Origin of the sequence: Paenibacillus sp. BGI2013 (assembly GCF_002843485.1) — a bacterium.
GTDB classification, from domain to species: domain Bacteria; phylum Bacillota; class Bacilli; order Paenibacillales; family Paenibacillaceae; genus Paenibacillus; species Paenibacillus amylolyticus.
The window spans coordinates 346029-461371 of sequence record NZ_PJFA01000002.1; the positions used below are offsets into that span (position 1 = coordinate 346029).

Genomic DNA, 115343 nt, shown 5'->3' on the forward strand with positions numbered 1-115343 from the left:
GGTGGATCATCTCCAGCTACAGCATGTGTTGGTCTCCCCGATGATCGTTGTAAATCTTTATTTATCTTCATTACCTCAGTGAGTAATTTATGACAAATTAACCATTTATGCAAGTACGCCTTGTAATTTTACTTACCGGTAAATATAATTTATTAGAATTGACCCATAAGGATGGTGAAGCAGTTTGGATGTATGGATATACTCCGCACTTACTCTTGTTTATTTGATACTTGTTGTTTGGATGGCCGTCGATTTAACCCAGAGGAAGCAATGGCTCGCGTATTCCAGTTTTCAGCTATTCGTAGCGTTCAGCTTGGCATATGACAATGGAATTATTGCTGTAGGTAATTTGATAGGGGATGGGGAAGTGTTAATGGTCCTCAGTAGCCTTCGATTTTGGCTACATGCCTTTGCTACCCCTACCCTTATTCTTGTTGGCTACCATATCTTGCGCAGCTCAGGTGCCAAGTTTGCCAATAGAAGTATAACGAGTGTGGTGGCATGGCTGATAACTTTAGGTTTGGTTATCTACCAGATTGTAGGTTTTACTTTATCCGAGGTTAAAAATCTCAAGGTTATAGAAGAGTATGGAGTACTGAGATATATGGCAGAAGGTCATGGAGGTCCGCCGATGATGGTGATCATCGTGGGGCTTGTTCTGTTATTTGTTAGCCTGGTCGTTCTTTTCAAACATAAATGGGTTTGGCTGTTTGTTGGAACTGCCTTGTTGTTTGTAGGGCAGTTAATCTCCCTGCCAGTGGAAACCGGTACTTTAACCAATGTTTATGAGCTGATCCTCATCCTCTCGATTTGGAGAACGACTACATTTTTGAAGGATTCAACAGATCATCGCCGTCGTTAAGCTCTGATGCATCAGAAAAGACTGGCCAGTAAGATAAAGGCCAGTCATCTGTGTTCGTTTATTTCATTTTTTTGTTCAAGTATCCATAGTATCTGATGAGGCAGACGCAGCACTTACCGAGTCACGATAGATGATGTTGCCTTTCACATGTACACGGCCGAAACTGCGGTTTGGGTTGTCGACCTTTTTGAGCATGGACTGAACTGCCGTGCGTGCCATCTGTTCCACATCCACTTCGACGGTTGTGAGCTTGGGATCGGAGAGCGTGGCATAGATATCATTATCAAAACCAACAACAGAGCATTGGCCAGGCACCTGAATATCCATGGAAGTCAGTTTTTGAACGAGCAGATGAGCGACCTGATCACAGTTGCATACAAAAGCGGTTGGCAGCTGTTCCGGCAGATCAATCTCAATAAACGTACCCCGTTCATCCCGATCATTCAGAACCAGATCCGGATTCATCGGCAAGCGATGTTCCAGCAAGGATTTGTAGTACCCGAGGAATCGGTCCTGGATGCTGCTCGTGGAATACAGGTTACCTACATAAGCAATGTTACGGTGGCCCTGCTGAACCAGATAGTTCGTCAGCTCATAGGCAGCGTAGAAGTTATCAGTAACGACGGAATCGATGTCCGAATGTTCATCGTAGAAGTCGAGAAACATTTTGGGAACTTCCATCGATCGCACCAGTTCAATATACTCTTTGCTGATCTGTCCGAGCACGATGAAACCATCGACCTTGTTATCGCTGTACAGCTTGGGCAGTGTTAATTCCTCCTCATCCTCCACATTCAGAATGTGCAGAATGCCGTAGTAGCCCTGTTCCTCCAGATGTTTGGTGATGCGCTGGAACACGCGTACATAGAACGACTGCGTAGGCCCGGTAAAACGCTCTGGGATAATTACGCCAATATTATGGGTCAAGCCTTCCTTCATCGAACGGGCAGCAGCATTATACCGATAGCCCATTTCAACAGCAAGCACTTTAATTTTTTCCTTTAATTCGCCACTCACGCCATCTTTATCATTCAATGCTTTCGAGACGGTCACACTGCTGACCCCGAGCCTGTCGGCGATATCCCGCATGGTGATATTGTTCTTCAGTATGGTCGCCTCCTTCAAGCCGGTATAGGCACAATGTGCTGTCACTATGATGAACACTTTCTTCCAACATAATAACAATCCATATCAGTATACATCGTTACCCACTTGGAATAAAGCCATTCTGGCTGTTGTTTAGCTAATTTTCAGCACATTGCAGGTTTACCTGAGAGGACGCTCTACCGATGTTATGTCAATTGTTTCTGTAAAAGCTTCTCATTCTGTTCAATCAGCTGACCCCGCTGGCTGGCACAATCCAGGGAACGATATGGATCAGCCGGTGTATTGAACGTATAATCGACTAGTTTTTCCAGCGTGGTTGTTGCCACATGACAGCGGGTATCACTGGAAGCGTAATAGATAAAGACTTCTTCCTTCTCATTGACCACAGCACCGTGGCAGAAAATAACATTGGACACATCGCCTACCCGCTCATCGTCATAAGGAGCAATGAAGTGGCCGCCCGGCTTGGCAATAATACGCGCCGGATCATTCAGATCCGTAGCAAAGGTGTATAACACATAACGCAGGCCTGCCGCGGTGTTCCGAACTCCGTGAGCAATGTGAATCCAGCCACGATCCGTCTTGAGCGGAGCAGGGCCTTGACCGTTTTTGACCTCATAGACCGTATGATATTGCCGTTCGTCGATAATCGTCTCTTCATGAATGACAGGGTTTAAGATATCCTCACACAGACCAAAGGCGATTCCGCCGCCACTGCCTGTTGAGATGAAACCGTCCTGTGGACGGGTGTAGAAGGCATACTTTCCATCCACGAATTCCGGGTGCAATACGACATTGCGCTGTTGAGGGGAATTCGTTGTGATGTTGGGCAACCGTTCCCAGCTTATAAGATCCCGTGTACGAACCAGTCCTGCCTGTGCAACTGCGCTGGATGTATCAAATGCAGGAGCATCCGGGTCTTTGCGTTCCGAGCAATAGATGCCATAGATCCAGCCGTCTTCATGTTGAACAAGGCGCATATCATACTGATTGGTTTCATCCGCATCGATATCTTCCCAGACCAATGGTTTACCCGTGAAACGGAATCCGTTAATCCCATTGTCACTCTCGGCGAGTGCAAAGATTGATTTGCGATCCAATCCTTCCGTACGGATGACCATGATGTATTTGCCATTGAAATAGATGGCTCCCGGATTCAGTGTTGCGTTAATGCCCAGGCGTTCCATGAAATGCGGGTTCGTCGTCTCATCCAGATCGAATCTCCAATGCAGCGGTACATGATGGCGAGTGATAACTGGATATTGGTACCGATCATATACGCCGTTGTAGAAGGAAGAATTGATCTCATTAGGGCGAGTAAGCAGCTGCTCCTGTTTCTCCAGTAACTCCTTGTATTTCGGGTGTATCATTCTGATCCCATCCTCTCAATTAGTTCAATACAGAATCTGCTATTGTGATACGGGCATTTCCACGGTCCGGCAATTTCGCTCTGATCCGGTGTTCCGTTTCCATCAACCGACCAGTACCATTCCCCACCAGCGCGCTGATCAATGATGTTTTCTTTTGTATAGGTCCACAAGCGTTCCACTCTCTCCAGAAACAATGGATCACCTGTACGCTGATATGCATTATAGAAACCGACCATCGCCTCGGCCTGAACCCACCAGATTCGCTTCTCATCGATATGTTCACCTTCTTGTTCATTGAGCAGGGAACCATCCGCATTCACGGCTACATTGGAGATGTTATAGGCAATATCCGTTACCATCGCCGCATACTCCAGATGTTGTTCCATCCCCAGCACTTTCAGTGCTTCGTCGATTAGCCAGCTGGCCTCAATGTCATGTCCGAACGAGCGGAGATCAATGATGGATTCCCACTGTTTGTTGAAAAATACCCCGAGAAACTTGGTGTTTTGGTCATACACCCGTTCATATAGAATCCCGAGCAGGCGTTCCAGCGCCGCCTTCACTTGTTGATCCGGCCACACGCGATAGAGCGTGGTGTAGGCCTCCAGCACATGGATATGCGTATTCATTGTGTAATCCGCAATCACCCCATTTTCGCTCAGCATTTCATTAGGCTGTTCCTTCCATGTGCGATCAAATTGTTCCTTGTACGCAGGTAGTTCGGCATCCAGACCTTTGTCCTCGATTAGAGAAAAAAGCGTTTTCGCAAGTTCCAATGCAGAAGCATCCCCGGTAGCACGATAGTACTCACTGAGTGAATACACGCCGAATGATTGCGTATACACATGTTTGCTCGTGTCCAGTGCTTCCCCTGTGTAATCTACCATCCAGTACATACCGCCATATTCGGTGTCCATCACATGATCAGCGAGAAACCGATAGGCGTGCTCCGCGTGATCGCGCCATCTTTCGTTTCCGGTAACCCGATAGGCTGCTGCAAAAGTCCAAAGTTGCCGTGCCGTGGCGATCCCGCCTTTGGGGGCCTGCTGGTTAACCTGAAGATCATTGCCAACCCAGCCGTAGAATCCACCGTGGGTTGTATCTTTAAGGTTGGACCAGAAGGGTAAAATCTGCTTCTCCCAATGCTCCTTAATCTCAGATTGAAGTTCGGTTGTTTTTGTATTCATAAGTGAGCACTCCTTCAGAATGTTACATCAATCTCATTTAGTTAAGTTAACGGTAACTTTATTAATCAATATTAGTGCTCTGAAAAACAGATGTCAACGAAATGCATCGCAATTTTTCTTGTTAAGTTATAAATAATTTAATTGACAGGTAAGCGTTACCATAATAGAATTCATTTTGTAACCTTAACGATAACCTAATTAACTTAAGAGAGGGGCCGAAACAATTGAGAAAAAACAAAGGTTGGATGATGTTGCTGACGATGCTACTCATCACTTCACTACTTGCTGCATGTTCATCCGGAGGTGGATCTTCGCAGGCAGGGGAGGAGATCAGTACAGATCCGGCAGATATCAAGGGCGAAATTACCGTCCTTACACAACGTACAGATATTGTTGATACCGTATTTAAAGATTACGCTGCTGAGTTCAATAAGGAATACCCGGATGTCAAAGTGAACTTTCAGGCACTGGCAGACTATGAAGGACAAGTGAAAATCCGTATGAGCACCAAGGATTATGGTGATGTACTGATGATCCCGACCAGTGTTCCGATCGCAGATATCCCGGACTTTTTCGAGCCGCTCGGCACTTACGATGAATTGAAAGACAAATACACAGCCATTGAAGAACGCATGGTGGATGGTCAGGTCTACGGTATTCCTACCGTAATTACGTTCTCTGGAATCATTTATAACAAACAGGTCTTCAAAGACGCAGGCATTATGGAAGTTCCCAAAACACCGGAGCAATTCCAGGCTGCGCTTCAACTGGTCAAAGACAATACAGATGCGGTTCCGCTCTACACCAACTATGCATCCGGCTGGGCTCTCACCCAATGGGAATCGGATCTGCCAACCGTTGCAGGCAGTGTGGATTACGTTAACGTGGACCAACCGAACACAGATGAGAATTTTGTGCCTGGTCAGCCGCATTATGAACTATATAAAGTGCTCTATGATGCAGCCAAGAACGGTCTAATCGAGAAAGATCCAACGACAACCGACTGGGAAAGCTCCAAAGCGGATCTCGCCAAAGGCAAAATTGCCACAATGGCACTGGGCTCTTGGGCCATCACACAGATTCAAGGGATGACGGATACACCGGATGACATCGGATTCCTTCCTTTTCCAACCAATGCAAGTGAGGTTGTGGTTCCGCTCTCCGCCGACTATAACATCGGCATGAACGTGAACAGTGAGAACAAACCTGCTGCCAAAGCATGGATTGACTGGTTCCTGGCGAAATCGAACTATGCAGTTGAACAGGGCGGCGGTATGGATGCAGACAAAAACGCGGAATTACCACCAATTTTGGATCAATATAAAGATGTGAAATTCTCCACACTCACGCCTGCCAAAGAAGGTCAGGAAGGTCTGGTCGACAAGATTGATAACGAAGGCGAAATCGGTCTCTGGCAGCCTGACTTCAAGAAACGCATTATCGAAGCAGGTATTGGGAACCGCAAGGAATCGTATGACGACATCATGAAAGATCTGAACGAGAAGTGGGTCAAAGCAAGAGCAGAACTCACAAAATAATTGGATTAACGTAAGTGGATCAGGTGATGAATGGACTGCGGGGATATAGGAAGCCATTTGTGAATGGAGTATGTGGTATTTGAAAGCATGATGCCCATGCTCTTCCCCGGCAGTTATTCCGCAGGAATTCCATTGGACGGGAGTCTTTCGATATATAGGCGGGAGAACCGCTTGGAGGTGTGGAGAGCATGAAGTACTTAAAACTTTCGAATTGGGGCTACTCAGCGCAACGCATATTTATCATCTGTGCCTTCTCAATTATTCCGCTGGCGTTGCTGTTCACGTTTGCATACTTACCGGTCATCAACATGTTCAAATACAGTTTCACTGATTGGAACGGATACAGCAAAAGGTTTGATTATGTTGGCTTTGAGAACTACACGCGCATATTCAGTGATCCCGAATACTTCAAAGTATTTATTGTCAGCTTGTATTACTTCGTGGCTACGTTCTTACAGATGGGCTTGGCGCTTTACTTTGCCACCATTCTGAGTTTCAAAGTTCGAGGCAAAAACTTCTTCAAAGGCATACTGTTTTTCCCTTATTTGCTGAATGGGGTAGCCATCGGTTTTATCTTCCTCTTTTTCTTCAAACCGGACGGTACACTCGATATGCTCATGCATGCTGTAGGGCTGGGACAATACACGCAGCTCTGGCTCGGTAATCCGAATATTATCAACGTGTCACTCGCAGGTGCATCAGTATGGAGATACATGGGCTTCAACTTTATCATTTTCCTGGGTGCAATCTCTTCCATTCCGAAGGATGTGTATGAAGCATCCGATATTGATGGCGCCAATCGCTGGCAGCAATTCCGCCACATCATCCTGCCAAGCATTACACGTATCCTGCAGCTCAACCTGATCTTGGCGATTAGCGGCGCAATTAGTGCGTTCGATATTCCATATATCATGACCGATGGTTCCAACGGCAGTATGACATTTGTAATCCAGACGGTTCATTTGGCGTTTAAATATGGCAAGCTGGGACTGGCATCCGCCATGGCTGTGGTGCTGCTCTTGATCGTTATTCTCGTTACGCTTGTGCAGCGCGTCACCATGAAAGGGGAGGAATAAACGTGACACAACTCAAATACACCCTTGCGAGCGTGGTTAAATATGCTTCCCTGGTGCTTGCGGCGTTTATCGCGCTGTTACCGATCGTGGTCATCCTGTTTGCATCTCTCAAAACGAATGCGGAATACGCTACCAGCAGCCCGCTTGCCCCGCCAGCCAACTGGCTGAACTTCGCGAACTATGCGAAGGCTTTTGTGGATGGCAACATGCTGGTTGGTTTCAAAAATACAATTATTATCCTGATCATCTCTATTATAGGAGCGACCTTAACGGGCTCCATGATCGCGTATGTGCTGGATCGGTTCAAATTCAAAGGTAAGAAAATCATGGTCGCGGCATTCCTGCTCGCTACCCTGATTCCAAGTGTTACGACACAGGTCGCCACATTCCAGATCATCAACGCGCTCGACCTGTTCAACACACGCTGGGCGGCCATCGTGATGTATCTGGGTACAGATATCATCGCGGTTTATATTTTCTTGCAGTTCCTGTGCTCCATCTCAAGTGCACTGGATGAATCCGCCATGCTGGACGGCGCTTCGTACTTCACGATCTACTGGAAAATCATTCTGCCACTGCTGAAACCGGCCATTGTAACGGTCATTATCGTGAAGGGTGTGAACATCTATAACGACTTCTACACACCGTTCCTGTACATGCCAAAGACCGATCTACAGGTCATATCCACCGCCTTGTTCAAATTCAAGGGACCGTTTGGATCGCAGTGGGAAGTCATCAGCGCCGGCATCATGATCGCCATTATTCCAACGATGATCATCTTCCTGCTGTTACAGAAGTACATCTACAATGGCTTCGCGCAAGGCTCAGTTAAATAAAAAAACGAAAGGCTATATGAAATGCATATGAGAATACACAGGAACGAAGAGGACAGAAAAAAGCTGGAGAAACGGAGGGGACGCTAAAAGCTTTCTGAAAGAAAGCGCGCTCCGTAAGCATACGCTATAACCGGATTTTTCCCTTTTATAAGGGGATCAAAAAAAATCTGGGGATAACGGCGATCGGAAGGTTGTTCTGTCATCAAAGTGGTCTAGTGCAATTTTAAGTATTCATTTCATAAAGCCTAACCGAAGGGAGAAATGAAAAATGTCAGTTGCCGAAACGAAAAACGTACACATTGTTGGGGATGCTTTGCTGAATATGCCGTGGGAGAACAAACCGGAGGGAACGGAAGGCCCGGTATGGAGACATTCGGCGAACCCGGTGGTTCCGCGTAATCCGGTCAAAGGTATTGCCCGCATTTTCAACAGTGCTGTTGTACCATATGAAGGAAAATTCATTGGTGTATTCCGCGCCGAAACCGTTAATGGACGTCCACACCTTCACATGGGCGCAAGCGAAGATGGTCTGGAGTGGACAATTGAAGAGGAACGCATTGCATTTGTAGATGAAAATGGCGATCCGTTTATGCCGAACTATGCGTACGATCCACGTTTGGTCAAAGTCGAGGACACGTATTACATCATCTGGTGTACAGACTTCTACGGCGCAGCACTGGGCCTGGCCAAAACAGATGACTTCAAAACATTTGTCCGCCTCGAAAATCCAATGCTGCCGTTTAACCGTAATGGCGTGTTATTCCCACGCAAAATCAACGATAACTATGTAATGTTGTCCAGACCAAGTGACAGTGGACACACGCCATTCGGGGACATTTTCCTGAGTGAAAGCCCGGATCTCGTGTATTGGGGCAAGCATCGTCATGTGATGAGCAAGGGCGGCCAAGGCTGGTGGCAATCGGTAAAAATTGGCGGCGGGCCTGCTCCGATCGAAACGTCCGAAGGCTGGCTGATGTTCTACCATGGCGTCACTGGGACCTGTAATGGTTTTGTCTATAGCATGGGTGCGGTCATTCTGGATCTGGATGAGCCCTCCAAAGTAAAATATCGTTCCTCCAACTTTGTGCTGACACCGGAAAAATGGTACGAAGAACAAGGTTTCGTTGATAACGTCATCTTCCCGTGTGCAACACTGCATGATGCCGAGACCGGACGTATCGCTATCTATTACGGCGCCGCCGACACGTATGTGGGCGTGGCTTACACAACCATCGAAGAGATCGTGAACTATGTGATCGAGACGGATGAAGTCATCGCCGGAGATCATGAAGAGGGCAAGCTGTAATGCATATGGATTATATCAAGGGATTTACATTTGGCTGGATAAGTGGCAAGGGTGACTTCCGTAAGCCGGAAGCCAAAGAATCTTTGCGCCTGATGGCAGAACGTACAGGCAGTTCTCATGTTATTTTTGCACTGGCGGCACATCAGGATCATCCGCAGGCGGTAGAGGTCAAGTATCGGGGCACACATCTGGTGGAGGATGATGAACTGGTGGACATGATGCGTTATGCCCGTACACTCGGGCTGCGTGTCATTCTGAAACCAACCGTCAATTGTACCGATGGCACATGGCGTGCACATATTAACTTTTTTGATATCGATGTACCTTGTGAGCCGAAGTGGAAGGATTGGTTCCGTAGCTACACAGCATTTCAGAAGCATTATGCAGCGATTGCAGAGCAGGAAAAGTGTGAGATGTTCATTGTTGGCTGTGAGATGGTGCAATCCGAGCGTCGGGATGAAGAGTGGCGCCAGGTGATCGCCGGTGTGCGTGAAGTGTATACTGGGCTGGTGTCATACAACACGGACAAATATCAGGAAGGTCATGTGAAATGGTGGGATGCCGTGGATGTCATCTCTTCCAGTGGTTACTATCCCATCGGAGATTGGGAGGCACAGCTGGATCGCATTGAACAGGCGATTGCTCCCTATGGCAAACCCTTTTTCTTCGCGGAAGCAGGCTGTCCCAGCCGCAACGGATCGGCCCAGGTTCCAAACGATTGGGGGCTGGAAGGCGAAGTCAGCGCGGAGGAACAGGAGCGTTTCTATGAAGCGATGTTCCGGCATGTCAGTCAGCGTGACTGGGTGCGCGGATTCGGTCTATGGGATTGGAGCGCACATCTGCATGCGGAGAAGGATGCGCTGACCGATGACGGATACGGGGTGTATGGTAAGCCCGCGGAGAAGGTTATTCGTCGGTTCTATGAGGGCATCGCTGTAGAAGTTTAAATGAGAAACAAGAAGGCGTATGAAGATGGATTTCAGTGATATATCTGCATATGTACTTTCGTGATTTCCATGCTGTGAGCAAGGAATAACAGATTATGATGGAGCTTATTTTTTTAGTTGTAATTCACATTCATGTCAAGAAGCCTTTACTCCCACAGGAAAGGTTTTTTGGCTATTTTAGTAACAACACATACCATGTCGAATTTTGTTGACAAAAGGAGGGCTCCTGCCTATTCTTAATGGATGAATATGATAATCATTATCATAAAATAGAGAAAAGGGGTTCAACATTCATGTCTGTACAACATCGCAAATCTTCGGCCCTCACGCTGGCAACTATGCTCTTGTTGCTACTCGTTATTGTGGGTTGCAGCAATACAGGAAGTGGAGATGAATCCTCATCTGCTGCTTCGGATCAAACATCTACGAAGTCGATTACGATGTCATGGCCACGTGATATCGGTACAATGAATCCGCACACGTACAATCCTTCGCAATTATTTGCCCAATCCATGCTCTATGAGCCACTGATCAGTTACCAGAAGGACGGAAAACTGGAACCTGCGCTGGCAGAATCATGGACCATCTCCGATGACGGCAAAGTATATACATTTAAGCTTCGCCAAGGTGTGAAATTCTCAGATGGTACACCATTTAATGCTGAGATTGTGAAAAAGAATTTTGATGCTGTGATGAAAAATAAAGCTACACATAGCTGGCTGGGCATTGTAGGTGTGCTCGACAAGACAGAGGTTGTGGACGACCACACGTTCCGGTTGACACTCACAGAGCCGTACTATCCTGTTCTTCAGGATTTGTCTGTGGTTCGTCCTTTCCGCTTCCTGGGTGAAGCCGGATTCCCGGATGACGGAGATACATCCCAAGGCATCAAAGAGCCAGTTGGAACGGGCCCGTGGATGCTGGCTGATTACAAGCAGGACGAATATGCTGTTTTCAAACGCAACCCGAATTATTGGGGAACCGCACCGAAGGTGGATCAGATTACGGTTAAGATCATCCCTGATGCAGAAACCCGCGTGCTTGCTTTTGAAAAAGGTGATCTCGACCTGATCTATGGTGAAGGTATGATCAGTCTGGATGCGTTCCAACAGCTTCGTGACAACGATAAATATGTGAGTCAGCTGTCTGATCCGGTAGGTACGCGAGATCTGCTGCTGAATTCCTCCAATCCGAAGCTGTCTGATCTCAGAGTACGGATGGCGCTCCAGCAAGGATTTAACAAAAAAGCGATGGTGGAAGGCATCACTCTGGGTCTGGAAGAACCGGCAGATACGGCACTATCCAAAAACTACCCATACACCAATGTTGACCTGAAACCGATCGAATATAATGTGGAACAATCCAAAGCTTTATTGGATGAAGCGGGTTGGAAGATGCCTGCGAATGGTAGCGTTCGTGAGAAAGACGGCCAACAGCTTGAATTCGAAATGATTTTTGACAAGACGGACCCGATTCAGAAAGCGATGGCTGAGACCATTCAGGCGGAATGGAGCGAGCTTGGGGTTAAAGTAAACCTCACTGGGCTGGAACTGACGGTACAGATCAAACGTTTGAAAGCCAATGATTTTGACCTGTATTTCTGGTACAACTATGGTGCTCCGTATGATCCACATTCCTTCATTAACGTTGTAGCGAGCCCAGGATTTGGTATCTCTGAGACGCTCAGTGCCTTGCCGATGAAAAAGGAACTGGACGAGCAGGTACATGCCGCACTATCATCAACAGATGAGACGAAACGTCAGGAGCTGTATGGCTCCATCCTGACAACACTTCAGGAACAATCGGCGATTGTCCCCATCTCGTATGTTAAGAAAACGGCGGTATATCAGAAGAAAATTTCCAACTTTATTTTCCCGGCAAACCGTGATGAGAATCCGTTTGTAGGCATTGAATTGGGCAACCAATAAGTTGTATTTACTTTAATTTCGGAGTGGTAAGGCCTTGGCAAGGTCATGTAGCTTGATAAAAGGGAGGAAGTTTTGTTGATCAGTTATATCGGTAAACGAATGATCGCGATCATTCCTATCGTATTTATCGCTACACTTGTTACCTTTGCGCTTATTCATATATCGCCAGTTGATCCAGCCGAGGCTTATCTGACAGCCGCTCATATCTATCCAACACCGGAGCTGCTTGCGCAAAAGCGGCATGAGTTCGGTCTGGATCAGTCTTTATTAACCCAGTATGTGCATACGATTCAGAAGATTGCCAAGCTCGACTTTGGCACCTCATATCTCACCAACAAACCCGTATGGGATGAAGTGAAACTAAGGATTCCCGCTACGGCTGAACTAGCCTTCTGGAGTATATTGTTATCGGCTTTGGTGAGTATTCCCTTGGGAATACTGGCGGCGGTGTATAAGAATAGCTGGATTGACATGGTCAGTCGTGCGATTTCCTATTTAGGAGCATCTATTCCGCAATTCTGGCTCGGTTACTTGCTGATCTTCTTTTTCTCAGTGAAATTGGACTGGCTGCCTGTGGAGGGGCGTGGATCGTGGGAGAATCTGGTTCTGCCTACGATTACTCTCTCCTTGATTCTTATTGCGGTCTACACCCGATTGTTACGTTCCAGTGTACTGGAGCAATTGCAGGAGACATATGTACAGTATGCGAGAACACGCGGAATTCGCGAAAGAGTGATTATGCTCAAGCATGTCCTGAAAATCGCCATATCGCCCCTTATTACAGGAATGGGGATGAGTATGGGCAAGCTGCTCACAGGCACCATTATTGTAGAGCAGGTGTTTTCCTGGCCTGGGTTCGGACGTTATTTTGTCGATGCGATATTTAATCGGGATATTCCCGTTATTCAATGTTATGTCTTCCTGGCGGCCTGCCTGTTCATCGTATGCAATCTGCTCGTTGATCTGGTGCAGCTCGTTATGGACCCACGGATTTCAGCGAAAGGACGGGCAGAACATTGATAAACAAATGGCGTGCGGTATTTAAAGGGCAGAGAGCCATCCAGATCTGCTCGGTGATCATATTGCTTTTCTTCGTGATCGCGTTATTAGCCCCATGGATTGCTCCTCATGACCCGGTGAAGGTGAATCTGTTGCAGAAGCTGGCGAGTCCATCGCTTGAGCATTGGCTCGGAACGGATCATCTGGGACGCGACAATCTCACTAGGCTGATGTATGGAGCGAGAGTGTCGCTTGGATTTGCTACCCTGATCTTCCTGTCATCTTTGCTCATAGGTGTCATTGTAGGTTCAATCTCCGGTTACCTTGGTGGTTGGGTGGACAGTCTGTTGATGCGCTTGTGTGAAGGCATTATGGCGTTTCCGAATCTGGTGCTGGTACTCGGTATTGTAGGGATCTTTGGTCCAGGTTTGATGCAGGTGCTTCTAGCACTCATGATGGTACAGTGGGTGTATTATGCACGTATCTGCCGGAACATGGTCGTTAGTCTGAAAGAACGGAACTTCATCGCAGCGGCGCGGATTAGCGGCTCCTCTTCGTGGACGATTATTCGGAAACATATCATCCCCAACGTGCAGCGTCCGATCGTTGTGATGGGTACTCTGGAGATGGGGTGGGCGATTATGGATATATCTGCTCTGTCTTTCCTGGGACTCGGTATTCAACCACCGAATGCAGAATGGGGCGCTATGATTCATGAGGGGACAGGTTATATTCGCAGTCATCCGGAGTTGATGATCTACCCGGGGGCATTGATTCTGCTCGTAGTCATTACGTTCAACATTTTGGGAGAAGCGTTATCCGAGCGTTATGGCATTGCAAAAAGGTAGTGGTTCGGAATCGAAGGCATATGAGGGGTGAACGTAACGATGGATGATGCAGCGAAGGTACTCGAAGTTCGTGGTCTGCAAGTGAATCTAAGAACAGCGGAGGGTTCAGTCCCGTTACTGGAGCCCATTGATTTTGAATTGAAAAAAGGTCGTGTCTTCGGTCTCGTCGGTGAGAGTGGCAGCGGTAAGACCGTTACATGTAACGCGTTGCTCCATCTGCTTGATCCGCGCAGGATGGAAGTGTCGGGCAGCATCCACCTGAATGGACGGGAGCTTGGCTCGTTGTCAGGTGAGGAGATGCGGCGCATCCGCGGCAAGGAAATCGGATTTATTATGCAGAATCCGATGAATGCTTTTACACCCGTATATACGATTGGATCTCAATTCATTGAAACCTTGCGTACGCATACGGGAATGTCCAGAGCAGCTGCCAGGGAGCGGGCCATTGCTGCCTTGGCAGATATGAACTTACCCGAACCAGCTAAACTGATGAAGCGATATCCCTTCCAACTGAGTGGCGGTATGTTGCAGCGTGTGATGATCGCCATATCGATGTGCCTGCGACCGGCTTTGGTTATTGCTGATGAACCAACGACGGCACTGGATGTCGTGAATCAGTTCAAGGTGCTTCAGGAATTGGATCGGCTACGTACGGAGTATGGCACATCCATCTTGCTCATCTCCCACGATCTGGGCGTGATCTCGCAAATGGCGGATGAAGTCGCGGTCATGCAGAAGGGGCGAATTGTGGAGCAGGCAGATGTGTACCAACTGTTCGATCACCCGCAGCATGAGTATACCCGGATGTTGTTAAATGCCAGACCCAGTATGTCTTTGGGACGATAGCGAATGACAGATGTGATGAAGCGTTCAGTGAGTGTTTAGATCGGGTATGAACTGTATTTTGAGTGGGTAGCGGAGGGGTGGAATGAACATGGTGATGTTTAAATTCGGCTTCTTCGGAGATTGCTTCTGCCAAGTACAAGAGAGGAGGATGACCTGATGCTTCAGGTACGTGGAGTAAGCCATAGCTATGGCAAACGCAACTGGCTGGATCGTTCGGGAGCGCGTCCTCCTGTGCTGGCAGATATCTCACTTACGATCGAAAAGGGTATGTGTCTGGGGCTCCTGGGTACGAGCGGGGCAGGTAAAAGTACCTTGGGTAAAATCATTCTTGGTCTGGAGAAGCCCAGCCAGGGTCAGGTTTTGTTTCAGGGTCAGGATATCTATCGATCCAGCAAACCCGTGCTTAAGGGATTACGGCGCGATCTGCAGGTCGTATTCCAGGACTGTTATTCGGCTGTGAATCCACTCATGACTGCCGCGCAGATCATCGGTGAGCCACTGGATAATTACGAGCGATTTTCGGCAAAAGAACAACTTCGTGTGGTCGGACAACTGCTTGAGCAGGTTGGGCTTACACCTGAGGATGGGAGCAAGCTTCCGCACCAGTTCAGCGGTGGGCAATTACAGCGAGTTAACATCGCACGAGCCATTGCGCTCAAGCCAAAGTTAATCGTACTGGACGAGTCGATCAGCAGCCTGGATATGGTGCACCAGACGCAAATCCTATCCTTACTGGGAGAGTTAAGAGCATCCTACGGGTTGTCTTACCTTTTTATCACACATGACATTCGAGCTGCCATGACGATCTGTGACCGCATTGCCGTGATGGATCAGGGAAAGCTGGTATATAGCGGTGATGCCGGGGATTCGGTAATGCAGTCTGATCATCCGGCTGTGCAGCAGTTGGTTACAGCTATTTTGCCTGAGCATCCATCAGGTCGTATTTCGTTTAGGTAATGCGTTGTTTGTATTTGTAGATGGGCAAGTCGCTAACGAACCGAGTCAGTGTTAAATGGCGATTTAGCGTGGAATGCAAAATGTAACGAACCTCAGTGAAGTTATTCCGGTGCAAACTAGTTTAAAATCATTAAATGATACACAGATCGAGGATATAACGCGTCTACGATTCGTTAAACCTCAGACTTATCGGAAATGGCGCTAATAACGTGTTTACGGTTCGTTAGATCATAATGAATACTAAAAGGGTTGTCCCCTACGTCTTGTTCAAGACGTAGGGGACAACCCTTTTTTTGTAACTGGGAATAGGCACATTTCTGCTTTCTGTTATAAGTCAGACTATAATTACAATTGTGCCACTTGCAGATTACAGGACTACCTTCAAATTGCGCGTATCCACAGATTTTTGATTTAACTTACAACGTGAAAATCTGGAGAGAAGTATATACTTCCCATGAGGCTTTCTTGCAGAAATCTTTACCCCATCTTCCGCCCAAGCTGCTCAATCTTATCAAGCCAATTCTTTCTCTGTTCATCTGACTTTTTACCAACTTGATCTACAGTTGTTATCCGCACAGGTTTGATGCCAGTCAGTGCAAATGTGGAGATTTTCATCATTTTATGCGCAGGCTCACCTTGGAACCATTTGAAGTACCAGCTTGGACCATCCATCGTGGTGATCATGCGAGCGGTGCGGCCTTTGAGCAGTTGATCCGGGAAAGGTTTTCCTTTTTGATACTTGAAGGCGTAACCTGGCATGAAGATTCGGTCAACGAAACCTTTCAACAGGGCAGGCGGTCCTCCCCACCAGATTGGGAATACCCATACAAGATGCTCAGCCCACTTAATCGCTTCTTGAGCTTGTAGCAAATCTGGTTCAAGTGGAAGTTTATTACGATATCCTCCCTCCAGATTCATGTTGAACGCCAACTCGTTCAGGGTGATCATGCGGACGTCGGCACCCGCCTGCACCGCACCTTTACGGTAAGCTTCGGCTAGTGCGCCGTTGTAACTGGGGGAGACGGGATTGCCTTGAATAATTAATATTTTTTTCATGGAAGATGACACGTCCTGACTATTTTAGTTAATGAACACTAACCTCATGTGCAAAAAGAAAAGGTCACGTGTGACCCGGTAATCCATTCTTATATCCTAATGGTATGCTGACGATTCTCTTTAGAAGTTATTCAACAAGTCCGTATTTGATTACAAATCATGCCTAGCAGCATCATCTGCATCGAATATGGGATTCAGCCGAAATAAGCGGAAACTTACGAAGGTTGTTTCCTTCGGAAACAATGTAGTTGCTCACGTCGTTTTCCCTACGCTCCGCTAATCCATTTCTAGCTTCATCCCATCTCCATTGTTACTCCTGGGGTACCTGCCCTAACATCGATGCAAGTCTGTGAACCGTTTCCCCCGTATAAGGTACCAACAGCTCCGGTAGTTCACCTTGCATACTGGAGACCGCCATACGTGTAATTGCACCGATCACCAGCACGGCTGTGAGCCGTGAATCCTGCTGAGGCAGTTCGCCCCGCATCATTCCCTGATCGATCAGATCCATTAACGCATCCAATGGCTGACGGTAATCCTCGCTGCTTCCGGCTTCAATGAATATTTCATGATTCTGTGAAATCAGCAGCAGTCCGTAGGGATCTTCATCATGCAGATGGAGAACCTCGGTAACCAGTTGCTTGAAGCGTTCCAACACCGGACCTTCCTGTCGAACATACCCGTCAATCAGTGCAGTATAGTCGACACAGTATTGGGTGAAGGCTTCCAGGGCAACGGCATCTTTGTTTTTAAAATGTTTGTAGATCGCCGCATCGGTTACTCCGGCGGCGTCACCGATCTCTTTGACGGATATGCCGTCAACGCCTTTGGTTGCGAACAAGCGCATCGCCGCTTGTAGGATATCTTTCTTTTTGCTATCCACATGAGATTTGTTCTTCATGATTGTATAGTAAGTGATTACTAACCAAAATGCAATAAGCAATTTTGAAACTCTGAATTGAGACACTGAATAAGCGCTTACGACCAAAGCTTGCAGGCTTGTGAGCGGCAACGTATGATGAATAGAAATCAACATCGGAGTAGCAGGGAGAACGAAATGGATGGTGGGTAGCGTGAACGAAGAGTTGGATGCATACAGCTGGGTGACGCCCGAAGGAATGCTGAATGATCAATATATAACAAGCCGTGAACAGTTGTATAAAGGAATGAACGGACGATATGTGGAGCGATTCACTGTTCCTAGCGGTGAAAGTTATATTTTCAAACCGTTAACGAATCCTGTACAGCATGGACGGGAACGATGGATGTACAAGCGTGTGATGTCTGGCTTACCACCAATCTATCCGCAACTCATTGCAGCGTCGGATCTTACCATTGCTCCAGCACAGAGCTGGATGATCTACGAGGATCTGGGGCAACTGGTACATGATTCGCAAGAAGCGACGATGCTCGGCGTAGCGGCACATATGGCAGCATGGCATGCATTGCCTGTTACGGATTGGAGTGAGCTGCCTCGCGTGGGCCAGAAACCGTCTATTCGCACAATATTGGATGAGTTGCAAATGCACAGACAATCTACGGATGACCTGTTGTCCAGACTGGATATGGGGTTGTCTTCATCGGATTGGGACAAGATTACCACGTTGATCGTCACAGCTGAGGAGCAACTTCCAACCGTTTTGTGTCACGGAGACCTGCATCCCGGTAACATGGCTGAGGTGGACGGCAGACTGGTCATCTTGGACTGGGAGCATGCCCATCTGAATACGCCACTGTGGGATATATATCATCTGGTGGATCTCTCGCATCCACTGTTTCCCAGAACGGTTACGCCTGCATTGCGAGAGCGGGTTATGGATGTTTATTTGGACAAACTGGGGAGCTTGGGCGTACAGATTGAACGGGTTTCTTTTGCAGAATGGTACGACGCTTATGCTATTGTATTCTCACTCTGGATGCTGCGTTTAATTGATGGTGACCTGAGAAGTGAGGAATGTGTGTGGCCGAAGGAACAGTTGCGTAACCAGTGGCATGAGACGGCAGCGACGCTGGAACAGTGCATGAAGCACTTGGATGAGGAATAGAAATGAGGGGTGAGAAGCTTGCGTAAAGTCGGACTTGTTATGCGTAAAATTCAATTCACGGAAGCACAGGGGCCACGCGTATTTGCGGATCGGCTGAAGCAGATTGGTCTGGAGTTGGGTGTTGATATTGTGTTCATCTCACCGGAGCGTCATGTCAGCGGATACGACTGGTTGCCGGGTTATGAGCATGAGAAAGGTGACCTGGTGAACTACGATATCGTGCTGGACCAGATTCATAGCCAAAATATAGAGCATGTCATCTACACCGTATCCGGGTTTACGTTTTTGAAGATGTTCTTACCAAAGAGTGTATTGTTCCCGCACAGTTTCCCCGATCCCGCGCTAACGGGATATGAGATGATGAAGCCATTTTATACGATGGTGGATAAAGCGATTGTACAGACGGAGTTTTTAAAAACAGAACTGGGTCGCAATTTCGGTGTACATGACGTGAACGTTATTCCGATTGGCTTTAGCGAAGAGCTGGCGAACCGGCACTATGATCCGAGTCAGGTTGTGCATAATCGGGTGCTCTGGATCGGTCGGGATGAGGCGAATCGTCGCCCGGATTTAGTTCTGGAATATGCTCGGCAGAACCCGGACAAGGAAGTATATATGGTGTTTGGCGGTGTACGCTATAAGGAAACCATGAAGAAGTACGACATTCCTTCCAACGTGAAGCTGAAGTTTGCGCTCACGCAGGATGAGATATTTACGTTGATGAACTCATCCAAGGTGTATTGGAACTGTTCGGCCTTTGATACGTTTGCGATGCCGCTGACGGAAGCGATGGCGATGGGCAAAATGGTCGTGAAACCGGAGCATGCTTGCTACGGTCACATTCGATCCACGCATGCATTTGCAGGCAACGAGGATAACTGGTTTGAACTGGTGAACATGGCTGCGGCTGCGCCGCGCAGTGTGTCAGAAGACAACCGGGAGTATGCGTTTGGTGCTTTTTCGCGCACGAAAATGAAAGAAGGGTACCGGAACTTTTTCTCGGATTGGTTGAAGTAACGTAAGGTCTGTAACAAAGGGCTTAATCCATCCAGCAACAGGAGGGGAACCTTATGGAAGTACTGATCTTGTGGACATTGGGAATGTGGGCGGTGCTGCTGCTGATTGAATGGCTTATCTACCGGTTGCAAGGACGCCGAATGACGTGGGTACAATATATATTGCCATGTGTGGCCTTGCTCGGCGGTGCCGTTGTAATCATGATCAGCATCGATATTGGCGGGTGGAACGGCATCGGATATGCCCTGCTGGGCGCATCACTGGGTACCGCGGGAATGTTAACACTCATTACGGTAGCGATCAGGGATGTAATGCTTCGGCGACGGGGCAGGAATTAAGCGTAAGAATGAAACTACTGTACAGTATGATTGAATTGGGCGAAGGGATGGTTGCGGAAACGCATTCGTCTGTGATATATTGACATTAATTATGACAAGGGAGGTGAAGACAGGTGAATCACGAGATGCTTAACAACCGTATTAGCCAGCTGCCGATTGCTATGGCTGGCATTGTTCATACTTTTCTGACCAACGGGAGAAGTCTGTCCAATTTTGAATATACGGAAGTTAACATTTGCGAGAAGATGCCTGCCTTGACCTCTTTCGGACGATAAGCGATATTGCTTGAATTCTGAAGGGCCGCGGAGCTAACCTCCTGCGGCTCTTTTTGTGTTGCGGTCAGGATCTTCCATACCATAGGAGGAACCTTATTATGATAATGATTAGCGCGCAACAACTGACTCAATACCACGGAGCACATCTGGTGCTGGACGGCATTACGTTTGAAATTATGGAAGGTGACAAGGTCGCCCTGATTGGCCGCAACGGAAGCGGCAAGACCACACTTATGCGCCTGATGGCAAGACTGAACAAGCCGGATGAAGGGCAATTGATGATCAAGAAAGATACACGAATGGGATATGTGGCTCAGGTTCCAGAAGGATTGGATGACCATACCGTACTGGATGTACTGAGTCTTGGATTCAAGGAGCTTATGATATGTCGCACGCAAATGAAGGAAATGGAGCAACAGATGTCCGATCCGGCATGTGCAGCAGACCCTACTCAATTGGAGCGCCTACTGAAACGCTACGCGGCACTGCAAGACCAGTTCGAGCGTGAGGGTGGATACGAAATGGATGCCCGGATCGATCAGGTGGCGGACGGTTTGGATATCGCCAAGGCACACTATGGTTGGCGCTTTGGTTCCCTGTCTGGTGGGGAGCAGACTCGGGTGGTTCTGGCTTCACAGCTAATCGTAAGACCCGACCTGTTATTGCTGGATGAGCCGACAAACCATCTTGATCTGGAGCGGGTTGAGTGGCTGGAAGGATTTTTACGAGAATATCCCGGCACCATTGTCCTGATCTCGCATGATCGCTATTTTTTGGATCGGGTCGTGAATCGAACACTGGAGCTGGAGGATGGAGAAGCGGAAACATCTGCTGGCGGTTATACGGAATATATGAAAGTGAAGGAACAACGGCTGTTGCAGCAATTCGAGGAGTTCAAGGAGCAGCAGAAGGTTATCAAAAAAATGAAAGAAACGATCCGCCAGTTAGAGGAGTGGGGCCGAGTTGGTGGGAATGAAAAGTTCTTCAGACGGGCGGCTTCTATGCGTAAAGCCATCGAGCGGATGGAACAGGTGAAGCGTCCTGTACTGGAGCGCCGAAATGCCGAGTTCGATGTGCGTCCTACGGATCGAACGGGTAAACGGGTAGCGGTATTGGAACAGGTCGAGAAGAGCTATGGTGAGCGTGAAATCCTGCACGGGGTCTCGGGTCTGCTGGAATATGGAGATAAAATTGCACTCATTGGCCGCAATGGCTCCGGCAAGACGACACTGTTCAAGCTGTTGCTTGGTGACGAGCAGCCCAATGCGGGCAAGCTGGAGTGGGGGGCGCGTGTGGATGTCGGGTATCTGGCTCAACAGGAGGAACCTACGAATCCAAAGCTGAATGTGCTCGAATACTTCCGTCTAGAAGCAGGCGTGGAAGAGGGAGAGGCTCGCGGAATTCTGGCACGATATTTGTTCTATGGAGCGGATGTATTCCGCTCTGTCGGGCAATTATCTGGCGGGGAATGGACGCGTCTGCGTTTGGCTCTGCTGGTGCAACGTAAACCCAATGTACTGTTGCTCGATGAGCCAACCAACCATCTGGATATCGCATCGAGAGAAGCGCTGGAAGAGTCACTGGTTGATTTTGAAGGAACCGTACTTGCCATCTCGCATGATAGGTACTTCGTCAATCGCCTCGCTTCCCGTGTCTGGGAACTGGAGGACGGTCAGATGACCGCTTATCTGGGAGACTATGAGGCGTATCGTGAGAAGAAGCTTGATTTGCAAGCTCGTGCGGCGGCGACAACTCAGGCTACAGCAGGCGTGGGCGTTTCTTCTCGTGGGAACACCAAGTCAGAGATGAAGTCAGGTTTAACGTCCGCGCCCGGCGGGACTGCCAGATCAGGGAAGAAGCCAGGAGCAACCTCGACAATGAACGGATCCACTGTTGTAGCTGCCGGTGGAAGTCATGATCATAAAGCTTCTACTGAATCAGGTAAGGCGTTGACTCCTTCGGCAGCAACTGCATCGAAACATAGAAGTGGCAGTGGCAACCAACAATCTGCGGAGAAGCTGGAACAGACGTTGGCTCGTCTTGAGGCAGAGATTCAGGTGCTGGATCAACAGTTGGAAATGGTGCAGAACAATCCGCTTGAACTGGAACAAATCTGGAATGATCGCGAGCAATTGTCCGCTGAATATAATGATGTATTGGCACAGTGGGCTGAGTTATAAGTCAGAATGGCATGAGCATAAGATTAAAAAAAGTGCGGTCGGAGAGTCTTCTCCGGCCTTTTTGAACTGGATTACATACTAAAAGTAGAAAACAGTATGTTATTTCCTGCTTCGTTAATCGGAGAACGAAGGTAGCCAACATGTTCTTTATTACATGTCATGGTGAATAGAATCAATTTCATAAATCACTAAAAATGAAGTTTTGTAACTACACATAGACAAATTAAACCATTTTGATCTATGTCTAGCCTTGATTTGAAGCAGCTAAAGGTACTATGAAATTGATTCACTAGTGTAACTTTTTTCCTTCTGATGCGTTAAATACGTTTGTATGAATTGAAACGGCTCACCTAAGAGCTCGCAAAAAGGGAGGTTATCGGTATCTATTATTCATTGACGTATCGGAGTTGGTCGGATGATCGACAGGCGGAGACGGGGGTGCTGGAACAGGCTTCAGTCACACGAGATGAACTGTTCATGCGCAAACTGGTGGATGCCACCCTGGTGAAAAACAAACTCTGGGCGCATCTGTCCAATGAATGCCAGGATGGGCGGGAACATGCAGTATACGTGACGGCGTATGACCAACAGATGCCGGACGAGTACGGTGCAGCCATTGCGGATGCTGCGCTGGCGATGTGCAAAATGTCTTCCATGTATAGTGCAGAGTATATGTTGTGGAATGGAAGTTCATTTCAGGAATTGGAACTCACAGTATCCTCCACCTATACGATGGAGCTTGCCGAACAACTGCTGGACCATTACATGGTTCGCGGTGGCAAGACGTATGAGTTCCTGTATTCCGTGCTGGATGCGGATCGCAAGAAAGTGTTGTTTTATATGAAAGAGGTGGATCTGTGATGAGTGACCAAGAGCGGGGGCAAGCATCGAAACCCGGATCAAAAGCAAAGTTGGTTGCTTTCTCCCTGATGCTGGCGGTTCCTGCCGTGTTATCCGGTTGTGGTAGCAACAATGATGAATGTGACCCGGAGTATGATACCGGATGTGAATATGATTCCAGCAGTGGGCACTATTACTACGGTGGGTCGTCGTATCGAAGCAATAAGGACAGTAACAGCTCCTATAGCAAATCCAAGTCCAAATCAAGCGGCTTCGGTAGCTTCTTCCGCAGCTCGGGAGGATAACCGGATGAGGCAAGTGGTTCAACTACCGTTAAGTCACGAAGAGGTATTTCAGGGTGAAACGGAACAACAGATTCCATATCATCGAATGTACGGGAAGCAATATTGTGTGCCTGCATTGACGGTCTATTCTCCCTCGGAGATGCAGGAGCTGCGTGCGGCAGCCGAGGCGGTAGACGGCATTTACTGTAAAGTGATGCGATTTATCCAGCAATATATGCCGGATTCTTTTTTAGAGCATCAGTTGGGTATTCATCCGGGGCTTATCCCGGCGGCACGTATGGAGTTGGTAACTGGAGGCATTACCCGTCAGGACTGGATTATCGGAGAAGCTGGGCCCAAGTGTATTGAAAATAATACGGACACTCCAACGGGCATACCGGAGGCTGCTGCATTGGAAAATATCCTGGTCGGTCTTGCTGAGGATGCCGCGTTAACTGCGCCATCTGCCGAGATGGATACACGTATTCGGGAATGTTTCAAGATGTGGCTGGAATTCTATACAGAGCAGGGATTAAAGGGTCCGGTGACATTCACTTCTTTTGGCGAACATGTCGAAGACCGAACGAATACGGAATACCTGATGAGACGTTGTCAGGAAGCGGGATACGAGGTTTTCTATGCTCCACTTGAGGAACTGGAGATTGTTCCGGGAGAGGCGCTTTACCATAAGGGTCGGGAGATTAATCTACTGTATCGCCTTTATCCACTGGAGTATCTGATCGATGATCGAGATGAGACGACAGGGGTGGAGATTGGGGCTGCGCTGCTTGAACTTGTACGGGAGGGACGACTAGGCCTGATGAATCCGGTTCAGCATGTACTGATGCAGAGCAAAGGTTTCATGGCGGCAATCTGGTCGCTCTACGAGCGGAACGAGCAAACCCCGGAATATTGCGGGTTTACCCTCTTTGATGAAGCAGAGATGGACGTGATCTCCCAATATCTGCTGCCTACCTATTTTTCGACAGAGCCTTTCGAGCTGAACGCCACGCCATATGTAGCGAAGAGTTATTGGGGGCGCGAAGGCAGAGGAACTCTTTTGCTGGATGAAGGAACGGACAATGCCTTTGGAAAGCAGGATAGGGAGCATCCTCTTAAGGAGGCGCTGGAATCCAATCTTGCATCTGGGGCAACGGACGAGGATGAAGAAATTACAGCGTATTACGAAAATCAGCCCAAAATCTATCAGCAGCTGGTTCCGATGGAACAGGTTGTGATTGAGACGGAAGCTGGAGTATACAACGGTTATCTGCTTACAGGAGTGTTTGTTATCGGTGGGCGTTTGGCTGGGATACTACCACGGGTCGGGGAGAAAGTAACCGGAGATATGGCCTATTATTGCGCGGCTACGGTTAGTGAACGGATGAATGATGAGGAGGAGAAGAAGGAATGGAAAACTTGGGATTAAACCTCGTGAATGTGGCGGTGGGTGTAGGCATTCTGCTGGTGATATTGGTATGTGGATATTTTGCTTTTAGCAAATTGACCCGGTATAACGATAGTGAGGAAATTGCCAAAGGTAACGAGGCGGCAGGCATGTACATGGGCAGCAAATTGCTGGGACTGTGTATTATTGTGGGCATGGTATCTTTCTCGACGCATTCGTGGTTGGATATGCTGCTGTGGTCGGCGTTTGGAATTATTGTGCTGTGCCTGGTCTATATTATATTTGATTTCCTGATTCCAAAAATGCGGGTGTGTGACGAAATTGCACGAGGCAATATGGCGGTAGCCCAGCTGCTGCGTTCGATTATCATCGGCGTTTCCATCGTCATTGGTACGTTTTTGATGTAAAATAAGACATAGTGTTTTATAGAATGTACTATATGAACGGAAGAAGGAGCGCGGCATCATGAGAAGAGTCATCATCGATACAGATACAGCAGGAGACGATACGATTGCGATCTTGACGGCATTGCATCACTTTCAGGTGGAAGGCATCACCATTACGGGCGGTAACGTACAATTCGACCAGGAGGTTGAAAATGCTCTGTACACGGTACAGGTTGCTGGACATGGCGGCAAGGTGCCTGTGTATAAAGGTTGCGAGCGTCCGCTAATGGCCTACGGAAAGGCTCAGCACCGCACAGTGGAAGATGTGCATGGCGATGACGGCATGGGCGGCGCGCATTTCCCGAAGGCAGATCAGCGTCCCGAGAGCGGGCATGCGGTTGATTTTATCATTGAGAAGGTGCATGCACATCCAGGTGAAATTGAACTTCTGGCGATTGCCCCTTTGACTAATATTGCGATGGCGATCCAGAAGGACCCAACCATTATTCCGGAGATTGCTCACCTGTACATCATGGGCGGAACGAATAATGCACTGGGTAATATCACACCGGCGGCGGAGTATAACTTCTACGTAGACCCAGAAGCAGCGAAAATTGTACTGCATGCAGGTATTCCGATTACGATGGTTGGCTGGGAGATGTGCACGCAATATTCAGTGATGGACGATGACGATCATGCAGAGATTGCAGCTCTCGGTACATCCGGTGCTGACTTCTTCACCGCAATCAACAAAGTGGTTATGCAGTTCAACAAGTCGGTACATAAACTCAATGGCACCACTCATCCGGATACATTGTTGATGGCTGTAGCGGCAGATGAATCCATCATGACCAAGTCGGGTCAATATTATGTGGATGTGGAAGCGGCAGGAGAACTGACACGTGGATACAGTGTGGTTGATATCAACGGACGTTTTGGCAAAGAGCCGAATGTACGTGTCTGTGAAGCCATTGATCGGCCCAAGTTCAAATCCATGCTGCTGGACGTTCTCTCGGCAATCCAATAAACGCAGGAATTTAACTACAGGAAAAAGAAGAAAATCCGTGCCTATCCCAGGTACGGATTTTTTATTGCCCATTTTAATCTAATCTTGCTGCAACAAAAAAGAGCGGATTCCTGTCGTGACCAGATCATGGTCTTCCTCATCAGGCAAACCCGATACTGTAATGGTGCCGACCTGTCCCTCATTTTTCAGAATAAGCGGGAAAGCGCCACCAGCCAGAACATAGTCAGATGCAGGCAGGTTGAAATCCTGCTCAAGCGTCTTGTTTTCGCTTCTCAACCGCAGAGCGGTATGCCAAGAGCTGGAAGAGAAATGATTCACCACGTTGTTTTTGCGTCGAATCCAGTTTTCGTTGTCGGGATGAGTGCCTTCCATCGCATGCAAAAAGAGGCGATGCCCCTTCAGAGTAATGTCGATGGTCACGGCTTGGGAACGATGCTTCGCTTCTTCGACCAGATGCAGGCCAAGGTTAAGCGCCGTTTCAGAATCAAATTTGCCAAATACCAAGTCCTTTTCTTCCTGCTGCATTTCCTTTAATTTCTCTGTCATGATCAGGTTCAAATTACAGACATCCCCTTTACGTATATGATTGATGTCTACATTCGACATGGATTGGTGTAGTCCCTTCTGGATGCAGTCTGAACGATGTTAGTCGACGTTATAGACGTGGTTGAAGATGGCTCATTTGGAGACCGTACATCGGCTGTGTTAAAGTGAAGGGAACCTAATATACATAACTCTTAAAGTTAAAATAAGTTATTGCTACGTAGGCAGGAGGAGAAGCACGATGCTGTTTTATTTTGTAGCACTGCTGGTGACTTTGGTGGACCAGGGAACCAAGATTGCAGTGAGGATGTATATGGAAGTTGGCGACGTCATGAGACTGGGTAACTCGGGCATGCAGTTACAGCATTACGAGAACAGTGGAATGGCGGGCAGCATGTTTCAGGGAAATGCGCGTCTGTTTGGTGTGATTGCTGTTCTGTTCATAGCAGGCATGCTGTATTACCGGAGTAAAGGTGAGATTCGCGGTTTCTGGATGCAAGCTGGCGCGGGTTTTATGGTCGGTGGGGCTTTAGGGAATGCGATCGATCGATTTATCTATGCCCGGGTAACGGATTTCCTCGTATTTCCGTCAGGACGCGGGATTTTGAATCTCGCTGATGTCGCAATTAACATCGGTGTGGTCATGATTATCATTGGCATGTTGATTCGTGCATATCAGAGTTATCGGGCCAAGCGTTTACGTAATGCTTTGCCGAAAGCAGAACGTTCGTAATAGGTTGGATAAAAGCGTTACAGTGGCTGAATATAAGCTGAAAAAATGAGGGACATTGGATATTATCCAGTGTCCTTTTTGTTATGCCCAATTCGGGTCATGGGAAGAACTGCCTTGATTCATTTTTATCGAAACCGTTTTAGAAATAATAAAGACGTATATTATCCATTCAGATTGAAGTCGGTTTGGAAGGATTAACCAAATGGTTATTTCACCATTTGTATGGGTAAATCTTTACGTATATAAAGTGAAACTAAGATATACACGAACACGGAGAGTGCAGAACCAATCTGAAGAAGCGCAGCTAAAAGCTTTCTGAAAGAAAGCTGCTTCGAAAGCATACGCTAAAATCGGATTTTCCCTTTGAGGAAGGGAATCAAAAAAATCTGGGGATAACAACGATCGGAAGACGGTACTGCAATCGGAGTGACACTGTGTAAATCACATTAGTTCAATTTATTAAGCTGAGGGAGGTACAACATGAGAACAACGCTTACCAAGGCTCTCGGGACAATGTTGCTGTGTGGAATGATGGCTGTACTTCTATCTTCCTGTACCAGTGGGGATAGCGCGAATGGCAAAGTGCAGATTGAATTTTTCCAGAACAAGCCTGAAGCCAAAACAACCTTTGATGAATTGATCAAGACGTTCAACGCTGAGCATGACGATATCCAAGTGACACAGGTGAATCCGCCAGATGCGGAGACAGTACTGAAGACGCGTGTCGTCAAAAATGATATACCGGATATTATGGCCATGGGTGCAACCGACACCTATTCCATTCTGGCTCAGAGTGATATTTTCACCGATCTGACGGACAGCTCATTACTCCAGACGATTGATCCGAACTACATACAAATGCTGAAGGATCTCACAGGTATGGACGAAGTGACAGGTATTCCTTACGCGACTAATGCAAACGGCATCATGTACAACAAAACGCTGTTTAAGGAAATGGGATTGGACGTGCCCAAGACGTGGGATGAACTCATTGCAACCGCTCAAAAGATTAAGGATGCAGGTGAGATTCCATTTTATTTCACATACAAGGATGACTGGCAGACGAGCCTGCCGTTCAATGCACTAGCCTCCAATCTGGTTGGTATTGATTTCTACCAAGAGCGACGCGATAACAAAGTGACGTTCAAGGAGAAGTACCGCGAGGTAGCTGAGAAGCAACTGGAACTCATGAAATACGGTCACGGCGATAACTTTGGTAAAGCTTATTCGGACGGTAACCGTGCCTTTGCTAACGGTGAAGCCTTTATGTACATCCAGGGAACCTGGGCCATCTCGGAGATTCGCAAAGCGAACCCAAATGTTGACATCGGTTTCTTCCCATTCCCAACAGGCAACGATGCAAGCGGGATCAAGCTGGTGAACGGGATTGACTCCCTGTTTACCATTGCGGCGGACACGCCTAATCGCGAGCAGGCGGAGATGTTTATTGCGTTTCTATTAGAGCCTGAAAATATCGGAAGATACATTGACGAACAGACGCTGTTCTCTGCGGTAGAAGGCGTGAAGCAGGATGATCCTGCCGTACAGGAATTGATGCCATATATCGAGCAGGGCAAGGTTATTGACTTTCCCGATCACTATATTCCGGCTGCGGTGCAGCTGAATTCCATCGTACAGTCCTTTTTGCAGAACCAAAACATCGACAACTATCTAGATACACTCGACAAAGAATGGGACAAGGTTGCTAATCGGCGCTAAGCCTTGTCAGAAGGAGGATGGAGTATGAACAAGCGTATCGCACCCTATTACTGGATGACGGTTCCGGCGGTAGTATTGTTCTTTGTATTTATGACGCTGCCGGCCCTCCAGGGCATCTATTATTCATTTACGAATTATAACGGATTCGGGAAAGAGTATGATTTTGTTGGCTTTAAAAACTATTTCAACTTGTTCCAAGATGACAATGTAGGCAATGCCTATTGGTTTACGTTCAAATTTGCGATCGTGGTGACGATCCTGACCAATATTCTAAGCTTACTCATTGCACTCGGGCTGAATGCCAAGATTAAGTTTCGTAATTTCTTCCGCGGCATCTACTTCCTGCCCAATATTCTGAGTGTACTGATCGTAGGTTACATATTTAACTACCTGTTCTCCAACGTATTCCCGATCTGGGGACAAAATCTGGGCATCAACGCGCTATCCACCAACATTCTCGGCAGCGAGAGTCTGGCTTGGATCGGTATCGTCATTGTTGCAGTATGGCAATCGGTGGCCCTGAATACAATTCTGTATTTGGCTGGTCTGCAAACGATACCAACGACACTGTACGAGGCTTCCAACCTCGACGGCGCAGGCAAATGGCGTGAATTCTGGAGTATTACCTTCCCGCTCATTGCTCCATTCTTCACCATTAATATGGTGCTGGCGATGAAAAATTCACTTATGGTCTTCGACCAAATCGTAGCCTTGACCAACGGTGGTCCCGGACGGGCGACGCAGTCCATCTCCCACTTGATCTATACCGGTGGATTTGAAGGCGGCGAATATGCATATCAATCTGCGAACTCGGTTATTTACTTCATCGTTATTGCGGTGATTTCAATCCTGCAAATCCGGTTCCTGCAAAGAAGGGAGATGGATCTGTAATGAGAAGCCGTACACGAATCAATTGGCCCGTTATGTTGCTTGTTGTGTTGGGTACCTTGTTTATCCTGTTCCCATTGTATATGACCGTTACGATTGCTTTGAAAAATCCGGAACAGATGGCCCAATCGGTCTTTGCCATTCCGACCACACTTCATTGGGAGAATTTTGCGAGGGCCATCGACATGACAAACTTCTTCCAATCGTTCCGTAACAGTGCGATCGTTACCGCATCCACCGTGCTTTTGACGTTGCTCAGTAACTCGATGGTGGCCTATGCGATTGCGCGGAATATGGAGAAACGCAAGTTTTTCAAAGGATTGTACTATTACTTCGTCAGCGCGATGTTCATTCCATTTCCAATCATCATGCTGCCGATTGTTAAGCTGACCGCATCGCTGGAGATGACAAATCTGGTAGGTCTGATTCTGCTTCACACGGTCTATGGTCTGGCATTTAACGTATTTGTGTACGTTGGATACATCCGGTCCATTCCGGTAGCGCTGGAGGAAGCGGCGTTTGTGGATGGGGCGACAACTTGGGGCACGTTCTGGAAAATCATTTTCCCGCTCATGGCACCCATCAGTGCCACGGTTGGTATTCTTACTTGCCTGTCCACGTACAACGACTTCTTGCTGCCACTCATTATTATCAGTGATCCGGGACAGTACACGCTGCCGCTGGTACAGTATGTATTCCAAGGACAGTTCAATACCGAGTTTAACCTTGCGTTTGCATCCTACCTGCTCGCGTTGCTGCCGATGATTATCATCTACCTGTTTGCGCAGAAGTGGATCATCAACGGGGTTACCCAAGGGTCCGTGAAATAACTGAAGATGTGTCACAGAGAAGGATATGTGTGAAGGGATATGAACAAAGAGAGGTGGACTTTAAAAGTCCCCTCTCTTTTTTTGATCCTTGTCATTTAACGTTTGGGAACTATTCGGGAGGATTGATTAACCTGTAAAACTATGCTATTTTTTAGTCGTTAGTTTAATCGATAAACAAAGACTGAGAGAGAAGAAGAGTAAGGTTCATTTCTGCAAGCGCTTTAACGAGAAGAACTGAATACGTAGATAAATCCGGCATCGTTTGTACCCAGTCTTCAAGAGCACGGGCGTAAGGTGGTGGGTTCTTTTACATGCCAAAAAGAGAGGAGAATGGGGAAGTTGCACGGGAAAAAAGGACATTTTAACTCACTTCGCAATCAGATCTTCATTGGTTTTGTTATGGTGATGCTTGTTGTTCTTTTGCTCGCAGGCATATCGGCCTATGATCGGGTAGCTGCCCTGCTGAAAAGCAATGCGGAGAAACATATTCATCAAACCGCTGTCCAAGCCAGTGGCAGATTGGATGCACTCATTGCACAAGTGAATTCGCTGACCGCCCAAGTGGCGGATGATTCATACGTGCAGCGTCTGCTTAGCGATGAGAAGCAAGGCAACCCGGCAACCTTTAATCAGCGCCAAGCTCTCTTGCAGATTGCAGGCAGTTATCAGTCTTTCATCAACGGAGCGCAGAGTATGGAGATATACACCACGGGTTATAACCGCATCTTTCCGATGGATGACCGATCCCTCGATCTCAGAGTGGAGCGCAACTGGATCAACCTGGCGGATGAAGGAAAAGGCAGACTGGTATGGGCAGGTGCTGACCCTGAAGATCCGGGTGTGCTTCTAGCTATTCGACGGATTAACCTGCTGGATCATTCTTTTGAACATGGAGGTTATGTGGTGGTGCGGATGCAGCGCAGTTTTTTTCAACTCAATGATTCGAATGGGGCAGATGGTTCGCAGGACTCTATCATGCTCTTGGATGGGGTGGGCGAAGTGGTGACTTCCGATCTGGAGATCAATCTCGATCCCAAAGCCATATTGGACAGTGGATCAGTCGTGCAGAACGGGGAGGAATCCTATATCGTCGTCCGGCAAAAATCGGAGTTAACGGGATGGACACTTGCTGTCCTGACCCCGCTGCGGGAGACAACGGAAGGTGTATCCATCTTGAGAACGGCGCTGCTCGTTTCGGGAATGATTGGTGTTGTTCTGTTCCTTATCATGTCCTTCTTTCTGTCCACGATGATTACACGTCCACTCATACGGCTGATGCGGGCCATGCGCAGTGCACAGCCGGGAGCAATGAGACCTAATCTAATGGTCAGCTCTACGATGGAGATCAATGAACTCAACGACGTATATAACCAGATGGTCTACAGGCAGAATGAATTGACCCGTGTGGTTCATGAGAAGGAAGTCATGCAGTCCCGGGCTGAGCTGAAGGCGTTGCAATCTCAGATTAATCCCCATTTTCTATTCAACACGCTGGAGGCATTCTATTGGTCCCTTGAGGAAAAGGGAGACGAGGAGATGGCACGTATGGTTGTGGCGATGTCCCGACTATTTCGCTACATCATCTCCAGTTCGCAACAGGATGAATGGGTTACAATTGCCGACGAGCTGGAACACGCTGAACGTTATCTTCAAATTATGCAGATGCGATTGGGAGATAGAATGCAATGGGAGATTCAGCTCAGTGATACGGTGCTTAAGGTCACAATTCCGAAATTGCTCATACAGCCCTTGGTGGAAAATGCGATTCTCCATGGGATTGAAAGTAAACTGGGACCGGGAAAGATAAGCATCCATGTGGATGCTTTGACCGAGAAAAATCTGGTTCGCATTGAGGTCCGGGATGATGGTCCCGGTATGGATGAATTACGGCTTCAATCTGTCATTCATGCTTTACATGGCGGGCCGGCTGTGTCCAAGAAGGGGACAGGTGTAGGTCTAATCAACGTACATCGGCGACTGATGCTTTACTTTGGCAGCCAACTTGGCGAACGTTGCAAGCTTTCCATAACAAGTAAGGTTGGGGAAGGAACTGTCATTTGCTTTGAGATTCCCATGGGAACGGAGGGTGCATATGATTCATGACAAAACAATTCTTATCGTGGATGATGAGCCGCGTACAAGAGAGGGTATTCGCAAAACACTGGAAGGATGGTCGGCAGGACGAAATCACATTCAGACTGCAGAAAGTGGCGTCGAGGCAGTGGAATGGCTCAAGAAAAAGCCGGCAGATCTGTTAATAACGGATGTTCGCATGCCGGAATTCTCTGGCTTGTCTCTGATTGAAGCCATTCAACATTTTTCGAACAAGCCTGTTGTCCTGATTATGTCGGGGCATGCCGATTTTCAGTACGCCCAGCAGGCCATTAAGCTGGGTGTTGTGGAGTATATGTTGAAACCGATTGATAAGGAACAATTGCTGCAGACCGTCGAAAAAGCCCTAAAGTTCAGCGAACAACAGCGACGTATTCAAACGATGCAAGAAATGGTTGACCCCAAGCTGCTGGATGTTAAGGAGCGAGGGGAACAAAGGCTAAATAGCCAGATCAGTGAAGCTTTGGCCTATGTGGATGCCCATCTGGGTGAACATGTGACCATGCGTGAAATCGCTGATCTACTCCATCTCAACTCCAGTTACTTCAGCGTATTGTTCAAGGAACAGATCGGCATCAATTTTAGTGAATATCTTACCCGCAAACGCATTCAGCGCGCGAAGGAGTTGCTTGTACAGACAACGATGCCCATCTCGGAGATTGCCGAACAGGTGGGTTATCAGACGGATAAGTATTTTATCACAGTATTTAAAAGTCTTGAGGGGCTAAGTCCAAGCAAATATCGGCATTCCCTATCTGAACGAAATAACAAATAACCTCAAAAAAGTGGAGTTTTTCCAAATTACTCTGGTCTTATAGGTGTGATAGGCCCGTGCTACAATTTGGTTAAAGCGGTTACATTAACCGAAAAAACCAAGGGGGTTGGAATAATGAGCAAAAAGACGATGGCCATTCTTCTGTCATGGACGCTGGTTCTCGCCGTAATTTTATCCGGATGTAACAGTTCAAGTTCGGATGAAGAGGGTGAATCAGGCAGCAACGGCACAGATGGGAAAGTAACCCTCAAGTTTATGCACCTCTGGCCAGCAGGCAGCTCCGCACAGCAAAACAAACTGGTCAACGATATCATCAAGCAGTATCAGACGGATCATCCCAATGTAACCATTAAGCAGGAAGTGCTGGAGAATGAACAATATAAGAACAAATTGAAAATTCTGTCGGCATCCAATGAACTTCCCGATGTTGGTGTAACTTGGGCTGCCGGATTTCTGGACCCTTATGTGAAGGGGAACCTGTTCGCACCGGTCGATGATCTGCTGAGTGACTCTCTGGGCGAGAAATTCATAGCCGGAACAACAGAAGCTTATGCCATAGACGGCAAAACATATGCGTTACCAATCGAGTTGAATATCTCCCCCATTTATTATAACAAAGCCATTTTTGCGAAATATAACTTGCAGCCGCCAGCAACGTACGATGAATTCCTGAGTGTGCTGAAGACATTGACAGAGAACGGTGAGGTTCCTATCGCACTGGGCAATAAAGACCGCTGGACCGGCTCACTCTGGTATATGTATCTGGCGAATCGGTTAGGTGGAGATGCACTGGAAAAGGCGATCAATGGCTCTGGCAAGTTTGATGATCCTGCGCTGACTCAAGCTGCTGCCGAGGTACAAAAACTGGTGGATATGAATGCCTTCAACAAAGGTTTCAACGGGTTGTCTAACGATGAGGGTAAATCCGAATTCATGAACGAAAAAGCTGCCATGTACCTGATGGGTACCTGGGAACTGCCAAACTTCACGACTAACCCGGACATCCCGCAGGAATTTAAGGACAAGATCGGATTTTTCAAATTCCCAACAATGGAAGATGGCAAGAGCGATATTAACAGCTGGGTAGGTGGTCCAGGCGTAGGACTGTTCGTGGCCCAGAACTCCAAAGTGAAGGAAGAAGCGCAGAAGTTTGTGCAATACTTTGTGGAAAAATGGGGTGAAAGTTCTGTAACTGAAGCAGGCGTCATCCCGGCTACCAAAGTGGATACAGCTGCAGTACAGCTGCCACAGCTTTACATTGACCTGCTCAACGAATTGAATCAGGCCAGCAGCCTTACACTCTTTGCAGATGTACAGATGAAACCGGCAGCCGCTCAGGCCCATCTCGACATGATTCAGGCGTTGTTTGGCAAAGCGGTAACACCGGAGGACTTTGTGAAGAATCATCAGGCTGCAATTGATAAAGGCAATTGACGTACACACGTTTGAACGCTTGAAGGGAGGATAATGTGATGGACAAAGTCATGTCCAACCGTCTCGTTGCTGCGTTGTACGTGCTTCCTGCACTGCTTCTGCTGCTGGTCTTGGTTTACATCCCGATCGTGCTCACCGGGTATTATGGGTTGATGCAATGGGACGGGATCGGTGCAATGACCTTTATTGGATTGGATAATTACGCCAGACTTCTTCAAGACGGAACATTCTGGCAGAGTGCGAACCATACCTTTTTGCTTGCTTTGTTCTCTGCGCTGAGTCTGATCGGTTATCTGATGATCGCTTTGGTGCTGTCAGGCAAGATCAAGGGGGCCAATCTGTTCCGCAAAATATATTTGATCCCGATGCTGCTGTCTTCGGTCGCGATCGCTCAGTTATGGCTGAAGATCTACCATCCCAGCAATGGTGTGCTGAACACCTTTCTGGAAGCGATCGGCTTCAGCAATCCGCCAGCTTGGCTGGCGGAGCCATCACTGGTGCTGTATGCATTGTTCGTACCGATTCTATGGCAGTATGCAGGCTTCTATATTTTGATCTATTATGCGGCCCTCAAAAATATTCCGGAATCTCTGGTGGAAGCAGCCCGGATTGATGGGGCAAGTCCTTGGCAGATCGCTTTTCGAATCAAGCTGCCCCTTATTACAGAAGTCATCAAGGTGACTGTGGTACTGGCAGTGGTGGGCTCACTCAAGTATTTTGACCTCATCTACGTGATGACCGATGGCGGACCAAATGGCTCCAGCGAAGTGATGGCCTCCTATATGTATCGTCAGGCGTTCCGTAGCTTCGACTTTGGTTACGGCAGTGCTGTAGGGTTCTTCCTGCTCTTGATCTGTCTGCTTGTTACCTGGCTGCTTCGTAAAGCGACAGCATCCAAAGATACGATCCAGTATTCCTGACGCTAGTTCGTGTCTGAAAACTCGCTGAAGTGCATCTTTTACCGCCTTTTCGCCCCCTGCTGCGTCACTTTCCCTTGACGTGCCCCGGCACGCCTGCGGAAAATTTCCTTGCTTGGAACGAAAATTCGGCAAAATCTGCCACCTTCGGAGTTTCCAGACACGCCCTAGTGAAATGAAAGGAGGTCCATCCCGGTGAAGACGGATACGGCCGTTAGATTGCCAACTTACCCGGGGACAAGCCGAGGTTCGGCATGGTTAAGGAGATTTGGCTATATTCTGCTGTATTTCCTCTTGTCCTTGGTAGCTTTGCTGCAAATTTTACCTTTGGTATGGCTGCTGTTATTTTCGCTTAAAAATAATCAGGAAGTATTCGACATGGCGCCTTTTTCCCTTCCTGCTACTCCGCGTTGGGAAAACTATGTCAAGGTATGGACAGAGGGAAATATCAGCTTGTACTTCTTCAACAGTGTATGGATTACGGTGGTCTCGGTGGTGGTCACTGTGCTGTTTGCCAGCCTGGTGACCTTTGCCATTACACGTATGCGCTGGAAGGGTCGTTCGCTGGTGCTGGGGCTATTTATGGTGGGTCTGATGATCCCTGTACACTCCACGTTGATCCCGCTGTTCAGCTTGTTCCTGAAGCTTCATCTCACAGATCATCCTTTGTCAGTCATCCTGTCTTATATTGCCTTTAATATGCCAATTACCATTATGATTCTACTTGGATTCTACTACGCGCTCCCCCGGGAAGTGGAAGAAGCCGCAGTGATGGATGGTTGCTCCGTGCATCGGATTTTCTTTCGGATTGTGCTGCCGATGACGTCTTCGGTCATTTCCACAACGGCGATCATTAACATGATCTATAACTGGAATGAATTCATCTTTGTTAATACGTTCATCAGTACAGATTCGTACAAAACCCTGACTGTTGGGGTACAGAACTTTATTGGACAATACACAACGGATTGGGGAGCCATTGGTGCAACGCTGATGATTAGCATTATGCCAATCCTGATTGCTTTTCTCATCTTGAGTAATCGAATTGTGGAGGGCATTGCTGCGGGTTCTGTTAAAGGTTAAAAGGTTAAGGGTCCAAGGTCCTTCCATTACTTGCTTAAAAGCGAGTTGGGAGGGGCCTTTTTTGTCTTCTGAAACCTCGGATAAGCTTACGGAAATGGGGCTTTATGAAAGCAGTGAAAATACCTATTTATGGAATTGCAAAAAACTTTCAACTATTTTCGCAAAACTACTGCATTTTCAAACCACCTGTGCTAACATACCCTAAGAATTAAAGCCCACATGGGAAAGGTGAGAAAATGACAGCAATATCCTCAACCAAAGAGTCCCTTCGTTCTGATGCCAAGGATCTGAATCTGATTCGACTTACATGGCCTATTTTCTTGGAACTCTTCTTATTTATGTTGATGGGGAGCGTGGATACGCTCATGCTCAGCTCGGTATCCGATAATGCGGTCTCCGGCGTTGGAGCAGCCAATCAGATTATTTCTATCGCTATCCTTGTATTGGAAGTCATTGGACATGGTGCTGCGATTGTAGTCGCACAATATATCGGATCCAAAAAGTTAAGTGAAGCAGCACAAGTTACGGGTAATGCGATCACACTGAATCTTATCGTAGGTCTGGTCCTGAGTGGAATCTTCCTTCTGTTCGGAGGACATTTGTTATCACTCCTGAACATTCAAGGCGAAATTTATGATTTTGCCCGTTCGTATATAAATATCGTCGGTGGCGGTATCTTCCTCCAGGCGCTCATTAATGCGCTGGCTGCGACGATTCGTACACATGGTTACACCAAAGAAACGATGTATGTTGCTGTATTCATGAACGTGATTCACGTTGTTGGTAACTATGCATTGATCTTTGGACACTTCGGCCTGCCGAAGCTTGGGGTGGAAGGGGCAGCGATCTCCACGGTGGGAAGCCGGTTTATCTGCCTGCTGATCTTCTTCTGGTTGTTGTATCGTGTGAGCGAGGTGCGGGTGGATTTTGAATACTACATTAAGTTGTCCAAGAAATTCATTGGCAAAATTCTGCGGATTGGCATTCCGTCTGCGATGGAATCGATGGTATATCATTCCTGCCAGCTCGTGTTCACGCTGTATGTGACCTATCTGGGCGCAGAAGCTATGGCAACCAAGCAGTATGCGGGTAATATCTCCAGCTATATCTACTTGTTCAGTATGGCAATTGGTATGGGGACATCGATCATTGTAGGTCGGCTTGTGGGTGCGCGGCGCAAAGACGATGCGTACAAACGTGTTTTTGACAGTGTAAAATGGGCCCTTCTGGCCACGGTTATCATTGATGTAATCATCATTTTTTTCCGTGTGCCGCTGATGAGCATATTTACGGATAATCCGGAAATTATCAAGCTGGGGGCTCAAGTGATTTTACTCAGTCTTTTGCTCGAAACCGGGCGTACCTGCAATATAGTGATCATTGGTTCCCTGCGTGCGGCAGGGGATGCAAAGTTCCCGGTGTACATGGGTCTGATCTCCATGGTCTGCATGAGTCTGCCATTGGGGTACCTGCTCATATTCAAGCTTCATCTGGGGCTCGCTGGTGTGTGGCTTGCCATTGCGGCGGATGAGTGGACCCGCGCGGTCATTATGTACTTCCGCTGGAAGAGTAGAGCTTGGGAGAAACATGAACTGGTGGAGCATGATGATGAAGAGACCGTTCCTCAGACTGTTCCTGCCGTTTAGGACAGCGAACACTAAAATTATCGATCAATCATCACTGAGAAAGGGAGCAACGATCCTTTGCTCGTTTTTTTGTTGAGCCAAGGATCAAGCTTCAATTTCCAAAATAATGACCAAAACGCGCAGTGTTACTTCCTATCCGAACAACGGAGAGCCGGTCCCGAGGTAACCGAATAAAGGCCGCTACGTTGCTTGGATAGTAGCGGTAACTAATTGTATTGCAGAGCTTGATGATAATGAATCGTGGATGCGTCTAGGGTCAGTAAATGATCGTTTTTTTTAATTTATTTTATCAATAATACTTGATCCCATTCAGGACTTTTATCCGATAATAATGATGCCAAGACCAGAGAGACCCCAGCTGCTCCGTTTAAAAGGCCTGCTTCATCAATATATTGAAGTTTATTATCAATCCAGTTTATGTCGCAATATCCAAATATAGAGTCCGGCTTGTAGAAATCTAGAGTCTTTTCTACAAGGCGGTCACGCATCATTCTTAAACGTTCTTCTCCGGTTTCAGAGTACATCCGTTGGATGAGTAGAAGCCAACCTGAAAGGCCATGACAAACGGTTGGTGAGATTAGCCCTCCGTCCATCTCTATGCGTTTTTCCATATCCAGATATGATTCAAGTGCAAGATTAGATAATTCTTTATTTTCCAAAGCATTGCCTGCCAACCATATTGCACGTGCAATTCCAGGAGTTCCGTAGCACCACGAATCTCTTGGATGCATTTTATTTTCAACATGCAGATGACCTAATTTCCATTCTTCATAAGAAACCCTGCCAGGCCAGTATATTCCATCTTCACCATTGACCTTCCACTGAACAAGCCAATCAGTTAGTTTACTTAATTGATCCTTAAAGGGTTCGGCAGGTAGTCCTTTAAGGATCGCAATGCTCATAAGTGCAATGGGCCCTGCTATTCCATGGGAAAGTCCTAAATTGAAGTTTCCAGAAGGATACTGATTTGTCTCACTAGCATGAAATTGGCTCCGAGCAGAAATATGCCATCCTGGGACGGTTTCTTCTCCTATTTCCTTTTTTGCACAATATAATTTGAACCAATTTACAATCTGTTCCCATACCTTTTTCATTCCCGGGCGATCATAATATGATAAAATAACTCTTCCAAGCCCACTTAGACCAAGAATCGTATCATAATCTCCTATTTTTAAATCAGTACTTCCCCAATTTTCAACTAGTTCATCAACTTTTTTAATTGCTAGTTCTTCCATCCAAGTTGCAATACCTTCTGTCATTGACTGGTAACGGGTGCCTCTCCGGGATAGGGAACGTATGGCCATTAGAACACCAGGCAATCCGCCGTATAATGACAAATCATGCAACCCCGTTTGTTCAAGCTTATTCTGCAATTCCTTTAAATACTGATGCCCTACATAATCCCAACCAGCATCCGGTTGGAGATAATCCAATTCACCCATTAATAGACAAATTCCGGAATGTCCGTTACTTAGACTTTCTTCCGTCCACCGTTCTACTTCGAATCCATCAACTGCTAATATAGAATTTTGAGATTTCATTGAAATTTCGCTTGGAGTTTTATATCTGTTTGCAACAGACGCCAAAGTGCTTGCAACGTTGTTTCTTAAGTCGCCTTCTAAGCCCAACCATCTATCCAGATTAGGGTTTATTACAATACTCAATGCTGATATACCTCCTCAATGTTGTTTTCCTGAAAGGTCTTAGCTTGTATACGATACATCTCTGCATACGTACCATTATCATTAAGCAATTTCTCGTGTGTTCCCTGTTCGATAATCTCACCGTTCTCCATGACAATTATTTGATGAGCAAGGCGTGCAGAAGATAGCCGATGCGTAATGAATACACCGATCTTATCTTTCATTAAATCAAGAAATAACTCCAACAAATCTCGTTCTGCAACCGGGTCCAAAAACGCGCTAGGTTCATCTAAAATGTATAAATCGGCATTACGCATGAAAGCTCTGGCTATGGCTAACCTCTGCCATTGACCACCAGATAATTGCTGACCTTCTTCAAACCATTTACCCAACTGCGTATCAAGGCCTTGGGGCAAAGAATGGATTACATCATCAATAGATGCGTACTTGGCTGCATTTAGTATCATTTCGTCTTGGTCCAACTGATCCAATGAACCAAAACCTATGTTGCTTCTGGCGGACATTTCATAATGAACGAAATCTTGAAAAACAGTACCGATTTTTTTTTGATACATATTCAGATCATAATCGGTTATGTTTTTTCCGTTTATGATAATTTCACCTTCGTAATTGTCATAAAGTTGCATTAATACTTTCATTAACGTTGTTTTTCCCGATCCGTTTTTCCCAACTATTGCTATGGTCTGCCCCCTTCGTAACGATAAGGAAATGTTCTTCAACGCTATCTTGTCATTCCCAGTGTACTGAAAAGAAACATTCTTGAGTTCTAGGTGTTCTAAGCTAAAATCAGATTTTTTGTTTTGCAGAGAAGATCGAGCAACAGGGTCAGATGTTGGTAACTCAAAGAACAGGAACAATTGCTCCATATAGAGATGATTTTGGGAAAATTGCAATAAACTCCTCATTATGGATTGTATCTGACTTTGTGTAAGTACTATTGCCTGAATATACCCGTACAAACTGCCAATCATCAAGGTACTTAACAAAGTTTCTTGAATGACAAACCAAACCAACCAAAGCATTACTGCAAGCTCGAAAAAATTGTAAATAAATGTGTGTTTAGTTAGCTTTCCTAACATTCTCTTGTCTACTTTATAAAAGCTTTCGAGCAATTCAGAGTAACGGTTGAGTAAATGAGTGCTCAATTGAAAAACCTTAACTTCCTTAACTGCTCGATCATTTGTAAGCAAATGCGTCAGATACCATGATTGACGATATAAAGGGGTCCTTTTCATATAGATATCGAATTGTTGTTTGTTTAATTTGAATAAAGAATACAGTGATGTCAAAGAGACTACGAGAATGATCGGTACAGTCCACCATTTCCATAGAAACAACCAAGTTGAAGATGAAATTACAGTGATAAGACCAGAGATAATACCTGCTAATTGGCTATATAGCTGATATGGCCGAAATGCTGCTTCCTGAGTTGCACGTTTTAATTGATCGTTGATAGACGAATTTTCGAAGTCAGCAAGTCCAAGTTGTGTTGATTTTTTCCCGATCATGATATTCAAAGACTTCGCTAATGATGCTTCTAAATTCCCCTCCACATAGGTTTGTCCTGAATTAATGATTAATTTTACTGCGTACACAATAACAAACAAGATAAAAGGTATGCGTACTAGATCCGCTCCATGCATCAAAGAATATGAAATCCCATTCAACATATTCTGCATTACAACCAAACTAAAAAAGGGAATCAAACCTTGCAGGATATGCAATATTGCACTAATTATGAACAATACTTTATTAGTCTGAAAAATTAGTGAAAATAACTTCATGCTGCTTTTCGCTGAATTCCACATAATGACTCCATTTTCCGTTTATAAATTTTTTGTTTACAAAAAAAAAATCATATCCTGCTCAAATTTTCTGTTCTTTTTCTTTTATGGTATTGTATCAAGCTGTTCATCGCATGGCGTGTCAATATCATTATTTTCTGTTCCAGCTTTCGATCAGTTCCAACTAGTCGATTCAAGTGCATGTGAATAATGCTAAACACGATGTCATCTTTGCTATTTGTCAATGAAACTTCTGAACGATGTTGCTCCAGCTTTTGATAGTATGTTAAACAGCTGTTTGCTCTTGCTTCGAAAACTGGCAATAATTCTTGTGAAAAGTTTCCTGAAGCAGAGGTTTGGGAAGCATTCAAACAAAAAAAAGTATTAAGCATATCCATATATGTGATGCGTATCTTACGAAAATCTTGAAGGTAATCTTTAACATCAAACTTTTCATTTAAAGTTTCGAAACATTCACTTTTGTTGTACCCTAAATGAGTAAGAAGATGAATTACACTAAGTACACCTATTTGTTCAATCTCAAGCTCACGTCTCTCGAAACGGTTTAGACGAATTAATCCAGCCACCACATAACTATCTTCGGAGAACAGAGATTCTGCTAACTTCATTAACTCAATTCCGCCATATCTTTCTATTTCAGGTTCATAAGTTTCTAAGGTGAATTTTGTTATATAACCATCCTTAAACCACTCGTCACTCCATTTTTGAAATAATTGAGCGAATAGCTGAGATTTATCATTGGATTTAAACTTGAACCTTACCCTAACATGTGGATCAGGATCGGCGTAGCGTATAAAATAAGCTTGTTCTATTAAACCAGTATCTTTAGCTTCGTTCACACATTCCTCCCAATAAAGAGCAAGGAATTCATTTTGTCTGCTATCCAATCCATATAATTTAGCATAAAACCACTCATTGCCAGGAAGATAGATATCTTTCTCTAAACCCCCTCTGTCCGATAGCGTTTTGAAAGGGAAAAGGAATGAACTGCCTTTCGGCATAGCATCATCTATAATGAGTGGAAACACAAATTCAGCAGCTAAACAACCATCACTACGATTGATAGGCGAATTTTCAAATCCACCGACGTGTTCGATTAAATTGATATGTCGTGTTGTTTTTAAATTTTTTAATAATTCATTTAGATGTAGCGGATGGTCCAAATCCAGCAAAATGCGATAATCTGAATCAATTAAATAAACATATCTTGGAACATTCCATTCACTCAAGAATATTAAAACCCAATTTTTTAATTTATCTGCATTAATACTTTCTTTTAGATTACTAATTGGGTAACGAAGACTCCATTTTGCGGGAGACAACACAATTTTTTTGTATTGAATTCGTGGCATAAATGGAGCATGCATCAAATACCCAAAGTCTGGGGCGGACCATTGATCAAATCTCATCAAGCCAACCTCCATCAGGAATCTATAGATGTTCGGCGCATGATGATAATTGAACATATGACCTGCGATTGGAATTACTTCTTTGTTTTGGGATACGGACCTAATATATAACCTTCCTTCTCTCGCACCTACGACAAGATCAGACATAGCTATGATTTGTTCGTTTGGAGTTATCGAACCATGACTAAGCGAAAGTTCATGGTCACGGTAGTTCTTCGTAAGCATTACATTCGCAGATTTACCCGAAGTGGGAAGAAAAGATGTTTCCGCCCACATTACATCAGGGTACAAGTCCTTTTCCTTTTTTGAAATCAGTGTTAAATCTTTTTGGAGATTGGGTTCAAGGATATCTAAAAAACGACCAAAAGTTTTCCCCGCTCCGTTTGAACCAGGATTGGGCGCCAACACCAGTTTGTACTCCCCACGATCAAGACTGTTTTGATCCATCGTGTGAAGGGAAAAATACAATTCCATAGATGGTAACGGTGGCAATTGGGCATCATTGAATTCTTCCAGTTGTTGTATAACGTTTTCATCCAACTCCACTGTATGTTGGCCTTTATGTATTGCAGATACCAACAGTTCCATAAATAATTGTTCCTGTTTCATTTTACCCTGAGAATCCCTGCGCTTTAACGCATATGAGTTCTTACGATTTTCAGGATAACGGTACGTCGCTGGAGCACCCAATCCAAGCTCATCATCAATCAATTCTAAAACGGGGACTTCTTTATGATCGCCATACTTTTCTAAAAAATCTTCTACATACTTTTTCAGGTGCTCTTCTGAATAGTGTGAAAGCATATTAAGTATGTATGCTGCCTCTTCCACGTCCTTGCGAATATGCTCATTGAGTCTGATAGACTGATCTGCAAGTGACAAATCAACTTGCATAGTGGGTGTCTCCATCGGAATTAGATCATTCGTCAGTCTACTAAGTTGTTCGAAAGTCTCTACCCCTTTTCCAACAGCAGTCTCGTTATAAAACATTATTGTTTCGTGAATCTCATACAATTTTTTTCCGATATCATTTACTCCCTGCAGCCCATCCACAAGGCTGAAAACATGGTGGAATGGATCTTTATCTACAGTGGATGGTCGCAGTTCAGTAAGGAGGAACTCTTCTTTTATGAGTTGTTGCAGGTAATTATTGATAATTTCGCGGTCTGTTCCCGGAAACTCCAGCTCCATTTGGTTTAATACCTTGGAAAACTTTTGGGGTGTAGACAAATAATTCATAATCCAGTCAAATACAATGGTCGCCTTAACAGAAATGCTATCATTTGCTCCACTCTTCATTTTCCCATATCTCGTTAAGAAGGGTAGCTTAGCCCTATTACCTTGTTTATATATTAATGCATTTGGGTAAATAGTTAGTTGTTCCAATATCTGTGGATCGTTTTCGAGTTGTTCTATTAGTTTGAGAATCCATCCCATATCAGGTCGTGCTCGTTTACGATAATGAGATATCTCCTTAATATCAAGTTGAGATTCGGCTGAGAACCTTCCAACAGTAATGCCTGAGAATAATCCAAAAGGGGTAGGTCTACTCATCATCCGGATTACATACTTCATTACGCTTGATACAACTTGCGCTTCAGTCACATTAGGCTTATTGTTGAATTCATCAATTTTAGAAAGTGATCTGTATAGGCTAGGGCTTGCAACAAGGATCGCTTCCCTGATCTCAGGTTTACGAGATAGTTTTATCAAATTTTCCAAAGAATAACTAGCAACATTCTCAATAAGAGAATGTTGCTCGGGGAAACAAGAAAAAAATTCATTTAAGGGTAAAACTGGAGTTCTCAACATGAAAAAATCCAGAGTTTTATACGAATAACGTTTCATCATATTCTCCTCCCACTAGATACCAGACATGAGAACCTTCTCATATTACTTTCCTTTGCCAACCCCAAAAACTGATTGTCCCAAAAAGAATGCTGGATCCAGTTAAATATAGCCAAAAACTGATTGAACCTCCTGATTGAAGAGAAAGCAAAATTGGACGAAAAGGGTCAAATAAAAAAACCAATTCTGTTGCTATATAATGATAAAGTACAATAGATAATCCAAAAATCACGAGAAAGGCTATGATTGGTCTTGAGATAAACACACAGATAGCACTACAGAATAGTAACTTAGCAAGACAGGTAAGTAGAAAAATACCATAAAATTTGATCGTATACCATTCTGCTGGTAACCTTCCTACTTCATTCTTAAAACCGTAAAGTGCTGCTGTATCGCTGCTGGAAAAAAAGGCTTTTGATCCAATCATAGAAATAATGTAAACAATTCCGATCCCAACAACAGTCGTTGCAGCCAACGCCAATAGTTTTCCCAGCCAAAGTTCGAACCGTCGGTATGGACGAAGTGCATACAATCTGTATGCGCCAGAATTCAATTCGCCACTTAACTGATCAATATAAAAAATAGGCAGCATTGCGGCCATCATTAATAATGACATTCCATCCATCATAAACCAGGGAGCGTTAAGATTGTTTAGCATAATACTGCCTTCTCCAAAACGAAATACTCCCTTTTGTGATGAGCTTAAACCCCAAATATTGAAAATAATTACAATTAAAAAAGAGGAGAATAGTACAATTTTAGACTTTTTTTTCCAGTCTCGTTCCAATTCACTAATCCATATGCCTAACATGTTTACCCCCTAATATAAGTAGTCACTTCTCACAAAGCGATGGTAGGCTCCCCACAGGAAAACAATAAGATGTACAACGACAACGGATAATATAGCCACAATTACACTCATATTTCCGTCTATAACTTCGTTCAAACCAGTATGTTGCAGAAAAGGTATCAAGGAATAGGTAATGCAGAGTTCTAATAGAGGAATGTCACTGAATAATGCCGCAAGTTGAATAACTGCACCGTCCAGTAACAATGATGCTAAAATGTAAAGCATACAGCCTCCGATAGCATATGTGACATTTTTGCTGTACATCGAAATACAAATAAACAAACTGGATATCCCCAAGAGTGAAACAAATGCAAACCCGTAATATACAAAAGTGTAGCTAAGAGCCTCAAGAGAATAATTCAGCAAACCATTTTCATTGAACTGAAAAAAATAACCAGTAACTATCAGACAAACTGCAAACAAGATGAGCATCAGAACAATACAAACACAAATCAATAATAGTTTGCTGAAAAAGATTTGCCTGCGGGTAAATTGACGAAGAAAAACATACCTCAACTGACCGCCTCTATATTCCTCGGTGAATATAGAAGCTGCAAATACAGCCATAATGATATCAACGGGAAAATACAAGTTATTTCGTAAACCTGTAAGAACAAATAGCTGAGATAGAGTATCATGATCAACTTGAAGCGTTTCAAAAAAACTAGCTGTCATATAAGCAAGACCAGGGATAGCCAAAACCAATAGCCATGTCCAACGTTTGGACCAAAGTCGTTCCCACTCACTATTGAATAACGTAATCATGCTCTCATTAACTCCACGAAAGCATCTTCTAACCTTTCGCCATCACGGATCAACTCGGCAGTAGGACCTTTCCAAATAACTTTTCCACTTTTTATGATTATTAATTCATCACACATCTGCTGGAGCTCATCCAGTAAATGGCTTGAGATAAAAAAAGCGTAGTTAAATTCGTTTCTCAAACTAAGGATGATATCTCTTAATGCTCTCATCCCCATGGGATCAAGACCGTTAGAGGGTTCATCTAGAAGTAGAAGTTTCGGGTTTCCTAGCAGTGCCTGAGCAATTCCCAAACGTTGCTTCATTCCAAGCGAGTACCCCTTAACTCGATCATTCGCTCTATCTCCCAACCCAACCCTTTCAAGCAACTCTTGAATATGATTTTCCCTATCAGATTTAGGCAGATCAGGATGAAGTCGTGCCAAATTGCGCAATACTTGCCTACCTGTCATATACTCGAAAAAAATGGGCGATTCTATAATTGCTCCCACCTGTGCCAATGCATTTTTTCGGTTTTTGTTTATTTCGTATGAATCTATCTTTACATGGCCATTACTTGGATGCATCAATCCTGTCATCATGCGCATCATCGTAGTTTTGCCTGCACCATTCGGGCCAATAAAACCATAAATTTTTCCTTTTTCCAAGTTGAACGAAGTATCTTGAATGATTTCACGTTTGCCTATCACTTTAGTTAGATTGTTGACTTCCATAACAATATCAGGCATTATGACCCTCCTTCTAGAGCGTTTCTTCAAATGGATTAAATGGTAATACATGAGATAATTATGTTAAATGCGTACAAGATACGAAATTCACTAGAGAAAATTGTGTCTAATTCAAGATTTGTCCACCTGAACGAAAACCACAAGGAGGACGTCTCGCAGCCATACCAGTCATTCCCAAAATAAAAAATCGCCAATTGATCCTAAAATATGATTGTGATATCTACAAAGAGTCATTGGGTGGAATGCTTCTTTATTAAAGTAAAGAGTTATCTTCGTTTGGAGAATCGTTATGATAAATTAACGTGTACATTCAAGTCTCTTTTTAGCTTTGGTGTCCATTATGGTGCAGCTTGCTTAAACTTGAAGACACGCTCTAGTAAAAAAAATGTTGTTCAAAATAACAAGAAGAGACTTATTCAGTCTCTTCAAGTAGTTGAACGAAAAAATATGATTGTGAAAAAATTAACAAAGTGCTCCAATATTAGAGAAACATTTTACTCCTGCAGTAGGAGCGCAAGTATTGGCAGTTCTTGTTTGCTCTCCGCAACCACCAGTACAGTTCCAAATACTTAAAGCTTGTGGCTGAACTGTACCTTCTGATTTTTTAATTTGTACATCAAGATCAAAGATTCCTTTTTCCATTTTCGTTACACTCCTCTAATTTTTTTGAAAAATCGAATTATGTAATATCCTAGGTGATGTATGAAAAAATATAAAAAGATCGTCATCTTTCTATATATTCCATAAAAAAGTATTAACATAAAACAATGTAACATGAGGAAATAATAAAGTAAAGAATATAATTCCAAATATTGAATTTATATCAAATTAAGGATGATTATCATAAAACTAAATAGGGGATATGTGCACTTATCATACATTTAATACAATATTGGAATTATAATAAATATATATTCTTATAATCAAATATTTTACATAATTTAATTCTGGAAATCTAGTCAATAGTGAGTTTTTTAGCAGTAACGATTGATAGTGTTGGCGAATCCGTGACTCCTTGTTAACATAGATGCAGAAAGCGTTTGATGACATTACAGCAAAGGATGAATCCCATGAATAAAAAAGTGCTCGTGGTAGATGACGAATCAAGTATTGTCAGTGCCATTGTTTACGCGCTGCGGCGCGAAGGATATGAAGTAGATACTGCGAGTGACGGCGAAGAGGCCTTGGTTAAGGTCGCATCGTTTCACCCACAGGTCATGATTCTGGACGTGATGATGCCCAGGCTCGATGGATACGGGGTATGCCGGAGGCTGGAGGACCGCGAGGATATCGGCATTATTTTGCTGACCGTCAAAAATGATATCGTGGACAAAATCGTTGGCCTGGAAATGGGCGCCGATGATTACATGACCAAACCATTCGAGATCCGTGAACTGCTCGCAAGGGTAAAAGCATTGATGCGCCGTGTCGAGAAAAGCAGTCCACCACCTGACGATTCGAAGAATCAGGCCATCGTGAATGGCACACTGCGTATTCATGTTGCTCACCGCACGGTGACCGTGAATGAGGAGAAGTTGGATCTGACACCAAAAGAGTTCGACCTGCTGACCATTCTCATGTCCAATCCCGAGCGTGTGTACACACGAGACGACCTGCTGGACCGGGTCTGGGGCATGGAGTATGCGGGTGGGACACGGACCGTGGACATTCACATCCAGCGTTTGCGTAAAAAAATTGGAGATACGGATCAGCAAAAATTACAGACCGTATACGGGATTGGCTACAAAGCATCTGCACCTGAAACAGGCGGGGCCATATGAGAGTCAGCATCAAGCTGAAGTTCAGTGTTTTTCTGGCAGCATTGCTTATCCTAACGGTGGTTGTGCTCAGTTCACTGGTTCTGCGCGGTATTGAACGCAATCAGCAGTCACAAATTGAAGGTATTTTATCACAGCAGACACGGCTGGTGAATCTGAATGTGCGACAGTCCTACTACACGGAGTCCGTTCATCTGGAACAGGACGTTTTTTTACAACAAAACGGCCGCAGGCTTGCACAGGAACTGGCCAACTCTACCGGATTGCCGATAGCGCTCTATGATATGAAAGGCCAACAAGTCGGTTCATCGATCAGCTCTGGGGAGAGTGCGATTGTTCAGGATACGCTCAACTATGCACTGCAAAATAAAATTGCCTATCATGAACAAGGGGATACCTTGCTCTATGCGGCACCGTTGGACGGTCCGGATGGACAGATGGGTGCTGTATGGATGCAATATCCGGTCCAAAGCTACCATGAATTCTATACTCGCATCCTTCAATTGTTCATATGGGCGGGCATTGTCGTTGTTGCGCTGAGCTTCATATTAGGTTATCTGTTCTACAATCGGTTTGCCGTTGCGATTACCCGACTGAAGAGGTCCGCAGATTCCATTCGCGAAGGGAATTACATTACGGAGTCTCCTTTAAAGCGCAAGGATGAGTTGGGGGAGCTGGGGCAGGGCATTTATTATATGAGTACATCCATTCAGCAAAATATCACAGCCATGCATGCGGAGCAGCAGAAGCTGCAACTGGCGATTGAGAAACTTCAAGCGCTGGAACAGCAGCAGAAACAATATATCGGTAACATCAGCCATGAATTCAAGACACCACTGACATCGATCAAAGCTTATGTGGAGCTGCTCGACATGTATAAGGATGATCCGCAACTGCTTGATGATGCCACGAGTAACATTGGCAAAGAAACGGAGCGGCTGTACGAGATGGTCGAGAAAGTCTTACATTTATCTGCCTTGGAGAAGTATGACTTTGAGAACCAGGCCGAAGATGTAGAGGTCAGCGCGCTACTGAAGGATGCCTGTGGCCGGATGCGTGGGAAAGCGGAGAAGTTTGCGCTGAACATGGAACTGGATCTTGAACCGGCGGTGATCCGCAGCGATCGGGAGAGTCTTATGCATATTTTCATCAATATGCTGGATAATGCCATCAAATATAACGTTCCGGATGGTGTGATCCGGGTGAAGAATGAACTACGGATGCAGGAGCGTCAAGCGGTTATTCGGATCTATAACTCGGGTACGCCGATTCCGGCAGAGGCGCGGGAGAAGATTTTTGAACCCTTTTACACGGTGAACAAAGACAGAGCCAGAAAAACCGGCGGAACCGGACTGGGGCTATCTCTCGTGAAGCAGTTTGTTGAAAAACAGGGCGGTACAATCACCCTGCTGTCGAGTGATCCAGAAGATGGGGAAGGTGTGACGTTCCAGCTCATGTTCCCTTTGGCTGATTCAAGTTTACAAGTTCGAAACAAGTCTGAATAACTTTGGAAGTATGCGATGTGTATGCTTGGTCTATAGCAAGAGAAACCAGGGGGGACCATCATGAATTGGAAACAAGCAGCTATGGGCACGTTCGGAGCCATTGCCCTGTTAACGACAGCGGCATGTGGGGGAACAACGGAGCCGGGGGGCAACGCACAAGGCGGGAAAACGGGCACGGATATTACGGTAAAAGATAATACCAACACGTCCGTGTACCAGAGCTTCAAGCTGGAGAAGATTGATAAATTGCCGAATATGCGCGGAATTGCATGGCTTAGTGATGACTGGATTGTATCCGACAAGGAGAACAAGTCCCTGAAACCCGTCACGGTTGAAGGTCAGGAAAGATACCCGCACAACTTATATATGTATGATCTGACGAAAGGCACCGACACGCCGCTCAAGGAAAGTGAAGCCAGTCTGGGTGCACCGCTGGTGTCACCGGATGGTCAGTATCTGTTTTACCGGGAACCGGAGGAAAATACGGGTAAAGGCTACTTCTTGAACCTGCATAACGGGGAGACAACCCCTGCGGGTAAGGAGGATGGATTTATCCAAGAGGGCGCGTGGCTGGATAATGAACATGTCGTTTTCCCCAATATGAAGGGTGATCTGATCTCGGCAAGTGTGGATGGCACAACGAAAGTGCTGGTGGAAACAGGTAATTTCAATGTACGGAGTATCAAGGTGTCAGGCGATATGCTCTATTATATTACGGGCGAAGATGGCCAGTTGAATGCATACGATGCGAAGACGGGTGACGTAAAACAGGTGCTGAAAAGTGTGGAGTGGGTCATCCCTTCTAATGATGGAACAAGGCTTGCGATTGTGAAAAGAACAGCGGATACCAAACGGGCGCTGGTGCTCACCGATCTGGAAGGCAATGAGAAGGCCACTCTCGCCAGAGGTACACAGGTTTTCGGCACAAGCTGGTCGGGTGATGATTCCAAGATTGCATACACCATCAATTCTGAGAATGATAATGAGAAAGGGCTATTTGTCTCCAACACGGAGTCGGCAGAACAGTTCCAGATCTCGGCCGATATGGACAACGCTTCTGACCCACTCGCCTGGAGCCCGAAAGGAAATAAAATCCTGTTATCGCAGGCGGTATTGGAGAATGAATCGTATCACTTTGTAACCTCGGTCATTACGATCTCGGAATAGGGGAATGATGCAGAAAGATATGTTCCATATCTTTCATGCCTTTCTATACATTTATATTGACTAAGCTGTTCCGCTTCCGATAAACTAGAATGCAGGAATAAAAGTCGAATGTCAGGCAGCAGTTCGAGACGATGTTTCGGGCGGCTGTTTATTTTCTTTTTAACAGTAAGGGTGCAACGTAGTCGTTTTGCCGGATGATCCGGCTAATAACAACATGGAATAGGAACAGGTGATATACATGTGTAACAGCGCGTACCGCGTGCTTTTATATTATAAGTTCGTGAAGATTGAAGACCCAGAGACGTTTACACAAGAGCATCTGCAATACTGTAAGGACCTGGGTGTGAAAGGCCGTATTCTGATCGCATCCGAAGGCATTAACGGTACGGTATCCGGAACGCCAGAACAGACGGAACAGTACATGAAAGATATGCTGGCTAATCCGCTGTTCAGCGACATGGTGTTCAAGATTGATGATGTCGAGGAGCATGCGTTCAAAAAAATCTTTGTTCGTCACAAAGCAGAGCTGGTAACCTTCCGTGTGGAAGATGAACTTGACCCAAATGTGACTAGCGGCAAACGCCTTTCGCCGAAAGAGTTCCATGAACATCTACAACGTGATGACGTTATCGTTATCGATGGTCGCAATGATTATGAATACGAAATTGGTCATTTCCGCGGGGCCATCCGTCCAGATGTGGAGTCGTTCCGTGAGTTTCCGGAGTGGATTCGGGAGAACCTGGGTGACATGAAGGACAAAACGATTATTACCTATTGCACTGGCGGCATTCGCTGCGAGAAGCTGACCGGGTTCATGATCAATGAAGGATTCCAGGATGTGGCTCAATTGGACGGCGGTATTGTCACGTACGGTAAAGATCCGGAAGTACAAGGCCATCTGTTCGATGGCAAGTGTTACGTGTTTGACGAGCGCATCTCTGTACCGATTAACCGGACAGAAGAAGATATTGTCATTGCTAGCTGTTATCACTGCGGAACGACACATGACCGATATATTAATTGTCCAACCTGCAACCTGCAGCATGTAAGCTGTGAGGATTGCGAAGAGACGCATAACCGCTTTTGCTCGGATGCCTGCCGGGAGGCAGCACCGGTACACGCATAAGCAGGAGAGCAGGTGCTGATCGTGAAGCGCGAAGAGGAACGAACGACGCGTGAACGGATTTTGTTCATGCTGAAGCAGCAAGGTACATTGACCGCGAGGGAAATGACAGCTGATCTGGGTCTGACCGGCATGGCCATTCGCCGTCATCTGACGGCACTGGAGCAGGACGGCTGGATTGAGGTTCGGGAGGCCCGGGCTACGGCCGGACGTCCGTCCTCGGTGTACCAATTGACGGTACGCGGGGACAGCTTTTTTCCAAAATCATATTCGTCCCTTACGCTGGAATTGCTTGAAGAATTGTCTGACTCTGCCGGTAGCGGTGTGGTGGATGCATTGTTCGAGAGTCGCCGGGACAAACTGCTTCGTAGCGGATTGCCACAGATGGAGGGCCAGGATCTGGCCGGACGGGTGGAGGAACTCGCGCGAATCCAGAATGCCAACGGATATATGGCGGATGCGTCCAGAGAAGACGATGGAACTTACGTCATTACGGAAATGAACTGCCCGATTGTGCAAGTCGCGAGTGTCTACAAGCAGGCTTGCCGCTGTGAACTGGAACTGTTTCGCTCGCTACTTCAAGCTGAGGTGGAGCGTACCGAATGTTACGCCGATGGCGGTAAAAGGTGCAAGTATGAGATTCGCGAAGCGTCGGGAAATTAACTGGTTTATACAAAGAGATTGTTTCGAATCATCGAAATAGTCTCTTTTTTTGATAAATAAATTACGTATAAACGCTATTTGCGTATGGCGATGCGTGTTATAATGGAGCTAACATCCAGTGCATGTTCGCATCCTTATATTTGCTGATACTTCAGCAGATATATTCTGTTCATTTTGCGCGTAGGAGTGAATAATAATGACAGAGTTGCTTGATCCCAAGAACGATTATGTGTTCAAACGAATCTTTGGAAGTGAAGAGAATAAGGATGTTCTTCTGGCTTTTCTGAATCATACCTTCAAAAATGCAGGTGAATCTTTACTGACCGAGATTGTGTTAATCAACCCTTATCTGGACAAGGATACACCGAGAGATAAACAGTCCATACTGGACATACGGGCCAAAACAGATCAAGGTGAGCTAATCAATGTTGAAATGCAGTTGTTTAATCAGTATGATTTAGAGAAGAGGACTTTGTTCTATTGGGGTAAACAATATTCCGGACAATTACTTGAAGGACAGAGATATAGTCAACTCAAAAAATGCGTAGCGATCAACATTGTTAATTTCAAAATGCTCGCTAATGATCAGTACCACAACGTATTTCATTTAAGAGAAGACCATACTGATATTCCGTTGACGGATGTTATAGAGATTCATTTTATGGAAATACCAAAGCTGAATGATGAAAATATTCAAATAAAGGATGGATTGGTGCGTTGGCTGTTATTTCTGAAAGGAATGACTAAATCAAGCTGGGAGGCGTTAATGATGCACGAACCCGAACCGGCTTTGAAAAAAGCCATGAGTGTATTGGAGTTTCTGAGCCAGGATGAGCAAGCACGTCAACGATATATCGACCGTCAGAAATTTCTATGGGACGAAGCTTCCATGATTGAGGGCGCACGAGAAGAGGGTCTCAAGAAAGGCATGGAGGAAGGAATTCAAAAAGGAATCGAAAAAGGGATCAAAGAGGGAATCAAAGAAGGAATCAAAGAAGGTGAAGCTGAGAGCAAGCGGAAAATCGCAATGAATATGCTCACTTTAGGTCTTGATCAGGCTACTATTATTAAAGCTACCGGGCTAACACCATCTGAATTAGAAGAACTGCAAAAAGAAAAGGAATAAAGCACTCTGGAGCTATCCATTGATCGATATAAGGTGACCATACCCAAAGTACATTGGGAGGGATGCCTCTTTTTTTTGAAAATTTTAAATATGAAAAATCTCATGATGAAGCAGCAACTATGTCACGGTGATCCCAACCCGGGTAACATACTCCTTCGAGATCATGATACCGTTATTATTGACTGGAACAATGCTTCTACCGGAAATCCGGAAGCCGACTTGGGGCCGAATACATCATTATGATTCGATGCGCCATACTGCCCCCGCATCTGCCACATGAAGCGACGATTGCTCTTGATGTTACCAGAGAGGCCAGCATTCGCCTCTTTATGGAGGAGTATGAGAAGTTGTCCGGTATTGGCTATGCAGATATCGAACCCTGGATTGCGCCTGTTGCGGCACGCAAATTGATCGCGGATGCCGTATCGGAAGCGGAGAAAACAATGCTTGTGGACGAGATTAGAAGAAGACTTCATACTCCATTTTCATGAGTAGGACCTTATTTTGCTGTACCCATGGCGACCATCTACAGAACAATGTGGGTGGTTTTTAAGTTTTATGTAATGTTTTCTATCACAACCATACGATGAAAGTAAATTGGAAGCGGTTCAACCATTGACGGATATCGGGACGCCCCTTAATATTAGGGGAACAATAAAACACCAACACGGGTCATGGACTTCAGTCGCATGAGAAAAGTCTATATTTGTCTGCTTTTGTCGATCAAAGCAACAATGCGTTGAAGCGTTTGCTTTGTCCCGCCCTATCGTGTCAATGGAATTCGATAAGGGTAACCACATTTTATAAGATGGAGAGGGGTTCTCACACATGAAAAAGAAATTTTGGATGTCACTGATGATGGTTGCTTCAATGATCGTTGCGGCAGGTTGCGGAAATAACAGCGGTACAGGCTCGGAATCCGAAGGATCAGGGACTACAACAGGTGGAGGCAGTGAGGAAAAATCATATCAGATTTCCATCTCGCAGATTGTTGAACATCCATCTCTGGATGCTACACGTGAAGGTTTCATCGCAGCCCTGAAGGAAGCGGGCATTGAAGAGAACAAGAACCTCAAAATCGATTACAATAACGCACAAGGTGATTCGACGAACAACTTGTCCATTGCACAGAAAATCTCAGGTGATTCTAAAAATGATCTCGTACTCGGAATTGCAACACCATCTGCGCTGGCTCTGGCTCAACAAGTGAAGGACAAGCCATTGCTGTTCGCAGCGGTAACGGACCCACTGGGTGCCAAACTGGTGACCGATATGGATAAGCCGGGCGGCAATGTTACAGGTGCATCCGACACGAATCCGGAGGCTATTGTACAATTGGCTGACTTTATCGCTAAAAATCTGCCGGATGTGAAAACGGTTGGCTTGGTCATTAACGAAGGTGAACCAAATGCGGTGGTTATGGCAGATAACGCAGAAAAAGCGCTGGCAACACATAATATCAAGCTGGTGAAAGCACCAGTTACGAATACATCTGAAGTAAAACAGGCAACGGATTCTCTGGTTGGGAAAGTAGATGCCTTCTACATCACACTCGATAATTCCGTCGTGAGTGCGGTTGATACGATCATCCAAACGGCGAACAGTAATAAAATTCCGTTCTTCTCCAGTGATCGGGATACCGTTGAAAAAGGAGCTTTCGCAACGGTAGGCTTCAAATATTATGACCATGGATATCAGGTGGGTGAGATGGCCGCGGACATTCTGAAAAATGGTACAAAACCGGGTGATATGAAAGTCACCGTTCCGGACAAACTGGATCTGATCCTGAACCTGAAAGCGGCTGAAGCCCAAGGTATCACGGTTACGGATGAGATGAAAGCGGAAGTAAAAGATCAGGAAAACAACATTATTCAATAGAATCAATTCATAAATTTAATGAGTTATGAGATTGATTCAATAATCTGACCGGACAATAATCCGGCAGTATGGATGCGAGGCGAACGTGCAACGGGTTCGCCTCATTCTTTTCGATAGACAGGGAGGAAGTAGCGTGAGTATAAGCTGGAATTCAATTGAAGGAGCAATCGAGCTGGGGCTTTTATATGCACTGATGGCACTGGGTGTATATATTACGTTCCGCATACTCGATTTTCCTGACCTTACCGTAGACGGAAGTTTTACAACAGGAGGCGCAATAGCGGCGGTTATGATCTCCAATGACTTCTCTCCTTGGCTTGCCTGTTTGGCGGCAATGGCTGGCGGCATGGTAGCTGGGGCTTGTACAGGTCTGCTTCATACCAAAGGCAAAATCAACGGATTATTATCCGGGATTTTGATGATGATCGCGCTCTACTCCATTAATATGCGTATTCTTGGCGCACCGAATAAATCCATTATGGGCATGGACAATCCATTCTCGGGTGAACATGTCATGGTACTAATTATCATCGTGGTGCTGGTGTTTAAAATTATGCTCGATCTGTTCATGAAAACAGATGTTGGACTGGCACTCCGCGCGACAGGTGATAACAAACGTATGATTCGCAGCTTTGGTGCAAATACGGATGTGACTACTATTGTAGGTGTCAGCTTATCCAATGGATTGGTTGCCCTGTCTGGTGCATTCATTGCACAGCAATCAGGTTTTGCAGACATTACGATGGGCATCGGTATGATCGTTATTGGACTGGCCTCCGTCATTATCGGTGAGGCCATTCTTGGAGCAAGAACGGTCTTCTGGGCTACACTTGCAGCGATCGTTGGTTCAATTATATACCGGATTGTGGTCGCGCTTGCCCTTCAAGTGGAATGGTTTGATACATCTGATCTGAAGTTGATCACCGCGGTGATCGTCATTATTGCCCTTGTATTCCCTACTATGCAGCGCTCCATGAAGCAGCGTAGTCTGGCTCGCAAACGAACGGAAGAGTTGATGCGATCCGGGGGTCATCAGGCGAAGGGAGGTATGTGATCATGCTGGAGATTACGCAAGTAACCAAGCTGTTCAACCCAGGCACAGCGGATGAGAAGACCGCGCTAGTCGGTGTGAATCTGACAATGAATCCGGGAGACTTTGTGACGGTGATTGGCAGTAACGGAGCGGGTAAATCCACGCTGATGAACATCATTTCGGGTGTGATGAAGCCGGACATGGGTGATGTGCTGATCAATGACCGCTCCATTAAAAACCTGCCGGAGCATAAACGTAGCAGCTGGATTGGCAGGGTATTTCAGGACCCGATGGCAGGAACAGCACCACATATGTCCATTGAAGAAAACATGGCGATGGCATACAAACGTGGCAAAGGACGCGGACTGGGCTTCGGAGTTACCCGTGCCAGACGGGAGATTTTCAACACGCAACTGGAGAAGCTGGGAATTGGACTGGAAAAGCGGCCGAATGCAAAAGTGGGTCTCTTGTCTGGCGGGGAGCGCCAGGCACTTAGCCTGTTAATGGCTACGTTTACCCAGCCGCAAATTTTGCTATTGGATGAGCATACGGCAGCCCTTGACCCATCACGTGCCGAACTGATAACGGAACTAACGGAGACACTTGTGCGTGAGATGAGACTTACTACATTGATGGTGACGCACAATATGGAGCAGGCCATTCGTCTGGGTAACCGTCTGATCATGATGGACAAAGGCCGAATAATTCTGGATGTCAGCGAAGAGCGCAAGCGTACGTTAACTGTACCTGAGTTGCTTGGTGAATTCGAACGGATTAGCGGCAAAAAAATGGCAGATGATCGTGTCGTGCTGGGTTAAGACGAGGGAACACTTGTTCGCGGGTGCGGGAATCGGACAACATTTTTTATCATCATTGCATCTACAATATAAAGAACAGCCGCTTTCGGTACTCATCCGAAGGCGGCTGTTTGCACGTTGCTTTGTTATACATCGTTGAACGAATCATACTTCCCACCAAGCAAAATAAGCAGTGGAGGCCATCAGTCCGCCAACCGAAAGTGATCCGCTGACAGAGAGGTTAATGGCCTGACCCGGAGGAACCACGTAACGGCCAAATTCATTGGACAGAAACGGCCCTGCTTGAAGGGGAATAGCCATCAATGGCGTCGCTCCTGAAGGTGTAGCAGCAGAGAACCGTACCGTGGCTACGCTGGTATTGCTGCTGGAAAGATTGCTGTTTACCGATGTTAGTGTGGTGGGCGATGTCAGTGTTCCATTAGCGCTCAGACTCATGGAACCGCTGAAGGAAGATAACAGATTGAGTGAGACCGTAATTCCACCAGAGAGCCGCGATACGTATAAGGTTTTCCCGCTCCCTGCGGGATTGGCCAAGTGTACGGTGGCGATAACCGTTCCTCCCAGCAACCCCAGTGTTGTGGAGTTGGTGGAACCTGCATTGTACAGATTGCCTGTACTGCCAGCATTATTCTCCGGAGGTGCAACAATGCCGGGAGAAATATACGTGTTGGTGTTGGACGTATAGACGGGCTGGCTTAACGGGTTAAATACATTATTGTTTGGCACAGTGTGCACCTCCTTTCATCAGGGTCGAACTCAGAATTCCCACCAGAACAGATTAATGGATGCGGTCTGATTCCCCGTGCCTACGCTAATGGATAATGTTTGTCCCGGTGGAACAATAATGGAGCCATTCAGATCCAGTGAATACATTCCTGCGGTGAGCGGAATACTTGCGATGCTCGTGAAGGTTCCCCCCAGAGTACCTGTATTTTGTCTTGTGGTAACTACACTGGCGTTGGTATTTCCAAGTAACGTATTGACGGGCACTGGTGTGCTACCAACAGTCACGGTTCCTCCTGAATAGATAACAAGAGTAGCTGCCGCTGTTGTGCCTCCTGTGAGGCTGGATATACGTATTGTTCGGCCGCTGCCAGCCGCATTCAGGATCTGTAGAAGAAGACTCTGGTTGGAAGGAATTAAGGTATTGTTGGTCGTCAGGGCAAAAAAACTGCCTGCAGCAGCTGCACCGCTGTCTGGTGACGCTTCAATGCCCGGGGCTGAGAAGGTATTGGTCAGTTGAGTAAACAGGGGACGATTAGATTGGTTGAATACATTATAGTTGGTCATCTCATCCACCTCCCATAGACCAGATTAACTTATAGAGGTTGTTCAAAAAGTCCGCTTTTGATTACGAAGGGTGCCTCTTGATTCGCATTTCATTGTACTTGCAGTGTATGTGAAAAGAAGCAAATGGATTGGGGACTGAGCCGTATATCTGGAAATAACGGCGGTTGCCGTGCCCGTATATCCAATCCGGGCATACGATGCGTAAGCACATTTTTTAAGGGGAAATCGAGATGAGTCGAACAGCGAAGCAAAGCAAGAAGAGAACGAAGCAACCAACTAAATATGTCAGTCGCCGCCGCTCCCGTCATTCCTGCCGCGCTAAATTGCTGAAACCCCCTTGTTCCCGGATTACTCGTCCCCGGTTCAAGCAGGGTGCTTCCTCACGTACGAAACTCCCTGGTGCTATTCATTGTTTTACAGAGCATACGTATGTCGGAGCCGAAACCAGTAGCAGCATGGATTCACTCCCGGCACAAGACACCTCATCACTCAGCATGTATACCTATGGCGTTGTGAATCGGGGCAAACATCCGGCTCTTATACAGATCCAGATCAGCCCAAATGCCGTAGATTATGCTGTGGACAGCCAGGAGGTGGTCGCGGGAGGCCAGACCAAAGCGCTGGTACCATTGCGATTTTTGCACTATACCCGGCTTGCAATTCGATCCGTTGAACCGGATCAGCCGACCCGGCTCGATGTTTACTTTCAGGCGCAGCGTATGCCGTAAGGGAGTATGATCTCACAGATTTGACCAGGGAGGAGGACGAGGCACATGCCTAACTTTACAACGTTTAATACGAATCCGGATAATCTGAGAACGTTGATTTTTGGCCAGGATAGTACAGGCACAGCCCAGCCTGTCAGAACGGATACAAGCGGGAACGTGGTTGGCATTATTTTGGACGGAACCATCAGTAACATCTCAGGTCTGACCACGGTTACAATTAACGCCGGAACCATTACCAACATTCTGAACGGAACGATCACGAGTGTACTTGGAGCGACGATCACGGCAGGTACGATCAACAGTGTGCTTGGAGCCACAGTAACAGCAGGTACATTGACGAATTTGCTGAATGGTACAATCACGAGTGTGCTCGGAGCCACGGTGACCGCCGGAACGCTGACGAACTTGCTGAATGGTACGATCACAAGTGTATTGGGAGCAACGATTACCGCCGGAACGATCACGAGTGTGCTCGGGGCCACGGTGACCGCCGGAACACTCACAAACTTACTGAATGGTACGATCACAAGTGTATTGGGAGCAACGATTACCGCCGGAACGATCACGAGTGTGCTCGGAGCCACGGTGACAGCAGGAACATTGACAAACTTGCTGAATGGTACGATTACAAGTGTATTGGGAGCGACGATTACCGCCGGAACGATCACAAGTGTGCTTGGAGCCACGATTACAGCAGGTACCATCACAGGTATACTCGGAGCGACAATTACAGCAGGAACACTGACGAACCTGTTGAACGGAACCATTACCAGTGTGCTCGGGGCCACGGTGACCGCAGGAACGTTGACGAACTTGCTGAATGGTACGATCACGAGTGTATTGGGAGCAACGATTACCGCAGGAACACTGACAAACTTATTGAACGGAACCATTACAAGCGTACTTGGCGCAACGGTAACTGCAGGGACGTTGACAAATCTGCTAAATGGTACAATCACCAGCGTGCTCGGTGCTACAATTACCGCGGGAACACTTAGCAGTGTGACGTCCATTTCACAGAAGAGTTTTCAGGAGTCCCAACTCATAAGCACCCCGACCGCCAACACCTTCACAGCGCTCCCGGCGGTTACGACCAGTGTATTTGGCACGTATTCTTTCTTTGTATATAACCGGGGGCCGGGTGTAAACCGGGTAGATGCTCTTGTTGAGATCAGCGCCAACGGAACGAACTGGTACACGGATGTGACGACGGTAACGGGCATTTTGTCCGGGTCAGTCGATGTATTGGTACCGCAGCGTTTTCTCAAGTACACGCGTCTTTCCTACCGCTCCAGCCTAATCGGCGCACCAAGCACGATTGATGTGTTCTTCAATGGACAAGGCACATAACCCATTTATTTGTCATATAGGTACATGGAGTTCCTTTGGTGGACTTCATGTACTTTTTTTGTATTGGAGGTGGTTGGATTTGAAGAACCGTTTACTTGGAATCCATATGATTGTGCAAAATGAAGAACATCACCTGCCCCGCTGTCTCGACAGCTTGAAGCATATCAGCACGGAATGTTTTATCACCGATACTGGCTCATCTGACCGTACACCCGAGATCGCCAGAACGTACGGAGCAACGGTGTTGCACGCCTGTTGGGAAGATGACTTTGCCCATGCACGAAATATCACTTTGCCTCTGGCGAGCACAGAATGGGTCCTGTGTTTGGATGCCGATGAGTACGTTACGCAGGGATTGGAAGAACTGCTGAATTATTTACCTAAAGTCCATAAAAGCATTTCAAGATTACGTATTACCATAGAAAATCGATACGGTGAAGGGGTAGAAGAGAGCGTTATCTCTCAGCCAGTGAGGCTGTTCCGTGCTCATCAGGGATATCGATATGCGGGACGCATCCATGAGCAGTTGGTTCGTAGTAGCCCAAGCAGGCTTGGCCAGGATGAGGCGATTGATATGAATAAGAGCGAGACCTATACAGATGAACAAAGCCAATTGATCGAGACTGAACCGCTTGCTCCATTATGTCTAATTCATGATGGATATCTGGCTTCAACGATTGCGCAAGAGCATAAGCCAAGACGTAATTTGAAACTGATTGAGCGGGAACTCGCAGATGAGCCTGCACAGCCTTTTCACCTGTACAATCTGGGAGTAACGTATTGCCAGCTTGGTGAGGTCGAAAAGGCAATTGAAGCGTTCAGTGAATCATTACACCTGACAGAGTTGCTCGCACCATATCGACCTACACTGGTTAGAGATTATGCAAAGACCCTTGTGGGATCGGAACGTTACGACGAGGCGCATGCAATTCTGATTGTGGAAAGACAGCGTTATCCATCTTATGCTGATCTGCACCTGTTGTATGGGGAGACGTTGGAGCTGCAAGGTTTGGAGGAGCATGCATATCAATCGTATGCCCGAGCAACGGAATACTGGGAGGGAATAGACCGTGTTGGACACAGTGATGGCGGTAGCACGTTAGACGCGTCATATGTAACGGAAGCGGGTTCTAACAGTTACAGAGCCTATACTGCGATGGCAAGACTTGCTCAGAAACGGAGATTCTATAAAGAGTCTGCACATCTGTACGGGTTGGCTCTGGACAGCATGTTCACATATGCTCCGGCATGGGCCGGGTTGGCAGATGTGCTGCAACACTCCGGTGAAACGGATGAGAACATAGCAGAAACATTGCTCGCCAGATGCAGAGGAATCGAGAAATCGGGTCACGGTGATTCGATTTGTGGTGAAATGCCCCATTCATATGCAGTGACAAATGAGGATCATCTGGTGATGGTGATTTATGTTCTAACAGGCTGTGGAGCATATGAACAGGCATTGAAAATGCTGGATACAGATGCGTGTACTGCTCGTATCCATGTAGCGGATCAAATACATTGGATGTTATGTGCGAATAGGGTTTCCGAAGCGCTGCAACTGGCAGAAGAACACTGGAGCGTGGGGTGTGTGCATGAAGTCAATCTGCCGGCTGAGCACAGAATGGATTGGGCACTGGCTTGTTGGACCAACGGATTACGATTATCCGAGGCATTCCTCGCAACTACGCTTCCACAAGAAAAGAACGTTTGGAAGGTCATGGATCGACTGCTGGATCAGCTATCGAAAGAGCCGCGAAGCATGGAACCTGCGTCACAAGAACAGAAGCTTATTCAATGGGGTCCGCAGGCAGAAATGGTAGCAGAGAAGGTTGTACAGCAAGCCGTAAAGACAGGACAGCTCACACTTGCTGAGCAACTGCATGAGTTGCGGGCCATGATGATGTGTGATCATTGGGGAACGACTTTAACTCGAAGGCGAAAGTTTGCAAGTCTGCTGTATCGTCAGGGGTATACCATGGTAGCCGCGAACATCCTGATTCAGTGCATGACCGAGAGTGCACTGGATGCCGAAGGTTTATTCTGGCTGGGTGAAACGCTGTATGCCAAAGGCCACAATGATCAAGCGCTCTCTTTGTTCGAGCAGGCTCTGGAGCGGGAGCCTGATATGTGGCAGGCCCGAGTTGGAGCAGCTGTATGTTACATGCGATTGGCAATGGAGGCGATTCGGCAGGAATTGGTTCGATCTCCTTCTTCAGGTGTACTCGCTGCACAACATAATGCACTGGAACAAAGGCTGCGAACGACAGAGGGTATGCCGTGGCGTACGCTTTTCCATGCAAAGGAAAGGAGGAATCAGCTTGCGAGCGGAACGAATTTCCCTATGCATGATCGTGAAGGATGAGGAAGAGTTGCTGCCTCATTGTCTTGCCAGTGTCCAGGGAGCGGTGGACGAAATTATTGTGGTGGACACCGGTTCATCGGATCGCAGCGCGGAGATTGCGCAGCAATATGGCGCGTTGGTTGTGCGATTTGAGTGGTGCGAAGATTTTGCCGCAGCACGGAATGCTGGCCTGGAGCGCGCTTCCGGCGACTGGATTCTCTTTCTTGATGCGGACGAGGCGCTCGATAGGGCTGCGCGGGAGCAGATCAGGAGCTGGACGTCGGTCAGCGGATGTGACGGATTGTTTTTAAACATTCATAACTATACAGGTACGGGTCAGCAGGGGGTTACCGTGAATCCGGTTTTGCGTCTCTTCCGTAATGCCCCGGAGCATCGGTTCGAAGGTCGGATTCATGAGCAGATTGCCGCGGCGATTTGCCGTAGGAACCCAGAGGCTGCTTTTCATGTGACGGACATGGTCATCCATCATTATGGGTATCAGACGGCGATTGTGGAGCGCAAAGATAAGGTGAACCGTAATGTTCGCCTGCTGCAACAGGCAGTGGAGGAAGAACCAGATCAGCCGTTCCATCACTATAATCTGGGTGTCGAGTATCTGCGTGTGGGGGAAGCGGAGCGGGCGTTGGAGACGTTTGGTGTGGCTCGGATGGGGATTGATCCTGCGGTGACCAGTTACGCGCATTTGCTGTTCAAATATGAAGTTCGTTGTCTCCAGCATCTGAACCGCTGGCAGGAGGCATTAGATCGCATTGATGCTGCGCTTGAACTCTTTCCAGAGTACACGGATCTGATGCACCATCGCGGGGTATGTGCAGACGCCTTGGGTGATGCAGATCGGGCAGAATATTCGCTGCGTGAAGCTGTCCGTATGGGACCACCTCCACCCATATATCATACGGAGGAAGGCATCGGCACCTATCAGACGTGGTATACGTTAGGACGATTACTGGAAGGAAGGGCGGATCTGGAGGGTGCGGTGGATGCTTACGTGGAAGCGGTACGTGCCAAATCGAGTCTGTTACCGCCGCTCTATCGGATATTCCGAATTATGCGAGTCTCCGGGCAGGAACATCAGATTCCAGCGCTGGTGAGGGAGCGTTTTGCACTCAGTTCGGAAGAGGCTACACACAAAGTATTGGGCATTCTGGAGCAATCTCGTTGTTATGATGCGGCTTTGCAATTGTTATCGGGTATATCCTCACAACCTTCCGCAGAGATGAGGGAGCGTTTATCTGTGGCGGAGGCGATGCTCCAAATCCAACAGGGAAGATGGAATAAGGCGCGTCTGAAATTGGAACCTGTGCAGCGGAAAAAAGGGCTGCTCGCGATCTCGTCTGCACGATGGCTCGAACGTTTGGAGTGGATCGAGGGGAAGAAAGCCAACGGAGATGATCCATTGACCTTGTGGTTAAAGCGTAGTTCGCAGGTGGGTGAAGGAAAGAATGAGGAATCTGCTGTGCAGACAGGGAGAACGGTTGGTCTGAGAGCGACAAAGAAGAAGGACATGGACTCCAGCATAGACGGAACGGTTGCAGGAACAGAGTATGATGGCTGGCAGGCGCTTGGACTGATGATGGAAGGATGTGTACAGTCAGGGAGATGGAAAGAGCTGCATAGCCTGATTCAGATGTGTCGACAGCAATTGGCTGGAGAAGGGTTATCGGTGGAACAGAGCGTTCGAGTGGGAGAGAAGAAGAAAGAGATGGAAGGGAAAAAGGAAAACGGGAAGGTGAGTGACATTGATTCGTTCCCTGGGGCTTCGGATACCCTGACGGGAACAAGCTGGCTGGTGAAAGGATTGGTCAGTGCTGCGGACCATCATCTGGAGGTGTTCGCTCAGCATGCAGATGGACAGCGGCACCGTTGTTGGCCTGTCGTTCAGCATATTCGGCTGGAGTTACCGGGAGCGGACGGGTTTGAGAGCTGAGAGGGGATCAGGCAGGTCCGGGGGTTCAACTTAATTCAGCGGGCTAATGGGTGGGGCTGAACTCCGTTGGTGAGGGGTGGTGATGAATATGGGTATAGGGATTAGTTTGTGTATGATCGTGAAGGATGAAGCGGTGTCACTCCAGCGGTGCTTGAATGCAGTCAGGGATGTTGTGGATGAGATCATCGTTGTAGACACAGGATCGGTAGATGATACAACTGAAATTGCCCGCCTTCATGGTGCCGTTGTAATCCGAACGGAGTGGAACGGAAATTTCAGTGAAGCCCGTAATCTGTCACTGGCCGCTGCTACGAAACCGTGGATTCTGGTGCTTGATGCGGATGAGGTATGGGTACAGACCCCTCAGATGAAGACAGAACTCATGCGGTTGTTAGCGGCAAGTAGGGATGACGTGTGGGGATACTGGATACAGGTCACAAGTCTGCTGGGTGTGTCCGGTGAAGAGCATGTGACGGATGCGGTGTGTCGTTTGTTCCGAAATGATCCCCGAATTGCCTTTCAGGGCAGAATTCATGAAGAGATTGCTTCTTCCATCATGGCACTGGCTCCGCAAGGTGTGCTTCATTCTGGATTTGAAGTCATTCATTACGGATATCTGGAGCAGGTGATTACCGACAAAAATAAAGGCGCACGGAATATGCAGTTGATTCGTTTCGCGTTGAATCAGGAGGGTGATCAACCGGAGTTGTTATATGCTCTGGCCGCAGAATGGTTTCAGCAAGCGAAGTATGATGAAGCACTCCGTTTGTTACAGCCATTATTGGCACAGCTTAAGCCGGAGTGTGGATATCACTCGGATCTGGTGCTGAAAACGGCTTACGCCTGGCGAGAGATTGGCAGTCCAGAACGGGCGCTTGCTGTGGTGGAAGCATGGGCGCCCGTGTATGAGGATTTCCCGGATTTGTTGGAGCTTGGTGCTGTACTAGAACTGGATCAAGGGAGAGAGGATGTGGCCTTGAACTGGTTAAAACAGGCTAAATCAGCTGCTTCTACAGCCAGCAGGTATACATCAGTCTCTGGTGCTGGAACCTACCGCAGCCTGACACTGGAAGGCATGGCATATGAGCGGGCTAGCCGCTGGGCAGAGGCAGAAGCCGCATACACGGCGGCGTTGGTCCTGCAACCCGGCAGCATGGCTGCATGGCAACGGCTGTTGTTGTTGGCCGCAGCCACAGGGCGGCCGCATGCCATCGCCAGCGTTGCCGCTCGGGTAAGCTTGCCACCTGCGGCATGGCAAGCGTTGATCCCGACCGCGCTTGCCGCGCATCGGCCGGATTGGCTGCTACGCCATGCGGCGGCGCTTGCTGGCCCGCTGCGGGCACAGCCGCTGGCCGCCGGGCTTGCGCTGGCCCAGCTGGGCGAGGACGCCGCGGCTCGGGCGGCTTTGCAGCCCTGGGCGGCGCATGCGCAGCATGGGCCAGAGGCGACCCTGGCGCTGTGGGCGCTGGGCCACAAGCAGCCCGGCGGGCGCAACGCCCGAGCGGCGGCTCGCCAGCAGGCAGCGATGCCCGCCGCGGCCCACGCCGCCGAGGCGCTGCTGCTGCGCGGGGCCACGGCCCGCAGCAGCGGCCTGGCGTGCAGCCCGCCCCGCGGCGCAGCGCCAGGCGGCCCGACCGCGCCTGCGCCGGGCGGCGTGCTCGCGGCTGCGCAAGCGCTCGCCGGCGTAGGCGCCTGGGCCGCATGGCTGCGCCTGCTGCAAGCCCTGCCGCCTCGCGGTGCGCTGGCGTTGCTTGCAGCGCTTCCGCCTGCGGCACGCTGCGGGTTGCTGCGCGCACCCGCGAGCGTCCGCGAAGGGCTGCTTGCGCTATGCGGCACGCCTGACGGCGCGCAGCAGCCCCAAGCGGACGAAGTGCCCGCCTCGGAGCGCACCGCTCACGCAGTCCTCGCGGGCACGCTCGCGCTGCTCGCCGGGCGGCAGAACCTGGCGCGTGAATGGGCCAATTCGGCCCAACTCACTGCGCGGCAACCTGCCGCCACAGGTCGCCCGGCGACGACAATCCCGCCGGGCCTGCAAACCCTGTTGCGCCTGACAGCACCCGGCGCAGCCTATGCCAAAGAGTACACCAACCAGTGCAACATGTTACTGGTACACCTATAATTTCCTTTAATCTTTAATCCTTAATCACTAATCACTAATCTCTTATTTCTAGTCTCTAGTCCCCAACCTCCAACCCCTGTACATCCCCACATATTCCCGCACTAGCCCATCCGATTGAAATTGCAAAAGCAACGGAGCTACCGGTAATCGGAGCATTTCCCGAACCGTGTATTGTTCCGTTGCTAATGGGTCGAGCTCTCAAGCCCTCAATTTTCCACTCTGCACTTAACTCTAAGTAACCCAATTTGTCTCAACCTTTGCATATCACCGCTCGAAAACAGCGGATCGGCGTGCCGTACATATCAGACCAGATGGCATCGTCTGGCTCTTTCACATTCAGCTTATCTTCAATGGTTAATCCGGTGACAGCCATGATTGTCTCCAGCAGATCAGGCCGCATCTCGGGCACATCGAAGGTAGCGATTAACTGTCCGTTTGGTTTCAGCACCCGAGCGAATTCACGAAACGCTCGCAGCATCGTGCCTGTATCCAGATGCTCCAGTACAGAGATACAGAACACCCGATCAAACTTACCCGACTCGTACGGAAGCTGGGCCAGATTGGCCTTTGCACGGTGCAATCGGGCGAGAGTTGATTCTGGCAGATCCTGAGCGGCTTGCTCGCCAAAATCAGAAACAATATCCAGTCTTATCGCCTCTTCAGACAAAATACGTTCATCCCAGTCACAAGCGTGAACCTCGCGGCAGTGTTCTGCAAGCCAGAATTTGAACGGATGGGAGATGCCGCAGGCTGCATCAAGGACGACATCATCTGGACGTGCAAACCGCCGGGCCCATTCATATTCGTAGGGACGGCTCCACCATGCCGGATGCAGCGGGAAGACCAGTGTGTCCGTTTTAGGGTCACTTTGCCGAATGTATCTTGATTCCATGAATTCCGTTGCCTTGGGCGTATCCATCATCCCCGAATTCCCTCCTTTAATCCTGTCTCTGCCAAAAAAGATTCCAACACCGTGCTCCACCGGCTCCGCCACCTGGCAAGATCATAGGACAGTGCAGTCTCGCGCGCATAGATTCCCAGTCGTTCTCGCTCGGCCCGATCCTGTACAAGACGTACCAGTGCAGCGGTTAGTTCCTGCTCACCAGGAGGTACCAGTAGCCCATTAAAACCATCCTGAATCAGATCATTCAATCCGCCAACATTGGAGGCAATTACCGGAAGTCCACAGCTCATCGCTTCCAGACAGGCATAGGAGGTGCCTTCCGAGAACACAGTTGGAATCACAGCGATATCTGCCTGATGGTAGGCCTCCCGAATATCCCGGAAATCATACGTGCGCTGGTTAATTCGCTCCGCATGTGGATGAGTACGATGCCAGTAACGAAAGACTCTCCCGACCGTGCTGCCTTCGACCAGTTCCCCGGCAAATTCAATCTCCAGATCTGGAAAGGCTCCAAGTAGTTTATCCGCTGCCAGCATCATTGGAATAATACCCCGTTCCATGCTGATGCGGCGTGGATAGATAATGCGAATTGGGCGGGGAGAGGTTATACGGGCATCCACAGTTTTCTTTTCAACCTGTCCCTGAATCCGACCATTAACCTGATACTCAGCATCTGCTTCTACTAGAATCTCCGTAGCCCAATCCTTTGAATTCCGGTGATTATGAGCAAACCTATACGTTACGCCATCTGCTTCGACTTCTTCCAGTTTCGATAACTGTAAATGGAAATCTACCGTTTCTTTCCCCTCTCGTTCTTGATCGCTATCTGTATCTCCACCTCCATCTCTGTTAGCCTTACCACTGTTCGCTCCAGCACCACTTGTTCCATCCTTGCCTTCTACAGCTTGCACTCCTGATATAACTGCACCAGCACTCTCTACATGACTTGCCAGATCATTCCTCCATGCGACAAGCCATTCGTCTTCCTGTTCTTGCTCAAAGGTTCGCGTTGGTGGGGCAGGTGTGAAATAGGACGTATCCACTGCATTGGGAATCAGGACAACCTGCCTTGGATCGGTATAGGTGCACGCAGCTCGGCAAAAGGTCTGGAAGTGAGAATCCACGGATACAATGCGCACGAGTCCATCCAGAGCCAGTTGAATATGTTCCGCGACTTGTTGTTTGGTCTCCAGTGGCAGTCCGGGACGATCCCAGTTAATGCCGTGACAGATGCCAAGACTGCCGGGTTTGTAGGTGATGGGTTGCCACAGACAGCTGGCATAGATCACTGGGCCGCGCGCTGCTGCTGCCATCCGGTCAAAGGCTTCCGGTACATTATCCATGTCGTACGAATAACCAAATACGTCAATCTGCTCCGTCCGAGTCTGGAATGCTTCAAAATAGGACAGTTGATGAACTTCGGGAATATGCCCGAGTCCTCGGATGACACTGCACAGATCCAGAATATATCGCTCCAGTCCACCACCAAATACACGACCGAATTCCCGGTTGTACCCGTCGGTGAAACTATGCGTCAGAATACTCACCACGCCCATCTCACGGTCCCTCCTTCCAGGGAATCAGCCGAGGTTCCGGATCGAGAATAGACTCGTAGTGTGCAAGATTGCCCCACTCACCGCTAGGATCAATGCGCTTGTAACGCAAATATTTACGAACCCGGTCCTCCAGACTGCCTGCCCATCCGAGATGCTGAACCTTCAATTCCGTGCTGACCCCAGGCAATACCGTGCAGGACAAGGGGAGGCGGGGAACATGATGATTCTGTTGTGGATAAAAATAAGGATATCCAGGCATATACCGTACAAGTGAAGCGGTATGCCGTTTGTGCAGAGACCAGAGATCATCTTCCCGGTAGTGGGTCCGGCCACCCCACATATCGTAGAATCGGAATGCAAACCAGTCCGCATACTCCTGATTAATCAGAGTGCGTATGGCTTTCTTGGCCTCTGAGCTGTACAGCTCATCCGCATCAACTGAAAGCAACCAGTCGGGACATGTTCCCGCAGCCGCTTGCCACAAGGTGTTGCGAAGTCGCCATTCCTCGGCGAACAGTGGTTTCTCCAATACCTCCAGACGGACCACCTTTGGATAGGTTTTGCACATGTCCGGTGTTCCGTCTGTGCTGGCATCGTCCACAATGACGATCTCATCCACGAACTCACTCAGATCATGCAATACTTCTTCAAGGTATCGGCCACGTTCATTGCGAACCTGGAGCATGGCGGTCAGCTTGTTGCCTTTGTTTTTGCGAACCCGACGAATGGAGAAGGGTTCTTTGAATATACTTGTTTCCTCATGTGTTACAGCAGCATTCTGTTCTGCCTGACCTTGTGAATCATTCCAGTGATGCACTTGGCTTCGGATGTCCTGCGTTGGTTGTGCATGATCCGGGGTGTGATCTTCATTTTCCAATGCGTCTGTATGTGTTCGATCGACTGTTTCGGTTGGCGTGTAAGTGGTTTCGGTTCGGATATCCCTGTGCACCATTGGTCCATTCAACTGTTGTCTACGCTTCTTTGGGTCCAGCATCATGGCACCTCCCCAAGCAATTGCTGTACAGCATGATCCAACAGCTCCAGCTCGACAATCCGGACCAGCGCATCTTCATCCTCCAGTGCTGTCTCAAGGAAATGTCGGACTGCCCCGTGTCGTTCCCCTCGCAGTGCCAGCGCACTGCCGGATAATTGCTGGTAATCCCGGCGACTGGCATCATCCTGAATATCGACTGCATGCACCAGAGCCAGTGCTTCTTCCACACGTCCAGTCTCCTGGTAAATGCGGAATTTCCAATGTCTCGCCGTTTCTCCGCCAAGTTCGTCCAGGATACGCAGGGCGTTTCCGTAATCATCGTTCATACGGAGTAGTTCCGCTCGTACAAGTTGATCTTCTCCTGCCTCAAACCAGCGACAGAGCTGTTCATAATGATGCCGTTCTTGTTCATCGGCTGCACTAATTCCGTACACCCGCAGGGCGTCCTCCAACTGTCCGGCCCGGGCATGAATGGCAGACAGGAATCTATAGTGGGAGACTACACAATCACTGCGACCATTCATGACCGCATGGGTGAAGGCCTCTTGCAACGAATGGACGGCCCGCGGATCTTCAAGCAAGTACTCATAGGCTGCCAGCAAAAAGGATATCGTCTCATGTGCACCTGCTTTGGCACGCAACTGACGGTAGAAGTCGGCACGTACACTGCATTGAAGCAGGGTGACGCTATCTGGAGTGCCTGACAGGATCTGCCGCAGCGCATGCAAGAAGAGCAGTTCGTAGTCCTGGAGAGGGACTTCGAGATCATCCTTTTGCATCGTACCCGCAGGTGCAGGGTCTTCTCCGCCCAGCCAGATGGCACGTACGCCTTGGAATAACAGCTTCATATAACGTGTTTCGGAGGATGTGCCTACCAGATCGGCGATGCCGACCAGTTTGGAAATACTGCTCTCCCATAGCGGAGATTCTGCTTCGTTTCCAGCAGGCTCAGGGAGCAGGGCAATACATAGCTCAGGCTCCAGCGAAGCTGTAGCCATTAGCCAGTAGGGATGGGCGACTACGGCTACGGTGCGAGGTTCCAGCAATAGCTGCTCAGCCTCAGGGAGGGAGATGATGGTAATGACCGGAGGTACATCTTCTGTTTGCGTCAGGCTGCTGACATAGTAGACCTCTCCCTCGATCGACAGCAGTGCAGCAATATCGGGATAGGGAAAGGATGACCAGCCTCCTTTGCGAGGGAAGAGAACATACCGGACAGGGGGCAGTGTTGTACTGGCCTTATCCAGGCTGGCTTCGGTGTCTTCACCTGGTAGTGGTGCAGGTTTTTCCATGAATAGTTCACCTCACCTTGACTGTAATATGGAGCGTCATTCGCTCTGCATGTGTTTCATGCTTTCACTTCATATGTAAAGCCCTCACGGTACTTCGCATGATATGCCTGAGACTAACATATGGGCATTCCGTCCCAAACATGAGTATCTTCCATGAATAGATGAAGTTGGCAAGCTGTGATAAAAGGCTGAATTTTATCTTTTGTGTGACCAGGATCACTTTTTTTTGCTCTAGAGAGGAAGATTGTGATAATTCTCACATGTATAAAATAGGTAATCTGGCACAATACGTTCATCAACGTATTTGGCGGACAGACAGCGAAGGTGCAGCTTCAATGCCAAATACGCATACTGCGAAGTGAACAGAAAGAAGGGGTAACGGTATGGATCCGATTATGTTATCGCGTATCCAATATGCACTTACAACGATTTTCCATTTCTTTTTTGTCCCGCTATCCATCGGTCTAGTACTGTTGGTTGCGATTATGGAGACGTTGTACGTTGTTAAGGGTAAGGAAATCTACAAAACGATGGCGAAGTTCTGGGGCAAGCTGTTCCTGATTAACTTTGCCGTCGGGGTAGTCACAGGTATTTTGCAAGAGTTCCAGTTTGGTATGAACTGGTCCGAGTACTCCCGATTTGTCGGAGACGTGTTCGGTGCGCCACTGGCTATTGAAGCGCTACTGGCGTTTTTTATGGAGTCTACATTTATTGGATTGTGGATATTCGGATGGGATCGTTTGTCCAAAAAAGTGCATCTAGCCTGCATCTGGCTGGTGTTTGTCGGCACATTCCTGTCCGCGCTGTGGATTCTGGCAGCCAATTCATTTATGCAACATCCTGTTGGGTTTGAGATTAACAACGGCCGAGCCGAGATGAATGATTTCTTTGCACTCATCACGAATGGTCAGTTGCTCGTCGAGTTCCCACATACAATCTTTGGGGCATTGATGACAGGAGCCTTCGTTGTAACCGGGATCAGTGCCTACAAATTGATGAAGAAGCAGGATGTGGAGATCTTCCGCAAATCGTTTAATATCGCGATCATTATCGCTCTTGTTTCTTCATTTGGTGTAGCTTTCTCCGGACACTTCCAGGCGCAATATCTGGTGGAGACACAGCCGATGAAGATGGCAGCCAGTGAGGGCACATGGACAACGACAGAAGATCCGGCACCATGGACGGTGGTCGCTTTTATTGACCCGGATAAACAGGAGAGTACGGGTGAGATCAAAATCCCTGGATTGCTCAGTTATCTGTCCTACAGCAAGTTCTCCGGTAGTGTCAAAGGTATGAAGGAGCTTCAAGCTGAGTATGAACAGACGTATGGACCGGGGGACTACATCCCGCCGGTACGGACAACATTCTGGAGTTTCCGCATTATGATCGCAGCGGGTGGTTTAATGATTGCATTGGCGCTATACGGTACGTTCCTAGCCATGCGTAAGAAGCTGGAGGTCGCTGGAAAGTGGTTTATGCATCTGATGGTGTTCGCCATCTCCCTGCCGTTTATCGCCAATACGTCAGGTTGGATTATGACCGAGGTAGGAAGACAGCCATGGACAGTATTTGGCTATATGACAACCGAAGCCGGGGTCTCGCCGAACGTATCCGCAGGAACGATCCTGTTCTCGACCATCGCTTTTACCGCTGCGTATACGGTTCTCGGAATCGTGATGGTATACCTGTTCGTACGTGAGATCAAAGCAGGACCGTTTGCGGTCGAGAAGCCAGAAGATCACGATGAATCGGCCGATCCGTTCGGCGTGGATGGAGGTTATTCCGTTGTCACTAAGTGAGTTGTGGTTTTTGCTGATTGCCGTATTGTTTGTTGGTTTCTTCTTTTTGGAAGGTTTTGATTTTGGTGTGGGGATGTCTACAGGCATTATTGCCAAAACAGATCGTGAACGCCGGACCCTGATTAACTCAATCGGTCCGTTCTGGGATGGTAATGAAGTATGGCTGATTACGGCAGGGGGCGCGATGTTTGCTGCCTTCCCGCACTGGTATGCCACGTTGTTCAGTGGTTTTTACCTGCCACTTGTGGTGGTGTTACTCGCCTTGATTGGCCGCGGAGTTGCTTTCGAATTCCGCAGTAAAATGAAACAGCAGCGCTGGCGCAAAACATGGGACATCATCATTGTTGTCTCCAGCGCGCTGTTGCCTTTCCTGTTCGGCGTGGTCTTTGCCACATTGATGAAAGGTCTGCCCATTGATGGGGAGATGCAGTTGCGTGCAGGATTCCTCGATATTGTTAATCCGTACACCGTGATTGGTGGCTTGAGTGTAACCCTGCTGTGTCTGGTTCATGGATTGCTGTTTGCATCACTACGAACAGTAGGTGATCTCAGAGAGCGTGCCTTGAAGACAGCGCAAAAATTGATGCTGCCGCTGGCTGCACTACTCGCTGTTTACGCGTTAATGACGTATTTCATGACGGATGTGTTCGCCGTACGAGGCTGGGCTCTTTGGATCATGGTTGTACTTGGCGCAGTTTCGCTTGCACTTGCGGCATACTTTGTTCGTCAGAAGCGTGAAGGCTGGGCTTTTGGTATGACAGGTGCAGTGATTGCAATTGCCTTTGCCTCGGTATTTATCGGACTGTTCCCAAGAGTGATGGTGAGTTCCTTTGGGGCGGCGTATGACCTGACTGTATACAATGCCGCATCGGGTGCGTATTCATTGAAAGTAATGACCATTGTAGCTTGCACATTGCTGCCGTTTGTTCTTGGGTATCAGATCTGGAGTTATTATATCTTCCGCAAACGTCTGAACGAGCAGCACCACCTGGAGTACTGATATGGGACGGGGGCTGATGAAGCTGCCGGGCATCCGGCCGGTACTTGCGCTGGCCTCAGCGCTGGTGATGCTACAGGCGATGACGATCATTATGCAGGCTAAATGGCTAGCACAGGCCATAACGGCATTATTTGAAGGTTCATCCGTAACGGAGCAGTATCCTGTACTGCTGCTGTTCCTGGCTGCTTTTGCCGCCCGCTACGCCCTATCCTTCTGGTTACAACTCGTGACTTCACGATATGCGGAGAAGACAGGGACTGATCTGCGTAGACAGATGGTGGAGCAGTGGTTCAGACTTGGGCCGCGTTATGCCAAGACGGAGGGCACAGGACATCTGGTTACACTGGCACGTGAGGGAACAGCTCAATACAAGACGTATCTGGAACTATTTATTCCTCGCATGCTGGGCATAGGATTCACACCCATCGTCATTTTGCTGTATGTGTTCAAGCTGGATCTGATGTCCGGGGTTATTCTGATGCTGACACTCCCAATCCTGATCGTATTCATGATTCTGATTGGCCTCGCAGCTCAGCGTAAGATAGACGGACAATTCAGATCTTACAAAGCACTCGCTAACCATTTTGTTGATACCTTGCGTGGACTAGAAACGCTAAAAACATTGGGACAGAGCAAAACACATGAAGGGTCCATTCTGCGGGTCAGTCAGCGGTATCGGAAAGCAACGATGTCTACTCTGCGCATGGCTTTTCTTTCTTCGTTTGCACTCGATTTCTTCACCATGCTGTCCGTTGCTTCCGTGGCGGTTGGTCTGGGATTACGTCTGACGGAAGGGCATATGCTGCTTGGCCCTGCGTTGACGGTACTGATTCTGGCACCCGAATATTTCCTGCCTGTACGTATGCTAGGCGCTGATTATCATGCCACATTGGACGGTAAGGAAGCTGGAGCGGCTATCAACCAAGTGATTGAACGGGGGAAAGCTGCTGAACAGAAACAAAAAGAAGCCTATGCAAATGTTGTTGCGCATGCGGACATGGCAGAGGATGGGACGGGATCTGCATCATTGTCTTTGGGTAAAAGGAAAGCCGCTACTTCGACCATAAGTGTCGTGTTGAATGATAAAGCGGCTGCGGGGCATCTTGCTCCTGCTTCTGCTTCTACTACTCCTGAGCTTGTTTCTTCCTCTTCCTCGGTGTTCTCTTGGAATGAGAATAGTAGATTGGCTCTAACGGATGTACAGGTACGACACGATGATGAAGGTCCTTATTCGCTAAAGGATGTCACATTTCAGATCACGGGTCTTGGCAAAATCGGTATTATTGGCACCAGCGGAGCAGGCAAGTCCACGTTGATTGATGTATTGGCTGGATTTCAGCTTCCTACTTCAGGCCAAGTATTAGCCAACGGACAGCCTGTGACACAGGATATGCTTGAATCCTGGCGAAGACAGACGGCAGCTATCCCGCAGCATCCGTATATCTTCAGCGGAAGTCTGGCGGATAACGTTCGTTTCTACATGCCGGAGGCTTCGGATGCGGAAGTGGCCAAGGCCATTAGCGCAGCTGGATTAACCAAACTACTGTCTTCATTATCTGGTGGGCTGCATGAGCCTATTGGGGCTGGCGGCAGACAGCTCAGTGGTGGGCAGGAGCAACGCGTGGCGCTGGCAAGGGCCTTGCTTAGTAAACGAAACATCCTGTTGCTTGATGAACCGACAGCTCATCTCGATGTAGAGACAGAGTATGAACTGAAACAGACGATGCTGCCGCTATTTGAAGGAAAACTTGTATTTTTGGCTACCCATCGTCTGCATTGGATGCCGCATATGGATCGGATTATTGTCATGGATGGCGGCACAGTGGCAGAGACGGGAACACATCAGGAGTTACTGGCACGACAAGGCGTATATTATCAGATGATTCAGGCCCAGATGGAGGCGATATAAAATGAAGTCCGGATATGAGCATATGGAGACCGTCCGTAACGGAAAAGAAAAAAATAGCTGGATTGCTCCGTATGTGGCACAGTACCGCTGGAGATTCATCGCAGTTATTGCGCTGGGTACATGTGCTGCCTTGTGTGCGGTACTGCTACTGTTCACCTCCGGATTTCTGATCTCCAAGTCTGCGCTGCGTCCTGAAAATATTCTGATGGTGTATGTACCTATTGTTGGTGTACGTGCATTTGGGATATTCCGCGCCGTGTTTCGATATATCGAGCGATTGGCAGGACATGATGCCGTACTGCGGGTATTGGCCGATCAGCGGGTGAAGTTATATCGCATTCTGGAGCCGCAGGCCCTGTTCCTGCGTTCTCGTATGCAGACCGGGGATGTACTTGGAGCACTCGCCGATGATGTGGAGCGGCTGCAGGATATCTATCTGCGTACAGTCTTCCCCGCCGTTACCGCGCTCGTGATGTACGGTGGGGCTATGATTGCCTTTGGCAGTGTTGATCTGGGATTTGCGGTGTGGATGGGCTTGTATATGTTATTTCTCGTTGCCGTGTTACCTGCGATCTCCCTGAAAGTGACGTGGAAATGGCGTGTACGGCTGAAAAAGGAAAACAGCAGGTTGTATACCCGTCTGACCGACGGTGTACTTGGACTGGGAGATTGGCTTGCAAGTGGACGAGCGGCAGAGTTTGTTCAGCAGCAGGAAGAGGCAGAAGAACAGGTCGACACAGTTCGTCGCAAGTTGCGGCGTTGGACACGCTGGCGTGATCTGATGGCTCAGTTTGTCATTGGCCTGCTGGTGGTATCGGTTACGTTATGGGCCGGAAATGCCGCTGCTATTGGACAATTGCCTGCCGTGATGATTGCTGCTTTTGTGCTGGTGTTATTCCCGCTCACGGAAACACTTCTGCCTGTAGGGGATGCGGTGGAGCATCTTCCACAGTATCGGGAGTCGCTGGATCGCTTGAAACAGCTGGAAAGGAAAGGTTATCTTCCGGTGCAGAATGGAGTCGGTGATGCGGATGGAACGGGCGAATCGATCTCTGTAGTGAAAAACGGCAATGTGATGGCCGGACAGACATCGGAGTCCTTGCCAGCTGCGAATGTTATCCCGGACAGACGAATTCGTCTTCGCATTCCACCCAAACTCAGAGCAGACATCGAGATTAATCTCGTAAGTTATCGTTATGCAGCGGATGATTCCTACGCCGTACAGGACGTATCCCTTCATCTGCCACAAGGCAAACGATTAGCTATTCTTGGACGAAGCGGCGGCGGCAAATCAACCTTGTTGAAACTGATTCAGGGGGCATTGCTTCCATCTGCGGGGAAAGTTCTGATCAATAATATGCCTGTGCAGACCTTGGGTGAGAGTGTCACTGATGTCATCGCAGTACTGAATCAGAGCCCACACCTGTTCGACACCACGGTAGCCAATAATTTGCGGATTGGTCGTCCACATGCAACGGATGAGGAGATTCGTCAGGTGGCCGCCCAAGTAGGGTTATCCGGTCTAATCGAATCTTTGCCGCAGGGATATGATACGCCAATGCTGGAGACGGGCCTGCGTTTCTCCGGTGGGGAAAGGCAACGGATCGCTCTGGCCCGGGTACTGCTTCGGGAGACACCTGTTATTATATTGGATGAACCAACCGTAGGGCTTGATCCGGTGACGGAACGCGAACTGATGCGGACTATCCTGGGTAGCTTGCAAGGCAAAACGATGATCTGGGTCACCCATCACCTGATTGGTGCGGAACAGATGGACGAACTTATTTTTATGGAAAATGGAAAAATTGCCATGCAGGGTTCTCACGAACAATTGCTGGCTGGGGAAGAGCGATACCGCCGTCTCATCGAACTTGATCGACCCGGATGGTCTGACTTGCAGACAGTAGAGGGCAAGCTGCCTACTGCCGCTTCCAGATAGCAGGAACTTTCTCGGCAAATGGGAGCGGATAGCGTGTCTCAGGTACATTAAAACAAATAACACAAACAAGGGATGTCACTTGTCATATTCATGACTTATGGGACATCCCCTTTTCGTTTCTTGATGTGGAGTTTTATGAAAAATCGCTATGTCTATGATGTGAATTGATCTGCAGCAGCCAGTCCCAAGGACTTAACGCTCAGATTTCCTGTGCCAGCAGCATGGCTGTGCCACAGGATTGACGCACAACCAGTTCCGGCTCTACTTTAATGCAACGATTATCCATTTGTTTGTTCATCAGATCAAACAGAATCATGGCAGCAAGGCGTCCAATTTTGTCCGTATCCTGCTTGACGGTTGTTAGCGGTGGATCGGTATAACGGCAGGCTTCGATGTCGTCACAACCTGTCACAGCTATATCTTCTGGAATGCGTAACCCCACTTCCTTAAAGGCGCGAATAGCTCCAAAGGCAAGTAGATCTGTGGCTGCAAACACGGCACGTGGCAGAGTCTTGCAGGCGAGCATTTTCTTGGCCGCTTCGTATCCATCCGCTGCGGCATAATCTTTGCTGTATACAACCCACTCGGGCTTTTCATCAAGACTAAACTGATTTAGTGAACGTTTGAAAGCCATCTCTCTCTGTTGCATCACAAGAGAGGCGCGCTCCAGCCCGATAAAACCAACATCTCGATAACCGTTCATATAAAATTGTTCTACAACTTTGGTTGAGATCTTATCGTTATCGGACATGATGTAACAGGAGCTTTGTCCTGTTAGCTCGATATCTATTCCGATACAAGGAATCGGGCTGGCATCCAGGTCGAATATGCTGCTCTCGACCTCATCCCCCGCAATAATAATACAGCCATCCACTTGAAAATACTTGGATCTCGCCAAGTAGTCCTCACCCTGATCCAGAAACTTCTCATTCGAGAAGAAGAGTAGATCGTATCCAAGCAAGCCAATTTGTTTCTTAAACGCATTGATAACCTGTACGAAGAAAGGGTGGCTGAAATCCACGTTCAGCTTCCCTGCAAACACAACGCCAACGAGGCTGGATTTTTTGGTTGCCAGTGTTTTGGCTGAAGAAGATGGACGATAGCCTGTCTCTTCCATAATTTTAAGCACTCGCTGGCGCGTTTCCTCGCTAATATCTGGATAGTTATTAATAATCTTGGACACCGTGGCTACAGACACGCCGGCTAAACTCGCTATCGTTTTGATATTCATAAACATCCCTCGGATTCCTAAACTGGTTTCGTAAACTGGGGCTGTATCGGTTTTTTCGCTTTCTTGCAAGTATTCTATGCTACATAGACCGGAGAGTCAACAGCAGAGAGAGGGTTTCACACTTGAAATGATATGCATCCATAGGTTTGAAGTGATCAAGGAGGTTTGTCGCGAAAATAAGGACGAATTTTAGCTCGTAATCTTAATTATTTTACAGATTTTGAGTCCATTTAAAGGAATGCCGGGTTGTCTGGGGCTTAAATGAAATTATGTCATGTGCTGTGTTTCGTAACTATCGTAAAGGGTACCTTGATTTCAACGTATACAGCAATAAATAAAGCTTTTATCAAGCGTGTTAAAGCATGGAAATCAAAAAAACAAAATGACTATTTACAAAATAAAGATCTGAAGTCATAATAAGGGTGGAATTAACGAAACTGATTTCGTAGATTTAATTCAAAAATTTGGGGGACAACGAAAATGAAGAAAATGACTTTAACCATTGTACTTGTAACCGTTTTATTATGTGTGCTCGCCGCTTGTAGTAACAGCTCTTCGGAATCAGAAGGAACTCAGGCTACAGACAGCAGCAAAAAAGTTACCTTGAAGATCATTCACTGGCAGCAAGAGAATATTAACAACTACATCAAAGAGTTTAATACGAAATTTGAAGCGAAATATCCGGACGTAAAGGTGGAATATACTACGGTTCCGGCAGACGCGACATACGATCAGTTGATGCAAACACGGATGAACGCCGGAAGTAATGGGGACGTAGATATCATTCCACTCAAATCAAGCTTTGTAGGCGCTCCGCAGGAATGGTCCAGTGGTGCTGCTGATCCGATGTGGAAGCAATGGATCGATGCCGGGTTAATCAGTGATCTGTCTGATCAATCTTTTATCAAAAACTACAATGAAGCGGATGTACAGAACGCAATGACGTATAACGATAAGGTGTACGGTGTAAACATGGGCAAGGTGGCATTCACAGGACTGTTCTACAATAAGGAACTCTTCGCAAAATATAATCTGGAAATCCCTACAACCTGGGATGAATTGCAACATGTTATCAAAGTGTTCAAAGACAATGGTGTCGAAGCGCTGGGTCTGGCGGGTAAAGATGTATGGCCAATAGGTCTTGCGGTGCAAGGGCTTCAGGCCTCTATTCATGAAGATCAGCTTGCTTATATCAAAGGTCTATGGACTGGTGAAACCAAGCTGACTGATCCGGTTCAACTTGAAGTCTTGCAGAAATCTCAGGATCTGATGAACAATGCAATGCCTGGTTTCATGGGTATTGACTACGGAACATTGCCCAGTTTGTTCGCTACAGGCAAGGTGGCTATGATTGCTGACGGCACTTGGGATGCAACAACAATTCAAACGGCCAACCCTGATCTGAAGTTTGGATATTTCCCAATTCCAGGTAGCAATGATGCAGCCAAGAACAAAAATCTGGCGGGTAAATACGATATGACCTGGATGGTGGTGGATAACTCACCGAACAAGGATTACGCAATGAAATGGCTTGATATGTTATCGGAGAAAGAGAACTACACGGAATTTGTGAATGCAGCCGGCTTCCTGCCTACACAGCCTGATGTGGAGATGACAAGTGAGTTTATCCAAGGCATTCAGCCTTACCTGGAGGACTTTAAACTATCTTGGGATCAGTTGTTCATTAACCGTCAGAATGTAGGACAGTACATTTCGGAGGCCAGCGTTCACGCAGAGATGCTCAAGCCAGCCGGACCGATTGCAACACCGGAAGAGCTTGCAGGTAAATCCCAAGCGGACTGGGATGCTGCTGCTCCAAAGTAATTCATAATCATTCATATTCATGGCACAAGTTGGCCGCATGCGCCGGAATAGCGCTCGGGTCTGAGCCTTCAGGCCAGACAAGGCTGTTATTCCGGTTTTCTTATGTCTTAGTTTTACCCCATGAAAGGTGTGAGGACGATGTATCCGTTTGGGAAAGGTAAGGCAAGACTTATTCCTTATCTGTATTTGAGCATTCCGTTGTTACTTTATGTCGTGTTTGGCTTCGGTCCATCACTTGTGACGATACTGTTTTCGTTTACAGATGCTACTGGTGTTCGGGGCCAGGAATGGAGCTTTATCGGCTTTGAAAACTATAAAACATTTTTTGGTGCATCCAATGCTGGAGACCGAATGGATGCTATTGGGCGATCCTTATACTTTGCGTTTGCTGTTGTGATCATACAAAATGCAGTGGGTTTGTTTATAGCGATTTTGATCAATAAAAAGCTTAGAGGCGATAAATTATATCGCGCGGTATTCTTTTTGCCAGTGGTGCTGGGGGTTACTGTGTCTGGACTCATTTGGCAACTCGTTGCAAATCCGCTGGGCGGACCAGCCCAGTCCTTTCTGAATTTCTTGGGTACCAGTTCCAACTTTTTTGGCGATTATAATATTGCCTTCGAATTGATTATTTTTGTTCAAATCTGGATGTACATGGGTTACTCCATGACGATTTTTCTTGCAGGTCTGCAGTCTATTCCGAGCGATCTGTATGAGGCGGGTTACATGGATGGTGCTTCGGGATGGAAAGCATTTACGAACATTACATTCCCCATGATTGCTCCTGCATTCACGGTTAACATGCTCTTGTCTATCATAGGGGCATTGCAAACCTTTGATATTATCTATGTACTTACAGGCGGCAAGTTCAATACAACGACGCTTGCGTTTGATGTTTATGCTACGGCATTTGGCACAGGAACGGCTGATTACGGTTTGGCTTCTGCTGTGGCGATGATTCAGTTCCTCTTTGTATTTACCATATCGATGGTCGCTTTATTTTACCTTCGCAGAAGAGAGGTGGAAGCGTAATGAAACAGAGCCAAACGTCCAGAATGGTCAGCTACGTTATCGTTCTGCTCATGCTTGCGTTGTACGTTTTCCCTCTATTCTATCTGTTCAATGTATCCATGAAGACACAGACAGAGTATCTGCTCGATCCTGTAGCTCTTACTGAAGGGATCCGGCTTGAGAACTTTTCCGAAGCATGGAACAAAGGGAACTTCTCTCAGTATATGTGGAACAGTGTGCTCTATACAGGGATGTCCACCCTGCTGACGTTGATTTTATCTATATTTGCTGCATTCCCGCTCGCACGCAGATATGTTAAATTCAGCACACTCATTTATATTTTCTTTCTAATTTCCATGTACCTTCCCAACCCGCTCATTCCGCAGTTTTCCCTGATCAATAATCTGGGTCTTTACAACACCCAAATCGGTTACATCTTATTGAAGACGACAGGTACGGGCATTGCCTTTCTCATGTTTGTGGGTTATATCAAATCAATATCGCGTGAACTGGATGAGGCCTCTGCCATGGACGGGTGCGGGTATACAAGGTATCTGTTCACCATCCTTGTTCCGTTAATGAAACCAATCCTGGCAACAGGTATTATTCTTACCGCGATTGGTGTATGGAACGATATTATCGGGCCGACCATTTATTTATCTGATCCGAATTATCAGCCGGTAACCAAAGGACTCTTTACATTTTATGGACAGTACATGAACAACTGGCCGCTGCTCGCGTGTGGCATTCTGATTGTTACCTTGCCACTGGTTGTCCTGTACGTTGCTTTGCAACGTTTCATTGTTGGAGGTGCTATGGCAGGGGCTGTTAAATCGTAAGTTAGAATCACTCCGCTTTAACTGAAAAGAAAAAAAGGCAAGCGATCCAAAAAACATCATAAGAAAGCCACCCTCAACGCAATGAAGGTGGCTTCTATTATTTTCATCGTTATTTTGGTTTTATAACTCCACTAACATCAGAATAATGGAGGATAGACACAGACATGTGCTGACTAGATACAGCACACCCACCACCTGATTTTGATTCAATCCGGCACGCAGCAACCGATAATGAGCTTGACTTGCATCGGCCTGATAGATCGCTTTACCTTGAATGAAACGTTTGATAACGACAAAGATGTTGTCGAAGATCGGTACACCCAGCGCCAGAATCGGAATGAAGATGGACAACATGGTTGCTTGTTTGAATGCACCATCCAGAGCGATAACCGCCAGAATGAAGCCAAGGAACGTAGCGCCTGCATCACCCATGAACACTTTGGCAGGAGCTTTGTTGTACTTCAGATAACCAATCGTTACACCGACTAGAATGATCGACATGAGTGCGGAATCACTTTGACCTTTGGCAAGCGCCACGATGAACAGGGTAATTGCCGAGATGGCCGATAACCCGCCAGCCAGTCCGTCCATGCCGTCCGAGAAGTTGATGACTGTTGTCACCCCGAAGATCCACAGGATCGTGAGAATGAATTGCAGCCAGATCGGAAGCATGACATATTCCGCGTTGAAGGGATTCACAAATCCGGTGAACGCAATGCCAGAAGCAAATACGAGTACTGCCGCAGAGACTTGTACGAGCATTTTGGGCAGGGCAGGAAAATCTTTGCCTTTTGTTTTGTACCAGTCGTCGACGGTACCAATCGTTAGCAGAAGCATACCACCAGCGACCAGAGCCGCTGTTTCCCATGTGATTTCTTTTGTCAGAGCAATGTATGTCAGGAAAAATCCAGTAAATATCGCGTAACTCGCCGTGAGCGGGATAGGTTGCCTGTGTAGCTTACGCTCCACATCTTCCCGAGGCTTGTCCACAAAATCGAGCCGGTGAGCCAATCGACCAAGCGGTGGAATAAGCAGAACCACGACAGCAAAAGACACTATAAAAGCCAGTATGTATACCATAAACTCGCTTGTTTCACTCCCATCTACCAATTTCCCCTTATTATACGAGTTAAACAGGAAATCTGTCGATGTCATTATTGTAACCAGACGTACGCAAAGGTGAGCAAAAGTTCAGGTTTTATTGCATGTGAGGAAGATAGGAGCCGAAATAATGTTTTACGGCTTCTGTATGATATCCATCATCACCTTGCCAGGTTGCTGCAAAGATGAAATCGCTGGAACCACCTTTGCCTTTTCGCGGTTTATCTCCAGGAACCAGTATGCCTGCTGCAGCCCAGATTTCCAGCAGGGCATCCCGCTCCTGTTTGCTGGAAGGGAAGAGATCCTTCCACTTTTTCTCAAGTGAGCGAGCACTGTCCTTGGGGTCTTCCGTCTGAGCTGCTTCAAGCAGGTTGACCAGGATGGCTTGGTCTTCAGGGGTTACTTCATAGTTCGCATCGTTGTCCTGAAGCAGTAATTCCAGATCCATCAGGCAATAGATAAGCCAGCCGTGACGCACGCCGCCCCACTTAATCCGTTCAAAATTAAGGACGTTTAAGTCGACATTGGAATATGCCTTGTCTGACTGCAAACGCAGGAAGTTACAATCTCCACAGGCACTGGTGTTAGGGTGAAGGGCAGGGCGTTCCGCATAGGTGTGTAAAGGCATGTTCGATGTTAAAGCCCAGCTGGATAATGCGCTGCGCAGATAGACTTTTTTGGTGGACAGACTATGTAGAAATGCCGAAATCACCCGTTCCTTGAACGAGTCATCCTGATGCATGTCGTATAGACGCTGGACAATCTCGTCATGCGTGATCGTGAGTGGATCGAACATGACACCTTTGCTTTTGGCATATTCAAATTCATCTCCAGAGAAGGGTGGAGAGGTTGTTTTCCAGCCACCACCTCCCCAGAAGGTGCTCAGCAGTATCTTTGCTGCCTTTTTGTCCATATGGTTAGCCTCCTTTATGGGAATTGCAATTATGATGAATGTGATGCTTTGATCTATAAGATTTGAACTAAAGAGTTTTTATCCTTGCCACTTCGATGACAGAACAATCTTCCGATCGCTGTTATCCCCCGAATTTTCGATTTACTTTTAAAAGGTGAAATTCTGGTGATAGCGTATGCTTACGATGCAGCTTTCTTGCAGAAAGCTTTTAGCTCCGCTTCTTCAGGTTATTTCTGCCCTCTACGTTCTTGTCTAAAGGGTTAATTCAATTTATCTAGGGCCTATGTTACGTATTCCTCGTTTGTATTCAGAATCATGTCGACGAGGCCTGGAAAACGTACGTTTAATTCTTCCTTTCGTAGGGAATAAAAGTGCTGTTTACCTTCAATGCGTGGCTGGATCACGCCAGCTTCACGTAAAATTTTGATGTGATGGGACAACGTGGATTTGGAAATATGGTCAACTTCGAAGGCGGAGCAGTTTTTCTCGCCAGAACTGGCCAGACAGTGTGCAATTTTCATGCGGATCGGATCGCCCAATGCATTGCAGACCGTGGTCAGCTTCAGTTCCGAAGCCATAGGTATCGTTGGAGTTCTCATATCTATGACGTTAGCATATTCGGCTTTCTCTTTCAATGTTTGAAAAATATCGAACTATAGAAGTTGAACTGTAACTATTACACTTGTTTACTCCGATTGCGGTACCATCTTTCGATCGCTCTTATCCCCAGATTTTCTTTATTCCCTTGGTCCAAGGGAAAAATCCGGTGATAGTGTATGCTTCCGATGTAGCTTTCTTTCAGAAAGCTTTAAGCGCACGCTTCGCTTCTTCAGATTGGTTCTGCACTCTCCGTGTTAGTGTAAAAGTCGGTCTCAACTTATATATTTCTTGCAGGCAGTATAAGAAGTATGATACATTTCTTTTCAATTAGTTCGAAAATATTCGAACTGAAAGATTGGAAAACGGCTTTTTATTCTAGGAGGAATATAAATGAGTACTATGAGTACCACTACACTGTTGAACAACTATTTCCGTTTATTTGATGCTTCACGTACAGACGAGCGCGCCATGCAGGACTTATTGTCTCTGTTTACACCGGACGCAGAGATTGTACTTAACGGCACCAGCCGAACGGGATTCGACGGTTTTATGAAAGCTTTCTACGAGTACAATAAGGATGTAAAACATATGTGGGACGCGTGGGTGCAACAGCCTGACGGCAGCTACCAAACGAACTGGGCGGTATGCGGACAAGCGGCAGACGGAACGGTATATGCCAAAGCAGGCATTGATATCGCACGTGTAAATGATGCGGGACAGATTGTGTATCTGGAGAATGTACAGGCCGACCAGAATGCGTTCAGCAAGTATAATCAGTAATTAAAATCTAGGATTTCAGTTCTATAGTTGTTAGAAATCTGAATCAATAAAAGATAGGAAACCTTAACTCCACCGCTTTTTCATGCTGTGGGGTTTTGTTATACCCAACATGCTCAATCATTCTTTTTAGGGTAGGATTAGAATAAAGGGATGAACGTTATAATTCTTATTTGTTGGAATAAAGAGGAGTGAACTACATGAACGAAGTTGGGAACCGAAACGTCATGGAACCTTTAGAGGTCATACCGATGGTCGGTATTGGACCATTTAAGTTGGGAATGAGTAAATCAGAGGTAGAAGAGATTATTGAGTGCATCACCCCGGAGATTAGTCAGCTCTACAACCAAATGGAGTATGATTCGGAACATAAACTCTATTTCATTGAAGTAACTAATCCACACGATTATCCACCTGATGAATCTGATGTTGTCCTTACATATGATAATATTGATGTTTTTCGAACAAAGGCTGATGATCTCGTTAAGCTAATAGATAGTAAGACACCATATACTCGAGACATCGATGCGGAGTTGGGATTTTCTTTTATTTTCAAAGACATCCAATTGGCTTTGTGGAGACCTAGCGTGATGACCGAAGAAATGATGAATTCAGTTGAGTTTCTGACAGAGTTTACGCCAGAGAATCAGGAACTGGAAAAGAGGTTTTTCTATTTTAGGACGGTTGCTGTGGCGGCCCCTGGATACTTTAATAGAACATAAAGGGAAGCTCCAAGTATGATGAGAGATAAATTTGATCCAATCTAAATAGAGTTTATATAGTCTGTGCATGAAAAAAAGCCCATTCCCATATGGACATAACCATGGCGGGGTGGGTCTCTTTAACTTACGGCATCTCGTATTAATTCTAACGAACTGTACACATGCTATTGGAGGGTAACTGGCAAAAGTAATTTTCTAACGAACCACAGACACGTTAATAGGCTACATATTAGGTTCTAGAGCAGTTTTGTGCCCATGTAAGCCGATATAAGGTGGCTCAGGTTCGTTAGATTTTGAAAACATGCTAAAAGCTTCATATAAGACGTCTACGATTCGTTAGCTATTCCATGCTCAACTTTTGACCGTCCAACGTGTTGCAACATCCTAGGCTTTTAACCTTCTAGCCCTCACACCGTCCCGTTCTCTGGTTATCCTGCATGCCGTCCCACGCCTTCCCTACCCTTGCATCGTCTTATTCTGAAAAGCAGCGATATCCGCATACTCTTCTTCAAACTTACGGGAGATGCGGATGAAGATCGGGAGCAACTCCCGATAAACGCGGACACTGTCCGGGTTCGGCTGGTGCCGATGTGTTGATCCGATCATGCCGGAGACGGCACTTAGGGAATCGATGCGGCCAAGGGCGTACAAGCCCAGTACGGCTGCGCCGAGACAGGAGCTTTCGATACTTTCGGGGATGATGACATCCTGATCGAAAATATCGGCCATCATCTGGCGCCACAACTCAGAGCGGGCGAAGCCGCCTGTGGCCTGGATTTTTTTCGGTCGGCCAATCTTTTCTTCGATCGCCAGCATGACCGTGTACAGGTTAAACAACACACCTTCGAGCGCAGCGCGAATCATATGTTCCTTCTTATGATGTAGCGTCAGGCCGAAAAACGAACCCCGTGCATTGGGATTCCAGAGCGGAGCCCGCTCACCTGTCATATACGGATGGAACAAGAGACCTTCCGAACCCGGAGGTACGTTTTCTGCGACACGAGTGAGCACTTCATATGGATCGATGCCAAGTCGTTTCGCAGTCTCCACCTCGGAAGCTGCAAACTCGTCCCGAATCCAGCGGAAAATAACACCGCCATTGTTCACCGGTCCGCCAATGACCCAGGCATCCTCCGTGAGCGCATAACAGAAGAAACGTCCTTTTGGATCGGTCACCGGTTTATCTACGACTGTACGAATCGCTCCACTGGTACCAATGGTCACGGCCACGACGCCTGGATCAATGGCGTTCACGCCCAGATTGGAGAGCACACCATCACTGGCCCCGATAACAAACGGTGTGGTGAACGCAATGCCCATCTCCTTGGCGTACTCCGGGTGCAATCCATGTTTCAGCACATGTGTGGTTGGGACCAATCGGGACAAGTGTTCCGGCGTAATGCCCGCCACATGCAGTGCTTCTGCATCCCAGTCGAGTTTCTCCAGATTCATGAGTCCGGTGGCGGAGGCCATGGAGTGATCAATGACGTATTCAGAAAATAATTTATAGAAAACATATTCTTTCATGGATATGAATTTGTGCGTCTGTCTGAACAATTCAGGCTGATCCCGGGTGAGCCACATGATCTTGGTGAGAGGGGACATCGGATGAATCGGCGTACCTGTTCTCAGATAGATTTCGTGACCATTCATCTCCGATTTGAGTACTTCCGTCCACTCTGCACTGCGATTATCTGCCCAAGTCATGGCCCGCATCAGCGGTGTGCCCTGTTGATCGACTGGCAGAATGCTGTGCATGGCCGAACTGAAGGATACAAACAGGATGTCCTCTGGCTTCACTCCCGCTTTGGAAGTGGCTTGTTTAACGGACTCGATGACTGCTTTGAAAATATCTTCCGCATCCTGCTCCGCAATCGCAGGTGTGGGGGTGTGCAGCGGATAATCGGCACTGCCTTGAGCCACAATGGTTCCATTCTGTTCGAACAAGACGGCCTTGGTGGAGGTCGTGCCAATATCTACGCCGATCATATAGGGTGAAGAAGCCATTTTGTCATCCCTCTTTCTTAAATATATAAGTGAAAGAATGCTGTTACACGTTAACACTTCGGGTACAGAAAGCCTTCCGATCGCGTAAATGCGAAGCATATGCTTTCGAAGTAGCTTTCCTCTGGAAAGCTTTTAACTCCATTTCTTCAGGCCCTTTCTGTCCCTTCGTGCACGTGGCGCTATTCATCCAACTTATATGGCATCTGTTATTTCAACTATAGATAAGAATATCAGACTTGAGGGACGGATCAAAATGCCACAATCTTAGTCCTTCACCGCCCCTGCGGCAATATCCGAAATAAACTGACGGCTGATGAACAGGAACATAACGATGAGTGGAATGACGGCAAGCAACGTACCAGCGATAACCATTGCATAGTCTGTGTTATACAGTCCGTTTAATTGAGACAACGCAATCTGCAACGTATACTTGCGTTCATCCGTCAGGACGATCAAAGGCCACAGATAATCATTCCATACGCCGATAAAGGTGAACGCGCCGAGGAAAGCAAAGGCAGGTCGCAGAATTGGCAGCGCTACGTTCCAATAGAGTCGGAAGAAATTACAGCCGTCGATGCGGCCCGCATCCAGCAGATCGTTCGGAATCGACTCTGTGGCATACTGGCGAATCCAGAAGATACCGAAGGCGTTCACCATGCCTGGAATAATGAGAGCTTTGAAGGAACCGACCCAGCCGAACGTAGCCATGAGCACGAAGGAAGGCACCAGCGACAGCTGGGAAGGTACCATCATGGTAGCAAGCAGCAAGATGAAGAGCCACTTTTTGCCGGGAAATTCAAACTTCGCAAACGCAAACCCCGCCAGTGAGTCAAAAAACAGTACAAGTATGGTCACGAGGCCCGACACAAACAACGTATTCAGAAAAGCTCCCCAGAAGTCAATCTGCTGTAACACCCGCGTAATATTATTCCACAATTCGCCCCCGAACCAGAGCTGGGGTGGAAACTTGTAGATATCGGACGTTGTCCGGGTAGACATTACAATCAGCCAATAGAACGGGAACATGGATATGAGCATGCCCCCGATAAGACCGGTATACAACACCAGCGATTTGAGGTGTTTGGTCGCCATGTGCGCTCCCCCTTATCACATCAGGATGATTTGCCTTGAACAAGCTTCCAGTTCACAATCGAGAACAGGGCGATAATGAGGAACATGCCCCAACCAACGGCAGCGCCATATCCGAAGTAATTGTTAATGAAGGATTCACGGTAGAGGTACAGTACAATCGTCATGCCTGCTGCACCTGCGCCACCGTCATTGCCTACCAATACTTGTGGCTCGGTGAACAGCTGCATACCGCCAATCGTTGATGTAATGACCGTAAACAGGATCACAGGACGCAGCATCGGAATTGTAATTCGGAAAAAGGACTGTATCGCTGAGGCGCCATCAATCTTGGCTGCTTCGTATAACGTCTGCGGAATACTCTGAAGCCCGGCCAGATAGATGACGGCGTTATATCCGGTCCAGCGCCAGACCACCATGGAGGAGATTGCGACTTTAATGCCCCATGGTGCATTAAGCCACTCCACAACCGGTAGCCCGACCGACTGCAACAGATAATTGAGAAAGCCATAATTGTTGGCAAATAAAGCACCGAAGATAATGGCTACCGCCACGATGGATGTGACGTTTGGCAGAAAATAACCGACCCGAAACAGGGTACGGAACTTCACAAATGGTGCATGCAGCAAAAAGGCAATAATCAGGGCGAAGAAGAGCATCGGAATCGTCGAATAGATCCAGATCATAAACGTGTTGCCCACGGCTTGCCAGAACTCGGCATCGGTCAGCATGTATTTGAAATTGTTGAGTCCGTTAAACGTCATGACACCGATGCCATCCCATTTATGAAAAGCCAGATAGAGTGAGAATCCGATTGGGAACAGCCCAAATACCGCAAACAGAATATAAAACGGCGATATCGCAACATAGAGTGCACGATGCTCCCACATTCTCGCCCATAGTGACTTCTGCCGATCCAGATCAGGTCTTGCATTTCCGGGATCGGGAGTAAGACGAGGTTCAGTTACAGCCATATGAATTCCTCCTTTGCGGATAACGAAACCACACGTTGTTCAGGTTAACGCTGCAATTCCCGCTCGACGCGGTGTACTGTATCTGTCCAGACCTGCTGTGGATCGGCATTTTGCTTCGCGACATCATTCAGCCGTCGGGTGATAATGTTGTGTACGGATGGGTATCTTTCGCCAAAGAAAGCATCCGGCACATCCTGTGCCGATTCGGCAAATACAGGCCCTGTCGCCTGTCCACCGAAGAAAGGTTCTTTTTCTTTCATGGCAGGGTCATCAAATACACCTGGTGCAGAAGGGAACAGGTTCAGTGTCTGATATTGCTCCAGCTGATTTTCGGGACTTTGCAGCCAGCGAACCAGTTCGAAGGCTTCCTGAGGATGTTCACTCGACTTCAGGATGGACAGGAATGATCCCCCGTTGTTGCCATCTCCCCCTGGTGCCCGAGCAACCCGCCATTTCCCGGATGTATCCGGAGCAGCCTCCTGAAGCACTTGTTTCATCCAGACGGCACCTACGAAAGAGGCGATTTCACCATTATTCATTGCGGCGTTCCAGCTTGGAGTCCAGCCATCTGCATTGGCTAGCAGTCCCTTCTCTTTGAAAGCAACGGCCGTATCCCAGCTTTTGCCCACAATAGGGGAATCCATGCCGATAAAGGACCCGTCCTGCCGGAAATAACGCTCCGCAGACTGCGATATGACTTGATTGTAAACGGTTGCAATATTGTCGGTTAGAAAAACCTTGCCTCCGAATTTTTCCTTGAGCTGTTCTCCGGCAGCGGCATATGCATCCCAACTGTTAATCTGGCGTGTAACGTCATCGGGATCAGATGGCAACCCGGCCTCCTTGAACAGATCTTCTCGGTAGAAGAGTGCTGTTGGCCCCGTATCCATCGGGAAACCAATCATCTGTCCACTTGGCGTAACGCCTTGCTTCCATTTCCACGGCAGATATTGGTCTTCAATATCTCCTGCACCGAGATCATACAGATTATAGAAACGGTCCTCACTGGGGAATAGCTCCATGATCCAGTCGTTCAATGCTACAATATCTGGTTCACCTGAGCGTGCAGCGAGTGTTGTTTTGAGTTTTGCTTTGAAATCACCGCCGATTTTCTGAGCTGTCAGTTCGATATTGGGGAACTTTTCCTTAGCCCTGGCAATCAACTTATCATCGATGGAACGATTCCAGTACCATAATGTAAGCGCTACCTTTTTGTTGTTCGCTGAATCGTCCTGTCCGGGCCAGATGGAGCATCCGCTTATGAGCAGGACGCAGACCATCAGTATGGCTGTCCAGCATGTTCTTTTCCGGCGGATCATGTGTATTACCCCCTCATCATTAAGTTCGAGGCATGAAGTGCTTTGGACTACAACATTAGTGTATGAGCAGTTTATAAACTCATACCCAATATTCCTAAAATGAAACACATATTTGTGTCGATTGCGTAACATAAATTGGGTAGTTACTTTAAAAATAAAAGTTACTTGACACATTATAATTTTTATTCTAAACTAACTTACATAAAGTAACTAATGATGATGAGAATAATATAGATACGTACTATATAACATCCAAGTGATCCAATTTCACGCTGGATGCGAATCAATCAACAGACAAGTTGGCCTAAACAGGAGGAACGACAATGATCAATTCACATATTATTCAACTGCTTGCCCCCAAAATCCAGACTTTTCCGAGTGGAAAAGAGTTCATATACCTGGTGGGACCCATCAAGCTTCCGGTTAACCTCGATGGGGAGACCAAGACATTCCAGTGGTACAGCTGGATGAAATCGGACAAAGCGATGGAGAGCGGCGAGTTAATCGAATCTCTTGCTGAGGCTGAACTGGCAGAGCGTCAACAATCCAGTGTTCTGGTGTATGGTGACTTTGCCGAAGCACAGGATGCGCTCATTCGCATGCACAGTATCTGTCATACAGGCGACATCTTTGGCAGCAAACGCTGTGATTGCGGCTTCCAATTGGAGCAATCCATGAAAATGATCGCCGCTCACGGAGCAGGCGCACTATTCTATCTTGCGAACCATGAGGGACGTGGCATTGGTCTGTTCAGCAAAGCGATGGCGTACATTTTGCAAGAAGAAGGTCTGGATACGGTAGATGCAAACTTGCAACTCGGATTCACAGACGATGCCCGCAATTATGACGATGCGATTGCCGTATTGCGTGCGCTTCGCTCCGCACCGGTTACATTGATCACCAACAATCCACGGAAGCTGGCTGCTTTGCAGGAAGCGGGATTGAATGTGGGCGGACGTGTGCCACTATGGGGAGATCGCTCTGCTTTCAACGAGAAATATCTGCAAACGAAAGTGAACCGTTCCGGTCATTTGGCAGAAAGTGATGGTTGGGCTGGGGCAGAGACGCTACTTCCGCATGCGCAGGGTTAATCATTATTTATAGACGTATACGAATAGATGGCTAGCCGTTGATGTACTCTCTGTTATGGAGAAGTACAACAGCGGCTTTTTGCTATAGATGATAGGGTAGCGATCAGGTTTTCCTGATTCACGGAATGGCTTGCCGTTCCCGCAGTGCGGATTATACAATATAGGCATCTGATGAATGCGGGAGGAACCAAGGTGCCATTTGAGGGACAACGTATATTGCCGGCTGCAAAGAGCATGAAGCAGTTTGAAGCGATGATTGAAGGCCCTTATACCTATGGGGTGATGCTGGAAACGCATATTGCACAGCTTCAGAGTGTAATGGACGAGGCTCGGCGGTACGACAAAAAGATACTTTTGCATGCAGATCTGGTCCAAGGATTGAAGAATGATGAGTATGCGGCAGAGTATCTGTGTCAGCACATTCGCCCGGCAGGACTGATCTCTACGCGAGCGAGTGTCATTCAGAAGGCAAAGCAGAAAGGCATTACAGCGATTCAACGTATTTTTCTGCTCGATACCCATGCACTGGAGAAAAGTTATCTGCTGCTGGCCAAAACCCAACCGGATTATATTGAAGTATTACCTGGCGTCATTCCGCATATTATTGCGGAAGTATATGTGCGTACAGGGATACCCATTATTGCAGGGGGATTGATCCGTTCACCGGAAGAGGTTGAACTTGCGCTTGGTGTAGGCGCTACGGCAGTGACCACATCCAACGCAGATCTGATCCGACACTTCGGGAAATCGCTTACACCTTAAAAAGAACCCACAACAGGAGGTTGGCTGTATGGAAAAATATATATTGGCTCTGGATCAGGGAACAACAAGCTCCCGAGCTATTCTATTTAACCGTGGCGGGGAGATTGTGCACATTGCACAGCAGGAATTCCCTCAATATTTCCCCAAACCGGGCTGGGTAGAGCAGAATGCCAACGAAATCTGGAGTTCCATTCTTGCCGTGATGGCTTCATGTCTGGCAGAGAGCGGAATTAAACCTGTTCAGATTGCCGGAATTGGAATTACGAATCAACGTGAGACCGTTGTGGTATGGGACAAAGAAACAGGCAGACCCATCTATAATGCAGTGGTATGGCAATCCAGACAGACCGCAGATATCTGTGAAGAATTGAAGACGCAGGGTCTCGGGGACCTTTTCCGCCGTAAAACAGGATTACTGATCGATCCCTACTTCTCGGGAACAAAGGTGAAGTGGATTCTGGATCATGTCCCTGGTGCCCGGGAGCGGGCAGAGAAGGGTGAACTGCTGTTTGGCACGATTGATAGCTGGCTGATCTGGAAACTGAGCGGGGGTACACATGTCACGGATATATCCAATGCCTCACGTACTCTGATCTATAACATCTATGATCTGCAATGGGATGACGAATTGTTGGATATCCTCGACATTCCCAAGGCTATGCTACCAGAAGTGCGAGGTTCATCCGAGGTGTATGCACACACAACAGACTATCATTTCTTCGGTCATCGGATTCCGATCGCGGGAGCGGCAGGAGATCAACAGGCAGCGATGTTTGGTCAGGGCTGTTACACCAAGGGTAGTATGAAAAATACATATGGTACCGGTTGTTTCATGCTTATGAACACGGGAGAGAACCCGGTACAATCCAATCACGGACTGATTACAACGATTGCCTGGGGGATGAATGGCAAGGTTGAATATGCGCTCGAAGGCAGCATTTTTGTTGCAGGTTCAGCGGTTCAGTGGCTGCGTGATGGATTAAGAATGCTTCGCTCTTCAAAAGATAGCGAGGATTACGCCTTACGTGTGCCTTCGACAGACGGCGTTTATATGGTACCTGCATTTGTGGGACTGGGCAGTCCGTATTGGGATAGTGAGGTGAAGGGTGCAGTGTTTGGCCTGACCCGAGGCACGACAAAGGAACACTTTATCCGTGCTACGCTTGAGGCATTGGCGTATCAGACCAAAGATGTACTGGAGGCAATGGAATCCGACTCGGGTATTCCCGTGCATGCTCTGCGTGTGGATGGAGGAGCGGCGGCCAATGATTTCCTCATGCAGTTCCAGAGTGATATTCTGGGCATTCCTGTCGAACGCCCAACGGTGAATGAAACGACTGCATTGGGTGCGGCTTATCTGGCAGGATTGGCAGTAGGATATTGGACGAGTGCGGATGAATTGACGGATCATGAAAATACGGAGCGTGTCTTCCAGCCTGTTATGGCTGAGCAACAACGAACAGAACTGTATACAGGCTGGAAGCGTGCAGTGAATGCAGCAATGGCTTTTAAATAAAAGAAATGAAATGAATATTTCTTGGTGTGGGTATTTGTACTTTTTAACTAAACATATGTTATAAATGATATTTACTGGTGGAAAATGATGCATGATTTACAGGGTTATTCTTCCTGGAGAAGGCAAAAAATATACCCACTATAAGGAAAAAAACAAGGTTAGTGGATTAATTTGAAATTCCATCCTTTGGCAGAACAACTTTTTGAATTTTTTTTGAATAATGTGTCATTTCAGGACTTCACGCCGTCAAAAATCTGTGATAGGATAAAGGCACAAGTTAAAAAATGATGTCTGGAGATCGGGAGGGACCACGTGCCGCTCAGCAATTGCTGAGCGAATGACGTGGTCCTTTTTTTGTTTTTTTTTACGGAAAAATTGAGGAAATCGATAGGAGGTTCAAGAATGACAGAAACGTTCTCGTCAGCACACCGGACCGAATATTTGCAAAGCATGGCGAATGCACATTTTGACGTATTAATTATTGGCGGCGGGATTACAGGCGCAGGGATTGCATTGGACGCGGCTTCCCGTGGATTGAAGACAGCGCTTGTAGAAATGCAGGATTTTGCATCAGGTACATCCAGTCGTTCGACCAAACTTGTCCATGGTGGATTACGTTATTTGAAGCAATATGAAGTGAAGATGGTTGCTGAGGTAGGACGGGAGCGGGCTGTAGTTTATGAGAATGGGCCACATGTCACAACACCGGAACCGATGTTGTTACCGATCTATACGGCGGGTACGTTCGGCCGCTTCAGCACATCCATTGGACTGATGGTGTATGACCGGCTCGCCGGGGTGAAGCGCAGTGAACGGCGCCAAATGTTGAATGCTGGAGCAGTGTCAGATAGTGAACCTTTATTACGCAAACAGGGGTTGTTGGGTGGTGGACTCTATGTGGAGTACCGGACTGATGATGCCAGGCTCACCATTGAAGTTATGAAAGAAGCTGTCAAACGTGGGGCAAAGGCAGTGAACTACGTCAAGGCGAAAGGGTTCCTGAAGGAGAATGGCAAGATTACAGGTATTGAAGCCGTGGATCAGATCGATGGGCAGATCTATACGCTAAAAGCAAGCAAGGTGATCAACGCTTCCGGTCCATGGGTGGACGGTCTGCGGGAATTGGACGGTTCGCGCCAGGGGAAAACGCTGCAGATGACCAAAGGTATTCATTTGGTCTTTGATGGTGAACGATTCCCATTAAGACAGGCCGTCTATTTTGATACACCAGATGGTCGAATGGTATTTGCTGTCCCACGTGATGGCAAAACCTATGTAGGCACAACCGACACTGTATATCAGGACGATCCTGCACACCCGCAAATTTCCGACGCGGATCGCGATTATGTGATTGATGCAGTTAATGGCATGTTTCCAGATGTACACATTGGTACCGAGGACGTGGAATCCGGATGGGCGGGTGTACGTCCACTAATTCATGAGGAAGGCAAGAATCCTTCCGAAATATCACGTAAAGATGAAGTCTGGGTATCCGAATCCAATCTGATTACGATTGCCGGGGGCAAGTTAACCGGATACCGTAAAATGGCCGAGATGGTTGTTGATCTGGTCGCACGCCAGATGGAGCAGGAGAGTGGACATTCCATAGGCCCTTGTGTAACGAAGAAGATGCCCATCTCCGGCGGTGATGTAGGGGGATCGGCTGGATTTGTATCGTATGCGGAGCGCAAGATCAAGGACGGTGTTGCTCTCGGGCTTGCCCGACCTGCTGCGGAGCGGCTGGTTCGCACGTATGGTTCCAATGTGGAGGCACTGTATGAGCGAATGCCCGATCCACGCACCAAGTCCGATCTTCATGGCATGCCACAGGAGTTATTGCTTATGCTACATTACGCGATTGATGAAGAGATGGCTGCAACTCCATCTGACTTTTTGGTACGAAGAACAGGTGATTTATTCTTCCGTATTGATGAAGTTCGTCGCTATAAAGCAGCAGTTATCTCGTATATGGCAGGTCGTTTGGACTGGTCAGAAGAGGAAGTGGTTAAACATACACAGGAACTGGATCAGCTGTTGCTGGAAGCATCCGGCAAAATCTGAGGCAGGATTTCAAGATCGAGAGTCGAATGGAACATGTAAGCGTGTAACATAGAGAGGGGATTACATCCATGACATTACAGATCGGAATCATTGGAACAGGCTGGTTCAGTAAGGTACACGCGGATATTCTCGCACGGATGGAAGGTGTTCGTGTTGCGAGTGTCTGTGGAACATCGCTCGAAAAGGCAGAGGCTATGGCCTCCGTTTATGATGCTGTTGGTTACGGGGAACTTGAACATATGCTGGATGGTGAGAAGCTGGATGCGGTGTATATCTGTGTGCCTCCCATGTCTCATGGATCGATTGAGTCCGAATTAATCCGCCGCGGTATTCCATTCCTGGTGGAGAAACCGCTGAGTACTGGAATGGACGTTCCACGTCAGGTGTTGGATCAGGTGCAAAAGAGTGGATTGTTAACCTCTGTAGGATACCATTTCCGTTATCAGGAGGCTGCGCAGGTTCTGCAGCAAGCGATGAAAGAACAGACGGTCGGCATGGCTCTTGGCCGCTGGATGGGCGGAATGCCAGGGGTCGCCTGGTGGCGGCGTCAGGACGGTTCAGGAGGGCAATTCGTAGAGCAGACTACACATATTGTAGACTTGCTTCGGTATTGTGCAGGAGAAGTTACGGAGGTATATGCTGTAGCAGCTCAGCGAAGCATGCATGAGAAGCATGAGCATGTGACCGTAGCCGATGTGGCAAATGTGACGCTTAAGCTGGAAAGTGGAGCGATTGCCAGTATCGCCAATACATGTCTGTTGCCAGACGGAGAGGGCGGCGCAGGGCTCCAGTTCTACACGGATGCAGGTGTGTGGGATTGGACGCCAGAACGTTTGCTTCTGCCAAGTGCCGCAACACATGCGATGGCAGGTCTGGAGATTCCGGCAGGACATAATCCATACGAGCGTGAGAATGAAGCGTTCATTCACGCCCTGCGTACGGGAGACCGTTCACGAATTCTGTCCGATTATGCGGATGCCTGCCGTACACAGGAGATTACGACGGCGGCCTTGGCATCGGCAGATTCCGGCCTGCCTGTACAGCTTCAGCCTTCAAAACATCTCTCTCATTAAAAGGTTGAAGGTAATATAAATACGCCTGAATCAGGGAATGATCCGCAGATCAGCCTGATTCAGGCGTATTTGTGTTGAGTAGAGATTATTAAGTAGCAATTCAACTACTCGGATTTCTGCTGTTTCAACCAGTCGGATGACCAACTGTAGATCTGATCAATGACAGGTTCAATGGCTCTGCCTTTCGGTGTCAATTCATACTCTACACGGGGAGGTATCTCGGGAAACATGTGTCGGGTTACGATACCTTCCGTCTCCATTTCCTTCAATCTCTCCGATAAAAGTCGTCCACTGATCGCCATCTCTGCTTCAAGCTCCGTAAACCGCTTGGGTCCGGACAACAGTTGGTACATGATTAACAGTACCCACTTCTTGCCTATGATGTCTATGGCTTGAGTGATCATACAGGGACTTGGTGATTTTACTTTTTTCAGCTTCAACGTGTTCACCTCGATTCATAATGATTTTCTTCAAAGTTGTATATGAAAGGACATGATTTCTGCCGCTTTAAGAATATAGGACATCCAAGTAAATGAGGGTTACTACAAAATATACTGTAACATACCTTTTGTATGTATTATACATCATACAGTGAAAAATTACTTGAAGAAATTATATTATTATTATATACTAACTTCACAAAAGTAAGTTGGTGATAAATAATACGTATAATATGAACGCGTACTATTCTGAAAATTGAACTGGGCTGAACGGTTGAAAACAGAGTGACCTTTGGGAACTTTTACATAGATTCTTTTTTTACAATGTGCAGCAAAAATAATCATTACATAGTAGGAACATATAATTTGTTACAGGAGGATCTACATATGAACAAGATTTTGGGTTACGTTTTTCTGGTTGTGTTAGCAGGTGTTTTCGTCATGACGGGGTTTAACAAGATTAGTGGGGCAGATATGATGATTCAGACCTTCGAAAGTTTCTCTTATCCTACATGGACGATGTATCTGCTGGGCGCTGCGGAGTTGCTTAGTGCTGTAGGACTGCTGATTCCACGGACTCGCATCCTGGCTTCTGGCATACTGACCTTCATTCTGATTGGGGCCGTGGGAAGTCATCTGATCTATGCACAATACGCTGCTGTTCCGTTCCCGGCTGTGTTGTTGGTAGCTAACATCATTGTCCTGGTTGTGGGTATGCGCAGATTGGAAGCGGAAGAAGAAGGCCAGATGGACGCGATTCAGGCGTAAGTTAAAGATAAGAGGGAACGTTATTGGGCTATTTACCGAGGAAAAGGTATTCCTGTCAAAAGGAATGTAAACGCGGATGCTATACAGAAGATGACCACTGCCAGAGAGCGGTGGTCATCTTTTTTTATGTAAGACTTCGCGTGGCACGTGTAACGATTCGCTGTGTATGTTGGGTATCCGACTGCTGAGTCCAAGTGGCACAGACCTGTCGCACCCACTCTGGATTGGTCTTGCTGGCGTCGTTCAGCCAGTTACTTACCGAATCCTGCACATACTTATGGGCATCGGATTTCACCGCGTCAAGCAAGGGAAGGGCTATGGCCGGATTTTCTTTTAACTCCTGAATATGCTTGGCCCAGACGCCACGAGGTCTGATTGATTCTATGGCAAAGCGACGGATCAGTGGATCAGGGTCAACGCTCCATGGGATTAACTGCTGCAAGGCTAAGGATAATTCGGCAGAGATGGACTCCCGTACAGCCATCCAGGCGATTTCTCTTACACCAAAGTGATGATCTGCTGCAAAGGGCCGAATATGCTCCAACTTTTCAGTCAGGTTCAGACCGGAATCCAGCCCAATGATATAAGCCGCCCAGCAGCGAACACTGTCTGCACGATGCTCTGCAATGGAACAAAAGAGATTCGTTTTTTCATTGACTGATGGACGTTTCAACAGATCAAGCCATTGCATGGCTATGGCCGGGATGATTTTCATGATCCGCTGCTCATCCATCTGTGTTAACTGCTCTGTAATTGCTCTGGTTTCGGCATCCATTCCCCATTCATGGGTAACCTTCTGAAAAAGAGAAACATGATCTACAGCCAGCCATTCGGTCAGATTGACCGATTCGATATGTCCTGCTTGTAGCCAATTGCGGATATGCTCAGGAATTTCCGTTGCTTTACGGGCACCTTTGCGAAGAAAAATGTCTTCAGGGATAAATAGATCTGGTTTAGCATCCAACGGTATACTCCTCCTTGGTTGTATAACATCATGAGTTATACAGTACAACTTGCTGGAGAACAGGGATGTAAGGCATCTTACAAGTTGGCCGTGATTTTCCCAAGGGTAGCGATTTCGTCACGATGAAGGGAGACTGATTTGAATCCGGTACGAATACGTCCAGATTTTGCCAAGTCTTGCATGACAATCGTAACCGATTCCCGTGTGGCTCCTGCCATCCAGGCAATCTCCTGATGGGTAAGCCCGAGTTGAATCCGGCAGTACTCATCTTCTTCGATGCATCCCATCTGTTCAGCCAGCCGGAAGAGATTATGTATCACCTTTTCATGCAGGTTTCCGAGTGCGAGCGTCTGTGTCAACTCGCTCATTCGTTTGATCCGCTCGCTTAGTACGTTCATCAGTCTCATCATAAATTCTGGATGTTCAATCAGAAACTGTTCAAAACGTTGTTTGTTCATCAGGCAAATATCACACTCCTCCATCGTTTCGATATAAACGGCGCGTGTTCCGAGTGAGATTCCGTTCATTTCTCCAAACACGTTACCTTCCGTCAAAATATCGAGAGTGAACTGCTTGCCCTCCGGATTTAATGTATATAAACGGACCTTTCCCCGTTTTACAAAATAGAAACCTTCTGTAAACGTATCGGGTGTCTGGATCTGTCTGTTTTTAGGTATGGTCGTAATAGAAGTCATCCCATCCATTTCAATCAGGTCTGCCTCGGATAAGGAGGACATGAGGTCGAATTGTGATAAATACAGAATTTTATCCATAGAACTCCTTTCCATTACAATATGAATATAAAAAAAAGAAGAACCCACGAAAAACAACGGGTTCTCTTGCAGCGGGACTTCCTGATCGGAAGGTCTTCTGACTATAAATGATCAAATGCCATTTTGATTATAGTAACTTTTTTAATTGAGAGACGCGTCCTTGGCTGATGCCAAGCTTTTCCGCAATTTGCTGTTGAGCCAAACCGGGATTCTGTTCAACAATTTCTTTCATCTGTTGCAGCATACGTGCCGTCTTTGGCCGCAGGTCCGGGTATTCTTGGTTGTCAGCTGTGGTCCCTTCTTCCCTAGCGGGAGATGAGACTGGGGCGGATTTGGAAGCAGGACGCTCCACGGGTGCAGGAGCCTGTTTGTTCTGAGGTACGAACCAGTTGGGAGAGTCATCCGGGTGTTTTAATTGAATTGCACAAGTCCGGCAGATGAATTGTTCTTTGAAATACATTTCCGTATCTACATCACCGCAAAAAATACATAATGTTGATTTGTACTTTCTTAAAATCAACTCTTTTCCTTCAATGAAAAACTCAAGCGGATCGCCGATATGGATTTCCATCGTATCCCGCATTTCTTTGGGAAGGACAATTCGTCCAAGACGGTCCAGAGATCTCTTCATTCCGGTTCTTTTCATCGCATCTCCCCCGCAATATTCACAATTAAAAACCTGTCCTTATTGTAAGGAAGAAAGGGCTTTAATACAACAATAATATTTCAAAAAAGTGGATAATTCCATCCATTATGGGAAAATAAGTTTAGAAAGCACGGGTGCAACCGCTAAAGTGAACAATGCAGCGAGCACCATGGAGATGCTGGAGATGGTACCGGTCAGGGAACTCAGTTCAAACGCCTTGGATGTCCCTGTGCCATGGGCACCGGTTCCAAACAGTGTGCCTCGTGCAATCTCCCCATCGATGCGCAGCATTTTGACGATGGAAGGGCCCATAATTACTCCGAGCAGACCAGTCATAATAACAAAAACAGCTGTCACTGCGGGTATGCCACCGATAGTGGCGGATACGTTCATGGCAATTGGGGTGGTGATCGATCTTGGGATCAGACTATGAATGAGACCGGAATCCAGGCGCAACCATTTGGCGAGCAGGGCAGAAGAAAGTACGGCAACGACCGAACCGGTCATGACACTGAAGACAATCTCGGAAATATGTTTTTTGAGTACATGGAAAAAGGTATAGAGCGGTACGGCAAAAGCCACCGTGGCCGGTTGAAGAAGCAGACTCAGCCATTTGCCACCACTGCTATACGTGGCATAATCCGTTCCGGTTGCAAGCAATATGCCAACAACAAGAAGCGGTGTAATGAGCAACGGAGACAGATATACTTTAGGCAGATTGCGATACATTCGTTTGGTAACCCAATAGATACCGACGGTTAACAACAGGCAGAGGAATCCAATCATCCGGTGTGACGCTCCTTTCGTTTGGCAATTCGTGTAGCCACCAGGCCTGTGCAGGACATGACCAGGAATGTACTAAGTAGTACGATGAATAAAATTTGCAATCCGTCATGCTCCAGCATGGGCATATAGTTCATAATGCCAACGGCTGACGGGATAAAAAATAACAATAGTTCACCGAGCAGCCAGGCAGCTCCAACTTCAATCCAGCGCAACTTCACGACACGAGTCTGAAGCAGAATGAATAACACAACCATACCGAGTATTGAACCTGGTACAGGAAGATGGAGAGTACGGGCCAGCAGGTCCATGAGCAGTGAAAAAACCATTAAGAGCGCAACTTGTGCAATACCAAGGCCCCATTTTTTCACTTCAATCCCTCCTTGTATAATCAACGTAATCGTTTAAGTTATTATGAAAATGAAAATGATTCATTTGATATCACAAATTTTACATGGCTTCCTTTCATGAGTAAAATGCATATTAAGAATGTTTACTATTCCATTTGTCTATGAGAGGTGAGTATCAACCGATGGATATCCGCCATTTGCAATATTTTCTGGAAGTTGCCCGGCAGCAGAGCTTCACAAAAGCCGCCGAAGTTCTGTATATCACTCAGCCCACGATCAGCAAGACGGTCAAGAGTCTTGAAGAGGAACTGGGTATCACGTTGTTGGACCGTTATGGGAAGAAAGTTGAACTAACCGATGCAGGCCATGTGTTTTTTCGGCAGGCACTTGAGATTGAAAAATCATTCCGCAGTCTGTCGTCCGAATTGGACGATCTGATGAACTTGAAGAAAGGCCATCTGCGGATTGGTTTGCCGCCGATGGTAGGATCAAGCTTTTTCCCCATGATCATTGGTGAATTTCACAAAGCCTACCCGCAGGTGACCATTCAACTATTTGAGGATGGTGCCAAAAAAGTAGAGGCCGATGTGATCAGTGGTGCACTGGATATTGGCGTGGCCGTACTGCCAACCGTGGATGAGCTGTTGGATCATTTTGTGTTTGTCAAAGAGAAGTTGAACTTGCTTGTACACCCTTCACATCCACTTGCGGAGAAAGAGTCGGTTGCGCTGCATGAACTGGAAAACGACGCCTTTGTATTGTTTCGGGAGGATTTTGCGTTGCATGACCGGATTATTGTGGCCTGTCAGCATGCGGGGTTTCAGCCCCGGGTGGTATATGAGAGCTCCCAGTGGGATCTGCTCAGCGCAATGGTTGCCGCCAATCTGGGTGTAGCTCTACTACCGGAAACGATCTGTCGTGAGGTAGACCACATGCGCGTGCGCATTATACCCGTGGTGGAACCGGTGATTCCATGGCAGCTCGGCATGATCTGGCGGAAGGACCGCTATCTGTCTTTTGCCACAAGAGAGTGGATCGGATTCACACAGTCGATGCTGGGTGAGTAAGGGAAGCGATCGGAAGGTTATTCTGTCATTGTAGTGCCCAGTGTAAATACTCTTTTGTTGACCCCGGATCGTTGTTACAATGGAAGCATAATCTTGATGGAGGTGTACGAACATGAAACTGCGGGTATCCGCTGTACAATACCAATTGCACACAATCAGCTCGTTTGAGCAGTTCGCCGCTCAGGCTGAGCATTACATACGGACAGCGAGCGAATACGGAACCGAATTTGTCCTGTTCCCGGAATTTTTCACAACGCAGTTAATGTCCATTGGGGACAAACAAGGCAATGCACTGACAATTGAGGATCTGCCAAACTTTACGGAGCAATATGAACAACTATTCACGTCTCTTGCTACCAAGTACGGCATGCACGTCATCGGGGGAACCCACGTCATTCGACGTGAAGGGAAGCTGTATAATACAGCCCACATGTTCTACCCGGATGGTCGCATCGCGCGGCAGGACAAGATTCACATTACACCAACCGAAGTCCAGGAATGGAACATGGCTCCCGGAGAGGGACTTGAGGTGTTCGACACGGACAAAGGCCGTATTGCGATGCTGACCTGTTACGATATTGAATTCCCGGAAATTGTACGGATGGCCAAAGCCAAAGGCGCAGACGTAATTTTCTGTCCTTCCTGCACGGACGATCGTCATGGATTCTACCGTGTGCGTTATACGAGTCATGCCCGCGCGGTAGAGAATCAGGTGTATGTTGTGTTAACCGGAACAGTGGGTAACCTGCCGACCGTTGATTTCATGCGTGCCAACTATGGACAGGCTGCAATTATTACGCCGAATGATATTCCGTTCCCGCCACGTGGCATTCTGGCCGAGGGTGAGATTAACAACGATATGATCGTGACCGCCGATCTGGATCTGGACTTGTTGTATGAGGTACGTGAACGTGGATCGGTAACGACCTGGCGTGACCGCCGTACTGATCTATATACCGATTGGGAGTAGGCAACCTTATAGAGGTTGTTCAAAAAGCCCGCTTTTGATTACGAAGGATGCCTAGTGGCATCATCAGCATCGAATATGGAATTCAGCCGAAATGTCCGTTGCTCACGTAGTCTTCCCTACGCTCCGCTACTCCATTTCTAGCTTCATCCCATCTTCTCGGTACTGAAAACCGACCTCTTTGAACACATAATTAAAACCTAAGCGAAACAGAGTAGGGAATTCATTTTGTCAGTGGAAAGGGGTGAACAGGCAACATGTATACCAAAGAAATGCTGATCACCGATCCGGAGCGAAGTGGTAAAAGGGTAAAGGCAGTCGTTCGCAATTATGTTACTGCCGACTTTGAGGAACTCATTGGCATTCAGGCGGAGAGTTTCCCTCCTCCTTATCCGGAAGAACTGCTCTGGAGTCACGAGCAGCTCACCAGTCATGTACAGCATTACCCGGAGGGTGCCATCTGTATTGAAGTCGATGGAGAGTTGGCCGGATCAATGACCTCGCTACGGATGCAGTGGGACCCTGCACATCCAGCAAGTCATACCTGGGCCCAAGTAACGGATGACGGTTATATTCGTAACCACCAGCCGGATGGCAACACGCTGTATATTGTTGATCTCTGTGTTCGTCCAAAGTACCGCAAATGGGGACTGGCTCAGCTTATGATGCAGGCGATGTACCACCTTGTCATCGCTCAGGGGATGGATCGGTTACTGGGTGCTGGTAGAATGCCCGGTTATCATTTGGTTGCAGACCAACTGTCTGCGCAGGAATATCTGGATCAGGTAGCAGCGGGAGAGAGGCGTGACCCGGTGATATCGTTCCTGCTTCGCTGTGGCCGCATGCCTGTTGGTGTGACCGCAGACTATCTGGACGATGAGGAATCCTGCAACTATGCAGCCCTGATGGAGTGGCAGAATCCGTTCAGATAAAGAAATGTTAAATGAAATACATTATCAATCGAGGGGGTATTTATTCATGGAATTCACGCGTATTACATCCATTAAAGATCCATTGTTTGCCCAAATGCACAAGTTGATGCAGGAGATTTTCCCGCGGGAAGAAGTGCTTGACTTCCCCCTGTGGGAAGAACCACTGGAAGATCCGGGTATTCGGGTGTTCGTGGCTGTGCATGAGGGACAGGTTGTTGGAGCGACAGAGTACCGTTATTACGAGGATTGGAACGTAGCCATGACGGACTTTACGATTATTGGGCGTGAAGGTCTGGGGATCGGCAGTTTCCTGGCGAATAACCGCAAGCGTGATCTGCAAAAGCTGGCTGCAGCAAACGGGAAAGAATTGTTCGGTATGTTTGCCGAAATCTATAACCCTTATCTGAGTCAGGATCATGAGTTTGGCGGCATCAAGCCGATGGACCCGTATGTGCGTCGCGAAGTGCTGTCCCATCTAGGATATCAGCGTCTGGACTTCCCGTATGTTCATCCATCCTGGCAAGGTGACGGTGAAGCAGTTGGCGGATTGGATCTGTGTTTCATGCCAGGCGATGAGTCGCTCGGTGAACTGCCAGCCAGTCTGGTGGCTGATTTCCTGAATCGATATTATGCAGTGCTTCCTAACAAACCACAAGAATGGCTTGCCATGGTAGAGCAATTGACTGCTCGCAAGTCGGTTGCGCTACTGCCGTTGTAAACTGGACGGGATAGAACATTAAATCATAGTGGCGTTGCAAGTACCTTGAAGAATGATGACAGATGCAAAAAGCCCGTAGAACAGGCCATTATTGGACCTGCTTTCTACGGGCTTTTTCTATTTAGTTCGAGGTTGAGATTGAGCCAATGTAAGTTGGTTTTAAAATATTTTCTTTAAGAAGTGGTGAATGAGCTCATGGATCTCTGTCACATGTGTTTCGAGAGCAAAATGCCCAGTATCAAGTAAATGCACTTCTGCAGATGGGATATCACGCTTATAAGCTAAAGCTCCAGCAGGAAGAAAAGCGGGATCATTTTTACCCCATACAGCTAGAAGAGGAGGTTGATAATTGCGGAAATAAGCCTGAAATTCAGGATAAAGATCCACGTTTGTTCTATAATCGAGGATTAAATCCAGTTGGACTTCTTCAGCTTCCGGGCGTGACATGTAGGCAATATCCAGTGAATATCCGTCTGGTGAAACAAGGCTAGCATCAGTTCCATGAAGATACTGAAAGTTACGGATAGTTTCGGGGGTTAAGGAATCACGACATGCTTCACGATTTTCAGGTGTTGGAGAGTGCCAATACATCTCCCAAGGTCCCCATGCGTCACTAAACCCTTCGACATATGCGTTGCCATTCTGACTAATAATGGCTTGAACTTGTTCCGGGTGAGCCACTGCCAAGCGATAACCGATAGGTGCCCCATAATCAAACACATACATTACATATTTCTTAAGAGCTAATGCTTCAGTGAAGCCTTCAATAACTCGAAACAGGCTGTCAAATGTGAAGTCAAACTGACTACGCGGTGGAGTTGTTGTGCGACCAAACCCAGCAAGATCAGGGGCAATGACACGATATTGTTCTGCCAGTTTGGGAATAAGGTCGCGAAACATATGACTAGAGGATGGAAACCCGTGTAATAGTAAAATAACTGGGCCATCCTTAGGCCCGGCTTCACGGTAAAAAACTTCGACATCTCCAACTTTCTGGTGCTGATAACTAATCTTCATTTTTTTACATCTCCTTCTGGATTCATTAAGAAGTCCAATATTATTTCTCTTACTTACTTGTACAACTGGTGATGACGTGTTTTTATTGTATAATTAAACTATTTATTTGAATAATGAATAGATTGAATACTAGCTATTTTAAATCGAAATACAAAAGGGTGAAAGATATGATAAATTCCTTAGAGGGTCGTTTTTTTCAGGCATTTATTGCTTTGCTTGAAGAGAAGAGTTTCAGCCGAGCTGGGGAGCGCTTAGGTTATGTCCAGTCCACAGTAACAACTCATATTCAACAGCTGGAGAAGATCTGCGGACAGAAGTTGTTTCATCGATTTCCACGAGGGGTGGAACCTACGGAAGCTGGAAAAGTATTTTCCAAATATGCTTATCAGTATGTCCACTTAAGTGAATCCCTTAAAGAAAGTATGAATGATATGAATGAGCCGTGCGGAACAATAAATATTAGACTACAGGAATCCTTTTTTCTTACGCGCATGCTTCCATTTGTACAGGAATATACGAGAACCTTTCCAAGCGTATATTTACGTGTTGAACAAGGGGCGCATCAAGATATTCTAAAAAGTGTGCTGGATTATGCCCTGGATTTTGGCATTGTTCCTCAAAACCCTGAGCGACATGACATTCTCTTTTATCCGATTATGGAAGAGACTATTGTTTTTGTTGCATCTGAGGATTTGGTTTGGAAAGTGGAAAGTGTAGGGGCGCAGATTCTAAATGACGAGGTGTTTATCAGTAACGGCACATCTTGTTTGTATCATACGACTGCTGTAGATGTTCTAAAGAATGAAGGGATTGTGGTTAAGGATGCGTTAGAGCTTTCAAGTCTTGAGATGATCAAGGAACTTGTATGCTGTGGAAAAGGTTTTGCCTTGGTCCCTAAAATAGCGATCAAAAACGAACTAAAGATGGGTAGATTAAAAATTCTTCCTTTTACTTCTAAAATAAGCTTTACGCATGGTCTGATTGTTCATAAAAATCGAGAGCGTAGTTTTACTGCTGAAAGTTTCCAATCGGAACTACTGAAATATTTTAAAGAATATTGATCCATTAGCTCTTGTAGCCTTCTGAAATGGAAAAGGGTTGAATACCGATTGTGTGTAATTCAAATAACGCACATGTTCATCCTTGCAGGATTGATCATGTACGTTATAGATGTGTAATCTTGAAGAAACTTCAGTACTTGGTGATTCACTATGAAGCTCTTTATAGAATATTAAAAAAATAAAATCAGTTCGCGCCCTTTCGATCCGGGAGCTGGCTCAAATAACTGTTGGACAAGTGTGCAAGATCCAATGCCCGATCATATTGTTCCTTGGTTATAAACCGCGAAGGAGACACCTCACTGTTATTGGGTGTGGAGAATACTGAAGGTACCTTTTCCGCCGAAATCTTCGATATCTCTTCTGAAGGAACACCCGTCTGCTGTTGCTCGGCATCTTGTCTGCCCGCATCAGCTAGGGAATAATGCGTTCCGTCCCCGTATCCTTTCGCCGGTATGAAGAGAGAAGCATCGTTTAGCACGGAACCGGAAGGAAGATAATATCGTTCGGGTAGGAGATTTCCACCTTCATGCAACAAATCCTGTCCGAAGTGTAATTGGTCCTTCAGCGATACTCCGGTGAGTCCCGCAATCGTTGGCAGAATGTCCACCTGGCCTCCGATCTGCTCCAGCTGTACACCCGGAGTAGCACCCGGGGCCGAGATAATGAGTGGAATATTAATCATATCTGCTGATGTGTATTCCCGACCATACAATTCTTTCATAAGGACTTTGTCATCCCGATCCAGTGAGTAGATGGGAAGTCCCAGGTGATCCCCGTACAAGACGAACAAGCTATTTTCCCATAATCCCCGTTCTTTCAATCCAGCAATCAACTGTCCAACCGCCTGATCCGCATAATGCTGTGATATCAGATAATCACCGGGCAACGTATCCTTGTAACGCTCTGGCAGCGTCAGCTTCACCTTGTTTTTAGGCAAAGTGTACGGGTGGTGGGCTGACATGGAGATGATATGGGCATAGAAGGGATCGCCCGAAGACTGCATGGAGTCCAGCTTATCCAGTGTTTTGGAATACAGTACTTCATCCGAGGCCGAAAAGGCGATAGAGTCCTGTGTGCCGAAATAATTAATATCATAATACTGGTCGAATCCAAGTGCCTTGTATAACTGATCCCGATTCCAGAAACGAACATCATTTGTATGGAATGTAGCTGTCTGATATCCGTTTGCTGACATCAGCTTAGGTAGACTCGGCAGAGCTTTATCCGCATATACAGTTGTTGCTGCCCCGTTCGGCGGGGTGTAGAACGATGTGTTCACAACAAATTCTGCATCCGATGTATTTCCCTGTCCCACTTGCTGATAAAAGTTCGGAAAATACAGGCTCTGTCTAGCCAATTGATTCAGATTAGGCGTAATCTCTTGTCCATCTACCTCTAATCCAATCAGAAAGTTCTGAAACGATTCCAACTGGAGCATAATCACGTTGCGTCCGCTCGCGGCACCCTGCTCCACAATTGCAGGAAGTTCGGTCGTTTGTTTCAGCTGGTCGATGTCAGTCTGATCAATGTGAGCGATGGGCACAGGTTTATCAGGTCGATCCAGGATGGTATACGCCTCGTAACCGAGGATGCCCATCTGTTCTGCTTGTGTAAGCTCACTCATGCTGGCCCGATTGGGATAGATATTAAGCATGCACAGGATCATGGACAAGGTCAGTATGACCGAGGCAACCCTTCTTCTGGCACGTCGTTCAAGCGGAATGCGATTCGGACGTTCTGTACTCCCGAGTTTGATCCGACGACGAATGAGTATCCCTCCAATGATGAGAACGTCTGCAAAAATAAACAAATAATAGGGGTCAAGCAAAGAGAACATGCTGCTCTTGACCGAGGTCACCTGATTCACCTGTGCCAGCGCGTGATAGTTAACGATTACACCATAATATTTGTAGTACATGATGGCAGCAAAGAAAATCCCTGAGAGCAGCAAATTCATGGCAAGGTATATCCACATTCGCCGCTTGGCAGCAAACCACTCGATTAGACAGAAGCCGATCCAGATGAGCGGCAATTCGGTCAGCAGTGGTTTCCAGACAGGGATGTCATCAAAGATAACAATCCAGGCCAGTGAACTTTTGATCATCATGATAATGGTAAAGAATATAAACGGTCCGCTTAGAAATCGGGTGAGTGAACTGCGTGACAAGGTACCGCCTTCCCTTCCGAAGTTTCATTTAACAAGTATTATCCTATCTGAGCATGGCTGTGTCAAAAATGAGAGCCTTCTACAATTGACGGCAAAAAACCTCTTCCATGCAGGAAGAGGTTTGAAAAAACAGGGGCCACTGCGATAAAAGCCAGATGCGACCCAATTTCGTTATTCTATAGTGTACGTTGTGACGTAAGAAGGTCTGGGGAACATGGTGGGCTTCTGTGCGGTCAGGCCTTCGCTTGTACTGCGGTTACGGTGAGCGTGACTATATGCTTGGGATTCCTGCCAGCCTTTGAAGTGTTCCTCCGACTGCCAGAGTGTAAGTACGACATATGTGTCATCTTTCAGAGGACGAAGCACACGAATACCGACAAAGCCAGGCTCGTCTTCTACCTTGCGGGCACGGTTCTTAAACCGTTCTTCGAAGTCGTTACGACCATCCTCTGTGACAGGGATATTGTTGAGAACAGCGTAACCACCGCCAGTCCAGGAGCCTGCGGCATCGAATGCTTCATATGCGGCTACTTTATCATCAGACTCAATATTCATCAGGCGTTCTGCGGATTCAATAGCCAGACACACGTGCTCTTCGCTTCGCAAAGTCAGATGCGGGTATGCAGTAAGTGCATCCGGAATCGGTGAAGGAACCAAATAGATATACATAGAAGCTGCCTCCTTATTAAGTACATTCTATCTCAACATAGCATATGGGATTGTGCGAGTCCAATCGGCGGATCAACTGGTTTGAGTACGTCTTTTCATGATAAAGTATAATCACTACAAACAGAACGGGTGATCGTATGACAACAACAATTCGGATATCGGTTAGACCTTTGGTGGAGTATGTGTACCGCAGTGGCAGCATACGTCCAGGGTTCCGGACCAATGCCTCGATGCAGGAGGGAACTCGAATTCATCAGCGGGTACAGAAGGAGTACACGGAAGAGGATTTAAAAGAGATTGTGCTCGAAGCTGAGATTCAACATGGGGATCTGACCTATGTGGTGGAGGGACGATGTGATGGCCTGATCCGGTTGGAGGGTCAGTTGACGGTGGATGAGATCAAATCAACTGCGGGCAATCTGGATGATCTGGGTGAGGGGCT

General features: G+C 47.2%; 105 protein-coding genes (1 of these 105 only partly in view). 68 read left to right on the top strand and 37 right to left on the bottom strand.

What is annotated here, in order from left to right:
- The first annotated feature begins 184 nt into the window (after positions 1-184).
- A complete protein-coding gene (locus tag CXK86_RS05390; protein WP_101313507.1) occupies positions 185-862 on the top strand; it encodes a hypothetical protein in 678 nt (225 codons plus the stop codon).
- Between the two features lie 75 nt (positions 863-937).
- Here the strand turns inward: CXK86_RS05390 and CXK86_RS05395 are convergent, their stop codons facing one another.
- The 3 genes from CXK86_RS05395 to CXK86_RS05405 form a co-directional block, all read right to left on the bottom strand.
- A complete protein-coding gene (locus CXK86_RS05395) occupies positions 938-2026 on the bottom strand; it encodes a substrate-binding domain-containing protein (protein ID WP_373888054.1) in 1089 nt (362 codons plus the stop codon).
- A 128-nt stretch (positions 2027-2154) separates the two neighbouring features.
- Positions 2155-3339, bottom strand: a complete 1185-nt coding sequence (locus tag CXK86_RS05400; RefSeq protein WP_101313508.1) for a glycoside hydrolase family 130 protein — start codon at positions 3337-3339, stop codon at positions 2155-2157.
- A complete protein-coding gene (locus tag CXK86_RS05405; RefSeq protein WP_101313509.1) occupies positions 3336-4526 on the bottom strand; it encodes an AGE family epimerase/isomerase in 1191 nt (396 codons plus the stop codon). Before CXK86_RS05405 ends, CXK86_RS05400 begins: the two co-directional genes overlap by 4 nt.
- A 224-nt stretch (positions 4527-4750) precedes the next feature.
- Between CXK86_RS05405 and CXK86_RS05410 the strand changes: the two genes are divergently transcribed.
- From CXK86_RS05410 to nikE, 10 genes are all read left to right on the top strand, one after another.
- A complete protein-coding gene (locus CXK86_RS05410; RefSeq protein WP_101313510.1) occupies positions 4751-6064 on the top strand; it encodes an ABC transporter substrate-binding protein in 1314 nt (437 codons plus the stop codon).
- 188 nt (positions 6065-6252) lie between these two features.
- The gene (locus tag CXK86_RS05415) at positions 6253-7140 is read left to right on the top strand and encodes a carbohydrate ABC transporter permease (protein WP_017691677.1); all 888 of its coding nucleotides are present in this window, start codon (positions 6253-6255) and stop codon (positions 7138-7140) included.
- Between the two features lie 2 nt (positions 7141-7142).
- A complete protein-coding gene (locus CXK86_RS05420) occupies positions 7143-7976 on the top strand; it encodes a carbohydrate ABC transporter permease (protein WP_076251871.1) in 834 nt (277 codons plus the stop codon).
- A gap of 268 nt (positions 7977-8244) precedes the next feature.
- A complete protein-coding gene (locus CXK86_RS05425) occupies positions 8245-9282 on the top strand; it encodes a glycoside hydrolase family 130 protein (RefSeq protein ID WP_076251869.1) in 1038 nt (345 codons plus the stop codon).
- A gap of 5 nt (positions 9283-9287) precedes the next feature.
- Entirely contained in the window at positions 9288-10229 is a 942-nt protein-coding gene (locus CXK86_RS05430) for a glycoside hydrolase family 113 (protein ID WP_101313569.1), read from the top strand.
- Between the two features lie 293 nt (positions 10230-10522).
- Positions 10523-12157 (top strand): nickel ABC transporter substrate-binding protein, encoded by a 1635-nt coding sequence (gene nikA / locus CXK86_RS05435; protein ID WP_076252219.1) that lies wholly within the window; start codon positions 10523-10525, stop codon positions 12155-12157.
- A 75-nt stretch (positions 12158-12232) separates the two neighbouring features.
- Positions 12233-13177: a nickel ABC transporter permease subunit NikB gene (gene nikB, locus CXK86_RS05440; protein WP_076251867.1), complete on the top strand. Its 945-nt coding sequence runs from the start codon at positions 12233-12235 to the stop codon at positions 13175-13177.
- The gene (nikC, locus tag CXK86_RS05445; protein WP_036606611.1) at positions 13174-14004 is read left to right on the top strand and encodes a nickel ABC transporter permease subunit NikC; all 831 of its coding nucleotides are present in this window, start codon (positions 13174-13176) and stop codon (positions 14002-14004) included. The genes nikB and nikC overlap by 4 nt, the downstream gene beginning before the upstream one ends.
- A gap of 39 nt (positions 14005-14043) precedes the next feature.
- Complete coding sequence (gene nikD / locus CXK86_RS05450; protein ID WP_076251865.1) at positions 14044-14850, top strand: nickel import ATP-binding protein NikD; 807 nt, start codon at positions 14044-14046, stop codon at positions 14848-14850.
- Between the two features lie 156 nt (positions 14851-15006).
- Positions 15007-15807 carry a nickel import ATP-binding protein NikE gene (gene nikE, locus CXK86_RS05455; protein ID WP_076251863.1) on the top strand — a complete coding sequence of 267 codons (801 nt, stop codon included), beginning with the start codon at positions 15007-15009 and terminating at the stop codon, positions 15805-15807.
- Positions 15808-16284: 477 nt separating this feature from the next.
- Here nikE and CXK86_RS05460 read toward each other — a convergent pair whose 3' ends face one another.
- Both CXK86_RS05460 and CXK86_RS05465 read right to left on the bottom strand, forming a co-directional pair.
- Complete coding sequence (locus CXK86_RS05460) at positions 16285-16863, bottom strand: NAD(P)H-dependent oxidoreductase (protein WP_076251861.1); 579 nt, start codon at positions 16861-16863, stop codon at positions 16285-16287.
- Between the two features lie 310 nt (positions 16864-17173).
- Positions 17174-17764, bottom strand: coding sequence for a TetR/AcrR family transcriptional regulator (locus CXK86_RS05465; RefSeq protein ID WP_036671691.1), 591 nt, complete (start codon positions 17762-17764; stop codon positions 17174-17176).
- A gap of 160 nt (positions 17765-17924) precedes the next feature.
- Here CXK86_RS05465 and CXK86_RS05470 point away from each other — a divergent pair, with 160 nt between their 5' ends.
- The 10 genes from CXK86_RS05470 to CXK86_RS05510 all read left to right on the top strand — a co-directional run bounded on the left by CXK86_RS05470 (position 17925) and on the right by CXK86_RS05510 (position 26663).
- Positions 17925-18908 (top strand): phosphotransferase family protein, encoded by a 984-nt coding sequence (locus tag CXK86_RS05470; protein ID WP_101313511.1) that lies wholly within the window; start codon positions 17925-17927, stop codon positions 18906-18908.
- Between the two features lie 18 nt (positions 18909-18926).
- The gene (locus CXK86_RS05475; RefSeq protein WP_047840852.1) at positions 18927-19925 is read left to right on the top strand and encodes a glycosyltransferase; all 999 of its coding nucleotides are present in this window, start codon (positions 18927-18929) and stop codon (positions 19923-19925) included.
- 53 nt (positions 19926-19978) lie between these two features.
- Positions 19979-20263: a YesK family protein gene (locus CXK86_RS05480; protein ID WP_076251857.1), complete on the top strand. Its 285-nt coding sequence runs from the start codon at positions 19979-19981 to the stop codon at positions 20261-20263.
- 113 nt (positions 20264-20376) lie between these two features.
- The gene (locus CXK86_RS31990; RefSeq protein ID WP_017691697.1) at positions 20377-20538 is read left to right on the top strand and encodes a hypothetical protein; all 162 of its coding nucleotides are present in this window, start codon (positions 20377-20379) and stop codon (positions 20536-20538) included.
- A 98-nt stretch (positions 20539-20636) separates the two neighbouring features.
- Entirely contained in the window at positions 20637-22718 is a 2082-nt protein-coding gene (gene abc-f, locus CXK86_RS05485) for a ribosomal protection-like ABC-F family protein (RefSeq protein WP_076251855.1), read from the top strand.
- Between the two features lie 393 nt (positions 22719-23111).
- Positions 23112-23579, top strand: a complete 468-nt coding sequence (locus CXK86_RS05490) for a hypothetical protein (RefSeq protein ID WP_083684547.1) — start codon at positions 23112-23114, stop codon at positions 23577-23579.
- Positions 23579-23863, top strand: a complete 285-nt coding sequence (locus CXK86_RS05495; RefSeq protein ID WP_036671603.1) for a hypothetical protein — start codon at positions 23579-23581, stop codon at positions 23861-23863. Before CXK86_RS05490 ends, CXK86_RS05495 begins: the two co-directional genes overlap by 1 nt.
- 4 nt (positions 23864-23867) lie before the next feature.
- Positions 23868-25271 (top strand): glutathionylspermidine synthase family protein, encoded by a 1404-nt coding sequence (locus tag CXK86_RS05500; protein WP_101313512.1) that lies wholly within the window; start codon positions 23868-23870, stop codon positions 25269-25271.
- Positions 25253-25657, top strand: a complete 405-nt coding sequence (locus tag CXK86_RS05505) for a DUF350 domain-containing protein (protein WP_076251851.1) — start codon at positions 25253-25255, stop codon at positions 25655-25657. The genes CXK86_RS05500 and CXK86_RS05505 overlap by 19 nt, the downstream gene beginning before the upstream one ends.
- Before the next feature lie 58 nt (positions 25658-25715).
- Entirely contained in the window at positions 25716-26663 is a 948-nt protein-coding gene (locus CXK86_RS05510) for a nucleoside hydrolase (protein WP_036671600.1), read from the top strand.
- Positions 26664-26741: 78 nt separating this feature from the next.
- Here the strand turns inward: CXK86_RS05510 and CXK86_RS05515 are convergent, their stop codons facing one another.
- Entirely contained in the window at positions 26742-27209 is a 468-nt protein-coding gene (locus CXK86_RS05515; RefSeq protein WP_101313570.1) for a heme-degrading domain-containing protein, read from the bottom strand.
- 238 nt (positions 27210-27447) lie between these two features.
- On the opposite strand from CXK86_RS05515, the gene lspA reads away from it, so the two are divergent.
- The 8 genes from lspA to CXK86_RS05555 all read left to right on the top strand — a co-directional run bounded on the left by lspA (position 27448) and on the right by CXK86_RS05555 (position 36617).
- Entirely contained in the window at positions 27448-27939 is a 492-nt protein-coding gene (gene lspA, locus CXK86_RS05520; RefSeq protein WP_036606631.1) for a signal peptidase II, read from the top strand.
- 528 nt (positions 27940-28467) lie between these two features.
- Positions 28468-29658, top strand: a complete 1191-nt coding sequence (locus CXK86_RS05525) for an ABC transporter substrate-binding protein (protein ID WP_373888056.1) — start codon at positions 28468-28470, stop codon at positions 29656-29658.
- Between the two features lie 24 nt (positions 29659-29682).
- Positions 29683-30549: a carbohydrate ABC transporter permease gene (locus CXK86_RS05530; protein WP_036606633.1), complete on the top strand. Its 867-nt coding sequence runs from the start codon at positions 29683-29685 to the stop codon at positions 30547-30549.
- Complete coding sequence (locus CXK86_RS05535) at positions 30549-31376, top strand: carbohydrate ABC transporter permease (RefSeq protein ID WP_076251848.1); 828 nt, start codon at positions 30549-30551, stop codon at positions 31374-31376. The genes CXK86_RS05530 and CXK86_RS05535 overlap by 1 nt, the downstream gene beginning before the upstream one ends.
- 330 nt (positions 31377-31706) lie before the next feature.
- Positions 31707-33479: a cache domain-containing sensor histidine kinase gene (locus CXK86_RS05540; RefSeq protein WP_076251846.1), complete on the top strand. Its 1773-nt coding sequence runs from the start codon at positions 31707-31709 to the stop codon at positions 33477-33479.
- Positions 33469-34263 (top strand): response regulator transcription factor, encoded by a 795-nt coding sequence (locus tag CXK86_RS05545; RefSeq protein WP_076251843.1) that lies wholly within the window; start codon positions 33469-33471, stop codon positions 34261-34263. Before CXK86_RS05540 ends, CXK86_RS05545 begins: the two co-directional genes overlap by 11 nt.
- Positions 34264-34377: 114 nt before the next feature.
- A complete protein-coding gene (locus CXK86_RS05550) occupies positions 34378-35697 on the top strand; it encodes an extracellular solute-binding protein (RefSeq protein WP_076251841.1) in 1320 nt (439 codons plus the stop codon).
- A 38-nt stretch (positions 35698-35735) separates the two neighbouring features.
- On the top strand, positions 35736-36617 hold the full coding sequence (locus CXK86_RS05555; RefSeq protein WP_036606643.1) for a carbohydrate ABC transporter permease: 882 nt from the start codon (positions 35736-35738) through the stop codon (positions 36615-36617).
- A gap of 38 nt (positions 36618-36655) precedes the next feature.
- Here CXK86_RS05555 and CXK86_RS32560 read toward each other — a convergent pair whose 3' ends face one another.
- Positions 36656-36778 carry a hypothetical protein gene (locus CXK86_RS32560; RefSeq protein ID WP_257467776.1) on the bottom strand — a complete coding sequence of 41 codons (123 nt, stop codon included), beginning with the start codon at positions 36776-36778 and terminating at the stop codon, positions 36656-36658.
- Positions 36779-36833: 55 nt separating this feature from the next.
- On the opposite strand from CXK86_RS32560, the gene CXK86_RS05560 reads away from it, so the two are divergent.
- A complete protein-coding gene (locus tag CXK86_RS05560; RefSeq protein WP_047841074.1) occupies positions 36834-37697 on the top strand; it encodes a carbohydrate ABC transporter permease in 864 nt (287 codons plus the stop codon).
- Between the two features lie 236 nt (positions 37698-37933).
- Positions 37934-39343 (top strand): MATE family efflux transporter, encoded by a 1410-nt coding sequence (locus CXK86_RS05565; protein WP_076251839.1) that lies wholly within the window; start codon positions 37934-37936, stop codon positions 39341-39343.
- A gap of 281 nt (positions 39344-39624) precedes the next feature.
- On the opposite strand, the gene CXK86_RS05570 is transcribed toward CXK86_RS05565, so the two are convergent.
- The 7 genes from CXK86_RS05570 to CXK86_RS31995 all read right to left on the bottom strand — a co-directional run bounded on the left by CXK86_RS05570 (position 39625) and on the right by CXK86_RS31995 (position 49051).
- Entirely contained in the window at positions 39625-41007 is a 1383-nt protein-coding gene (locus CXK86_RS05570; RefSeq protein WP_076251837.1) for a lanthionine synthetase C family protein, read from the bottom strand.
- Positions 41004-42791 (bottom strand): ABC transporter ATP-binding protein, encoded by a 1788-nt coding sequence (locus CXK86_RS05575; RefSeq protein ID WP_180361727.1) that lies wholly within the window; start codon positions 42789-42791, stop codon positions 41004-41006. The genes CXK86_RS05570 and CXK86_RS05575 overlap by 4 nt, the downstream gene beginning before the upstream one ends.
- A 71-nt stretch (positions 42792-42862) precedes the next feature.
- Positions 42863-46069, bottom strand: a complete 3207-nt coding sequence (locus CXK86_RS05580; RefSeq protein WP_076251833.1) for a lantibiotic dehydratase — start codon at positions 46067-46069, stop codon at positions 42863-42865.
- Between the two features lie 40 nt (positions 46070-46109).
- Positions 46110-46880, bottom strand: coding sequence for an ABC transporter permease (locus CXK86_RS05585; RefSeq protein WP_076251831.1), 771 nt, complete (start codon positions 46878-46880; stop codon positions 46110-46112).
- A gap of 9 nt (positions 46881-46889) precedes the next feature.
- A complete protein-coding gene (locus CXK86_RS05590) occupies positions 46890-47684 on the bottom strand; it encodes an ABC transporter permease (RefSeq protein WP_076251829.1) in 795 nt (264 codons plus the stop codon).
- A complete protein-coding gene (locus CXK86_RS05595; RefSeq protein WP_076251826.1) occupies positions 47681-48409 on the bottom strand; it encodes an ABC transporter ATP-binding protein in 729 nt (242 codons plus the stop codon). Before CXK86_RS05595 ends, CXK86_RS05590 begins: the two co-directional genes overlap by 4 nt.
- A 462-nt stretch (positions 48410-48871) precedes the next feature.
- Positions 48872-49051: an FDLD family class I lanthipeptide gene (locus tag CXK86_RS31995; protein WP_064641713.1), complete on the bottom strand. Its 180-nt coding sequence runs from the start codon at positions 49049-49051 to the stop codon at positions 48872-48874.
- Between the two features lie 428 nt (positions 49052-49479).
- Here CXK86_RS31995 and CXK86_RS05605 point away from each other — a divergent pair, with 428 nt between their 5' ends.
- From CXK86_RS05605 to CXK86_RS05655, 11 genes are all read left to right on the top strand, one after another.
- Positions 49480-50190 carry a response regulator transcription factor gene (locus tag CXK86_RS05605; protein WP_076251824.1) on the top strand — a complete coding sequence of 237 codons (711 nt, stop codon included), beginning with the start codon at positions 49480-49482 and terminating at the stop codon, positions 50188-50190.
- Entirely contained in the window at positions 50187-51692 is a 1506-nt protein-coding gene (locus CXK86_RS05610; RefSeq protein ID WP_076251822.1) for a sensor histidine kinase, read from the top strand. Before CXK86_RS05605 ends, CXK86_RS05610 begins: the two co-directional genes overlap by 4 nt.
- A 60-nt stretch (positions 51693-51752) precedes the next feature.
- The gene (locus tag CXK86_RS05615; RefSeq protein WP_076251820.1) at positions 51753-52859 is read left to right on the top strand and encodes a TolB family protein; all 1107 of its coding nucleotides are present in this window, start codon (positions 51753-51755) and stop codon (positions 52857-52859) included.
- Positions 52860-53097: 238 nt separating this feature from the next.
- Positions 53098-53985, top strand: a complete 888-nt coding sequence (gene trhO, locus CXK86_RS05620; RefSeq protein WP_036606654.1) for an oxygen-dependent tRNA uridine(34) hydroxylase TrhO — start codon at positions 53098-53100, stop codon at positions 53983-53985.
- A 12-nt stretch (positions 53986-53997) separates the two neighbouring features.
- Positions 53998-54645, top strand: a complete 648-nt coding sequence (locus CXK86_RS05625; RefSeq protein WP_081745846.1) for a helix-turn-helix transcriptional regulator — start codon at positions 53998-54000, stop codon at positions 54643-54645.
- Between the two features lie 196 nt (positions 54646-54841).
- Positions 54842-55771, top strand: coding sequence for an Rpn family recombination-promoting nuclease/putative transposase (locus CXK86_RS05630; protein ID WP_076251818.1), 930 nt, complete (start codon positions 54842-54844; stop codon positions 55769-55771).
- A 33-nt stretch (positions 55772-55804) separates the two neighbouring features.
- Entirely contained in the window at positions 55805-56014 is a 210-nt protein-coding gene (locus CXK86_RS05635; RefSeq protein WP_370511428.1) for a phosphotransferase family protein, read from the top strand.
- Positions 56011-56262: a hypothetical protein gene (locus CXK86_RS05640; RefSeq protein ID WP_076251816.1), complete on the top strand. Its 252-nt coding sequence runs from the start codon at positions 56011-56013 to the stop codon at positions 56260-56262. The genes CXK86_RS05635 and CXK86_RS05640 overlap by 4 nt, the downstream gene beginning before the upstream one ends.
- Positions 56263-56599: 337 nt before the next feature.
- Positions 56600-57649 carry an ABC transporter substrate-binding protein gene (locus tag CXK86_RS05645; protein ID WP_076251814.1) on the top strand — a complete coding sequence of 350 codons (1050 nt, stop codon included), beginning with the start codon at positions 56600-56602 and terminating at the stop codon, positions 57647-57649.
- Between the two features lie 193 nt (positions 57650-57842).
- Positions 57843-58703, top strand: coding sequence for an ABC transporter permease (locus CXK86_RS05650; protein ID WP_051154091.1), 861 nt, complete (start codon positions 57843-57845; stop codon positions 58701-58703).
- Between the two features lie 2 nt (positions 58704-58705).
- The gene (locus CXK86_RS05655) at positions 58706-59500 is read left to right on the top strand and encodes an ABC transporter ATP-binding protein (protein ID WP_076251812.1); all 795 of its coding nucleotides are present in this window, start codon (positions 58706-58708) and stop codon (positions 59498-59500) included.
- 144 nt (positions 59501-59644) lie between these two features.
- On the opposite strand, the gene CXK86_RS05660 is transcribed toward CXK86_RS05655, so the two are convergent.
- On the bottom strand, positions 59645-60226 hold the full coding sequence (locus CXK86_RS05660) for a hypothetical protein (protein ID WP_076251810.1): 582 nt from the start codon (positions 60224-60226) through the stop codon (positions 59645-59647).
- Between the two features lie 30 nt (positions 60227-60256).
- Positions 60257-60790: a hypothetical protein gene (locus CXK86_RS05665; RefSeq protein WP_076251808.1), complete on the bottom strand. Its 534-nt coding sequence runs from the start codon at positions 60788-60790 to the stop codon at positions 60257-60259.
- A gap of 230 nt (positions 60791-61020) precedes the next feature.
- Between CXK86_RS05665 and CXK86_RS05670 the strand changes: the two genes are divergently transcribed.
- From CXK86_RS05670 to CXK86_RS05690, 5 genes are all read left to right on the top strand, one after another.
- Entirely contained in the window at positions 61021-61518 is a 498-nt protein-coding gene (locus CXK86_RS05670; RefSeq protein WP_076251806.1) for a DUF6385 domain-containing protein, read from the top strand.
- Positions 61519-61563: 45 nt separating this feature from the next.
- Positions 61564-62868: a DUF6385 domain-containing protein gene (locus tag CXK86_RS05675; protein ID WP_256720050.1), complete on the top strand. Its 1305-nt coding sequence runs from the start codon at positions 61564-61566 to the stop codon at positions 62866-62868.
- A 79-nt stretch (positions 62869-62947) separates the two neighbouring features.
- Positions 62948-65230 (top strand): glycosyltransferase, encoded by a 2283-nt coding sequence (locus CXK86_RS05680; RefSeq protein WP_076251804.1) that lies wholly within the window; start codon positions 62948-62950, stop codon positions 65228-65230.
- The gene (locus tag CXK86_RS05685; RefSeq protein ID WP_179087881.1) at positions 65187-67157 is read left to right on the top strand and encodes a tetratricopeptide repeat-containing glycosyltransferase family 2 protein; all 1971 of its coding nucleotides are present in this window, start codon (positions 65187-65189) and stop codon (positions 67155-67157) included. The genes CXK86_RS05680 and CXK86_RS05685 overlap by 44 nt, the downstream gene beginning before the upstream one ends.
- An 82-nt stretch (positions 67158-67239) precedes the next feature.
- The gene (locus CXK86_RS05690) at positions 67240-69276 is read left to right on the top strand and encodes a glycosyltransferase family 2 protein (RefSeq protein WP_083684530.1); all 2037 of its coding nucleotides are present in this window, start codon (positions 67240-67242) and stop codon (positions 69274-69276) included.
- 250 nt (positions 69277-69526) lie between these two features.
- Here CXK86_RS05690 and CXK86_RS05695 read toward each other — a convergent pair whose 3' ends face one another.
- From CXK86_RS05695 to CXK86_RS05715, 4 genes are read right to left on the bottom strand one after another with little or no spacing between them, the layout of a single operon-like run.
- Positions 69527-70198, bottom strand: a complete 672-nt coding sequence (locus CXK86_RS05695) for a class I SAM-dependent methyltransferase (protein WP_076251798.1) — start codon at positions 70196-70198, stop codon at positions 69527-69529.
- Complete coding sequence (locus tag CXK86_RS32565) at positions 70195-71736, bottom strand: glycosyltransferase family 4 protein (protein WP_256720049.1); 1542 nt, start codon at positions 71734-71736, stop codon at positions 70195-70197. Before CXK86_RS32565 ends, CXK86_RS05695 begins: the two co-directional genes overlap by 4 nt.
- A gap of 1 nt (position 71737) precedes the next feature.
- Entirely contained in the window at positions 71738-72730 is a 993-nt protein-coding gene (locus CXK86_RS05710; RefSeq protein ID WP_083684528.1) for a glycosyltransferase, read from the bottom strand.
- A complete protein-coding gene (locus tag CXK86_RS05715; RefSeq protein ID WP_101313513.1) occupies positions 72730-74022 on the bottom strand; it encodes a tetratricopeptide repeat protein in 1293 nt (430 codons plus the stop codon). Before CXK86_RS05715 ends, CXK86_RS05710 begins: the two co-directional genes overlap by 1 nt.
- Before the next feature lie 383 nt (positions 74023-74405).
- Between CXK86_RS05715 and CXK86_RS05720 the strand changes: the two genes are divergently transcribed.
- Genes CXK86_RS05720 through cydC form a run of 4 tightly spaced genes read left to right on the top strand, consistent with a single transcriptional unit; the run spans position 74406 to position 80669 of the window.
- Positions 74406-75821, top strand: a complete 1416-nt coding sequence (locus CXK86_RS05720; RefSeq protein ID WP_076251795.1) for a cytochrome ubiquinol oxidase subunit I — start codon at positions 74406-74408, stop codon at positions 75819-75821.
- Positions 75766-76821: a cytochrome d ubiquinol oxidase subunit II gene (gene cydB / locus CXK86_RS05725; protein ID WP_244898245.1), complete on the top strand. Its 1056-nt coding sequence runs from the start codon at positions 75766-75768 to the stop codon at positions 76819-76821. The genes CXK86_RS05720 and cydB overlap by 56 nt, the downstream gene beginning before the upstream one ends.
- A gap of 1 nt (position 76822) precedes the next feature.
- Positions 76823-78730, top strand: a complete 1908-nt coding sequence (gene cydD, locus CXK86_RS05730) for a thiol reductant ABC exporter subunit CydD (protein WP_076251793.1) — start codon at positions 76823-76825, stop codon at positions 78728-78730.
- Between the two features lies 1 nt (position 78731).
- Positions 78732-80669 carry a thiol reductant ABC exporter subunit CydC gene (gene cydC, locus CXK86_RS05735; protein ID WP_083684525.1) on the top strand — a complete coding sequence of 646 codons (1938 nt, stop codon included), beginning with the start codon at positions 78732-78734 and terminating at the stop codon, positions 80667-80669.
- A 199-nt stretch (positions 80670-80868) separates the two neighbouring features.
- On the opposite strand, the gene CXK86_RS05740 is transcribed toward cydC, so the two are convergent.
- Entirely contained in the window at positions 80869-81900 is a 1032-nt protein-coding gene (locus CXK86_RS05740; RefSeq protein ID WP_076252206.1) for a LacI family DNA-binding transcriptional regulator, read from the bottom strand.
- 480 nt (positions 81901-82380) lie between these two features.
- Between CXK86_RS05740 and CXK86_RS05745 the strand changes: the two genes are divergently transcribed.
- The 3 genes from CXK86_RS05745 (at position 82381) to CXK86_RS05755 (ending at position 85574) form a co-directional block, all read left to right on the top strand.
- Positions 82381-83724, top strand: coding sequence for an ABC transporter substrate-binding protein (locus CXK86_RS05745; RefSeq protein ID WP_076251791.1), 1344 nt, complete (start codon positions 82381-82383; stop codon positions 83722-83724).
- 138 nt (positions 83725-83862) lie between these two features.
- Positions 83863-84756, top strand: coding sequence for a carbohydrate ABC transporter permease (locus CXK86_RS05750; protein WP_036613007.1), 894 nt, complete (start codon positions 83863-83865; stop codon positions 84754-84756).
- The gene (locus tag CXK86_RS05755; RefSeq protein ID WP_074092669.1) at positions 84756-85574 is read left to right on the top strand and encodes a carbohydrate ABC transporter permease; all 819 of its coding nucleotides are present in this window, start codon (positions 84756-84758) and stop codon (positions 85572-85574) included. The genes CXK86_RS05750 and CXK86_RS05755 overlap by 1 nt, the downstream gene beginning before the upstream one ends.
- A 120-nt stretch (positions 85575-85694) precedes the next feature.
- Here the strand turns inward: CXK86_RS05755 and CXK86_RS05760 are convergent, their stop codons facing one another.
- The 3 genes from CXK86_RS05760 to CXK86_RS05770 form a co-directional block, all read right to left on the bottom strand.
- Positions 85695-86654 (bottom strand): MraY family glycosyltransferase, encoded by a 960-nt coding sequence (locus tag CXK86_RS05760; protein ID WP_036613004.1) that lies wholly within the window; start codon positions 86652-86654, stop codon positions 85695-85697.
- Between the two features lie 118 nt (positions 86655-86772).
- The gene (locus tag CXK86_RS05765; protein WP_076251789.1) at positions 86773-87588 is read right to left on the bottom strand and encodes a hypothetical protein; all 816 of its coding nucleotides are present in this window, start codon (positions 87586-87588) and stop codon (positions 86773-86775) included.
- A 281-nt stretch (positions 87589-87869) separates the two neighbouring features.
- Positions 87870-88187, bottom strand: coding sequence for an ArsR/SmtB family transcription factor (locus tag CXK86_RS05770; protein WP_076251788.1), 318 nt, complete (start codon positions 88185-88187; stop codon positions 87870-87872).
- 391 nt (positions 88188-88578) lie between these two features.
- On the opposite strand from CXK86_RS05770, the gene CXK86_RS05775 reads away from it, so the two are divergent.
- A complete protein-coding gene (locus CXK86_RS05775) occupies positions 88579-88968 on the top strand; it encodes a nuclear transport factor 2 family protein (RefSeq protein ID WP_047840828.1) in 390 nt (129 codons plus the stop codon).
- Positions 88969-89165: 197 nt separating this feature from the next.
- Positions 89166-89687, top strand: coding sequence for a hypothetical protein (locus CXK86_RS05780; protein ID WP_083684522.1), 522 nt, complete (start codon positions 89166-89168; stop codon positions 89685-89687).
- A 456-nt stretch (positions 89688-90143) separates the two neighbouring features.
- Here the strand turns inward: CXK86_RS05780 and gntK are convergent, their stop codons facing one another.
- From gntK to CXK86_RS05800, 4 genes are all read right to left on the bottom strand, one after another.
- Positions 90144-91694, bottom strand: a complete 1551-nt coding sequence (gntK, locus tag CXK86_RS05785) for a gluconokinase (protein WP_076251786.1) — start codon at positions 91692-91694, stop codon at positions 90144-90146.
- A gap of 264 nt (positions 91695-91958) precedes the next feature.
- Positions 91959-92786, bottom strand: a complete 828-nt coding sequence (locus CXK86_RS05790; RefSeq protein ID WP_036612996.1) for a carbohydrate ABC transporter permease — start codon at positions 92784-92786, stop codon at positions 91959-91961.
- Between the two features lie 20 nt (positions 92787-92806).
- Positions 92807-93673, bottom strand: a complete 867-nt coding sequence (locus tag CXK86_RS05795; protein ID WP_036613110.1) for a carbohydrate ABC transporter permease — start codon at positions 93671-93673, stop codon at positions 92807-92809.
- Positions 93674-93801: 128 nt separating this feature from the next.
- On the bottom strand, positions 93802-95076 hold the full coding sequence (locus tag CXK86_RS05800) for an ABC transporter substrate-binding protein (protein WP_076251784.1): 1275 nt from the start codon (positions 95074-95076) through the stop codon (positions 93802-93804).
- 323 nt (positions 95077-95399) lie between these two features.
- Between CXK86_RS05800 and CXK86_RS05805 the strand changes: the two genes are divergently transcribed.
- The 5 genes from CXK86_RS05805 (at position 95400) to CXK86_RS05825 (ending at position 101579) form a co-directional block, all read left to right on the top strand.
- On the top strand, positions 95400-96167 hold the full coding sequence (locus CXK86_RS05805) for a GTP cyclohydrolase II (RefSeq protein WP_036667921.1): 768 nt from the start codon (positions 95400-95402) through the stop codon (positions 96165-96167).
- Between the two features lie 192 nt (positions 96168-96359).
- Positions 96360-96929, top strand: a complete 570-nt coding sequence (locus tag CXK86_RS05810; protein ID WP_076251782.1) for a glycerol-3-phosphate responsive antiterminator — start codon at positions 96360-96362, stop codon at positions 96927-96929.
- Between the two features lie 28 nt (positions 96930-96957).
- Complete coding sequence (glpK, locus tag CXK86_RS05815; protein WP_076251780.1) at positions 96958-98445, top strand: glycerol kinase GlpK; 1488 nt, start codon at positions 96958-96960, stop codon at positions 98443-98445.
- Between the two features lie 402 nt (positions 98446-98847).
- The gene (locus CXK86_RS05820) at positions 98848-100506 is read left to right on the top strand and encodes a glycerol-3-phosphate dehydrogenase/oxidase (RefSeq protein WP_076251778.1); all 1659 of its coding nucleotides are present in this window, start codon (positions 98848-98850) and stop codon (positions 100504-100506) included.
- A 68-nt stretch (positions 100507-100574) separates the two neighbouring features.
- Entirely contained in the window at positions 100575-101579 is a 1005-nt protein-coding gene (locus CXK86_RS05825) for a Gfo/Idh/MocA family protein (protein WP_076251776.1), read from the top strand.
- A gap of 104 nt (positions 101580-101683) precedes the next feature.
- Here the strand turns inward: CXK86_RS05825 and CXK86_RS05830 are convergent, their stop codons facing one another.
- On the bottom strand, positions 101684-101983 hold the full coding sequence (locus tag CXK86_RS05830; RefSeq protein WP_026081419.1) for a winged helix-turn-helix transcriptional regulator: 300 nt from the start codon (positions 101981-101983) through the stop codon (positions 101684-101686).
- A 423-nt stretch (positions 101984-102406) separates the two neighbouring features.
- Here CXK86_RS05830 and CXK86_RS05835 point away from each other — a divergent pair, with 423 nt between their 5' ends.
- Positions 102407-102787, top strand: coding sequence for a DoxX family protein (locus CXK86_RS05835; RefSeq protein WP_051447288.1), 381 nt, complete (start codon positions 102407-102409; stop codon positions 102785-102787).
- 124 nt (positions 102788-102911) lie between these two features.
- Here CXK86_RS05835 and CXK86_RS05840 read toward each other — a convergent pair whose 3' ends face one another.
- The 5 genes from CXK86_RS05840 to CXK86_RS05860 all read right to left on the bottom strand — a co-directional run bounded on the left by CXK86_RS05840 (position 102912) and on the right by CXK86_RS05860 (position 106324).
- Positions 102912-103751, bottom strand: a complete 840-nt coding sequence (locus tag CXK86_RS05840) for a DNA alkylation repair protein (protein WP_257467778.1) — start codon at positions 103749-103751, stop codon at positions 102912-102914.
- Positions 103752-103828: 77 nt separating this feature from the next.
- Positions 103829-104524, bottom strand: coding sequence for a Crp/Fnr family transcriptional regulator (locus CXK86_RS05845; protein WP_101313514.1), 696 nt, complete (start codon positions 104522-104524; stop codon positions 103829-103831).
- 127 nt (positions 104525-104651) lie between these two features.
- Complete coding sequence (locus CXK86_RS05850; protein WP_036612972.1) at positions 104652-105170, bottom strand: AbrB/MazE/SpoVT family DNA-binding domain-containing protein; 519 nt, start codon at positions 105168-105170, stop codon at positions 104652-104654.
- A gap of 105 nt (positions 105171-105275) precedes the next feature.
- A complete protein-coding gene (locus CXK86_RS05855) occupies positions 105276-105956 on the bottom strand; it encodes a CidB/LrgB family autolysis modulator (RefSeq protein WP_076251772.1) in 681 nt (226 codons plus the stop codon).
- Positions 105953-106324 carry a CidA/LrgA family protein gene (locus CXK86_RS05860; protein ID WP_017691758.1) on the bottom strand — a complete coding sequence of 124 codons (372 nt, stop codon included), beginning with the start codon at positions 106322-106324 and terminating at the stop codon, positions 105953-105955. The genes CXK86_RS05855 and CXK86_RS05860 overlap by 4 nt, the downstream gene beginning before the upstream one ends.
- A 161-nt stretch (positions 106325-106485) precedes the next feature.
- On the opposite strand from CXK86_RS05860, the gene cidR reads away from it, so the two are divergent.
- From cidR to CXK86_RS05880, 4 genes are all read left to right on the top strand, one after another.
- Entirely contained in the window at positions 106486-107370 is an 885-nt protein-coding gene (gene cidR, locus CXK86_RS05865; protein WP_076251770.1) for a cidABC operon transcriptional activator CidR, read from the top strand.
- Between the two features lie 112 nt (positions 107371-107482).
- Complete coding sequence (locus tag CXK86_RS05870; RefSeq protein WP_076251768.1) at positions 107483-108340, top strand: carbon-nitrogen hydrolase family protein; 858 nt, start codon at positions 107483-107485, stop codon at positions 108338-108340.
- 254 nt (positions 108341-108594) lie between these two features.
- Complete coding sequence (locus CXK86_RS05875; RefSeq protein WP_076253726.1) at positions 108595-109269, top strand: GNAT family N-acetyltransferase; 675 nt, start codon at positions 108595-108597, stop codon at positions 109267-109269.
- A 46-nt stretch (positions 109270-109315) separates the two neighbouring features.
- The gene (locus CXK86_RS05880) at positions 109316-109987 is read left to right on the top strand and encodes a GNAT family acetyltransferase (protein ID WP_076253725.1); all 672 of its coding nucleotides are present in this window, start codon (positions 109316-109318) and stop codon (positions 109985-109987) included.
- Between the two features lie 159 nt (positions 109988-110146).
- Here the strand turns inward: CXK86_RS05880 and CXK86_RS05885 are convergent, their stop codons facing one another.
- The gene (locus CXK86_RS05885; protein WP_076253724.1) at positions 110147-111004 is read right to left on the bottom strand and encodes an alpha/beta fold hydrolase; all 858 of its coding nucleotides are present in this window, start codon (positions 111002-111004) and stop codon (positions 110147-110149) included.
- 167 nt (positions 111005-111171) lie between these two features.
- Between CXK86_RS05885 and CXK86_RS05890 the strand changes: the two genes are divergently transcribed.
- Positions 111172-112065, top strand: a complete 894-nt coding sequence (locus CXK86_RS05890; protein ID WP_076253723.1) for a LysR family transcriptional regulator — start codon at positions 111172-111174, stop codon at positions 112063-112065.
- Positions 112066-112249: 184 nt separating this feature from the next.
- On the opposite strand, the gene CXK86_RS05895 is transcribed toward CXK86_RS05890, so the two are convergent.
- Both CXK86_RS05895 and CXK86_RS32880 read right to left on the bottom strand, forming a co-directional pair.
- Positions 112250-114232: an LTA synthase family protein gene (locus CXK86_RS05895; RefSeq protein WP_256720173.1), complete on the bottom strand. Its 1983-nt coding sequence runs from the start codon at positions 114230-114232 to the stop codon at positions 112250-112252.
- A 171-nt stretch (positions 114233-114403) separates the two neighbouring features.
- A complete protein-coding gene (locus tag CXK86_RS32880; protein WP_101313515.1) occupies positions 114404-114901 on the bottom strand; it encodes an antibiotic biosynthesis monooxygenase family protein in 498 nt (165 codons plus the stop codon).
- Positions 114902-115038: 137 nt separating this feature from the next.
- Between CXK86_RS32880 and CXK86_RS05905 the strand changes: the two genes are divergently transcribed.
- A protein-coding gene (locus CXK86_RS05905; protein ID WP_101313516.1) for an ATP-dependent DNA helicase crosses the window boundary here: on the top strand, positions 115039-115343 show its beginning. 2008 nt of this gene lie beyond the right edge of the window; only the first 305 of its 2313 coding nucleotides appear in the window; the start codon lies at positions 115039-115041; the stop codon falls past the right edge of the window.

Bases quoted from the DNA above. Each gene is read 5' to 3' on its own strand.
- CXK86_RS05400 (WP_101313508.1), bottom strand. From the start codon at position 3,339: ATGATACACCCGAAATACAAGGAGTTACTGGAGAAACAGGAGCAGCTG.
- CXK86_RS05405 (WP_101313509.1), bottom strand. From the start codon at position 4,526: ATGAATACAAAAACAACCGAACTTCAATCTGAGATTAAGGAGCATTGG.
- CXK86_RS05415 (WP_017691677.1), top strand. From the start codon at position 6,253: ATGAAGTACTTAAAACTTTCGAATTGGGGCTACTCAGCGCAACGCATA.
- CXK86_RS05425 (WP_076251869.1), top strand. From the start codon at position 8,245: ATGTCAGTTGCCGAAACGAAAAACGTACACATTGTTGGGGATGCTTTG.
- CXK86_RS05430 (WP_101313569.1), top strand. From the start codon at position 9,288: ATGGATTATATCAAGGGATTTACATTTGGCTGGATAAGTGGCAAGGGT.
- nikA (WP_076252219.1), top strand. From the start codon at position 10,523: ATGTCTGTACAACATCGCAAATCTTCGGCCCTCACGCTGGCAACTATG.
- nikD (WP_076251865.1), top strand. From the start codon at position 14,044: ATGGATGATGCAGCGAAGGTACTCGAAGTTCGTGGTCTGCAAGTGAAT.
- nikE (WP_076251863.1), top strand. From the start codon at position 15,007: ATGCTTCAGGTACGTGGAGTAAGCCATAGCTATGGCAAACGCAACTGG.
- CXK86_RS05460 (WP_076251861.1), bottom strand. From the start codon at position 16,863: ATGAAAAAAATATTAATTATTCAAGGCAATCCCGTCTCCCCCAGTTAC.
- CXK86_RS05465 (WP_036671691.1), bottom strand. From the start codon at position 17,764: ATGAAGAACAAATCTCATGTGGATAGCAAAAAGAAAGATATCCTACAA.
- CXK86_RS05470 (WP_101313511.1), top strand. From the start codon at position 17,925: ATGGTGGGTAGCGTGAACGAAGAGTTGGATGCATACAGCTGGGTGACG.
- CXK86_RS05480 (WP_076251857.1), top strand. From the start codon at position 19,979: ATGGAAGTACTGATCTTGTGGACATTGGGAATGTGGGCGGTGCTGCTG.
- abc-f (WP_076251855.1), top strand. From the start codon at position 20,637: ATGATAATGATTAGCGCGCAACAACTGACTCAATACCACGGAGCACAT.
- CXK86_RS05495 (WP_036671603.1), top strand. From the start codon at position 23,579: ATGAGTGACCAAGAGCGGGGGCAAGCATCGAAACCCGGATCAAAAGCA.
- CXK86_RS05500 (WP_101313512.1), top strand. From the start codon at position 23,868: ATGAGGCAAGTGGTTCAACTACCGTTAAGTCACGAAGAGGTATTTCAG.
- CXK86_RS05505 (WP_076251851.1), top strand. From the start codon at position 25,253: ATGGAAAACTTGGGATTAAACCTCGTGAATGTGGCGGTGGGTGTAGGC.
- CXK86_RS05510 (WP_036671600.1), top strand. From the start codon at position 25,716: ATGAGAAGAGTCATCATCGATACAGATACAGCAGGAGACGATACGATT.
- CXK86_RS05515 (WP_101313570.1), bottom strand. From the start codon at position 27,209: ATGACAGAGAAATTAAAGGAAATGCAGCAGGAAGAAAAGGACTTGGTA.
- lspA (WP_036606631.1), top strand. From the start codon at position 27,448: ATGCTGTTTTATTTTGTAGCACTGCTGGTGACTTTGGTGGACCAGGGA.
- CXK86_RS05525 (WP_373888056.1), top strand. From the start codon at position 28,468: ATGATGGCTGTACTTCTATCTTCCTGTACCAGTGGGGATAGCGCGAAT.
- CXK86_RS05530 (WP_036606633.1), top strand. From the start codon at position 29,683: ATGAACAAGCGTATCGCACCCTATTACTGGATGACGGTTCCGGCGGTA.
- CXK86_RS05535 (WP_076251848.1), top strand. From the start codon at position 30,549: ATGAGAAGCCGTACACGAATCAATTGGCCCGTTATGTTGCTTGTTGTG.
- CXK86_RS05540 (WP_076251846.1), top strand. From the start codon at position 31,707: ATGGGGAAGTTGCACGGGAAAAAAGGACATTTTAACTCACTTCGCAAT.
- CXK86_RS05545 (WP_076251843.1), top strand. From the start codon at position 33,469: ATGATTCATGACAAAACAATTCTTATCGTGGATGATGAGCCGCGTACA.
- CXK86_RS05550 (WP_076251841.1), top strand. From the start codon at position 34,378: ATGAGCAAAAAGACGATGGCCATTCTTCTGTCATGGACGCTGGTTCTC.
- CXK86_RS05555 (WP_036606643.1), top strand. From the start codon at position 35,736: ATGGACAAAGTCATGTCCAACCGTCTCGTTGCTGCGTTGTACGTGCTT.
- CXK86_RS05565 (WP_076251839.1), top strand. From the start codon at position 37,934: ATGACAGCAATATCCTCAACCAAAGAGTCCCTTCGTTCTGATGCCAAG.
- CXK86_RS05575 (WP_180361727.1), bottom strand. From the start codon at position 42,791: ATGAAGTTATTTTCACTAATTTTTCAGACTAATAAAGTATTGTTCATA.
- CXK86_RS05580 (WP_076251833.1), bottom strand. From the start codon at position 46,069: ATGAAACGTTATTCGTATAAAACTCTGGATTTTTTCATGTTGAGAACT.
- CXK86_RS05585 (WP_076251831.1), bottom strand. From the start codon at position 46,880: ATGTTAGGCATATGGATTAGTGAATTGGAACGAGACTGGAAAAAAAAG.
- CXK86_RS05590 (WP_076251829.1), bottom strand. From the start codon at position 47,684: ATGATTACGTTATTCAATAGTGAGTGGGAACGACTTTGGTCCAAACGT.
- CXK86_RS05595 (WP_076251826.1), bottom strand. From the start codon at position 48,409: ATGCCTGATATTGTTATGGAAGTCAACAATCTAACTAAAGTGATAGGC.
- CXK86_RS31995 (WP_064641713.1), bottom strand. From the start codon at position 49,051: ATGGAAAAAGGAATCTTTGATCTTGATGTACAAATTAAAAAATCAGAA.
- CXK86_RS05605 (WP_076251824.1), top strand. From the start codon at position 49,480: ATGAATAAAAAAGTGCTCGTGGTAGATGACGAATCAAGTATTGTCAGT.
- CXK86_RS05610 (WP_076251822.1), top strand. From the start codon at position 50,187: ATGAGAGTCAGCATCAAGCTGAAGTTCAGTGTTTTTCTGGCAGCATTG.
- CXK86_RS05615 (WP_076251820.1), top strand. From the start codon at position 51,753: ATGAATTGGAAACAAGCAGCTATGGGCACGTTCGGAGCCATTGCCCTG.
- trhO (WP_036606654.1), top strand. From the start codon at position 53,098: ATGTGTAACAGCGCGTACCGCGTGCTTTTATATTATAAGTTCGTGAAG.
- CXK86_RS05630 (WP_076251818.1), top strand. From the start codon at position 54,842: ATGACAGAGTTGCTTGATCCCAAGAACGATTATGTGTTCAAACGAATC.
- CXK86_RS05640 (WP_076251816.1), top strand. From the start codon at position 56,011: ATGATTCGATGCGCCATACTGCCCCCGCATCTGCCACATGAAGCGACG.
- CXK86_RS05645 (WP_076251814.1), top strand. From the start codon at position 56,600: ATGAAAAAGAAATTTTGGATGTCACTGATGATGGTTGCTTCAATGATC.
- CXK86_RS05650 (WP_051154091.1), top strand. From the start codon at position 57,843: ATGGCACTGGGTGTATATATTACGTTCCGCATACTCGATTTTCCTGAC.
- CXK86_RS05655 (WP_076251812.1), top strand. From the start codon at position 58,706: ATGCTGGAGATTACGCAAGTAACCAAGCTGTTCAACCCAGGCACAGCG.
- CXK86_RS05665 (WP_076251808.1), bottom strand. From the start codon at position 60,790: ATGACCAACTATAATGTATTCAACCAATCTAATCGTCCCCTGTTTACT.
- CXK86_RS05670 (WP_076251806.1), top strand. From the start codon at position 61,021: ATGAGTCGAACAGCGAAGCAAAGCAAGAAGAGAACGAAGCAACCAACT.
- CXK86_RS05675 (WP_256720050.1), top strand. From the start codon at position 61,564: ATGCCTAACTTTACAACGTTTAATACGAATCCGGATAATCTGAGAACG.
- CXK86_RS05690 (WP_083684530.1), top strand. From the start codon at position 67,240: ATGAATATGGGTATAGGGATTAGTTTGTGTATGATCGTGAAGGATGAA.
- CXK86_RS05695 (WP_076251798.1), bottom strand. From the start codon at position 70,198: ATGATGGATACGCCCAAGGCAACGGAATTCATGGAATCAAGATACATT.
- CXK86_RS32565 (WP_256720049.1), bottom strand. From the start codon at position 71,736: ATGGGCGTGGTGAGTATTCTGACGCATAGTTTCACCGACGGGTACAAC.
- CXK86_RS05710 (WP_083684528.1), bottom strand. From the start codon at position 72,730: ATGCTGGACCCAAAGAAGCGTAGACAACAGTTGAATGGACCAATGGTG.
- CXK86_RS05715 (WP_101313513.1), bottom strand. From the start codon at position 74,022: ATGGAAAAACCTGCACCACTACCAGGTGAAGACACCGAAGCCAGCCTG.
- CXK86_RS05720 (WP_076251795.1), top strand. From the start codon at position 74,406: ATGGATCCGATTATGTTATCGCGTATCCAATATGCACTTACAACGATT.
- cydB (WP_244898245.1), top strand. From the start codon at position 75,766: ATGAATCGGCCGATCCGTTCGGCGTGGATGGAGGTTATTCCGTTGTCA.
- cydD (WP_076251793.1), top strand. From the start codon at position 76,823: ATGGGACGGGGGCTGATGAAGCTGCCGGGCATCCGGCCGGTACTTGCG.
- cydC (WP_083684525.1), top strand. From the start codon at position 78,732: ATGAAGTCCGGATATGAGCATATGGAGACCGTCCGTAACGGAAAAGAA.
- CXK86_RS05740 (WP_076252206.1), bottom strand. From the start codon at position 81,900: ATGAATATCAAAACGATAGCGAGTTTAGCCGGCGTGTCTGTAGCCACG.
- CXK86_RS05745 (WP_076251791.1), top strand. From the start codon at position 82,381: ATGAAGAAAATGACTTTAACCATTGTACTTGTAACCGTTTTATTATGT.
- CXK86_RS05750 (WP_036613007.1), top strand. From the start codon at position 83,863: ATGTATCCGTTTGGGAAAGGTAAGGCAAGACTTATTCCTTATCTGTAT.
- CXK86_RS05755 (WP_074092669.1), top strand. From the start codon at position 84,756: ATGAAACAGAGCCAAACGTCCAGAATGGTCAGCTACGTTATCGTTCTG.
- CXK86_RS05760 (WP_036613004.1), bottom strand. From the start codon at position 86,654: ATGGTATACATACTGGCTTTTATAGTGTCTTTTGCTGTCGTGGTTCTG.
- CXK86_RS05765 (WP_076251789.1), bottom strand. From the start codon at position 87,588: ATGGACAAAAAGGCAGCAAAGATACTGCTGAGCACCTTCTGGGGAGGT.
- CXK86_RS05770 (WP_076251788.1), bottom strand. From the start codon at position 88,187: ATGAGAACTCCAACGATACCTATGGCTTCGGAACTGAAGCTGACCACG.
- CXK86_RS05775 (WP_047840828.1), top strand. From the start codon at position 88,579: ATGAGTACTATGAGTACCACTACACTGTTGAACAACTATTTCCGTTTA.
- CXK86_RS05780 (WP_083684522.1), top strand. From the start codon at position 89,166: ATGAACGAAGTTGGGAACCGAAACGTCATGGAACCTTTAGAGGTCATA.
- gntK (WP_076251786.1), bottom strand. From the start codon at position 91,694: ATGGCTTCTTCACCCTATATGATCGGCGTAGATATTGGCACGACCTCC.
- CXK86_RS05790 (WP_036612996.1), bottom strand. From the start codon at position 92,786: ATGGCGACCAAACACCTCAAATCGCTGGTGTTGTATACCGGTCTTATC.
- CXK86_RS05795 (WP_036613110.1), bottom strand. From the start codon at position 93,673: ATGTGGGAGCATCGTGCACTCTATGTTGCGATATCGCCGTTTTATATT.
- CXK86_RS05800 (WP_076251784.1), bottom strand. From the start codon at position 95,076: ATGATCCGCCGGAAAAGAACATGCTGGACAGCCATACTGATGGTCTGC.
- CXK86_RS05805 (WP_036667921.1), top strand. From the start codon at position 95,400: ATGATCAATTCACATATTATTCAACTGCTTGCCCCCAAAATCCAGACT.
- glpK (WP_076251780.1), top strand. From the start codon at position 96,958: ATGGAAAAATATATATTGGCTCTGGATCAGGGAACAACAAGCTCCCGA.
- CXK86_RS05820 (WP_076251778.1), top strand. From the start codon at position 98,848: ATGACAGAAACGTTCTCGTCAGCACACCGGACCGAATATTTGCAAAGC.
- CXK86_RS05825 (WP_076251776.1), top strand. From the start codon at position 100,575: ATGACATTACAGATCGGAATCATTGGAACAGGCTGGTTCAGTAAGGTA.
- CXK86_RS05830 (WP_026081419.1), bottom strand. From the start codon at position 101,983: ATGATCACTCAAGCCATAGACATCATAGGCAAGAAGTGGGTACTGTTA.
- CXK86_RS05835 (WP_051447288.1), top strand. From the start codon at position 102,407: ATGAACAAGATTTTGGGTTACGTTTTTCTGGTTGTGTTAGCAGGTGTT.
- CXK86_RS05845 (WP_101313514.1), bottom strand. From the start codon at position 104,524: ATGGATAAAATTCTGTATTTATCACAATTCGACCTCATGTCCTCCTTA.
- CXK86_RS05850 (WP_036612972.1), bottom strand. From the start codon at position 105,170: ATGAAAAGAACCGGAATGAAGAGATCTCTGGACCGTCTTGGACGAATT.
- CXK86_RS05855 (WP_076251772.1), bottom strand. From the start codon at position 105,956: ATGATTGGATTCCTCTGCCTGTTGTTAACCGTCGGTATCTATTGGGTT.
- cidR (WP_076251770.1), top strand. From the start codon at position 106,486: ATGGATATCCGCCATTTGCAATATTTTCTGGAAGTTGCCCGGCAGCAG.
- CXK86_RS05870 (WP_076251768.1), top strand. From the start codon at position 107,483: ATGAAACTGCGGGTATCCGCTGTACAATACCAATTGCACACAATCAGC.
- CXK86_RS05875 (WP_076253726.1), top strand. From the start codon at position 108,595: ATGTATACCAAAGAAATGCTGATCACCGATCCGGAGCGAAGTGGTAAA.
- CXK86_RS05880 (WP_076253725.1), top strand. From the start codon at position 109,316: ATGGAATTCACGCGTATTACATCCATTAAAGATCCATTGTTTGCCCAA.
- CXK86_RS05885 (WP_076253724.1), bottom strand. From the start codon at position 111,004: ATGAAGATTAGTTATCAGCACCAGAAAGTTGGAGATGTCGAAGTTTTT.
- CXK86_RS05890 (WP_076253723.1), top strand. From the start codon at position 111,172: ATGATAAATTCCTTAGAGGGTCGTTTTTTTCAGGCATTTATTGCTTTG.
- CXK86_RS32880 (WP_101313515.1), bottom strand. From the start codon at position 114,901: ATGTATATCTATTTGGTTCCTTCACCGATTCCGGATGCACTTACTGCA.